This is a genomic window from Vibrio sp. ArtGut-C1, assembly GCF_002105475.1.
Classification (GTDB): Bacteria; Pseudomonadota; Gammaproteobacteria; order Enterobacterales; family Vibrionaceae; genus Vibrio; species Vibrio diabolicus.
Genome location: NZ_NCTH01000012.1, coordinates 57,672 through 148,158, shown reverse-complemented (window position 1 = coordinate 148,158; position 90,487 = coordinate 57,672). Strand labels below are relative to the sequence as shown.

The following is a 90,487-nucleotide window of genomic DNA, read 5'->3' as shown; positions in this document are numbered from 1 at the left end:
TGGGAAAAGAAAATCGAAAACTACGAGGCCATGTTGCATTTTGCTTGTGGCCTCATTGTTTGGAATAAATCCCTTTTGGGATAGGTTCTAAGTCGATTTGTTTGTTTAAATACCGCTCGATTGTGCAGCGTTTCCATTAAACCAACTAACATCAAAGAAAATGATTCCCCCAGTTGTTCAAACCATTGCTCTCTGTTATCGCTGGGAATCATCGTTGGATCAATACCCGCTCCTTTAATGAACGCCGCAAGCTCGCTCCCTTTACTATCAAATTTGGGAGTTGATTGACGTTCTAGCTGTCGTGGGGTTTCCGGTACAGGTGTAGGATCTACACTCTGTTTTTCTGGTTTGGGGATATCAATAAAATCATCGACTAAGCCAATATCTAGTTGAAAGTCCGAAGGAACACTCTCATTCAAAAGCTCACTGGCACTAAGGCCGAGGTCTACAAACTCTGCTTCAGATGAACTCGAGAATGCTTCAGGTTCTGAACTGGAACGAAAGTTACTTTCCTGATTATGGAATGCCTCAGTGCTAGTTTGAATACTTACTGAAATTTGGTAATCCCCTAAACTAACCGTATCGTCGTCACTTAGTGCAATCTCATTTCCTTGGCCCACAGGTGTCACAGCGTTATTAACAAACGTGCCATTAGTTGATAAGTCTTTTATCAAGTATTTATCACCAAACTTGATGAGCTCTCCGTGAGTTCCGGATACTACTCTTTCAGGGTCTGGCAGTGTCCAATCACATTGCTCAGACCGACCAAACGTAACTTTGGCATGCTCATCACTTGATTCAAACACAAACTCACTCTCAATCTCTGGAGTAAATTTGTGAAAACTTGTTATGGTTAAAACCAACTTCATGTAAACCTCGCCAAAGACCTGCTAAATATTATTTTTAATTTTATTATTAGTCACTTTCTTATTAACAGTAAGATTAATAAAAACCTTAAACCTGCCATTGAAAATCATGCACGGAATAATGAATCATTTTTTTATCAAAGCAATCACGTAATGTTCAACAATTTTAATTATCCAACCAAGTTCAAATTTTTGACACTTAGACTTTCATCAATAAAAAAACGAATGTTAGTTTGGCCGCGAAATTCTAACATAATGACTTTTCATTGAGCAGAAAGGTATATATTCCCCCATCATTTATACGGAGTTCTTGTGATGGAAGATAGCAATAAAAACAATTCTATAAATAATAAAGATAGCGGAGACAAAACTAAAATTGTAAAGACTCAAAAACGAGACAATGCAATTCAATCAAATAAAGTTGCTAGCAATGAAGGCTCCGTTCAAAATAAAAATGAAACAAATACAAAACTGTCTCAAAAAGAAAACACTCCGTTAGTTAATAATAAAATAAACAATAATAATAACACATCAAATAATGACAAAGATGTTATTAATGAGAATTTAATAGGCACAACTGTCAAAAATCGATATGAAATCGAGTCGGTTCTTGGCCATGGCGGACTTTGTGATGTTTATTTGGCAAAAGATAAGATATTAGAATCTTCAGGTTCAGAAACCCCTTACGTAGCATTAAAGATTTTACAAAAAGAGTTTGCATCTCAACCAGAGACTGCACGCATGTTGATACGTGAAGCTCAGCAAACACAAAGATTAAGTCACCCTAATATTATTAGGGTTTTTGATTTTGGTGTCGATGGCGAAATATATTTCTTAGTGATGGAATATATTAATGGGGAAACATTAGAGAATTTAATACAACGATCTAGGCCGCATGGGCTGAAGTTTAATGCAACTTTATCGATTCTAAATCAGGTACTTGACGCCCTGTCTTACGCCCATTCACTTGGTGTCGTGCATGCCGATTTAAAGCCCGCTAACGTCATTTTAACGTCTGAAGGTAATGTTAAATTACTCGACTTTGGTGTATCTAAAACTCATCAATTAAAGCAAGATCAATACGCAGCTAAACGTAAATCCGAAAATGTGGAGACTCTTGGTTATACTCCAAACTACGCATCGCTCAACTTGTTGTCGGGTAAAGAGCCAAACTTAAGCGACGATATGTTTGCGCTATTTTGTATTGCTTACGAGTTATTGAGTTGCAAGCATCCTTATTCAAGAACTCCTGTTAATGAAGCTCTCAAAAAGAAAATGAAGGTCTCGAAACCTGCTAATATGCCAGCATCTAAGTGGCCTATCTTTGCACGCGTGTTTTCAACTGGCATCATCCCCAAAGACCTTACCCCAGAGCAGTTAAAACAAAAGTTGAACATGCGATATTGGCCTATCGTTAGTGGTGTAGCTGCAAGCGTACTATTGGTTACCGGAATCGTATTTGGCTATCAACAACAACAAGAAACCATCTCTGATTTAGAAATAGCGATTAACAAGCAAAATGATCAGATTAATGGGCAGGAATGGTTGCTTGATACACCGCCAGAAAAAAGCTTGTCACTGATTAATAGTGAGAAAAACTTACACCCGGTGATTAAAGCTGGCTTACTACGACAGCACAAGAGCTACCTTCTAAGTGAGTTTGAATCTGAGATTGATCAGGTTCTGAATTCTGATGCTAACAACTATCCAAATTATGATGAAATCGAGTCTGTACTAAACAAAGCAAAAGCCTACTACCCTGACTCACATAAAATTGAAGTTCTGGCGTTAGATATTCAATCAAGCAAGCACTCCACATTGCTTTCGATAGCCAGACAAATCAATAGCCAACTGGAAAAGTCTCGATACAGTAAAGAAGAAGACAGTAAGTCCATATATGAACTGAAAGATGAGTTAAATCAAATTCATCAGGATTACCCATTTACACCAAGCTCATTATCTAGCGATGTTTTTGGTAAACACCTAACTGAAGCACTCAAAAATAAAGATGCTGCAGCACTTGTTGCGCTAATTAAGGTTGGGAATACTTTCTTCTCGAACGTTGAAGAGCATCAAAACAACTTAAAAATAAGCAACGCGATGAAAGATGCAGTCCTCGAGATGAAACTGTATGAGACCGCGCTAGACTCTAACGATCCTCTACCATTTCCGGACGAGGCTGCTCGAATTTTGTTCCAAGAGGAATTTGAAAACTTCTATTACCGCCTAGAAAAGGCAAGAACAACAACTCACCTCGATAACTTAGTGAAAGATGTTGATCAGTTTTCGAAGAAATTTCCTATCGGTTTTCAAGATATTAACGATTTGAGATTCAAAACTGCAGATAAATACCTGCGCTTCTCCGACATACTGCTCAATAAGAGAAGGACCACAAGCGCAAGGCGCGCAATGAAGAAAGCGAACGAGTTAATGAGGCAGGTAGAACAGGACTCCAAGCAAAGTTAATTGTACAAAAGGGGCTCAAGGCCCCTTTTTTGCGTCAAGCTACTTGCTATTATGCAACTAGGTTGCTAGCTTGTATTTGTACTCGATTAGGAGAGTTAACCTTGACTGAAGGAATAGTCAAAGTTGGCGAGCGCTTGGCTTACTTATTTGATGATTGCTTTAAACTAGGTAGACAAGATTGTTCCCAACCCAGCATTTTATTTGGAGCCCACTATCACGTAACTTGTGTTGCCACGACACGAGTGCAAAATGCTTTGCACAAAAGATTAGATCATAGACACTTGTATATAAGGCAAAGTGTACCGAACAATAACTTTGTTTTTATGAGTCTAGCTCAAGTGATAAGCACAGTGTTCAGCGCTCAACTCCCCCAACTTCAACCTTCCTATCCGATACATTTTTCTACCTCGCGGTTAGTCAGAGGTAAACATGATTAATTTTGATGTTCTCAATAAATACATGGAGAACGACGTAGATCTTATCGTCACCGTTTTTTCCACATACTTAGAAGACCACGCCAATGACATACAGCGTATCAATGAGTTGTACGCAAACAAATGTTGGCCGGAACTCTACTTATTGGCTCACAGTCTAAAGGGCATTCTAGAGAGCTTTGGTGAAGAAACCGCTGTCATTGTTTTCACCAAAATAGAAGCAGAAACAAGAAACGATAACAAGCCAGATAGCTCAGATATAGCTATAGTTACTAAAGAGCTAGCTGCCATTAATCAACAAATTTTTGCTTACTTGAAGAATATGCAATAAAACAAATTAAGGCTTAACTGGGGGAAATATGGCAATGAACAATAGCAATTTCAAGGAGCTGATTGAGTCTCTCAAAGACTTAACGCCAACTCAAAAGAGGTACTTGCTTAGTCGTACAAAGATGGCGTTAGATGATGAGAGCAATATGCTAAACATCAGTGATATACTGACACCAGAAGAGTTGGAAGCATTATTGTCGCCTGCACCAACCACAAATACAAAATAACAATAATATACAACGTAACCGTCAGATTAACGCTAGGGACCAGGTGGGGTGAATAGATCTTGCTTGGTTGTTAGTTTTTCTCCGTTCCTCTTCACTAAAACAAACGTGTTTTTTCCAATCTCTTTTTCTAACTTGAACTGGTCAGATAATTGAGCGACTAACATCAGTCCACGACCTGAAGCAGACCAACTATCATCATCCATTAAGTTAGGAGCCTCAATCTGTTTATTTTTATGTTGGTTGAATGTCATTTCATTGATTGACGCTCCGTAGTCAGAAACCCTAAGTTCAATAAAATCTGACATTTGGTCGCATCTAATCCTACATTCCACGTCTATCGGCTTGTCTTCAATTTCGCTGTAAGAATGGATGTAAGCATTGTTCATAAGCTCAACAACACAAAGCTCCAATGACTGAGCCGTACTTAACGATACTTGATTATCCATTAAAAACTTAGCAACCTCTTTGCTCGCACTTCGAGAGCGAGTAAGGGATCCACCGTAAGTTCGTTTAAACTCGCTCTGGAACATTCTTTTCCTTTATCCCTAGGCTATCAGCCACGCCACCTTACTTGTAAAAGACTCGCATCATCATAAAACTCATCTTTGTTCTGCCAAGATTGTACTTGTTCAAAGACGCATCTAGCCTGCACTTCTGCTTCTAATTGCGAAGTACAAACAGCTTTTATACTTGATGCCAACCTTTGTACTGAAAACATCGCCTCGCCTCGCCTCGCTTCTATCAAACCATCCGAATAAAGCCATACTACATCCCCCTCACTCAGAATAATTTGATTATCAACGTACTCCATCGGTTGCAAAGCGCCAATCATAAAGTTGTCTTCACCCGCCAGCTCTGTAGTTTCGGTGCTCGCTCGCCAAACAAGGAACTTAGGATGACCAGCAGTACAATAGCGAAGTTGTCCTGATTCTGTATTAAGAATGGCATAAACCATGGTGAAATAAAGCTGACTGTTCCTAGTTTGCTGATACCGTCGGTTTAGCCGATCAATAACGGCTGCTGGTTCACTGATACAGTAGTCGCCATCTCTTAGCTCCATGGTTATCGAATCAGGTCCCAGATTTTGAGATAACGTCTGTTGGATAGAAAAAGCCATCAAAGCAGATGAAACACCATGACCTGAAACATCGAAAACATAAAATGCGACATGTTGTTCATCAAGCTCAAAATACCCCAACATGTCACCACCAATCTGGGAGCACGGTTTGTAGGCGTAACTAAATTGCATGTTCTGGATAGACGACTCCGCTGGGAGTAGTTGCTCCATCAGGTGACTAGCAGACTGTAAATCTTGATGGATCATTCGATAGGCTGCATCTAACTCTTTATTTCTCTCAACGAGTTTGTTGTGCAGTTCTAAAGTACGAAACCCCGCACGGATTCTGGCCTGAAGCTCCTCTACAGACGTTTTCTTATCCACAAAGTCATCTGCGCCAGCATCGATGCCTTTCACGATCGAGCTCTGGTCATTTCTAGAGGACAATAAAACAAAGAAAATGTAACGTTCACTAACTTGCGATTTTAATTGCCGACACAGCTCAATACCATTAATGCCAGGCATCATTAAGTCACTCAGTACAAACTGAATATCTTTGCGATAAGTCAGCACTTCAAGTGCGGATTGTCCGTCTTCAACAGCAATAACTTCATATCCCTGCTTTTCTAATGCACTGCTGATATAAAGTAGTACTGTTTTACTGTCATCGACCAAAAGAATGGATTTCATTCGCCTCCTTAAGACGGTAGTCGGGCACGCTAACGCAGAACACTAGTCACTGATTGCTCATTTCTAAAACGACTATAATCTTCAGCTAATAACTGGTGTTGATATCGAGTGTAGGACAGCGCCTCATTGGAGATTAATATCTGATGTTCTTTCTCTATTAACTGACTTTGCAGTTTTTCAATCTGTTCATTCTGCTGTGTGTTATTGAGGTACAGCGCGACGAGACCAAAGACCGAAACCATTAAAAGAGCAATAAGAACATTATTGATAGTTTTAACTTGAATACGCATGACCTCTCCTTGTCTATTAATAGACTTCCCACTATGAAAAGAACGTCTACAGACTAAGAGCGCTAGGCTCTAAAACGCATTGAAGCCCATTGAGGTTGTTTTTCCAATTATAGGCGATAGGAGACAAAATAAGAAAAAAGCTGAAGAATTTGAATATCCTTGTGAATTCGAAAGGCAATAGCAGCGAGCAATGATCTACTCGCTGCTGGTACATCAACTTAGAAATGCAGGCCGAGCTGAAACTTGCTCATACCAACGCGCAATGTTTGGTGCAGTAGTAAGCACATCGATTTCTAGGCCTTTAATTGCAAAACCAATCAAAATAAAGCCTGTAATATCGACGATAGTAAAATGGTCAGCGGCAATGAACTCGCTTTCACCAAGTCGCTTATCTAACAACGGTAAAAACTCTTGCACGCGTTGCTTGGACTCTTCGCCCCACTCTCTGACACAACGCTCTCTATCTTCATAGATAGCTGTGATGTTTCTAAATGCTTGAAAAGCGGCATATAGACCTTGAAACTCCACCACGCGATGCCACATTTCCACTTGCGCACGCTCAAGTTGGTTTGCCCCAAACAACGCCAAATCGTTTTCAAACGCTTCATCGAGATAGCGGCAAATTGCGACGCTCTCACAAATCGTCGTGCCATCTTCAAGCTCAAGCAATGGCACTTTTCCATTGACGCTTTTTTGCTTGAAATCTTCCGCTAGATTTTCGCCGTCACGCACATTTAAAGCGATGCGTTCAACATCGCCACCAATTTCCTTTAAAAAAATGCTAACTCGCTTACAACTTGGAGTTATCGCGGTTTCGTAGAGCTTCATTTTATATCCTTTTTTCTTTTTCTAACCGATTGGTTAGGATATACTGTAGCCAGTTTATAAACGATCAGTCAAGAACTTCATTTCCAAAAAGTTGTTCAATAAGTTTAGGAGTGGTTTGAGAAAAACCGCTCGGGTAGGTACGCATATGGCAAGAAAAGCCAACTTCGATCGAGAAGAAAAACTCTTAGTCGCTATGGACGTTTTTTGGCGCAAAGGTTTTGCTAATACATCCATTTCTGATCTCACTGACGAGTTGAATATCAACCGCTTTAGCCTTTACAACACCTATGGTGATAAGCAGCAGCTTTACTACGAAGCACTGGATGCTTATCTAAAAAAAGTCTCGTTGCCCTCACTCACCGACTTAGAGAAAGACGGCGCATCCCTGCCAGAACTTGAGTCTTTCCTTAAGTCCTTTGCAGAGCTGCAACGCAAACGCAACTGTGGGTGTTTTATTCAAAATGCGCTTGTGGAGCATGCTGGCGAAGACGATGATGTACTGCGCAAAGGGCATTTCTTATTTGACCATCTTATCGACATCATTGCGGATGCGCTGACTAATGCGCAAAAAGAAACCTTAGTGCCGAAAACGCTGAAACCAGAAGAACTCGCTCGTTTCGTTCTCAACAACATGCAAGGCATGCGCGTACTTGGCAAAGCCAAACGTTATGCCGACTTGGATACGGCGCTTTCCTGCTTGCTGGTTTTGATTAGGAAGTAATATGTCGATTGAAGTAATAGCAGTACGTCTTACCAAAGGCATGGACTTAAAGCTGAGCCTAGCGAAATTGGTCGCGGAGCACGATGTCAAAGCAGGCTCGATTGCTTCATGTGTTGGTTGTGTCTCTGACCTCAACCTTCGTTTGGCAGGTGCAGAAAGCACGTTAACCAAACAAGAGCCATTTGAAATTGTCTCTGTGATGGGAACCCTGACGCCTGAACATCAGCACGTTCATATCTCGGTGTCTGATCGTGAAGGGCGAGTCTGGGGTGGGCATTTACTGGAAGGCACAGTGATTGATACTACCGCAGAATTGATCATCCATTCTTACTCAAAACTTGAGTTTACCAGAGCGATGGACGACTCGACTGGCTATACCGAACTACAAGTGAATCCTTCCAAATAGCAAAAAGCTCCAGAACCATACTGTGGTGTCTCTGGAGCTTTATTCGCTTATCTCTTACGCTAAGAATTTACTCATATCGAGCAAGCTAATTTCGAGGATCATTCTTCGACTAAATAACAAACCTGATTATCGTCGACCGTTACTTGCCACGTTTTTAGACAGTGCGCATCGTCTTCCAAACACTGCCCGCTCTTTAAGCTGAAATGCTGTTTGTACAGTGGTGACGCAACACACATCTCACCATCGATATCACCGACAATCCCTCGACTCATCACATAAGCCTTACCTATTGGATCCCAATCTTGAACGGCGTAAACACCGCTATCAGGAATGTAGAATAACGCGACATGCTCACCTTCAATCAACACCGTGGCACCGATAAACGGGATTAAGTCATCAAGCTGACACAATTTCACTTTGGTTAAAGCTGCCATTTACACCTCCTGTTTCACCGGAATACGCTGACCGCGCACACGTTGGTACGGTAAAACTTTGCTGCCCGACGTGCTGTTCAAGAAAGGACGGAAGCGTTGCAATTTTTGAGGATTATCCAGCGTACTCTTCCATTCACATTGATAGGTATCTACGACTCGTGCCATTTGTTCATCCAAAGAGTCACATAGGTTGAGAGAGTCATCCAAAATCACTTGTTTAAGGTAATCTAAGCCCCCTTCCATGTTCTCCATCCACACCGACGTACGCTGCAAGCGATCAGCGGTGCTGACGTAGAACATCAAAACTCGGTCAATCATGGTGATCAACTCTGATTTGGATAAGTCGGATGCAAACAAATCAGCGTGTCTTGGTCTCATGCCGCCATTACCGCAAACGTATAGATTCCAGCCGTTTTCAGTGGCGATCACCCCAATGTCTTTACTTTGCGCTTCTGCACACTCGCGAGTACAGCCCGATACGGCAAACTTAAGCTTATGGGGCGCTCGCAATCCTTTGTAGCGGTTCTCTAGCTCAATGGCTAATCCAACTGAATCATCAACACCATAACGACACCAAGTAGAACCCACACAAGATTTCACGGTGCGGACCGACTTGCCGTAGGCGTGCCCTGTTTCAAAACCAGCATCGATTAAGGTTTGCCAGATTTCCGGGAGTTGTTCCAACTGCGCGCCAAATAAATCCACGCGCTGACCGCCAGTGATCTTGGTGTACAGATCGTATTGCTGAGCGACTTCACCAAGTACGATAAGTTTGTCTGGTGTGATTTCGCCGCCCGGAACACGAGGTACAATCGAGTAAGAACCATCTTTTTGCAGATTTGCCATAAAGGCATCATTAGAATCTTGCAGAGATTGATGTTGAGGCTCCATGATGTGTTCATTCCACAAAGAAGCAAACACAGATGCCGCCGTCGGCTTACAGATATCACACCCATGCCCTTTGCCATGCAGTGCAATTAAGGTGTCGAAGTCTTTGATTTGTTCCACTTGGCAAATATGGAACATCTCTTGGCGACTGAGCTCAAAGTGTTCACAAAGGTGGTTGTTAACCTCTACCCCCATGGCTGCTAATTGAGTATCCAATACCGACTTCACCATATTGCTGCAGCCACCACAGCCAGTACCGGCTTTGGTGTTGGCTTTAAGATCTGTCAGGTTGGTGGTGCCAGCTTGAATCTCGGCAACTAAGTCGCCTTTTGTGACGTTGTGACAAGAACAGATGATGGCGCTGTCTGGCATCTCTCCATCCAGCATTCCGGTATCAAACAGCAGGTTCGCCGCGTGGTCTGGCAGGACTGTTTTGTTCAAATAACACTGCAAAAGCGCATCGTAGTCACTGTTGTCACCAACGAGAATCGCACCAAGCAATTGGGTGCCGCTCGCATCAACCACCAGCTTTTTGTAGATACCTGCAACCGCATCTTGCAACACCATTTCCTGTGCGCCTTCGGTTTGCATTTGTGCATCGCCGATAGACGCCACATCCACCCCAAGCAGCTTAAGTTTGGTGCTCATGTCTGCACCTTTAAAACCTTCGCTCAACATACCAGTCAAGACATCGGCTGTAGTTCTCGCCATGGTGTAACCAGGGGCGACCAAACCAAAGATCTTCTGTTCCCACAGTGCACATTCGCCAATCGCGTATATGTTCTCATCGCTGGTTTGGCATTGGTTATTAATCACAATGCCGCCTCGCTCGCCGACTTCTAGCTCTGCTAGCCTTGCCAACTCATCTTGAGGGCGAATCCCTGCGGAAAAGACAATCACATCCACTTCGAGAGGATCTTTGTCTTTAAACACCATACGATGCTTAGCCGTTTCACCATCGCAGATTCGCTCCGTCCCCGTTGAGGTATGCACGGTTAGCCCTAGCGCTTTAATCTTCTCTTTTAGCACTAAGCCAGCACCATCATCTAACTGCACGGGCATGAGGCGAGGTGCAAACTCAATGACGTGAGTTTCTAGCCCCAATAGTTTGAGTGCGTTTGCCGCTTCTAAACCCAACAAGCCGCCGCCAATCACTGCGCCTGTTCTTGCGCCTTCACATGCCTTTTTGATTTGTGAAAGATCATCAAGCGTGCGATAGACAAACACGTTGTCTCGGTCTTTACCTTCAATTGGCGGCACAAATGGGTAAGAACCGGTCGCGAGCACAAGTTCGTCGTAACCCAGCACATCTTCACCATCAAGAAGAATGCGCTTTTGCTCTCTGTCGATGCCTGTTACTTGGCTGCCAAGTACGAGTTGGATGCCATGCATGTCGTACCATTCTTGGTTGCTCAGCATCAAATCATCATGAGACTTACCCGCAAACAAAGAGGACAACTGTACACGGTCATACGCGATAAAGCGCTCTGCACCAATCACGGTAATTCGGTGCTCCAAATGCGCGTTTTTCTGCACTAATTGCTCGACGAGGTGTTGCCCGACCATACCGTTGCCTACCACAACGATGTGGCTCAATGCGTTCTTTACTGGAATCGTTAAAGGACTGTTCATCGCTGCCTCCTTATGCCGTTTGCGCTGCGGTTTTAGGTTTGTCTTCTTTCGAAGCAGGAATCTCGACTTTGGATTGCTTCTCGTAAAGGAACTTCAACACCGCTTGTCGACACTTCTGATACTGCGCATCATCTGCCAGTGCGACACGCTCGCGAGGGCGAGGTAGATTCACTTCTAACACTTCACCAATGGTTGCCGCCGGCCCGTTAGTCATCATCACGATTTTGTCGGATAGCAGCACCGCTTCATCCACGTCGTGGGTAATCATGATGACGGTATTGTTTAGCTCGGCTTGAATCTTCATCAGTGCATCCTGCAAATGCGCACGAGTTAACGCATCCAACGCGCCAAATGGCTCATCCATCAGCAGAACCTTTGGTTGAAGTGCCAGTGCTCTGGCGATGCCGACTCGCTGCTTCATACCGCCCGAGATTTCATCCGGCTTTTTGTGCGCAGCATGCTGCATTTGAATCAACTCTAAATAGTGGTTCACTTGTTCCTGAATCCACGCTTTGCCCTTTTTGCCGGCAATTTGCTTTACTGCGAGCTCAACGTTTTGATACACAGTGAGCCAAGGCAATAGTGAATGGTTTTGGAACACAACCGCGCGGTCGGGTCCCGGTCCTGCCACCTCTCGTCCATCAACGATCACACCACCATCTGTTGGCATGTGTAGCCCTGCGACTAAGTTCAATACCGTTGATTTACCACAACCAGAGTGACCAATCAGCGATACAAACTCACCTTTATTGATTTGTAAATCGACGTTCTTAAGCGCGATGAACTCACCATCTGGCGTTGGGAATCGCATCCCTAAACGCGTTAGATCTAATAATGCTTTTTCCATGATCTTTTCCCTTATCTCAACGCTTGTTGTTTATTCCAAGACAGCCACTTTTGAAGTTGCAGCATGCCTCTATCGAGCATCAAACCGATAAAACCAATAGTGATGACTGCCACCATGATGCGACCCAATGATGCCGAGCTGCCGTTCTGGAACTCATCCCAAACGAACTTGCCCAACCCTGGGTTCTGAGCGAGCATTTCTGCCGCAATCAATACCATCCAAGCGATACCTAAAGAGAGACGTAAACCTGTGAAGATCATTGGAATGGCAGAAGGTAAAACGATGGTACGAATGTGCTGCCACCACGAAAGTTGAAGCACTTTGCTCACGTTGATTAAGTCTTTATCAACGCTCGTTACACCCACAGCGGTATTAATCAGCGTCGGCCATAAGCTACATAGCGCTACTGTGATCAGAGAGTTAATGAACGACTTAGCAAACATCGGGTCATCACTCACATAAGTGGCACTTACAACCATAGTAACGATAGGCAGCCAAGCTAAAGGTGAAACAGGCTTAAGCAATTGAATGATTGGGTTGAACGCTTGATACAGCCCTTGATTGAGACCAAGCACGATGCCAAGCGGAATCGCGATAACCGTCGCCAGCAAAAAGCCCGCAGTTACGGTCACTAAGCTTGTTATGATTTGGTCGAAAAACGTCGGTTTACCTGTGTAGGGACGAATCTTCACTTCCGCGTCCGGATTCTTGGCTAACTTCGCAGCATTGCGTTTTTCCTGACGCTCGATAAAAGCTTGTTCCTTTTCTCGTTCTTGCCAATGGTCATCGACAAGGTTGCTGAACTGCTGAAAAGTCTGCACTGGTCCCGGTAGCGTACCTAATGAGGTTTGCACTTCTCTCGCCGCTAAGTGCCACATTGCCAAAAAGATCAGCAAGCCAATGACGGGCAAAAGCACCAGCCGACTTCGGTTCACTACCTGCTTAGCAGGAAATAGGGAAATGACATTACTAGACATACTCACTCCTAAGAAATTTACATCCTTGTTGCCACAAGCGAATCTCCTCGCCTGTGGCGTTTATCGTTATGGTTAAACCTTGTCTTTTCCTTTAAGCCCGATAGAGAACTTCTCTAGATATTTATTTGGCTCGCGACCGTCATAAACGATGTTGTCGATAAAGTGTGTTTGTGGCGCACGGAAACCATCTTCAGCACTGAAATCTGGGAAGTCTTTTTTGCTCAACACACCATCTTCAATTAACGCTTGAGCCGCTTGTTGGTAGATATCTGGATGGTAAACCTCTTTTGCCACATCCATGTACCAATCATCGGATTTCTCGCTTGAGATCTGTCCCCAGCGACGCATTTGGGTCAGGTACCAAATCGCATCGCTGTAATACGGATAAGTGGCGTTATGACGGAAGAACACGTTGAAGTCTGGCACGTCGCGTTTATCATCTTTCTCGTATTCAAATGTGCCGGTCATTGAGTTAGCGATAACTTCAGCATCGGCTCCCACATACTCGCTTTTTGATAGCATCTTCACTGCTTCTTGGCGGTTGGCATTGTCGTTTTCATCCAACCAATGTGCCGCTCGAATCAAGGCTTTCACTACGCGAATGTGCGTGTTTGGATACTTCTCAGCCCAAGCTTTGGAAACACCAAATACTTTCTCTGGGTTGTTCTTCCAGATTTCGTAGTCGGTCACGACGGGCGTACCAATGCCTTTGAATACGGCTTGTTGGTTCCATGGTTCGCCTACGCAGTACCCTTTGATCGTGCCCGCTTCCATTGTCGCTGGCATTTGTGGTGGCGGTGTAACACTCAAAAGAACGTCAGCATCCAACTGGCCACTGTTGTCACCGGATTCTGGTGCATAAAAGCCTGGATGAATCCCACCTGCCGCTAACCAGTATCGCAACTCGTAGTTGTGCGTCGATACAGGGAACACCATGCCCATGTTGAACGGGTTGCCTTTATCCAGATAGCTGTCGACAACTGGTTTTAAGGCATCTGCTTTGATTGGGTGAACAGGCTTGCCATCTGGTTGTTTTGGAATGTACTGCTTCATCTGCTCCCAAGTATCATTGGAAACCGTGATTGCGTTACCGTTCAAATCCATACTGAACGCGGTAATCACTTCTGCTTTTGTGCCGACACCAATCGTCGCGCCCAATGGTTGACCAGCAAGCATGTGAGCGCCAGCAAGCTCACCATCGATGACTCGGTCTAAGAGCACCTTCCAGTTTGCTTGCGCTTCTAAAGTGACGTACAAGCCTTCGTCTTCAAAAAAGCCTTTCTCATAAGCAACCGCCAGCGGTGCCATATCGGTTAACTTAATAAAACCAAACTTCAGGTCTTCAATTTCTGGCTCACCCAACTCTGCCTTTACGCTGACCGTGGTGAATACCGATAACGAAATTGCTGACACTTTCAGCATCGAACTCCATTTCATTGGTTTGCTCCCATAAAAAAGCGCCACTACTCCGAAGAGCAGTAGCGCCGTTGCTAAGTCTACAATTACCGCCGTTGATAATTGAGATAAGCGATTCAACAATAAACCCGTTTTAACTAATCCAAGTACTGTGCCAACTTATTTTCTACTTTAAATACAGCACATTAGAGTCTACCCTCGTAACCAAGCAACTGTTTTTGCTTGCTGTTAGTGCAACACGCACCACGTTAGAAAATGCACTCTAACCCCAAAGTGGTAGAGCAACTAATCAAGCACCTCCAAAGTAGTTATCAAATTCTTGGCAACTTGTGCGAGCGTTTGGCTCGATTGCATGGCTGAATTTCTAAGTGCTTTATAAGCCTGTTCTTCATCAACGCTGTGCATCTTCATCAGCAGACCTTTGGCTTTTTCCACCAGCTTGCGCTCTTCAATCTTATGGGTCAGCGATTCAATTTCCGATTGCATACTTTCGAATTTCGCTCTCACTAGTGTCGCATGTTCAATCCAAGGCTGAAGCGCAAACTCACTATCGTGCGGCATGAGCACATAGTCCATTTTTTCTGATAACCGATTGATATCATTAGATGATAACTGCTTTAAGACGATAAGAAGTGGTGCCGATTTTCTGCGGCAGAAATCGACAATCAAACGCAGTTCCGCCGTCGGCTGCTGCCATCCAACAACAACGCGTGCCGATGGTTCTCGCTGCATCAAAGTTTCTAGTTGTGCCAATTGGCAGCCAACGATGTTGTCGTAATCTTTGCTCAACAAGCCGGACAGTCGAGCCTGCTCTTGGAGGCTATCACAGCATACTATGATGGGTGTTTTTGACGTTGATTGAGTCATGCACATTCCTTGTTTATATCTCACTCACTAAGAGAGACATAACAAGGAATGTGCCAATTAAAGTTGAAGCGTTTTAACTAGAGGCGAGATGTTCTTTGAAGAAACCTAGTGTGCGTTCCCACGCGAGCGCCGCTTCTTCTGGTGCGTAGCGAGCCGTTGAGTCGTTATGGAAGCCATGGTTGACGTTTTCATACATTAACGCCTGATATTGCGCATCGTTCGCGATCAATTGCTGCTCATAGGCAGGCCATGTGTCGTTGACGCGCTTATCGAGCCCTGCGAAGTGAATCATCAACGGCCCTTTGACCTGCTTTTGAATCTCTTGCGCCGCCGGTGTTCCGTAGAAAGGCACACCTGCATCCAGCTCTTCTGGCATTACCGCTGCAAGCATATTAACGATGTATCCACCGAAACAGAACCCAACAGCGCCTAATTTACCGTTCCCACCCTCGTAGTGTTTAATGAAATTAGCAGCAGCAATAAAATCTTGTTCGATCTTGGCTCTGTCCATCTCTTTCTGCATGGCGCGACCTTCATCATCGTTCCCCGGATAGCCACCGAGTGGATAAAGCGCGTCAGGAGCGAAAGCAATAAAGCCGTCTTTCGCGAGTCGTCTGGCGACATCTTTGATGTATGGGTTTAGACCTCGATTTTCATGAATCACCAACACTGTCGGCGATTTTAAGGTCTTCTTTTGTGGCACAACCAAATAGCCGCGACCTTCCCCATGTCCATTGGGCGAAGCAAAGGTTTCATAGGTTGCTTTGATCTCAGGATCATTAAAGGAAACTTGCTCTGCGAGTGCATAATTTGGAGTCAGAGCATCAACCAGGGCCGTCATACTACAACCTAAAACAGCGAGGCCACCAAGACGGTTGAGAAACTCTCGACGAGAGATTTTGCCATGTGCGTATTCGTCATACCAATCGAAAGCTTCTTGTGGAATGGGATGTGACGCCTTGTTGTTAGAATTTGAGTGCTTTAGAACCATTATCCTTGTCCTCATTTCTTATCGAAAAGTAAACTCATCAGGCCTCACTGATGTTTGCCCCAATCAGCTGTGAGACACTTCAAGTGATAAATACATCACTGACAAGCTTACACAAACAATAGATAAAGGATTCCGATCCAACAACGTTTCGCGGTTAGCTCGTCACAGGATTAACTGCCACAACAATAGTTTTCCCAATAAGCAAACGCACGTTCAAAGGCCTGTTCCCTATCGTGCACTTGAGCAAAGAGCACAACTGTCATCGTTGCCAAAACCGTATTCGCCATTTGATTCACGTCATCTTCTGACGTCCCAAACGGACAGTTCGTAGGCATTGGCACCTCAGACAGCATTTGCTCCGTCCAGTAGTGCGATGTCACGCCGCTTGTTTGGCTTAACCATACCGTTTGGCTTACTTTCGGGTTGTATTCTGATTCGCCCGATTGCCCTTTGAATGACACAACGGCGTGAGCGGTTTGACCGATTTCATATTCGACTTTTGCATGAAGTTGTTGGAAACCAGGATGGAAGCTACCGCGAATACCAATCGTTGCTTGCCCCGGGTTCAATGCTCGAACCACAGTATTAATCGGCGTTCTCAGCCCATAACGATTCTTCCAACCGATCATGGTTTCTGCTTGAGGAGCAAATGCACTGAGCGGTAGATACACGATGTTTTGTGTTTCTAACACACGCTTTGCGTCTTCTGCTGATTCCGCTTTCGCAATAGCAAATTTGCCGAGGTAGTCTTCGGCGTGTAAACGACCAGATTGGCAGTCGTGATAGCCATGCATCAGCACTTTATGACCATTGTCGGCAAGGATCTTCGCTGCTAACAGGTGCCAAGGCTGACCTGCCGCTTCACGTTTGCCTGCGTAACATGGCCAGTCGATGTCTGCACCAATAGCAGGCATGCGGGATTGGAATGCTTTCACAAAGCCAGCGATTTCTTGTTGAGTCTCGTTTTGTACGCGGATCAGCATCAATAACATCGCCATCTGATCATCGCCGCACTCACCGTTTAGGTATTCATCCATAACTCGAAACGCTTGGTCAAAGTTCAGTGGTTTTCTACCACGTTCGCCACGACCGACTGTTCTGATACACTCCAAAATGCTGCTCATATTCCCTCGTATTCCGTCACTGACTGTACGGTTTCTATTAGTTGTTCGCGCAGTTTGACAACTTCTCCCATCACAATCAATGCTGGGCTCACGCCTTTAAGTGTAATCGATAACTCATTGAGCTGATTGAGTTGGGTAACATGAACTTGTTGCTGAGGGCTGCAACCATGAGTGATGACCGCAACAGGGAAATCTTGGTTCAAACCAGCGCCGACTAAACCGATTTGTATGTCTGCCGATTTTTCTAATCCCATATAGAAGACTAACGTTTGTCCGCTTTGCATCAATTGGCTCCACGCTTCAAATGCGCCTGTTACCACTTGCCCTGTAACAAAGGTAACGCTGCGAGCAACGCCGCGATGAGTCAGCGGAATCAAGCTGTTTGCGGAACACCCAATCGCAGCAGTAATACCCGGTATGACTTCGTAAGCGATAGAGTGTTTGACGAGCGCTAATGCTTCTTCGCCTCCACGACCAAATACAAAAGGATCTCCCCCTTTTAAGCGCACAACTCGCTTTCCTTGCTGAGCGAGCGACACCAACAAATCACAGATTTCTTCCTGACCAATACTAGGTTGTCCGCATCGTTTGCCCACGTAAATCCAATCGGCTTGTGGCGAGGCCAACTCCAAAATATCTTTGTTTACCAGACGGTCGTACAACAGCACCTCTGCCGACATAATCGCTTTCACTGCCTTCACGGTTAACAAGTCTGGGTCGTGCGGTCCTGCTCCGACAATAGAGACAAAACCTTTGTGGTTCGCATCTAGATCTTCGGAGTGATTTTCTAAAAGTTGGTTCAGTTTGCTTGCTTGGTCATGCTTAGAAAAGCGAGACGAGCGTTCTTGACTCTGGTCCGCTTGTCCTTTCTTAAACCAAGACTTTTGATAAGGCGCTTCCATGTGCTTATCCTCTTTATGACTTACTTTATTTGAATCGCCAGACTTTGCTGGTTCGCTTGCAGTTTGCCCTTTTGATGCAGATGGCTGTCGAGCATTTGTTTGATTTGAGAAACGCACGAACCACAGTTGGTACCGCATTTGAGTTTGTTTTGAAGTTGGGTCAGTGAAGTGCAGTCTTGTTTCTCCATCGCGTCATGTATCTGTTTATCAGTAACACGGAAACAACTACAGACCAGTTTGGCACTGCTTTGCGATTGAGTGATGGTAAGCAGTTGCGATAGCTCCATCGGCTTACCAATCAAGCCGGTAAAGTTGGTGTAGTCGGTTTTAATCGGTTCACTAGACACCACCAAAACAGAACGAATGATACGAACGTCTCCAACAAGGTCGTAATCCACCGCTAGCCAACCTAGGGCAATATCTATCGTAATCCTGCGACTCTTTTCCGTTCGACAAAAACTCTGCTTTTTTGGTCGTTTATCGTGTGCAAAGCGCCAGATGCCCAAATTACTTTCTGCTTGAAATGCGCTGTAGAGAAACTTGCCAGAATCAAACTGTGTACCGATAAACATACCGTAGGTTTTTACCGCCGCGTCTTGCACTTCAACATAAGACGACTTAAACGCAGGCTGCCCAGAAATAGGGTCTTTTACGCTGTTTACTATCGCGTTAACACTGCTTTCACCTCCATATCGACCAGCCCAGTGCATTGACATAAACAGCTCCTGAAACCCCAAACCTTCATCAATGGCAACTTTGGCATAAATACCAGTGTTTGAAGTAGGCTGGAACAGCTTGATGAGCTGTCCGGCTTTTAAGCGATTTTGAGTGGCGGAGAGTGTGTTCATGTACACGGTTGGCTCTAACTCAGAGGCGGCAAGGTGTGCGATATGCCCTGTACGCGTCATGGTATGCCATTGGTCGCGTTGTCTACCCGTATTGAGCCACCAGCCTTTTGCTCTCTCTAAGCGTTGAGGCAATTCACTGGTCACGACAAAACGCGCTTTACCATCTGGGTGCGAATAGATTCCATCAGCAAAAGGGCGCTCTCCTCCCCATTGTGTCGGCACCCACTCTTCGTATTCTTGCTCGGTTAAGTTCGCGTGTTGAGACAGGTCGAGCTTCAATGGCGAATCTGCATTCATACCTGTCATCGCCGCATATTCCCTGAATACCGCATGTTCTGAGGTAAATGCAAAACCATTCTGGGCCTTCTCTAGTTCACACAAAGCTTGCCCGACTTGGCTTATCGCCCACCAATCTGGTTTTACTTCACCAGGTGGTATTTGAAACTGACGTTGACGAGACATTCTACGTTCAGAGTTAGTCACCATGCCTTGCTTTTCACCCCAACCAGCCGCTGGCAATAAAACATCTGCATATTTAGCAACGTCCGACTCCGCGGTAATATCAGACACAATCACAAAAGGACAAGCCTCTAACGCGCGCTTAACCATCTGATTATCAGGCAAAGAAACCACGGGATTGGTTGCCATGATCCACAGAACTTTAATCTCACCACGTTCTACCGCCTCAAACAGCTCGACGGCTTTTAATCCAGGCTTAGTGGCAATTTCGGGTGAATCCCAAAACGCTTGGACTTGCTTTATAGAGTCTGCGTCAAAAGCGCGATGAACCGCTAGTTGGTTTGCCAAACCACCGACTTCTCGCCCACCCATCGCATTCGGCTGACCTGTAATAGAAAACGGCCCACAACCTGACTTAGCAATTTTACCTGTCGCCAAGTGTGCATTAATGATTGCATTGCCTTTATCGACACCATTTTCGGCTTGGTTAACCCCTTGGCAAAACAGCGTGATTGCGGTTGGGCTTTGTGCGAACCATTGGAAGAATGTCGTGAGTTTTTCTTCTGAAATACCAATGGAAGACGTTAAATTAGTGACATCGTAACGCAAATCAGAAACTTCTTCTGCAAGCGCATCAAACCCGTCGGTATGGGAATTTATGTATTCAGAATCAATACATTGCTGCTCGATAAGAAACTTGAGCAGCCCATTAAAAAGTGACACATCCCCATCGTTTTTAATCGGTAGATGCAAATCCGCTTGCTGCGCTGTGACCGTTTCACGCGGGTCAATGACCACCAGCTTGAGGTTAGGATTGTTTTCTCTCGCTTGTTGAATACGTCGAAATAGAACAGGGTGCGTCCAAGCGGTATTCGCACCGCAAATGATCAATAGTTCAGTATTATCAATGTCGTCGTAATTGACTGGAACGACATCTTCGCCAAATGCGCGCACGTGAGCAGCAACCGCAGAAGACATGCATAAACGGGAATTGGTATCGATGTTCGCGCTACCCACATAACCTTTCATGAGTTTGTTGGCGACGTAATAGTCTTCCGTCAACAACTGGCCTGACACGTACATAGCGACGGAATCCGGTCCAAACTCTGCTTTCGCTTGATGGATCTCTTGTGCAATTAAGTCTGTGATCACCTGCCATGATACTTCTTTTTCCCTTAGCTTGGGGTAGAGCAATCTTGAAGGCATTTGTAAGCTTTCTGCTAATGCGACACCCTTTACACACAGTGAACCGGAATTGGCCGGATGAAGCGCATCTCCAATAATCTTGTTATTGCTGATTTCAATTCCGCAGCCTACTCCGCAATACGGACAAGTTGTCTTTCTACACCCTTGTGACATAACGCCTCCTGCGCGACTAATCCTAAATTACAGGCAAAAAAAAAGCCTCTCCCGAATCGAGAGAGGCAGCAATGCCTTTAACGCTGTTAGTACATTTTCAAAAGTAATACCCTATCCCGCTCTCGCCTGCTATAGAGAGCGGCGCATCGAGTTAACGATGAACATTTATCTCAAAGCAAACGAGGTGCCAAGATTGAAAATCATTAATTTACAAAACGTTAGAATGTAAACAACTATTGCAAAGTAATACCGCGCACTGATTGAGTGCAAGTTTCGTTCATTATCGTGCAGGGTTACTTTACTAATTCCATGACCAATCTAGACTCTTCGTCACCGAAATAATGCGCTTCTTCTTTTAATACTTTGAAGCCAAGGGAGAGGTACAAAGACAATGCAGGCTGATTATTCGGATCGACCGTCAACTTCACACTTGAGCCCAACTTCAGCGGCGCGATGGCACTTTCAATCAGAGAACGCGCAATACCCTTACCACGATGTTGAGTATCGACAGCCAGTGACATGATCCAATATTGCTGCGCATTTGTGCTTGTCGTCAGCAAAATATACCCTGCGACTTGCTTCCCCTCTTTCGCTACTAGTAAGCTTTCCCCCCAACAATCAAAAGCTTGCCGAAAGAAAAATTGAGGATAGGCATGTTCTCCAAATAAAGTATTTTCAAGCGTATACACAGCCAATAAGTCGTCTTTATGTGCAGACAGAATGTCCATTCAATGATTCCTCCTTTAACATTTGTGGCGGCAGTATATACCTAAAGCTCATCTAAATGCAGGACTCATAGACCTGCCACTTGCTAGCCCTCCAATATGCACCATGGCTCATTAAGTAAGAGCAAGCTTCTTTAGCATATACATCCATGATTAAGTTTTAACCACGAAATCAAAAACCACCCATTAGTAAAAATTTGAAATATAACACCAATTTATTGCTTAAGTTTTAGATTAAAATTCTAGTTTTTAAAAAAATTCATAGTTTGATAAGTTACAACCACCCCTTATCTTCAGCATGATTCACCACACTTCCGATGTGATAACAAACACCAAAACCTATACCATTCTCCGCATTATTATTTTTATAAAAGCGAGTTTTAAGTGAAAGAATCTCGAAATGCGTTAAATTCCAGTGAATTAAACACAACAACATCTTGGTCAAAACACGACACACATTGGGTCCTTAGTCTGTTTGGAACAGCCGTTGGTGCAGGCATTCTATTTCTGCCGATCAACCTTGGTATTGGCGGGTTTTGGCCGTTAGTCGCAATGGCTGTGCTTGCTTTCCCAATGACTTATCTTGCCCACCGTGGTTTAGCTCGCTTTGTACTGTCTTCCAAGATCAAAAATGCAGACTTTACTGATGTAGTAGAAGAGCACTTTGGCGCAAAAGCGGGTCGCTCTATTTCACTGCTGTATTTTCTTTCGATCTTCCCGATCCTGTTAATTTACGGTGTCGGTATTACCAATACCGTAGACAGTTTTATGGTTAACCAAGCTGATATGGCTTCTTTGCCTCGCCCTCTGCTTTCAGGTGCACTAGTGTTTGCATTAATTGCCATTATGATGGCGGGCGAAAAAGTCATGCTACGGGCTTTTGCCATTATGGTTTACCCATTAGTGGCTATTCTTGCCTTTCTTTCATTTTACTTGATACCAAACTGGACCATGCCAATCATGGACGCCCCTGAAGCGTCTGCTTTTGCTAGCACTATGTGGTTAGCGGTTCCTGTGGTTATTTTCTCGTTTAGTCACGCAGCTGCGATTTCAAGCTTTGCAAATGTGCAACGTCGCCATTATGGCGATCAAGCGGATGCGAAATCCGAAGTAATTCTTCGACGCACTAGCATCATGTTAATTGCGTTTGTGCTTATTTTTGTCTTTTCGTGTGTATTAGCGCTGTCACCAGAGCAATTGGCTCAAGCTAAAGAACAAAACGTGTCGGTGCTGTCTTATTTAGCCAATGCAACAGACAACCCATTTATCGCAACGCTTGGTCCTTTGGTGGCTTTTGTTGCTATCACTTCCTCTTTTCTTGGGCACTTTTTAGGTGCACGCGAAAGCTTAAATGGTTTAATTACCAAACACTCTAAACTGTCTGAAAAGCGGGTTGATCGTATCAGCGTTGCAGTACTTTTCTTTTCAATCTGGGCAGCAGCGATCATGAACCCAAGCATTCTTGGTATGATGGAAGCGTTGTCAGGGCCTGTTATCGCGATGATCTTATTTATTATGCCAATGTTAGCGGTATACAAAATCGATGCATTGAAACAATATCGTGGAAATGGCTCAACTTACTTTGTTTTAACTGCGGGCATTGTAGCGGTAAGTGCATTGATTTTTAGCTTCTTCAGCTAAAAAGTAGTTATTAGGTTGGATTTTCAGGGGAATACCTTATACGAGATTAAGGTGATTCCCTGAATTTTCTTACTCTTAAGCGGGTAACCATCGTTACCATTGACTCTTAAATAAGAGCAAAAACGCCCGCAATCATAAGTACTGAAGCGATACAAGTGCGGCCAATAATACCGAAGTGTGAAGGTTGAATCATTTCATTATGCATAGTTAATCTCCTGTTTATTATAAAAGCCATTTTTTATTGGCTTAATAACACTATGTCTAATATCGAGTTTTTTAACAACCCATACAAACATTAAATATTTATGACAGAAAGATAATTTTTTAGCGAATCAGCCATCTTTCGAGATGCGAATCGCACCGACTAAATGATGAAACTTACACCACTAACAATGTTCGACACACTAGATTCTTCGCACTGTTTATCTTGTCGTTAAATCAATCTTTCCATTTTTGAACAGATTTATCATTATAAATCATAATATTAGCCTCACCTTTCGCGAAACTTTCTTCACAAGCCGTTTATAACTCGGAATCCATCCGCACTTAGCCAATAAGAAGTGATAGACTTACCTAGTATTAGGGTTAAACGAGATCACATTTTATTAATAAGCTCATGCACTTTCCGATTAAAACGCTAACTTGCGCGCTGTTCTCAGTACTTGGATTCTTCTTCCATCCAACCCATGTACTTGCCAACACAGAAAAACAGGGCTATCTGGAAGAACACATTTCTCCTCAAAGCAGCTCCATGCTCAATCTCTATTTTCGTTCAATGGGTAAGCCGCGCTCAATTGAAGAAGATGAATTAGTTGCGCCACAGAATGCGTCAGCGGAATCTCTTGCCCTTTATTACTTTGCGCGCCTTTACCTAAAGCGCTACGAAGGCGTTCCGCTGCCCAAAGATATGCCTGATTTAATTGAGTTTGGGACAGAGCATCATTTACCATGGGTAGTCGCTGAAGCACAGCTTAATAAAGCGGTAACCATGATTGAACTAGACGATAATTGGAATGCAGAACTTGTACTCCATGACATCATCGCTGAAGCCCGCGATCTCGGCTACTTAGCGCTAGAAGGAAGAGCATATCGCTGGCTAGGGAACTTAGAGGTTTCACGGAATCAACTACGTAGCGGACTCAAGTATTACCGAACCGCCTATGAGTTGTTAGAGAGAACCGTATTTGAAATGCAAGTTGCCATGACGCTGAATAACATCGGTACCGTCTATATCGATGCATCCGATTGGGCTCGCGCCAGTAGCTACCTTACGCAAGCACTCGATACCTATTTAAACAGCAAATATCAATATGACAACAGCCTTTTCATTGGGGTTATCTACGCAAACTTAAGTATTGTTCACTTAAGCAGTGGAGATAGCGAAAAGGCAGAACACTATTTTAATGAAGCAATCCGACTCTCAATGCAAACGGGGTCAGACGTCATCAAACACTATTCATTATCCAGCTTCTCACAAATGTTAAGTTCGATAGGGAAAATTGATGAAGCGTTGATGGTTGCACAGCGTTGCGTAGCTCTCCCTATCACGGGAAACGTAGAGGCGAAGAAAATGCCTTGTTATGAAGCATATGCAGAAGCATACCTCGCAGATGAACAATACGATAAAGCTATTTCGACAGCTATCAACGTACTTGAGCAAACTAAATCAACCGATGAGCTAGAAATACGACAGCGCATTGATATGCTGTCGGTCCTAGTAAACGCGAATCAAACCCTTAATAATTTTGAAGCGGCTTTTCGTTACTTGACTCAGTTAAGAGAGCTAGAAGCTGAATTTTCTCATCATATTCACGGCGAAGAGATGATTAATATTAAGTTTGACCTCGAAGCTAAGTTAGCTCAGAAAGAACTCAAGCTACTAGAAACGAAAAATGCGTTGCAAGCTTCAGAGCTGCGTTCACAACGCTATAGAGAAATGTTCTACTTTATCGCTATCGCAGCGATTGGTGTCGTTGGCTTTCGTTACGTACTGCGCGTTAGGAGTATTAATAAAGCACTCACTCAAGAAAATACTACCGATCCATTAACTCAACTGCACAACCGTCGCTACCTTCCCATTTGGCTGGATAAAATGGCTCGTAGAAGCCCAGATAGAACGTTTGCCTTAGCCGTATTAGATATCGATCATTTTAAAACGTTTAACGATGAATATGGGCATGATATTGGCGACAAGATGTTAATGCATATTGCCAGGCTATTTAATGAATCGACTCGCTCTGGTGACCTACTCATCCGTTGGGGTGGAGAGGAGTTTGTCTTATTATTTGAAGTAAACAGAACTGAAGATTGCGCTAAATTCTTGGATCGATTGAGATATATCGTGGAAAAAACGCCACTAGTGGTTGACTCTAAGTCATTAAACGCGACAATTTCTCTCGGAGCTGTCGACAGACTGTCCGTAAAAACTATTCAACAAGAATGGGATCAATGGTTTTTCTTCGCAGATCAAGCTTTGTATGACGCAAAGCAAGCAGGAAGAAATCGCTTCGTTATTCACCCGACGTCATAAGAGCAAAATGAAAAAAATTCTAACCATCGCTATTTTTGCGCCTGCACTTCTCACTGCGTGTAGTAACCATCAAGCCTCTCAACTGGGAATGCGCAGCAGCAGTGTTAACGTATATGCCCAACAAATGAGTAACACTCAGTTGTGCGAGACCCTCTACTACAACCGTGCAACCAACCAAACCAAAGTTGCGATTGGCGCTGAGTTTAACCGACGTGGTTTAAACAAGAAGTGGTGTGATAGTGAGTTCAATAAGCTATACATCAAAAAGTGGATTGATAACGTGTTACCCAAAGAAAAGGCCAAACCGAAGAAACCAATGGCGACAATTCAACCCGCTTCAACTAAGTAATCCTTCCTCTCAAAGCAGACAGTACGACCGTATTTTCTGCTTTTTACTTTTCATGCGTGCGCTATTCGACATTAAAAAACCCTATAGTTTCAGTGAATTAACACTGAATCATGTTGTTCGTCGAACTTTTTATGTAAACAAGTTGTAAATGGTTTTCGTCCTTATTCTTTGTCGTTAGCTTTGTTTATTCCTGTTAGAGGAATATGAAACAGGAGCTAAAAAATTCCAAACAAAGACATGAGGTCAAAAATGGAAATACGCATTAACCGCCTATTTGCTGCTATGTTGGCAGTAGGCATTGCACCTGCCGTCTCGGCGTTTGATCCACTCTATTCTGAACAATGGCACTTAGACAACACAGGGCAAACTGCTTTTGCAGCTAACCCAGCTGTTGCTGGGAACGACCTAAACACCAAGCTCACTCAAGCAATGGGTATTGCGGGTATCGGTATAAAAGTCGCGGTCATTGACTCTGGAGTGCAGATCGATCACCCAGATCTTGCAGGTAATATAGTTACAGGTAGCAGAAACTTCGTCGAAGACTCTTCTTTCCCATTAAGTTATCCGGTTGATACCAATGGTCACGGCACTGCTGTAGCCGGTTTGATCAGCGCAGTCGGCAACAATGGTGAAGGTGGACGCGGTGTTGCTTCTCACTCTTCTCTTATTGGTTTTAACTGGTTAGCCAACCAGACATTAGAAGGCTGGCTAATCTCTCACGGCATGGATCCAGCCACACGCGATGTTCGTGTATTTAACCAAAGCTACGGTTTCAGCCCGATCAACCCAATAACTTTTGATGAAAGCGATCCTCAACTTAAACTTGAAATGGACGTGATAAAAAATGTCAGCGAGAGTAACTCATGGGGACGCGGTGCTGTATTTGTTAAGTCAGCAGGCAATGGTTATCGCTATTTCAATGCGGGAAGATTCTTCGTATTACCAAGTAACTTCTTTGCTGGTGGAGACAACCAAGGCTTGCCGATGCACAACTCCGCTCAGTCTTATGACAACGCCAACTATTTTAATTTAATCACCAGTGCACTACGTGCGGATGGCACGCGAGCGAGTTACTCATCGGTGGGATCTAACGTATGGGTTGCCGCACCAGCAGGTGAATATGGGCAAGACTTCCCTGCCATGGTCACCACCGATTTGATGGGTTGTGAAGAAGGGCAAAATACCAGCGACGGGCTTGGTATCAATGGCTTACACGGCGGTACGGAGCTAGACCCGAACTGTAACTATACCAGTACAATGAACGGAACCTCGTCGGCTGCGCCAAATACGTCCGGTGCCATCGCGGCAATTATGTCCACGAATCATGCACTTTCTGCTCGTGATGTACGTGCTTTACTAGCAGAGACAGCAAAAGTAACGGATAAAACGCATCCAGGCGTACAACTTGAATTTACTAACCACAAAGGTGAACAGGTTAGCTACGAGGCCATTTCTCCTTGGCAGAAAAACGCCGCAGGCGTAGATTTCCATACTTTTTATGGCTTCGGCGCTGTCGATTTGGATGAAGCAATGCAACGTGCTCGCATGACGAATCGTGTTTTACCGCCTCAAGTTATTACGCCCTGGGTTAATAATGCTAAAGAAGTAAGTGTACCCGATGCGAGTCTGGCTGGCGGTTCATCAAGTATCGCTATTGCCGATGATCTGAAGGTAGAATCCGTTCAAGTGAAATTGACATTAGACCACTCTCGCCTGCCCGACTTAGCTATCGAGCTCGTTTCGCCGTCAGGGACTCGTTCCGTTTTGCAAACACCACGTAATGGTCTTGTTGGTCAATCTCTTGACCCAACAATTACTGGCTACAAAGACCAATTAATGTTGTCTAACCAGTTCTATGGCGAAGATGCAAAAGGCGAATGGACATTACGAGCAATCGATACGAATGGCGACGAAGTCTTTTCTTACATTGCATATTTTAACTCTTCAACCATCTATGACGTTCCGATGGCAAACAACGCTCAGCCAGGTGTTATTAAGAACTGGTCGATGCGCATCTTTGGACACTAAGGAGTCAATTACATGAAATACATATCATTTTCTATGCTGGCTCTTTCTATGATGACGACTAGCGCATACGCTGAGCAACAACTCTCTCAACAACCCGCACCTGAACTGTTCGTGCCTTCAGAAGCGGTTGAGATTAATGGCCAAGATTATCGCAAGGTGCAAACGGGTACAGCTAGGAGCCTATCCGAAGAAGTAAAACTTCAAGCCGGTGATGAAGTGTTTAAGAATGCGTTTAGCAATGTATCCAAGGCTACTGGACTGGTTTACATCACGGTAAACAACCCTAACGAAGCGAAAGCGGTCGCCAAAGAGCTAAAGCTGGAAGTTGTCTTCGCAGAGGGAGAGTCTGCGGTGTTAAAAGCATCTCAAGATCAAGACCTACTGAGCATTAGCGACTATCTAAACGCAGACAGCCGGGTAAAAGCGTCTAAAATTGAACTAAACAGCGGTAAGTACCGTGCACAATAATTCTCTAGCAAGAGAAGTTGGCTGATAAAACCATGCCTCGGCAATTGCTGAGGCATTTTTATAGGTGGGTATAGAAACCCTCTTTTTCTTTTGTAGATTACTACGGAACTAGCATGATATTTAAGGGAGCGTATCCGGCAACGCCTGTCATTTCTTAAATAAAATAACTTCGGTTCTTAGTTTATCCTGCGTGGTTTCTTGCGGATTATCTAAGTAGCGCTCAATCCCTAATGGACTGGTTTTGGCTTTCATACCACTCTGACGAACCAAGTTCATCGCTAAAGCCCATGCATTTCCCAAAAACTGATATTCCCCGCGGTGCTCGACGACAAATGTTTCACTCTCAGGTATGGTACCGGAAACCGCTCCCTCTGGCGCAGTTACTGCGTTATCAAGTGGCAAGCAAGTGATAAACTCAAACGTGCCTTTCTGCATATCCATCGACTGGTAATAACAAAATAACTCGCCGTTCACAGATAAGCCCTTGTCATCAACTATCTGCTTTAACTGTTGAACTTGTTCTTCTATTACCGGACCTAATTCTGGAATGGTGGCCTCGCCTTTTATTCCGATGTAGTGAACCTGAGGCAGGGTTCGATTACCAATTTCAACCAAGTCTGAGAGCACTTGCCCGGTTTCAAGTTTGCTTTTGAGCATGCGTAGCCCACGTTGATAATCCATCTCTATCATCGATTTAAACATACTTTTCAAAAAGAACAGATACCAAGGAACGCGTGATTGCATTTGCCATTCGACTAAACAGCCATTTTGTGACGGCGTCACGGCTAGAGTCACCTTTCCATGGCTCTTGATTGGGCGAAAGAAATGCAGCTCCATATCTAATCGATGCTCTTGAGTACTTTCCAGTACAATCGCGCCAGTCCCAATACGCTGACCATTCCATTGATAACCAGCCCCAACGTGGCCCTGCTTATCACTGAATGTCAGCTCGCAGCTTGGTTCAAGAATGATCCATGGTGACCAGCTTGGCCAGTTATTGAAGTTCTTGAGATAGCCAATAATTTCACTTTGATTCTTATTAATTTCAATACTTCGGCTGACCTGATAAGAGAGCATAACGGTTCCTCGAGTTTCCGCTTCACTAACTTCAGTCTAATTCAAATTCCAGTTTTTTCTTGTTTGACTGTGGGTTAGACGCACAAAGCTAGGAACGGAATTCCACTTTCGCACTAAATCGAACACCATCATCGTCCAGTATTAACGCCCATCCCATCCGTTCACATATGCGTTGTACGATAACAAGCCCACAACCGTAGCCGGCGTTGTACGTCTCGTTACCATCGTGACGATTCAGGATCTTAAGAGCATGACCATCCAACTCAATCTCAATATCTCCCACACTATAGCTAAAGGCATTTTTAATCAGATTGTTGATTACAATGGTCACAAAACTCTCTGGTGCATTCACGACACCACTATGTTGTTCGTGCAAAGAGTAATTCGAGTCTTGCTTGGCAAATAAAGGGGCCAGCTCTTCCAGTTGTTTTTGTAAACAAGTAAGAAGCGGATGCTCTCCGTAATGCTGAGGCTCTATTTTCTCTTTACCGAGCAAGAGAAACGCTTCTGTCAGTACGCGCATGTCTTCACAAGCTGACTGCATCCTCGCGATGGCTTTTTGCGCGACTCGAGGTTGATCTGGAATACGCGTTAGAATGTCTGTTGAGCCTTTGATCACCATGATTGGCGTTCTCAACTCATGCGATGCAAAACGACTAAATTCTTGTTCTCGTTTGAAATAGCCCGCGATATCGTTTTTATTATCCAGCAAAGTTTGCTCTATCTGGCGTGTCTCGCTGAACTTGGTTTCAACTTGGAACGCGGGTTGATCCGGTGACATTTGGCTGATTTTGTCTTCGATTTGCGCTAGTGGTCGAGACAATATTCGCACCATATAAATGCCATACCCGACCATAACAAATGAAAATAAGCCACCGAGCAGTAGCGTAAACTGATGCAGCGAGCTTTCGTATTCGTCGAGGTAATCATCGGAGTCATCTTGAAACACAATGTACATAAGCCCCTTCCCTGAGGGGTGTTTCAATACGACAAAGTGTTTGTCTTCTTCACCAAGCAGATATTCGTAAAAACCGGGCGAAGTAAAAGAGAGCAACCAATCCGGTGTCGGTGCTTCACTCCAATATGAGTTGAACTCCAATACGTTTGGCAATGGCGCATCCCAGCCCTGTTTCTCGAAATTCTCACTATAAAGTGCAGCTTCAGTATCAAGCCAGTGATGTAAACTCAGCACTTCAAGTTTGTTTTCTGCCACATAAATCAGCGACCAAAAAAGAGTAAACATCACAAGCGTCATCACCCCAAAACCCCAACGGATCTTGCGATAAATGCTTGGATATTCGTTATGCTTTAAGTCGGTAACCTTGTCCATGAATAGTCTCTAATCGTGATTCTTCAAAACCTTTGTCTAGCGCGGTTCTTAAACCGTAAATATGGCTACGAAGTGCATCACTTCCGGGTGGTTCGTCTCCCCACACACTATCGATCACTTCTGTGCGCGAGACCGCTGCTGGAGCACGTTGGAGGAGCAATTTTAAAATTTTAGTTTGAATTCGACTCAGCTTAATTTCTTTGTCTTTTCTCGTTACTTTTCCTGTACGCGCATCTAAACAAATATCTGCAAATTTGAGCGTTCCGATATCTTGCCTTGGACCGCGATTAGCCAAAGCATGAACACGCAAACTAAGCTCTTCCATCGCAAATGGCTTCATTAAATAGTCATCGCCTCCCGCTTTAAATGCCGCGATTTTGTCATCTAACGTATCTTTTGCGGTTAGGAAGAGGATTGGCGTTCCACAGAGCTGATCTTGTCGAAGTTTCTGTACCGTACTAATGCCATCGAGCTTAGGCATCATGATATCCATGATGATTACATCGTAATGATTATCCTCGATTAACTTCAGTGCGGCCTCACCATGATACGCACAATCGATAATCATGCCTTCAAGCTCAAGATAGTCCGCAATCGTCTCCGAGACATTGTGGTTGTCATCTACAATTAAAATTTTCATAAAAATCACATTTCTTCACGATCTCTTCACGATATGCCCAATAAGATACAGGCAATTTCCTAAACTAGCTCGTAAATTGAGGTTAATACAATGAAAAAACTCGCTCTTATTTCTGTAGTAGGTTTGGCATTGTCTGGTTGTGGTGGTTCAGGTGGTGGCAGCAATAGCGATAGCACACCAACTCAACCAGTAGTGAAACCAAGTGTAGCGATTGGCTCTGTTGAAGCGGTCAACGCTGAAGAAAACACGTTAACCGTCAATGGATATACATACCATGTGTCTGGGGTGGTTTATGGCGATACATCAATGCAATTGGCCGATGTAGAACCCAAAATGATGGTTCAAGTAGGAACAGATGTTCGTAAAGCGTCTGACGATGGCTTCTTAGTAACACTTGAGCCAACCATTACCGGACGTGTTACAGCAATTGATTATGTGAAGAAAACATTTACGGTAAACGGCGTAGATCTGCAGTTTGACGGTTTAAGTGATGATATAGAGATCAACGACTGGGTGATGGTGTCATCCTTGCCGACTGCGGATGCGGGTTATCGAGTGTTGTCTGTGGTCGAAATCGACGTAGATAACGATTACCCAACTCTTGGAAGCTACTACGAACTGGAAGGTCGCATTACTAGTATCGATGAAAATGCTGGCACGTTTAAGCTTGGTACAAATATAACCGTATCTTACGACAACATTAGCCAACTTAGCACCGGCCAATGGGTGGAAGTAGAAGGTGAAATGCAAAACGGCGTCTTCATGGCAAATGAGGTAGAAGTTGAAGGCTACGACGTCATAAGCAATGACAGCGATGTGGAAGGCATCGTGACTTGGGTTGCAAATGATTACAGTGAGTTTTCATTAAACTACCGAGGTGCATTCTTCATCGATAACGCAACACGATTTGAAGACGGCAGCAAAGCGAACCTAAAACAAGGCCAAGAAGTGGAAGTAACGTCTGTCATGAAAAATGGCAAACGCATCGCTACCGTTATTGAGTTTGAGCAACCAGACTTTGACGATAACAACCAATGGCAAGGTAAAGAATTTGAATGTGAAGGATACGTATCAAACTACGATGCTGAAGCAAGAACATTTGACATCGAGCGTTGCGAAAACGACGCAGATCAATTGCTAAACAACACTACCGTTGTGATTGATGCACAAACACGCTTCCAAGGCATCGAAGAACTTAACCTAAATGGTGCTCGTGTCGAAGTCGATGGTGTAATCATCAACGACCAAAATATTGCCCGTGAAGTGGAGTTGGACGTTTACGACAACTGATCCCTTCTACGCTAAAGAAAAAGTGTCACTTCGGTGGCACTTTTTTGTTTTTCTATTTTTAAATCCTCTCTCTTCTTTTGGCTTACTTTAGTAGCGAAACCTTACAGTAAAAAAGAGCGCCGATTGACGCCCTTTTCGATCTCTAATTGATAACCAATTATGCGGCCTCTGTCTGACCTATCCAATGATAATGGTGGTTGGCTTTTTTACCCACTAAACCGAGCTCTGCCAATTCCTCAAACACCTTGTCTACCTCTTCCGCAGATAGCCTAAATTGTTTGGCAACGGCTTTTTTTGTGCACGTAATTTGATGCGTTTTAAGTGCATCGCTCACTTGCTCTAATAGAGTTTTCGGTTCTTTTGGCTCTTCAGGCTCCGGCGTTACTGGTATTTCTTGCTCTTCCTCCTCTTTGATATGAGGAAGATACCCCGCTGGCTCTGGATCGATATCGCGAACCGTTTTCAGTACCATGCCCTCATTTCGGCGATAGAAATGTCTGAACCGTTGCTCTTCACCAATCAGGCCGACAAAAAATGCAGCAAAGAAATCCAACAGAATCGAAAGAAATACAACCAAGCCAAGCTGAGCTTGCTGAGAGGTGGTACCAAATGCGTTGGCCAGGCTATCAATCAAACCAATCACTGAGCCTTGCGTGACCGGTGGCAAACTATCACGTTCCATAGCCAAGCGTTGCTGCTCTTCGCGTAAGGTTTTGTTTTGCTCCTGAATGCGAGTTACACCGGTCGCGATACGCTCCATCTCGATGTATTTCTGCGCTGCCATATTGTTGAGCTCAATCTGTTTATCGATTGCCGCAATTTGGCGATTAAACGCTTCCACTTTCGCCTGCTCTACCGAAATATGGCTTTGTGCGCTGTTTGTTGCACTGTTAATGCCACCAATACTACCGCCAATGGAGATCGCAGCTAAGACTAAATAAAACACGAGAGCGGTTGCCGCCCCCGTATAGTTGCGATGGGCTCGGCGCTCACCGTATTCATACCAAGCGTAGAACTTACCCGCTTCAAAAATAATCGCTAAACCACCAAATAAGGTTTGCATCATCGGGTTTTCGTCGATCGACAAAAACAGCAATAGAGAAAAAATAGTCGATGCTAAAATCGCAGCACCAGTGAATGCGTATACACTCACCATGGCAAATCGACCTTTAGGGTATCGATATCCAATCTGTTGTTCGTATTTCATTTGAGAAATTTCTTAAGATTAATCGCCCCTCCGACTAAGTAGGACGGACGTTCTGGCATGTACAAAGGAGCGCAGAATACCGTATCCTTTATTAAATTACTGTCATAATTCCGTTAATGGAAAACAAGTGAAGATTCGGTGTGCATTTTGAATCGATATCAGCCAAATCTAGCACGTAAAAACATCACTTCGGCACCCACTAACCGAAGTTTCAGTGACATATAGGAGAGATTAATTCAGTATCTTCAAAAGCGACTAGGCAAGACAGACAAGCTGAATTGGAGGTTATGAATGCAAGCCGAATCAAGACATGCCATCTGCCGTAACACGTTGCTTTAAATCGTAAAGAGCCAAGCTATTAAAGCGTTAAAAATAGGCAATAAAACAAATAATGCACACTTGCATCACCTTTTAGTAAACTGATAATTACATTGTTTGGTTAATTTGTTAGTATCCCGCGCCGAAGAAGATAAGCACTCAATTGTATGGAAAACACTCTAATACAGCATAAACACCATCGCTTGCACGCTATTGCGGTTATTATCGCGGTGTTGTTTCAGTTGTATTTAGCGTCCACAGCGACTCTTAACCCAACACAAGTTCACAGCACAACCTGGCTTAACAAAGTTCAAAGTGAAAAGGTCTTACTGTGTACCGCAGATGGTTTCAAATGGGTGGATATCAATACGCTGATTGAAGCTAACGCTCAACCTTCTTCTACGCTCATTCAAGATCTTAATTTACATGAAGGCTTTCAGTTTGAGTGTCCGCTTCTTCAAGCGGTTCAATTCTTTCTTTTGGTTGCGATTGGGCTATACCTGACTACCATCCATTGGCTGCGCCGAGTCAAGAATGCCCTGACGCCTTACCGATTTTCAAAATGCGATAGGCTCGTTTACAAACACATCGCGCCTAAGCACTCTCCGCCGAGTGTTTTTCCTGCCTAACAGGCATCTAATCATTAACAACTTTATTCAAAAATAACGATGACTCTGTTTGTTGTCCATTCAGAGAAGCCATTCATTCAAAAGGAAAAACACATGCTTAAATCATTTAAAATCGCCGCTATCGCGCTTATTGCTGTCATCGCTAGCCCGCTGAGTTTAGCGCACGATTATGAAGCAGGGGAAATTCATATCGATCATCCATGGAGCCGCGAAGCGCCACCAAACGCACCTGTTATCGGTGGTTTTTTTCAATTAACCAACCACGGTAACAGTGAAGATGCATTGATCGCAGCAGAAAGCCCAATCGCAGGACATGTCGAAATTCACACGCATAAGAAAGAAGATGGTGTGATGAAAATGATTAAGATTGACGAAGTGCGCGTTCCCGCCAATGACTCAGTGTTGTTTAAGCCAAGCAGCTTCCATTTAATGATTTTCAATCCAACACAAGCGCTCAAAGAAGGTGACCGCTTCCCTATGACGTTAACATTCAAAAACGCGGGTAAAGTGGAAGTAGAAATGGCGGTTGAAAAACAAGGTCACATGGAAAAACACATGCACCATTAATGACGTAAACAAAAATGCCCGCTGATTTAGCGGGCATTTTTATTTCAGCTTAGTAAAAATCATTATTCCGATAGATCATAACCCGATTCTTCAGAAGAATAGCAGCGCTTCGCGAGACGAAGTCATAAATTTGGTAACAATGCCCATAGCGCAATTAGTTTTCTTTCTACTTGAAACAGACCTCAGCCCAACGAGCTAGGCCAGCAGTGACCGAGCCAAAATAATTTCCACTGACAACCGGAATATTTGGCAGTACGGTTTGCACCGCATCGCGCAAAATTGGCGAGCGTGCCGAACCACCAGTCATAAAGATAGCATCGGGTTTCACCCCAGCTTGCTCTACCGCTTCTGTCACCAACGCCGTCATTTTATTCTTCGGCGACTGAATCGCTTCGATCATTTCGTCTCGTTGCACATCGACTTCAATCAGTTCTGACAGTAAGTTGATGCCAGTTCGGTAAGATGCTTGCTCTGAAAGCGCCACTTTCGCTTCTTCGGCACGGCGAACGATGTTGTAGCCTAAAGACTCATGATACACCTCTAGCAAACGGGCAAGCTTTTCTGGCTCTTGAGCCTGCTTTTGAAGCAACTTCAACGCGGATAGATTCTCTCGAGAATAGAAATTACTCTGCGCTTCTACATTGTTGATTGCTATCGGGTTCCAGAATTGGGTGGTCGGCATCACAATACCTGACTCCATTTTGCTTTCCATGCCAAACGGGAACATGAGCTGCTTAAATGCTAACGCGATATCAAGATCATTCCCGCCGACGCGCTGGCCACTATGAGCTAACAAGCTTGCGGTCCTATCCGCTTTGCCACGCCAAGACGGCCCCATTTGAATCAACGAGCAGTCCGTTGTACCACCGCCAATATCGACCACTAGAATGGTTTTGTCTTCGCTGAGTGTCGCTTCATACTCTAGGCCCGCCGCGACAGGCTCAAACTGAAACTCCACATTTTGGAAGCCCGCACGTTTCGCTGCCCGCAACAAAATGCGTTCAGCCTGAATGTTAGCCGTTTCACCGCCACGCCCATGGAAGTTAATTGGCCGGCCGATAACAGCATCGGTAATACTTTGCTGCGCATCGTTTTCGGCTTGCGACTTAATATTGTCCATCATCGCGCAGACAAGATCTTCGAAGAAAGCCAATTGCACGTCACGCAAGCCAGAAGCGCCAAGAAAAGACTTCGGCGACTTTACGTAATAGATATCACGAGGGTCTTCCAAATAGAGATTAAGCGCCGCCTGACCAAATGCAATGTCGTCAGATTCGAGATCAATACTTTCTTCTCTGTTTAAATTGATTGCCCGGCGTAAAACCTGCTCACCAACTTGATCTAATGGTTTAATATCTCGATGGCGAAATAAGTGCTCGGATACCGATTCACGAGTCGGTGCAGCAAGGGTGGAAGGAATAAATGGACTGCTCCCTTCTAGGTTAAGCATTACTGGCTCACCCGATTCCATTTTTGCCACTGAACAGTTTGCAGTGCCATAGTCAAAGCCGATAAACATAGTTCCTCCCACTAATAAGGGCCTGTAGACCGTTAAAAAGCCGGCAATGCTAACTTAATGGCATAGGAATTACTATCCTAAAATCGTGTGTAATTTAACGTGGCAAGTCTATCTAAGGTTTATTGCTCTCTTTTTTCATAGATGGCAAAACAACCGCAACCAATAACGCTAATAATAAGAATACAGGAGTAAGCGTTAACCCGTGCCAGATCGAATAACCGTCATGGAACAACCAGAAAATACCAACAGTCAAGAGATACGCAAAGTAACTGCAAAACACTAAGCTAATCGCAACAAAGCGCGTTCGATTGATAATAAGAATCCGCACTAGATACTGACTAAGAATACCAGAACAGTGCATGGCAAGCTGCCAATTGATGATAAAGAAAGCAAGCGCAATAAACCCTGCAACCACTAGTGAATCGTGAGTATTTAAAATAAAGTAGCTACCAAATCGGCTTATGATGATCGGGTAATCCCCTTCATATACTGTTGACCAAGATATCGCATTTGCTGCTGCAATATAATTCGCAAAATAAGCGATGGCGTAAAAAGTCGTTTGAGAACTGAACGGCTGAAATACATCCGTACAATACCCTCGCCATTCTTCTTTGTTGGCGGTAGGTCCAACCCAGTTACGTTTTTGATGAGCGACGCGCTCGGCGAATGCAGGTCCGTTGCGAAACAACAACCAAAATATATACAGTGAAAGTATGACCAAGAGTATCGAAAACATACCCTTCCCCCTCAGAAATTATCGGCTCCACTGCCAATGGCGTTGGGGTCGTAAACTGCACTTCCCTGCTATACCTATTTCATTTATCTGAACTTATTATTTTATTGCTGCCAAAACTTATTTAACGACATGCTAAACAGAAACATGGTCTCACTTGATGTTTAAGCTCAAAAACCTACTTGTAGGTTTAGCACACAAAAACAGGGCCTGCAGAATGGAGAAAAGGAAATCGCGACTTATTAACGAACATGAAAACGCTAACTTGCTACGGTGACCGCGATGAGGGGAGAAGCATTCAAAGCGGTCATACATGCGGGAGGAACAGCTATTTCTCTAGCTTCTCTTCAAATACACCAATCTCTCTACCCAGCCAAATCGCGCGTTCCGTATGATCGAGCAACTCTTCTTCACTCACAGGATGGATAAGCACAGAAAAATCACCTCGAATTGTATCGAGCCAAGCCAAAAACTCTTCACTCAATGACTCTAGGTGAATTTCAAACATCGGCATTTTATGTGGGCCAACCAATCTTCCAACCAAAGGAAACACACGCAGCACATCTTGACGCTCTTGACGGATGATCTCGTTCAAGGCTTGCGCTTTATCTTGTTCTCTTAAAGGAAAATAAACATGAGCGTGATACATAATTTCTCCATAATCACTTCGACTTGAGCGCCATCTACTGCTGATAAGCTCAAGGACCGCCGAGGGTATACATTTGTAATGCCGTCACCCTACCTTGATTCCACTCTGTTGGGAAGAAGTTATGTATTCTCATAAGGCCGGAGTTTCGGGCACAACAAAAAATCTCAATACAACACATAACAACTACTTGAGTTGATTCATTAATAATGACTCACTTTGTCAAATTTTACAGCCAAATTTTGTTGCAAATATGTTTCATTAACCAGTAATTAAATTCGAGTTTAAAAATGCCACCAACAAAATAACAGCATATTACTCTGCCAAATCAAGGTGTAAGCAAAACTTTACTACTGGGCGAAAGTCAAAATGAAGCACAATTTAACAATTTGTTTACACTTATTGTATCTGGCTATACCACGATTTAGTTAGAGGGTTAGATGCAGAAAAAATGTTTCTCTGTGTCTTGCGATGAAATAGCCGCAGCGGTGTTATCGGAAAATAGTTTAAAGGACGTACAGATGCCTACAGCTATAGAAAACACAAGCAACCTTAGGTATGGCCTTTGCGCTGATATCAGAGTTTGAGCACCCATACAAACTCTGGTTTGATATGAACAGCTGCAGTCCAAAAGACACGCAGCGTCAAAAGGAGCTTGAGATGAACGTTCAGGCATTACCCATGCATCGGTTTATCGACCATCATGGGGACCTAGTCGGCCAACTACCCAACTGGGCTGACACTGAAACTTTGGTCGGGTTTTACCGAGACATGGTATTAACTCGCACTTACGACAACAAAGCCGTTGCGTTGCAACGCACCGGCAAGTTAGGGACCTACCCTTCGCACCTAGGTGCTGAAGCCATCGGCATTGCGGTCGGTAGAGCGCTGAAAGCCGATGATGTATTTGTCCCTTATTATCGCGATATGCCTGCAATGTGGTGTCGTGGTATTGGCATGGAGAAGAATCTTCAATACTGGGGCGGTGATGAGCGCGGTAGTGATTTTGCTCCTGAGGGCAGCCCAATTCCTAGCCGAGATCTTCCATTCTGTGTTCCCATTGCGACGCAATGTACACACGCTGTCGGGGTGGCTTCCGCACTGAAAATTCAAGGTAACCATGAAGCTGCGCTAGTCATGTGCGGCGATGGCGGTACATCCAAAGGGGATTTTCTAGAGTCAATAAACTGTGCGGGAGCTTGGAATATTCCACTTGTTTTCGTCGTGAATAACAACCAGTGGGCAATTTCAGTGCCGCGTAGCCTTCAATGTGCTGCCGATTTCTTATCAGAAAAAGCGCAAGGCGCTGGTATACCGGGCATTACGGTAGATGGTAACGATGTCGTCGCCGTTTATGATGCAACCAAGACCGCACTTGAGAGAGCGAGAAAAGGGAAAGGCGCAACACTCATCGAAGCGGTCAGTTACCGACTAAGTGACCACACTACTGCCGATGATGCGACTCGTTATCGTAAAGAGGACGATGTTCAAACCGCATGGCAATACGAACCTATAGCACGTCTTAAAACGTATCTCCTTAATCAAGGAGCTTGGAGCGATGAACAAGAGCAACAATGGCTAGAATACTGCAAGGAACAAGTGGAACTGGCAGTTGAGCGCTACCTCAGCTTACCGTCACAAGCACCTGAAACTGGGTTCGATTATTTGTATGAATCGCTTCCCCAAGAGCTTCACGCTCAAAGAGATGAACTCATCAACAAAGCAATGCGAATGCAGGGAGGCAAACATGGCTGAGCTAACGTTAGTTGAAGCAGTAAACCTCGCTCTGCACCACGAAATGCAACAAGACCAAAATGTTGTCGTGTTAGGTGAGGACGTAGGTGATAATGGTGGCGTATTCCGTGCCACCGTAGGGCTCAAACAAGAGTTTGGTCTCAAACGAGTGATCGATACGCCCCTCGCTGAAGCGTTAATCGGCGGTGTTGCGGTCGGTATGGCAACGCAAGGATTACGACCTGTCGCCGAATTTCAATTTCAAGGTTTTGTTTTTCCGGCAATGGAGCACTTAATGTGCCACGCGGCACGCATGCGTAACCGAACTCGCGGTCGCCTCACTTGCCCTGCGGTTTTTCGTGCGCCATTTGGTGGCGGTATTCACGCTCCAGAGCACCACTCAGAAAGTGTAGAAGCGCTATTTGCGCACACTGCTGGCTTTAAAGTAGTGATTCCTTCTTCACCTCAACGCGCATACGGCCTGCTTCTCGCCGCGATTCGAAGTAATGATCCTGTCATGTTCTTCGAACCGAAACGCATTTATCGAACCGTAAAATCTGAAGTCGTTGATAATGGCGAAGCACTTCCACTCGACACCTGCTTCACCTTACGTAAGGGGCGAGATATCACGCTTGTTACTTGGGGCGCATGCGTCGTAGAGTCACTTCAAGCCGCACAGACCTTATCTAGTCAAGGGATTGAAGTCGAGGTGATTGATTTGGCGAGTATTAAGCCAATTGATACCGCGACGATTTTCAGCTCACTAGAAAAAACCGGACGTTTACTCGTTGTTCATGAAGCGAGTAAAACTTGTGGTGTGGGCTCTGAGCTTTTAGCTCGAACAGCCGAACACGCCATGTGCTTACTAAAAGCCCCACCTAAACGAGTAACTGGAATGGACACCATTATGCCTTATTACCGTAACGAAGATTATTTCATGGTTCAGGAAGAAGACATTGTGACCGCAGCGCGCGAACTCGTGGAGGATTGGAAATGAAGACGTTTAACTTACCCGATCTCGGCGAAGGCCTCGCTGAATCAGAAATTGTAAAATGGCACGTTAATGTCGGTGACATGGTTAAGTTGGATCAAGTGATCTTAACTGTCGAGACAGCAAAAGCGACGGTCGACGTTCCCGCCCCCTACTCGGGCCGTGTAGTCAGCCGCCATGGGGAAGAAGGTGATATCGTCAATATTGGCGCATTGCTACTCGAAATTGACGAAACTGGCGCAGAGCGCGGGGCTACGGTAGAGAAAAAAGAGACCGCTGACGCCGCGACCGTTGTCGGCAATGTTTCTCATCAAGCGCATCACGTTAACGTCGATGACTTCTGGATTGGAGGCAATCACAACACGACTGAGAGTAATCTAGTTACTGCTCTACCGTCGGCTCGTCTATTGGCACAAAAACTTGGGGTAGATCTTAATCTCGTGTCAGGCAGTGGTCCAAACGGTCTTATCGTTGATGCCGACATTTACGACGAAGCCGGAAAACAGCGTCCGGGCACAGAAGTATTGAAAGGTGCTCGACGCACCATGGTGTCCTCGATGACTGAGTCACACGAGCACGTTGCTGCCGTGACCATTACAGAAGAAGCGTTGCTGGAAGACTGGCTGCCGAACGAAGACATCAGTATCCGCCTGGTTCAAGCGATTGTTCATGCGTGTCAGGAAGAGCCCGCTTTAAATGCTTGGTTTGATGCAGAAACCATGACGCGTTGCGTGCACAATACAGTTAACCTTGGTATTGCTGTAGATAGCCGTCATGGCTTGTACGTACCCGTATTGCGCCACGCAGATGAATACGAGCCACAAGATGTTCGTCGTTGGCTCGATCAAACTGTTGAAGGGATCAGAGAGAGAAAAATCGGTCGAGAGCAATTACAGCACGCGACGATTACGCTTTCCAACTTCGGAGCGATTGCCGGCATTTACGCGACACCTGTCGTCACACCTCCACAAGTCGCTATTGTTGGTGCTGGTCGAATACTCGACCGAGTGGTGATAAGAAATGGTCAAGCAATTTCGGTGAAAGCAATGCCGCTATCCGTAACGTTTGATCATCGCGCTTGTACTGGTGGTGAAGCAGCAAGGTTTACTAAAGTGCTTGCAGAACACCTGCAACGCCCGAGCGAAAAGTAACTGGTAAAAACCAAATGATAAAGGCTTCCAGCTCGGAAGCCTTTTGTTTGAGAGAACAGATTATATCTACAGCTTCTCTAGCAACTCCGGCATCACCTCAAATAAATCGCCGACCAACCCATAGTCAGCGATGTCAAAAATAGGCGCATCGGGATCGCTGTTAATTGCGACAATCACCTTTGAGTCTTTCATTCCCGCTAAATGTTGAATAGCACCAGAAATTCCGACGGCAATGTATAATTCAGGTGCAACAATTTTACCAGTTTGCCCGACTTGATGGTCATTAGACACATACCCCGCATCAACCGCCGCTCGGGACGCTCCTACCGCTCCACCTAACTTGTCAGCCAATTGTTCGACTAAAGCAAACTTCTCTTTACTCCCGAATGCACGACCACCCGATACCACTACTCTAGCCGCTGGCAATTCTGGTCGCTCACTTTCTGGCGTTTGCTGCGAAATAAACTCACTAAGTTTGTTGATAATCACTGTATCGACTTGAGTAACCTTAGGGACAACTGGCGTGTCTGACAGCTCTAGAGCATCAAAAGCCGTACTTCGTATGGTCATCACTTTAAAGGGATCGTTCGACGTGACTGTAGCCAATGCATTCCCGGCATAAATTGGACGAATCACCGTATCGATAGACTCGATTGTCATCACGTCCGAAAGTTGCCCTACATCGAGCAACGCCGCCACGCGAGGCATCACATTCTTACCAAACGTGCTGGCAGGAGAAAGAATGTGTGAGTAATTTTTGGCTACTTGTGAGATCAAAGGCGCGATGTTTTCCGCTAACCCATGCTCATACTCCTTTGCGTCAACCCAAATAATTTCTGCAACGCCCTTAACACACTTCAACTCATCCAAAACCGATTGGCACTGATAACCAATAAGCAATACAGAAACAGCAAGCGATTTATCACCATCCTTGATATCAAATGCCGCTTTAATTGCACACAGCGTCCCTACAGCCAACGACTGGTTGTCATGTTCCGCAATGACAAGTGTTGCTAATGGTCGGTCGTCCATGGTCATGCCTCGTATAACACGTCAGATCCATTACTTGAGCTTAGTTTACTTCACGTTAACGTCAACTGAGCTATAGTTTTCTGTATAGAAACCAAAAACCTGTCACGCAGATGACGATAATAGAAAGGAAGCAGATAGATGGAACGAGAATGCATGGAGTTTGATGTCGTGATCGTGGGAGCCGGACCTGCGGGCTTAAGTGCCGCTTGTCGCCTAGCTCAACTCAACCAAGATAGTGAAGGTGACGCACTTTCAATTTGCGTTGTAGAAAAAGGCTCAGAAGTGGGCGCACATATTTTATCTGGCGCTGTTTTTGAAACTAGTGCCTTGAATGAGCTTTTCCCCGATTGGAAAGAAATGGATGCCCCGCTATCAGCCTCAGTTCAGCAAGACCATTTCCTTTATCTTACTACTGAGCAAAACCATATTCGCGTCCCTCATTTCCTTACGCCACGTCCAATGATAAATGGCGAAAATAATTATGTAATTAGCCTTGCCAACCTTTGCCGTTGGCTCGCTAACCAAGCAGAAAGTCTTGGGGTGGAAGTTTTTCCTGGCTTTGCCGCTGCAAGCATCAATTATGATCAGACTGGCGCCGTGACAGGCATTAATACGAGCGATATGGGACTAGATAAGAACGGCCAAGCCAAACCTAACTTTGAGCCAGGTATCGAGCTAAAGGCAAAATACACCCTTTTTGCTGAAGGTTGTCGCGGACATCTGGGTAAAGAACTTATTCAAAGGTTCGACCTAGACGCAGGCAAGCAACCTCAGCACTACGCGCTTGGCTTAAAAGAGATATGGGAATTACCCTCTGACAGCAAGGATGTATCTGGCAGTGTTATCCACTCCGCTGGCTGGCCTTTGAGCGAGACAAATACCACTGGCGGCGGTTTTCTATATCATATGGAAAACAACCAAATCGCGGTCGGTTTGATCGTAGATTTAAACTACAGCAACCCTTACTTAAGCCCGTTTGACGAGTTTCAACGCTTTAAGCATCATCCAGCTATCGAGCAACACCTAAAAGGTGCCCAACGTATCGCATATGGTGCAAGAGCCATTGCAAAAGGTGGACTTTCTTCTCTGCCGAAACAGCAATTCCCCGGCGGTTTATTGATTGGTTGTGATGCAGGGACTTTGAATGTCGCTAAAATTAAAGGCAGCCACACAGCCATGAAGTCCGGAATCATTGCAGCAGAAGCAGTACATACTGCCCTACAAACTGGGGCTTCTGAGCCAGGCTACCAGTCATTATTTGAATCATCATGGTTGTATGACGAGCTCGCCGAAACACGTAACTTTGGTGCGAACATCCACAAGTTTGGCAGCATACTGGGCGGTGCACTTTCGACCTTTGAGCATAACCTATGGCAACCACTGGTTAAGAAGCCGTTACCTTGGACTATCAAGGACTATTCGTACGATCACGAACAGTTAAAACCTAAACAAGAATGCCAACCAATTGCATACCCAAAACCAGATGGTGAAATCAGTTTTGATAAGCCTTCGTCGGTATTTTTATCAGGAACACAGCACGAAGAGAACCAACCTTGCCACCTTGTTCTGACTTATCCTCACATTCCAATTGATGTGAATTTGGGTATGTATGACGAGCCGAGCCAGCGCTATTGCCCTGCAGGGGTTTACGAAGTGGTGGAAGTTGAGAGTAAGTTGAAGTTTCAGATAAATGCCGCCAACTGCGTGCATTGCAAAACCTGTGACATCAAAGATCCTTCACAGAACATCACATGGAAAGCGCCAGAAGGTGGTGGCGGACCAAGCTATCAAAACATGTAATCAAAGAACCACTTAAAGTGCAGAAGCAGTGCATTTACTACTGCTAATTTTTAAAATGATTAAGCAAAAAGTCGGTAGCTAACAGCGGCAGAAAAGAAAAACAGCACCTGATGATTCAATCAGGTGCTGTTTACTAAAATAACTTAATCTTCAGGTAATATTAATCCACGCTAAAAACTTGGTGATGGAACAGCTGATCAACGATTTCATGAGATGTCGCTGACGACCCTAACTCCAACCCTGATAAATCAAAGTTCTCTAATGCCACGGACATTGTGTTGCTGCCTTCTCCAGTAATCGTCAAATTCAGAGTATCTTGGGCACTATCGTAGTCTGCGCTTACGTGTTCCAACAAGTTATCCATATCCGTTGTGTCGTCACCGACAAACTCAAGAATGTCACTCAAATCCAGCTTGTCTTCATCCAGCCTAAAGTCTTTAATCACATCTCTTGATGACGTCATGTCCAGTGATTCTTGAGTAAAGGTGAAGGTGTCAATACCCTCTCCACCTGTCAAGATGTCACTGCCTAGACCTCCCGTCAGGATATCGTTTCCGAGCCCACCAACCAGAATGTCATCGCCTGCGCCACCACTCAACGTATCTTGACCTGCTTGTCCTAGCAAAATATCGATGCTTTCGCCACCAGTGATGCTATTCGCAAACTCATCTCCCACCGACGCATGGCGCTCAGTTTGTACAATATCGGTGCCAGAATCGTTCAATGTAAGTGTAAAGACGTTTTCACTTATGCCACCTTTACCATCAGACACTTTAAACAAGAAATGCATATCCGCCTGCTGGTCACCCTGTAGAGTAAGCTCATCGCTTTGAGTAAAACTATAACTGCCATTGGATGACACTTCCAAGGTGCCGAACGCTGTCTGGATATGAAGCTGACCATCTACTTCACTGGATGAAGAAACTAACGGCTGATTTACGCTTACACCGTGCAGATCTGCGCCCAACAGAGTGAAATCGCCTTCTGCCAAAGAAACGGTCATGCTATCACCATCAGCGTCCTGGCTTCCCGCCAGTAACTCACCGGCAATTGGATCGGGAGAGAACTGGTTTAGGTACTGCCCCAAGTCTTCACCTGAGTCGATAAACACCACTTTGTCGCTAAGCTCATCTAGAGCCTCTGCTGCTTTGACATTATCAGAGAGAGCAATACCAATCCCATATACTTTGGCGTCATGAGTCTGTTTGTAATCCTCCCAGCGCTCGACTAGATCAGGAGAAGTAACAGCGCCCTCGCTAGGGTTGGGTTCGCCATCTGAGATAAAGAATATGGTGTCCTTACTCTCAGACGGTTTTTCTGGACCGAAATAGTCCCAACCATCCTGCCAAGGGTAAACGGCATTACTTGCCTCACCAGGCTCCATTACAGCCTCTAAAGCTTTATCGTAATCCGTATTGGTACCGTATTCTACGTCACACCAGTTGCGCACATATTCTGACACTTCATTTTGGAAACTTAAATCGTTTGGATCACGGCCATTCATCTCTGGTGGGCGTGTCATCAACTCAACTTCACTCAAGGTCAGCCAGCTATGTGTGGATGTATCTCCGTCGAAACGTACCAGGCGGATATAGGTATTTGATTCTCCTCCATCGGCAATCATGTTTTCAACCATGGAATGTAACGCTGCTGCTGCTTTGTAAGCTCTCGATTCAGTTTTCGGTGCGGTTGCCTCACGACCCACGGTATTTTCACCGTCAAAGGTGCGGGTCATGCTGTTCGAGTGGTCGAACACTACCGTCACTTTATTGATCGGTAAGTCTTCCATCTGAGCAAAGCCCTGAACTGGAGATGAGGTTGGGGCATGGTTCTCAGTGACATTCAGGATAACCTGAGTTGTATCGGTATCCACACCATCGCTTGCAGACACTTCCAACTGATACGTTTGCTGAGTCGAGTGATCCAGTTTTACACCATCTTTCAGCCAAATCTCACCACTATTAGAGTCAACACGGAATAGATCAGCATCACCACCACTCAATTCATACTTTATGGTGTCACTGCCATCCGGATCAAACGCTTCCACCTGGCCGACTAATACCCCAACTTCTTGCTCAGCGACGTCAAAGCTTGCTGTATCTTCTGTTGGCATACCGTTGGCATCGGTGCCATGGGTTTGGTCTGTATCACCGACACTGATGAATTCTGGTGCGCGATCTCGGATATCAATGGTAACTTCGCTATTTGTAGTATCACCGTCAGCATCGATAACCGTAACGTCAAGCTTCTCTTGTTGATGACCTACAACATTGCTCGCTTGATAGTCGTAGTGACCATTTTCAAAGTTAATGGTCAGCTTGCCGTGGTTGGTATCAATTTGCGCCAGAGAATGGTCCGATATTTTCGTGCCATCGCTGTTAGTGACATCACCGTTTACTTTGTTGTAGTAATATATCTCGCCATCGATAGTGATGTGATCTACCCACTGAGCATCACCGCCATTGTCATCCAGAAGGTTGCCTTGCAACTGGCCTGAGACCGTTTTACTAAGCAAATCCCCAATCTGAGAATCATCTACAACGACAATAGCACTGCCTTTATCTGTCGCGATCGACTCCAGATGTTCCAGAGACGCTCCATTACCAATACCAACAGACCAGATATTTTCAACATCCTGACCGCTACTGCTGATGCTATTTTCCATCGCATTTTGCAGAATGATGCCCTCTTCTTCAGAAGTAGGCTGAACCCGACCATTCACTATGTCCTGATAACGCTGTTCACTTTCAAAATCATCTGATGTTGACCACTTAATCAAGTTTTCACGGGTTTGAATTTCTCCCACGTTCGTTTGATTTGTCCAATAGGTAAAATCGGAAGGTCGACCATCTGAGATAAAGTAAAGCTGGGTATCGGTATTACTAAGCAATGCGTCATCTTCTGGATCACTAAGTATTTCATTTATTTGGTCAACGGCCTGGTTATATGGCGTCGATGCATATGGATGTATACCAGAGATAAAGGCATCAATGGCCTCGGCAGAATCTAGCCACTCAGAAATCTGGCCAGATGGTTGTCCGCTGTAAGTTGCAATTCTAAAACTTACTGGACCCAAATCTTGGTATTGCTCAAACATTGACTTAATAGAGTCTTGAGCAAGTTGCCAGCGAGTAACATATTGTCCGTCTGCATCTGTTACCCAGTCGAGCATTGATTCTGACGCATCAAGTGCAATCACAACACTATTACTTTGTGAATCAACATCATTTATTTCGTAGTGAGCTGAAGACGATGACGGTAATGAATCCGTCACATTCAGATGCAAGGTGGCACTCTCAGACTGACCTCCGGCATCCACCTCTACGCTAGCGCGGATATCCAGCATGTCCGCCCCCTGCTCCGCATGATCAAGAGGCATATGTTGATCAACTGTGAAATGACCCGTTTTGCTATCTATGTTGGCTTGAACCACTTTGATGCGGTCGGCACCTGTTCCAGTATAACCAGTTAGAGTGCTCTGATCTGCACTCACTTCAAACACAACCTCTTTACCATCACTGGTGAAACCACCTAGGTTTTGATCGGCGTTGAAGTGATATTCAGCCTCCGTTGCAGAACCGAGGTTTGCGATAAAGTTGCCTTCAGCATGTACGTCAGTATCCGTATCAACTTGAGATTCATCCAATGCTGCGTGTGCATCACTGAGCGACATAGGCTCACCCATCACACTAACGGTAACTTCTGCTTTATCGGTCAGGCCGTCGTCATCACGGATGGTGTATTCGAAGGTATAATCTTTCACTTCACCCGTTTTCAGGGTTTGTTGATCAGCTGGCAGTGACTCTAGGTACTTGGCCGCATCAAAGACCAATTTACCATCTTGCAGACTAAGGAAACTTTCTGATGGATAGTCGATAATAGTCAGAGCGTCACCATCCGGGTCGCTGTCATTCGCCAGAACATCCAGCTCTAACGTGCCTGAGCCATTGGTCTGGTAAGCTTCATCAAAGGTCGTCAGGTCCGCTGATACCTGAGTAATAAAGTACTCTGAGCCTTTAGGATCAATGACACCGTCTTTATAGCTGGTAGTAGACATTTCAATACTATCGAAGAAACGCCCATCTGCATTGATGTTGACTACTTGATTACCACCACGGGTACCTTCAAACACACCTGTCGCAACCAAGTCACCTTTGTAGTAAGCCTTCCAAACACCGCGCTCAATACCAGGCTCCCAGCTACCGTTCGAAGTGTCTGTCCATAGGTTTTTCACTTCAACTTCAGCATGATCGGCAACCTGACCATTAGCGAAGGAGAAGCGCATTGCTTCACTTTGTCCAGTTGCATCATCATATCGAATCTGACCATCTTGAACCCGGTCTGAGCCGCTGTCTAGCGCAGAACTAACGCCATATTTGTGGTCGCCGTCACCAACATAATCAGCTTTCGATGCATCAGAAACCTTGTTTCCAGATCGAGTATCAATCACATAATAATCAACTGTGATATCAGTGCTATCATCCCAGTTGCTCTGGTCAAGTGTCTTGGTTGTTTTTTCAATGCCCTTATCATCTTCAGCAATAGGGGCTTCATTAATATCGCGAACCAACACTTCGACCTGAGCGGTGTCTTTACCGCCAAACTGGTCACGAGCTTCCACTTCTAGCTGGTAGTTATCGATAGATTCATGGTCCAGATTTGCACCATTTTTGACACTGATCTCACCAGTAAGACTGTTGATTTCAAACAGTTCGCTATGACCGTTTAAGTGATACGTTATCTGACTGTCCTGATCGACATCGAATGCATTTACTTTTCCAATTACACCCGATTGACTGTTTTCATCAACGCTAAACTGGTAACTATCGATGTCGGTTTTACCTTGAGCATCCAGACCAAAGTTGTCATTACTCCCACTAACAAATTCAGGAGCATCATTAGTGCCCGTAATATCAATCACGATGTTTTGTTGTGTGCCATCGGTCGCCGTGAGGGTGATGGTATCTTGCACCTGATCACCCTCGTCCAGCTGTTGAACCTGGCTTTGGTCCAGCGTATACGTCCACTTTCCATCCACCAATACCAGCTCACCGTAGGTGCCCGTAACGGTGGTGTTGCTAAACACTGGCTCATCGCCATTATCAACATCAGAAATAGTAATGGTACCTGTTGCGGTCGCGACATCACCGAGATTGCCTTCAGTCACCTTACCGGTGAACGTGCCCGTCACGACTGGCGCGTCTTCGGTGCCCGTAATATCAATCACGATGTTTTGTTGGGTGCCATCGGTTGCCGTCAGGGTGATGGTATCTTGTACCTGCTCACCCTCGTCCAACTGTTGAACCTGGCTTTGATCCAGCGTATACGTCCACTTTCCATCCGCCAATACTAGCTCACCGTAGGTGCCCGTAACGGTAGTGTTGCTGAACTCTGGCTCATCGCCATTATCAACATCAGTAATAGCAATGGTGCCTGTTGCGGTCGCGACATCACCGAGGTTGCCTTCGGTCACCTTACCCGTGAATGTGCCCGTCACGACGGGCGTGTCTTCGGTGCCCGTAATATCAATCACGATGCTTTGTTGGGTGCCATCGGTCGCCGTCAGGGTGATGGTATCTTGCACCTGCTCACCCTCGTCTAGCTGTTGAACCTGGCTTTGGTCCAGCGTATACGTCCACTGCCCGTCCACCAATGCTAGCTCACCATAGGTGCCCGTAACGGTAGTGTTGCTAAACACTGGCTCATCGCCATTATCAACATCAGAGATGGTGATGGTGCCTGTTGCGGTTGCGACATCACCGAGATTGCCTTCGGTCACCTTGCCGGTGAACGTACCCGTCACGACTGGCTTGTCTTCGGTGCCCGTAATATCAATCACGATGCTTTGTTGGGTGCCATCGGTCGCCGTCAGGGTGATGGTATCTTGCACCTGCTCACCCTCGTCCAGCTGTTGAACCTGGCTTTGGTCTAGCGTATACGTCCACTTTCCATCCACCAATACCAACTCACCGTAGGTGCCCGTAACGGTGGTGTTTGTAAAAATCGGATCGTCGCCGTTATCAACATCAGAGATGGTGATGGTGCCTGTTGCGGTCGCGACATCACCGAGATTGCCTTCGGTCACCTTGCCGGTGAACGTGCCCGTCACGGCTGGCATGTCTTCGGTGCCCGTAATATCAATCACGATCTTTTGTTGGGTGCCATCGGTCGCCGTGAGAGTGATGGTATCTTGCACCTGCTCACCCTCGTCCAACTGCTGAACCTGGCTTTGGTCCAGCGTATACGTCCACTTTCCATCCACCAATACCAACTCACCGTAGGTGCCCGTAACGGTGGTGTTTGTAAAAATCGGATCGTCGCCGTTATCAACATCAGAGATGGTGATGGTGCCTGTTGCGGTCGCGACATCACCGAGATTGCCTTCGGTCACCTTGCCCGTGAACGTGCCCGTCACGACTGGCGCGTCTTCGGTGCCCGTAATATCAATCACGATGTTTTGTTGAGTGCCATCGGTCGCCGTGAGAGTGATGGTGTCTTGCACCCGGTCACCCTCGTCCAACTGTTGGACCTGGCTTTGATCCAGCGTATACGTCCACTTCCCATCCACCAATACTAGCTCACCATAGGTGCCCGTAACGGTGGTGTTTGCAAAAATCGGATCGTCGCCATTATCAACATCAGAGATAGTCATGGTGCCGGTTGCGGTCACAACATCACCGAGATTGCCTTCGGTCACCGACCCCGTGAACGTACCGTCAACAATAGGCGTGTCTTCGGTGCCCGTAATATCAATCACGATCTTTTGTTGGGTGCCATCGGTTGCCGTCAGGGTGATGGTGTCTTGTACCTGCTCACCCTCGTCCAGCTGTTGAACCTGGCTTTGGTCCAGCGTATACGTCCACTTCCCGTCCACCAATGCTAGCTCACCATAGGTGCCCGTAACGGTGGTGTTTGCAAAAATCGGATCGTCACCATTATCGACATCAGTAATAGCAATGGTGCCTGTTGCAGTCACGACATCACCGAGATTGCCTTCGCTCACCTTGCCGGTAAACGTACCGTCAACAATAGGCTTGTCTTCGGTGCCCGTAATATCAATCACGATGTTTTGTTGAGTGCCATCGGTCGCCGTGAGAGTGATGGTGTCTTGCACCCGGTCACCCTCGTCCAACTGTTGGACCTGGCTTTGATCCAGCGTATACGTCCACTTCCCATCCACCAATACTAGCTCACCATAGGTGCCCGTAACGGTGGTGTTTGCAAAAATCGGATCGTCGCCATTATCAACATCAGAGATAGTCATGGTGCCGGTTGCGGTCACAACATCACCGAGATTGCCTTCGGTCACCGACCCCGTGAACGTACCGTCAACAATAGGCGTGTCTTCGGTGCCCGTAATATCAATCACGATCTTTTGTTGGGTGCCATCGGTTGCCGTCAGGGTGATGGTGTCTTGTACCTGCTCACCCTCGTCCAGCTGTTGAACCTGGCTTTGGTCCAGCGTATACGTCCACTTCCCGTCCACCAATGCTAGCTCACCATAGGTGCCCGTAACGGTGGTGTTTGCAAAAATCGGATCGTCACCATTATCGACATCAGTAATAGCAATGGTGCCTGTTGCAGTCACGACATCACCGAGATTGCCTTCGCTCACCTTGCCGGTAAACGTACCGTCAACAATAGGCTTGTCTTCGGTGCCCGTAATATCAATCACGATGTTTTGTTGAGTGCCATCGGTCGCCGTGAGAGTGATGGTGTCTTGCACCCGGTCACCCTCGTCCAACTGTTGGACCTGGCTTTGATCCAGCGTATACGTCCACTTCCCATCCACCAATACTAGCTCACCATAGGTGCCCGTAACGGTGGTGTTTGCAAAAATCGGATCGTCGCCATTATCAACATCAGAGATAGTGATGGTGCCTGTTGCGGTCGCGACATCACCGAGGTTGCCTTCGGTCACCTTGCCCGTGAATGTGCCCGTCACGACTGGCGCGTCTTCGGTGCCCGTAATATCAATCACGATGTTTTGTTGGGTGCCATCGGTCGCCGTGAGAGTGATGGTGTCTTGCACCTGCTCACCCTCGTCCAGCTGTTGAACCTGGCTTTGGTCCAGCGTATACGTCCACTGACCATCCACCAATACCAACTCACCGTAGGTGCCCGTAACGTTGGTGTTTGCAAAAATCGGATCGTCACCATTATCGACATCAGTAATAGCAATGGTGCCTGTTGCGGTCGCAACATCACCGAGATTGCCTTCAGTCACCTTGCCCGTGAACGTGCCCGTCACGACTGGCGCATCTTCAGTGCCCGTAATAGAGATCACAACTTCATGCTCAGTGCCATCTACAGATAAAACGGTAATACTTCTGATGATTGGGTCACTGTCATGATCCAAAGCCTGCACTTCTTCGTGCTCATTATTCAGCTGATAATTCCAGTTACCGAAAGCATCAATTGAGAAGACGCCCCAATAACTATCTTGAACCTCACTCTGTGATTGGAATAACGCTTCACCTGTATTTGGATCAGTAACACTGAGGTTGCCAGAAGTTCCAAGCGTCACGTCTTCTTGAACGGCACCTCTATCTTCACCATCAATCAACGCTTCAGTTTCACCAAGCTCTGAGGTTGTGAATCGAGAAATATTAAATAGCGTTGTACTTTGCTCTGTCGTCACGCCGGCGGTTTCAAAAAAAGTACTTGCTAGTACTTCTGCCCCCGTTCGTTCAACAGTACCAGAGGCAGTCAAACTTGAACCCGTAACTTCACCAGCTTCAGTAGCATATTCATCACCTAGTTCACTCGGGTCTTGTCCTTTTTCGATGGCCTCTAATATTTTCGCAAGCTTGTCGGTAGAATCAGTTTGAGCTTCACCTTCTGTGTCAGCAATATATACATGCTGAGGTTGGATCTTCCCCTCTACTAATTCAACGACCACTTCTCCCGGTAACAAGTTTTCTTTAGACGCAAAAGCTTTAATTTGACCATCTAGGCCGATTACAACATAGGTTTGTGCGGTTAATTTTGATGGTCCAACCAAGAGCTTATACCTCATTTAGTAAATACAAAAATCTCAAAGTCCATAAAACTAAGAAAGTAATAAGACTTATTTTCAAGAAGCGATATACACAATTGGTCGTAAGCTAGCATCAATTAACCCACCTAAAACACGCAATTATCCTATCAATAATTTTCATGTTTTAAATTTGTTTTATTTTGCACCGTAAAAACATATGTTATGCGACCTATTTTTAATATTCTTTAAACTTGTCATTAAATTTTCATTGAAATAGCAGCTTACATTCCAAAAAAGCAAGCAAAAGGAAACGTTTGCCTTGGGTAATATTAGTAATCTTTAATATTTATTTTTGAAAAATAACTGGCGTTAAATTATTTGGGGAGATTTTAGTGAAGCTAAGTAATATTAGTATCGCGTGTTTTGGTTTGCTAATACCACTGGTTTCTAGCGCACAAACTTTAGAACAAGCAATAGCGACAACATTTGCAACGAACCCTGATATCAAAAGTGCGTTTAACGAGTATATGAGTAGTCGTTATATTATCGATAAATCACGTGGAGCATATAAACCTAGTCTCGATATTGACGCGGGTATCGGTTACGAGAGCATTCACCCTTCCGACTCTACTGGTAAGAGTGATACCGAGATGACCCGTAAAGATATGGCAATTACTCTTACCCAGTTGATCTGGGATGGTTCAAAAACCCTATATGACATTGATCGTACCTCTGCAGATGCAGAGTCTGTGCGTTATCAGTTACTTGCAGATGCCCAAAATGTTGCGTTAGAAGTCATTAAAGCTTATTTGGATGTAGTAAAAACACAAAAGCTGACTGCGCTTTCCACTAGCAACCTAAACACACATAAGCGAATTTATACTGATATTAAAAAGCGTACAGAGTCAGGAATTGGCTCAGTTGCCGACCTTAACCAGGTTAAAGCTCGTTTAGCAAAAGCTCAAAGTAATGTTTTAGCTGCACAAAATAACCATAAAGACGCTCAAACAGCATTCTTTCGCTTAGTTGGTGAAGCACCAACTAACCTTATTTTTCCGCACGCAGACCAAAACTTTATCCCCAATTCTCTAGACGAGGCCCAATCGCAGGCTTTTGACAATCATCCTGTCATAAAAATAGCACTCGCAGATGTCGATTCTGCCAGGTTCCAATATAAACAAGCGGATGCAAACTATTTCCCAGTCATCTCATTTGAAGCGAAACAAAGCTGGAACGATGATGTAGGAGGAGTAAATGGTCTCAACTCTGAAACACAAGCAATGCTTCGTGTCCGATACAACCTTTACAACGGTGGCCGAGACTCTGCGAACAGTGACAGTATGGCCTATCAACTCAATAAAGCGAAAGACCTCAGAGAGCGAGCATACCGAAGTGTGGAGCAAGAGCTCCGCCTTTCTTGGAGCGCTCTTGAGCTGACTAAACAACAAAAGTCTTTTTTAATACAACACGTTGATTCCATGTCAAACACCGTTATTGCATACCAAAAACAATATCGTATTGGAAAGCGCACCCTACTTGATCTGCTGAACACTGAAAACGAGTTGTTTGAATCACGCAAAAACTACTTAGAAACACAATTTGCGCAGCAATACGCACAATATCGAACCCTGACTTCAACCGGGCAGCTTTTAGACGCATTGCGCGTCGACATACCGGAAGAGTGGACTCAATCGGTGGAGTACTAAATACAATGAAAAAGAATCTTCTAATCACTCTGGCTTTAGTCATAATGAGTCATCATAGTGCATACGCAAAAGATGAGCTGGCGTACATTCCTATACCAAAGGCGAATCAGATTGCTGACCTAAACGACTTGGACCAAGATGGTGTGATAAACGCTCGTGATCTTTGCGCAGGCACTCCAATAGGGGCAGAAGTGGACAATGATGGTTGTGAAACCTATTTGCATAAAGAAGAGCAATACCAACTTAAGATTTTGTTTGATAATGACTCTGCTCTTATTAACCAAATTTTTAAAAACAAGATAGATGAGTTGGCTGCATTTCTTAAAAAGTATCCAACCACTTCTATAGAGATACAAGGATACGCAAGTAAGGTAGGACGCGCAGAATACAATTTAAACCTATCTCGCCATCGTGCAGAGAATGTACGCAATCTATTGATAAAAAAAGGAATCCCGGGTGACCGCCTCGCAATTATTGCTTTTGGCGACACACAGTTAGCAGAGCCGGGTATGGATCGTGTCAGCCACGCATTAAACCGCCGCGTTACTGCCACTGTTGTCGGCCAACAAGGGATGGTTAAAGATGAGTGGACGATATTCACTACCTTCCCAGAAGTAAAATAAACTTATACCCCTGCTTATTTGCATAGATGAGTGGGGGTATTTTCATGTCATTACGCCTAACTAATTAGACACAACTAATAAAACAAACACTAACATTAATCATAACTCACTAATATTATAGTAAAAATTAAAAAATGAGCCTTTACTCTATATTAGTAGTAATATATTAGAGTCAAAATGAAAACCACCAATACTTTTAAATGGGAAGAAGATAAGCCAATCAATAACACTGAGGGGTTTAAGCAATCACCTTTCTTCACCACAATATGAAATCAATTTATTATATAGCTTTAATAAATCAATCATCTATTGAGGAAACATAATAAAACATGACAGAAACATGTCTTCGTAGATTGAGCCAGTTATTAAAACATTACAAACACTCTCAAACGTATCAGGTAAACCTCGACGATTTAGAACTGGTTTTTTCAACTTCTAGACGCAACATATCTAATATACTGAGAATACTTGACAGCTACAATTGGATCCATTGGGAGCCAGGTCGTGGTCGTGGGAAAGCCAGCACACTAAAAGTGACGGTAACAATACATCAAGCCCTCTACTTTACGATTCGTAATGAAATCAACAATGGTAGCTTTGACGTCATCTCGAGGTTACTTGAGCATTACCGTAGCACCGCTGTAAGCGCACTTAGCCAAGCACTCGCAGAAGTTTCAGAAGAAAACAAAGATTCAAATACACTCATCGTCAGCCAGTATCCTTGGGTAGATGAGCTAACCCCTTCACTGACTTATCGCTTTTCAGAACTGCAGGTAATACGCAGCTTGTATGACACCCTATTTACCGTTGATCACTACGGTCAATTAAAAAATCACCTCGCTTGTGAGTACAAAAATGAAGGCAGTTGTATATATATTTGGCTCCGCCCTGATATCTGCTGTCACGATGGGCTAACATTACAAGCAGAAGATGTCGTACACTCTTTAAATAAGCTCGTTACAACAGATGGCCCCGTCCAAAAATTACTTCAGCAAGTCACTCGTATCAGCTTCGATAATGCCAAACAAGCTATACGTATTGACTTAAAGCAGCCTAATAACTTATTCATTTACTGCTTAGCAACCGCAAATGCGTCTATCACTACTCGACGTCAGAAGAGCTTTAAAGGTCGCAGTATCACAATAGGTACTGGCCCGTTTGTACTTAGGCATTGGGATACCGACAAAATAGTACTGAAGAAACATCATAACTATTTCGCAAAAAAGGCATTATTGGAGCAAATAACACTCTCTCATCAAGGGACTGAGCTGGATCAATACATCAGTTATAATCAGGAAACTGACGATACCGAATGTTATATGATTCAGGCATTTTCTTTTCTAGCACGTAATCGTCGCGCCGAGTGCTCACTAAGCGAGCAAACTTGGCAGCGCCTATTTTCTTTTATCGAGAGTCGTAGATTTGAATTTGCCAAAGCGAATAGCTTGGAAACGATGCAAATTCTCGATGACAGCTCTCACAATGAGAATATTCCTCAGCTTGAGGGAACGTTGGTCATAACCCATCCAAAGTGGACGATTGATTATTTAAGTAAAGCGAACCAATGGATCGTAGATTTAATCCGTCAAACTGGGTTGCATGTAGAATTTGTGGAGCTAACTGACGCTAGTAATCCTCAACTTGTAAAAGAACAAGCCGACTTGCTCTTTGTCGAAGATGTCATTGAGCCACCTTTAACCTATGGAATTTATGAGTGGCTATTAACAGGTACAGGTATTCGATTTGCTCTTCACTCTGATGAATTTGAACAGCATGTTAATCACGTACACGATGCAGTCTCTGATCCCACGCCTGAAAAACGTTTGGAGGGAATACTCTCGGAGCTCAGAGCTGATACAACAATCTTACCATTGTTCTGGGGGCAAGAAAAAATCACCAGAGCGAAAGGTGTAAGCGGTGTTCAACTCCGTAAATCTGGGTACAGTGATTTCTACAAACTAAGAGTCAGAGCCGGACAAGACTAATCTGTTAGAAGCTTCTGTTTGCTAATTACTTTTGTAATCTACGATGTGAGTTTTCAAAATAATGCTTAATCGTATTAAGCGAGCACAAAATTGAACTCACCGACGACTCGACCATCAATGTTGACAGGCTTAAACTGCAAATAATCACGGGCTTTTCCGCCCCACCACTCGTTACCAGTTCGCCCTTTCAAATAAAGCTGAGTCGTTAACAGCTCTTTCTCTCCACTCCATAGTTTGACGTGGATGTGGGGAGGTCGAGAGCTATATGGAACCGGAAATAACGTTTGAAAAAGGTAATTCCCATCTTCGTCAGTTAAAACTGCACCAAAGCCTGCGAAGTGAGGATCAAACTTATTATTGTTAGGTTGATTCGGGTGTTCATAGATGCCTTGTCCATCACATTGCCATATTTCTATTTTCATTCCAGACAATGGATTCCCTGCTGTATCCATTATCTTACCCTGAAGAAAAATGGGCTCACCAATAAGACCTTTCGACTGCAAAATCAAATTTTGACGAAATGGCACTGGAACCACGGGATAGAATGGTCCTTCCGTTTGAGGCGGTGTCGGCTTCATTGGGCTAGCGGATTTTAGCGAAGGCGCAAATATTAGCGACCATAAAGCTAAGAAGTGTCGACGTTCCATATCATCACCAGTGATTGTTTGCCTTACTTAAGTTTGGTGATTCTTGATGATTTTTCCAGCGTAGCAGTACACTAAAACAAACATGCCTCTGTTCAGGGCAACGCTGAACAGAGGCATTTACAAATTAGCTACTAATAATTAAACGGCTTCAAAGGCTAGTGCTTTCTTCTCTACCTGACGGAAGATAAGAGTGAGCACACCATTTACGGTTAAATAAAATGCGCCTGCAATACCAAATACCGTCAACGTATCGTAGGTTTGTGCGTTAATGCGCTGCGCATAACCCATCAGATCCATGATCGTAATCGTGCTTGCTAGTGACGTGCCTTTGAAGACCAAAATCACTTCGTTCGAGTAAGCCGGAACAGCACGGCGAATAGCGTATGGCAGAAGCACTTTCAGTGTTGCGGTTTTGTTCATGCCTAATGCACGACACGCTTGCCATTGACCGGAAGGAATCGCGTTAAACGCTCCTTTGAACAACTGAGTGCTGTATGCAGCGGTATTTAGTGCTAGTGCTAACATCGCACAAAACCAAGGTTGGCTTAACCATGTCCAGAATACGCTTTCTCTTACGACATCAAACTGACCCGGACCGTAGTACACCAAGAAGATCTGCACCAATAAAGGCGTACCAGTAAACAAGGTGATGATGCCACGACTTAACCAATGCAAACCCGGAGTACGTAAGATCAGAGTCAGCGTCATCATCAAAGCTAAGAGACAGCCCACCACCAAAGAAGCGGCAGTCAATTGAAGGCTAGTGCCTAAGCCATCCAGCATTTGCCAAACGTGTTGTTCGTTCATGCGGTAGCCTCCTGTCCCATACTCATGCCTTGAATTGAGAACTTCTTATCAATCAGTTTTACGGCACGTTGCGTAATCAAAGTAATGCCTAAGTAAATCGCCGCAGCGGTTGCGTACCATGTAAAAGCTTCATGCGTCGCAGCAGACGTTAGCTGCGCTTGTTTCAACAAATCCGTTACGCCAATCAGTGATACAAGCGCGGTATCTTTCAACAGAACCAACCATTGGTTAGTTAAACCTGGTAGCGCGTGTCTTACTGCTTGTGGCAAAACAATGCGAACAAAAGCATGTGCCTGACTGACGCCGAGTGCACTTGCTGCTTCTCTCTGCCCTCTTCCAACGGCTTTTAACGCGCCACGTAGAGTTTGAGAAGCATAAGAAGCGAAGATTAACGACAACGCCACCACGCCAGACAAAAACGGGCTAACTTCAATAAAGTCGCCGGTGATTAAAAACAGAACCTGCGTCGAACCAAAATAGATGAACAACACGACAAGGATTTCTGGCAAGCCACGCACAATCGTCACAAATGCCGTCATTGGCCATTTAACGAAAACGCGGCGAGACATTTCACCACTGGCGAATACCACTGCCAGAATCAAACCGACTAAAAGGCTTGTGAAGGCTAGCTGGACAGTCATCCAACTAGCTTGAACAAGCGATAAAGAGTAACCCGTTAGTGCCATATTACTTACCGAAGTACTTGTTGTAGATTACGTCGTATTCGCCGTTCGCTTTCACTGTTTTCAGTGCCGTGTTCAGCTTGTTCACTAGCTCATCGTTACCTTTGTTTACTGCGATACCGAAACCGTTACCGAAATATTTAGGGTTGGTTACGTGCTCGCCCACATATGCTAGATTGTCTTCTTTCTTGAACCATTCAGCTACGACAGCTGTATCGCCGAATACAGAATCAATACGACCGTTCTTCATATCGATGAATGCGTCTTGGTAGCTAGAGTAAGGAACCGCTGTTACGCCCGGCATTTGCTCAATCAAGTAACTTTGGTGTGTTGAACCGTTTTGAACACCAACGCGCTTACCTTCTAGTGCTTTTTGATCAGCAACTTTTTCTTTGATAGAAACAAACGCTGCTGAGTTTTCATAGTATGCATTCGTGAAATTCACTTGCTCCAAACGCGCCTCAGTAATATCCATTGCAGAGATAGCCGCATCGTAACGTTTGAATTTTAATGCAGGGATCAGGCTGTCAAAAGATTGGTTATGGAAGGTACATTTGGCTTCCATTTCTTTACATAGTGCGTTCGCCAGATCCACGTCAAAACCTTGGATTTGGTTATTTTCATCCATGTATTCGAATGGTGCGTACGTCGCTTCCATCGCGAATTTGATCTCTTCTTGTGCTGCTGCGTTTGCTGCCATAGTTGCAGAAGAAAGGCCGATTAGTGAAGCTAGTAGAATCTTTTTCATTGCAATACTCCGTGTGTACTTAGTGGGCTGACACTCGCAATGACAGCCGAGCTTATCTGTTAAATAGACTGAACGTTAAAAACGTAATTTAGTGATTTAGGTAGTCAGCAAACTGGGCGGTTTGCGGGTTAGAAAACGAATCATTTGTGCCGTGCTCGACGATGTATCCTTTTTCTAGATACAGTACGTGGCTAGCGATTTTCTTAGCAAAATCGACCTCATGCGTTACTACGACTTGGGTGATGCCAGTTTCGCTTAAATCTTTAATAATCTTAACGACTTGGTTAGTAATTTCCGGATCAAGCGCTGCGGTCGGTTCATCAAAAAGCAAGACTTCCGGTTTCATCATCAGTGCACGAGCAATCGCCACACGTTGTTGCTGACCACCAGAAAGCTGCATCGGCCATGCATCCGCTTTATCTGCCAAATGCAGCGTTGCGAGAATTTGCATTGCTTGGTTCTTCGCTTCTTCTTTATCCATGCCAGATACTTTTACCGGAGCCTCAATCAGGTTCTCCATTACTGTCATGTGCGGCCATAAGTTGTACTGTTGGAACACCATGCCTACTTTACGACGAAGTGCTAAACCTTGTTTCTCTTTGATTTCAGTAGAGAAATCAAAAACATCATTTGCGATGTTTAGCTTGCCGTTATCCGCCCCTTCAAGAAGGTTAAGAACACGCAGTAGAGAGCTCTTACCTGCGCCACTTGGACCAAGTAACACCAGTGTTTCCCCGCTTTCACACTTAAAGCTGACATCGTGAAGCACTTGTGTCTCACCGTAGGATTTATTGATTCCGCTTACCTGAATAGTCATGCTGACATACCGCATTAATTGTCACTTGGTATTTATATTACTCAACTGGACTTTTTATGCAATAAAAATGTATAAAAATTTAATTTGTTAATTTTTTGTATGATCAGCAACCACCAAGACAGAGTATCTGACTGGTTTGAAGAGTTAGTTTTAACTGAATTTGTTGAAGAAAAATCCAACAACATGGTGACGACCGAAACAAAGTTAAAATGGTGGTTATTTTTGTGCTGACGTGTAGAGGAAGTTTTGAGTCTATGAGGATGATCTATTCCAAGTACACCCGCTCATTTTTGCACAGCATCCCCTGTTAGTTTTCCTGTAAAGTCCTCTATGGTAGGGGCCAGATTACGACTTCGCGAATGGACTATAATTTCTCTTTGTATCTGACTCTTAATTTGAGTCATCTAAGTATTAATGGGATAACTCCATGTTGAAGTCGCATTGTTTTTCTCTCGTTACACTCGCTTCTCTGAGCTTGCTTTCTGTACCCGGCGTTTGGAGTAGAACAGCAATCGTGTTACCTGGATTGCATGAACAGGGTATTGATCTTCAAGATAAGCCTATCTCTGCTGCGGCTGCACTTGAATGGGAGTTGGATAATGCCGATATCGTGTTTGGAGCTTACCAAAATAAGAGTGATAACGAGCGTGTAAAAGCGCTTGGTTACATGTACAACCAAAAGCTGGAACTTAACTCAGGTTGGCTGGAAAACGATATACGTAACCAAGCAGAAATAAATAACATCGATTATGAGGACTTTTTTCTTCATTTTTCGGAAGACACTGTCCTAGCTGAAGTCGACTCAAGCCATGGCGAGAATACTCTGCTCAATCGAAAACCGATGATTGTTGGTTATACGGCTAGTGCTGACCACGCCGGTTTTTGGCTATATCGACCACCGCCATGGGATGCTGATGTATTCGGTCAGGCGAATAATGGTGGTGCCCTCTATGTTTATCACTCAGAGAAGTTCGACCGCTTAACCCTTACGTTTTCCCAGTTTGCTCAAGGTGGCAACTTCATAATTGAATACCCTTCTGCCATCGATTCATTCGGTCTGGTAACAGAATGGAAAAACTTCGTAATTAAAAAAGACAAGACTGAGAACATGACTAAAAACCAAACGGTAAACTGGTCTGTTCCTTCGGATTGGGTTCGCGCTACGACACACGATGGTAGCGGACAAACCTATGGTGGCGGTCAGTATTTTGGGTCCACTTTTTTACGCGACGGCGGCCGCCTTTACCTTGCGAAAATTACTTGGCATGACGACAACATAGAAAACCGCCCACGCCTCGAAAACATTCAACTCAAAGATAGCTTCCCTGTCGTCAATGTCTCAGGAGCACCAACGGAGACACCTGAAGGTCAAACCATTCAACGCTGGCGACAAATTCGTGGCTTCGACAAATCTGCAGATCGAAACCAAGACAATTATCTTTCTTGGCATGAATACAAAAACCGTTCGAATAAGAATGCAACGGCACGATTTCGTTGGGAGTCACGGGTTATTCCATTTGGTCGTATGTGGAATCAAACCTCTTCTTGGGCATTAACCAACCTCGGCGATCCCGACCTTGCCAACGCAATGCACCACTATTACCAAGCTGAATGGGCGAAACAAGGTTTAAACGGTGCGTACAACGACGATACGAATAAGTTACTCGGAGAAAATCAGTTCTACGTTTATTCTGGTGGTACGGTGGATGAGCTTGGTTTGGTGGCGGGAAGCCAAGCCGCTGATGATGCATACAAAGCGCAATTCTCGGCGTTCTTAAACAAATTGGCGACGCTGGATGCGGATGCGTTAATTGGCCTCAACATAGGCACGGCCAACTTATTCGGTCGTAACGGCCAAAACCACTTGGTTGGTGCTGGCTCCTTGTACTTGCGCGAGCACTACCTTTTCCCTTCCACTGGCTTTAGTGGCTATGCTGGCTTGGCTAAGTTTTGGGATAACGCTGCTCTCGCCAAAGTTGGCCAGAAAGTGATTTATCAAGCAACAACTCGTTATGGTCGCGTCCAATACTTTGGTAACACAGAAAACAATTGGAAGCAGGACCAATATTCTGCACTAGTAGTGTTCTACTTAAACTATCACCCTGAGCGCAGTTACTTTAGCCAGTGGAATAATGGTTACGTATATGGAAGCAATAACACTACAGGTGACAACTTCTGGAAGGCAGGCATACCAAAGAATATTGCTTATCAACCTAGCACCTTGCTTGCCATCGATTTAGGTACGCCAGCCAATCAAATCCCAGATGGGTATCAGGCGACTCCGTTAATGATGTCCACCAGCACGCCCTATTCCGCCGATTACACGATGATTGGAGATGCATCTATGAGCAAAGTGGCTCATCCTGACTTGCCTAATGGCGCTATCGATTTGTTACCAACCCATACGTACTTTGCGTATCGCTCAGAAGATACGGTAGTGATGCATGGCCCTACGGAGATGGTGTTAGCTCGCGAATTTACTAAAGGCCGAGTGCTGTATCGGACTGATTTCTTTGGCAAGAATATCGATTATTTCTCCTCACCGAAGATAACTATCGCACTTCCAGAACCTATGCAACCTGTAGATCAAGACGGTAACATCGGCGATTATGTTTCTCACATTGAGATCGGCGGCTACGAAGGGGTGTTCTTGCTGTATTAACTCCCTTTCAACCACTCTCACTAAACGCTTCATAAATAGCCGTTTTTATGCTTAACGTCACTGAAAAAACCTTGTTCACTGAATCTTTATAAACCGATGTATATACTGAAGTAAATGACAACGACAAGGAAATTCAGTCACATGAAGACGACACCTTCAATGCTCTCTGTTCTGCTGCTATCAGCATTATCAACTCATGCAAATGCAGATGAATGTGGAAAAATAACCATCGCGGATATGAATTGGAATTCGGCCAGCTTAATGGCGCACATCGACCAATTTGTCTTAAATGAAGGCTACCAGTGCGATGCGGAATTGATCCCTGGTGATAGCGTTCCTACAGGCACCTCTATGATTGAAAAGGGACAACCTGACGTTGCGCCAGAGTTATGGACAAACGGTATTAAAGAAGCGCTTGATAAAGGCATTGCTGATAAACGCTTGCGCATCGCTGGTGAGTCGCTTGTCAATGGTGGTGAAGAAGGTTTTTGGGTTCCCGCCTATCTGGTAAAACAGTATCCAGAGCTCGCGACGATAGAAGGCGTCATTAAACACGCCAAGCTGTTTGAACACCCTGAGGATGATGACAAGTTCGCCTTTTATAGCTGCCCTGCTGGTTGGACATGCCAAATCACCTCCGGTCACTTGTTTAATGCATTAGGGTTAAGTGAGCACGGCTTTGAGATGGTTGACCCAGGCTCTGGCGCAGCATTAGCTGGCACCATCGCCAAAGCCTATGATCGCAAAATGCCTTGGTTTGGTTACTACTGGTCACCAACACCCGTATTGGGCAAGTATGATATGGTCAAAGTGGATTTTGGTAGCGGAACGGATCTGGAAGAGTATCGCAACTGTACCACCCAGCCTGATTGCGCTTCACCAAAAGTAACAATGTACCCACCTTCTCCAGTTCGCACAGTAACAACTGAGGCGTTTGCGAGCAAAGAACCCCAAGCATTCGCGTACTTGCAGAAACGCGGATTTACCAACGAGCAAATGAGTGAAATGCTGGCCTGGATGGAAGATAACTACGCAGATGGTGAAGAAGCGATGTTTTACTTCTTTAATACCTACCCTGACTTATGGAAAGGTTGGGTATCTGAAGACGTAGCGGTGAAAATAGAAAAAGCGCTTTGATGATTGATACTTAGAGTGCCACAAATCATTTAACCTCCCATACCGTTTGAATAAACGGCATGGGAGACTAATCAACGATTCGTTAATACATGGTGTGGCCATTCAATGTTTCTTTAGGAATCTCTTGCAGAGCGTCCCAATGTTCGACGATTTTCCCATTATGATCAAAACGAAAGAAATCCATCGTCACGTATTCAATATCATTAGGCCATGTTTGGTGAGTGTGTAGTGCCACCAAATTCCCCTCAGCAATGGCTCGCACAAACGTAATGTCTTTATTGGGATACTCGTTTTGCATCCGCTCAAAATACTCGATAAAAGCCTCAGGGCCATTTCCAACTAATGGATTGTGCTGAATGTACTCATCGCCAACGTAGTCTTCAACTGCCTTTTTTGGATTACCTCGATAGGCGGTTTCGTAAAACGCAATGGCATTTCTTTTGTTCTCTTGCAGGTCCATTTTTCTTCCCTATGTCGCTCTACTTGGTATTTAACGATAATCATAGCCTTAGAACCTAAGAAGTGACCGAACATCGCGCACAAAAAAGGCCGCTAAACCGCAGCCTTCTCACTTGAAACTTGGAATCACCGTCCCTTCAGAGCTTAAACCACACCACCAGCGCCCTGCATGGAACGCTCACTATTCTCCACTAGCAATGCAGTTGCGGTTTGTTTCAATGTTTCCCACTCTTGGTCTTCGACAAAAATACCATTTTGCCAAGAGGCTTGTTGCGTGTTGCTTAACTCATCGCCTTCAATGTGAATGGTGTATCCCTGTGCGCTTTTCTCGATATCGAAATCGTTCACAGAGAGTTCGATAACCATACTATGCAAATTCGTATCATGCCCATCAAACTGATCCGAGAAAAAGACTTCTGGCGCGATTCGTCCACGGTTTAACACATAAAGCGTTCGTTTTGGACTAGAGCCATTGACCCATTGTGCACGGCACGCGATGCCTTTTGCAGAGAGCTTCAACAACTCACTAAAACCTAGCCAACGGTTATGGCACTGTTTCAATGTGATATTAATCGACTTGCTGTTGATCATTTTCTCAAGTGCGAAATCCAACACGGCGGGTAAGTGGCACGCCACACTGCCATTGTGCAAATCCATCTCGATACTCGATGGCGTGCTGTTGGTCACCGATACGGCGCAGTCCGAATCTAACCCAAGAAACAGGCTGGCGTTATTAAAGTGACGCACCCCGTGCAAGCCAACCATTTGCAAGTCCGCCACCATGTTCGCAATGACATCCGCCTCACCACAGTGACGGCGCATGCCAAGAAATGCCTTATTAACCGCGGCCACCAATTCGTTGTGAGAGACGATCATAATGCAAATCCTCCGTTGATTTTTTGATTGTCACTTTGCGCAATTTCTTCTCGTTCCGGCATGCTCGGGAAAATCCATGTGTCCGCCAGTTTAGGATCGTGAATTTCATCTAACAGCGGCGCACCTTGGAAGAAAGTAACTCGAACCCAACGATCCGAGCGCGGATCAAACTTAGTCGCACCAAAGATCGCCAACTTACAACGCAATAAGTGCATTGGCAGTGCATCTTGGCGTAGCACGTTCATTTGAATATCACCCATTGCTCGATTGCCTAACGTCCATACGCGACGTGTGATCGAACGGTAAGTCGGTTTTTGCAATAGAAACTCTGCTACGGACATTTCTTCATCACAACCAAGCAAGGCGTGGTACAAGCGATTCACTTGTCTGCCGATATCAAGCGGCAGCTCTTTTTCTTCTCCTGCCTCTTCCCCACGAACACCAAGCCTTGGTTCTTCTTTGTCTTGTGAACGATACCAGAACCAGTAGTTGTTCTCGGCTAGTGAGTAATCCGCATCAATCGCCCAGCGGTATTTGCTTTGCAACACCTCAAGTAAATCTTGGATCTTTTTCCCGCCCGGAATAGATAACGTTTCATCCGTATTCATTTGGCTGGCAAATTCGTCCACTAAAGATGGGTAGAGCTCGATCAAGCAAGAGGTGAGGATTTCTTGGGCTTCCACACTCATTGTTTTCTTTTGCTCGACCAAACTCGCCCAGTTCGGATGTGATGCCATTAACGTTGTTAGCTCCGATAGCAGTTGTTTGATGTCTGCTGTCGCTTGATGATTGAGCCTGTCTTGATGTTCATTGATGGTGATGACTTGCTCTAAATGACGCTGCGCTTTTTGTAGTAATCCTTGCAAAGGAGCATGGAATGAAGCTTCACACGGCATCGCAAAGACTCGCGCTACCGCACGTTCGCGAGAGGTCATCCATTGGTCAACGATGCACGGGTGATTAATCAAGTATGGAGCCATGCCCAAGCCAGTAGCATTGCCGACACCAAGGTAGCGCTGCAAGCCACGATGCAAAGCCACCGCGTTGTCGCCTCCTTGCTGAAGTGCTAGGTAGTGCACCCAATCCAGGCTGAATTCACGCAACATATATACGGCACACATTTGCGCACTAAAAGACTGGCTGAAATCTGGGTTATTCTCTAACAGTTTGAAATCGGCGATACCAAACTTTCCGTTACCATAAACAGCTGTGGTGCGCAGGATATAACCCACTTCCGCCAGCTCTTTTGGCTCGGGCTGCTTGCCTTGAGAAAGCGCGCTAACAATGTGCTCAAACACGCGCACGCTTTTGTTTGCGCGAGCCAGAACAAGTACGTTGTTTGGATTGCGTCCCGCTTCTTGCAGCGGTACATTTGCTCGCAATCTTTCCAACAAAGTAACATCAACATCGCCTTGAACCAGTGCGAATGTGACGTCCCACTTTTCAGCAATGACGCGGTCATTACGCTCGTCATCAGCAATTTCATCACAGAAAACCACCAAATGATAAACGTGCTCTGGCGTGGTCAACTTGTAAATAACGTGACCATAACCACGTGGACAAAGTTGCCACTCATGCTTGGTTACTTGCCAGTTTTGGCTTGCCATATTACGAATCAGACTACGAACAAAGCTGATTCGGTTTTGGTGCATTGCGCCAAGCCTTTCGGCTGCCATGACAATCGCTGCATCGCGCATAGTTGCTTCCGTATAAGTAGAACGATGTGCATCCATTTTGCTCACCACCTATTTGTTATTGTAAGAATACTAGGGTTTGTGCGGATGCAGGAGGAAAACACCCGCACAAGCTCCACGTTGTTTGAATTAGATAATTGTTATAGTCCTTGCTCTTTCGCCATTTTGATTGCGATTTGCGGTGCATTCCAAAGTGACGGCAACAGAATCAGCGAAACCGGAACCGCGGTAATTACAATGAAAGATTGCAGTGCAGAGATGCCGCCAGAGCCAAGCGAAATCAGGATCAGAGCTGTCACACCCATCATTACGCCCCAGAAGGTACGGATGATCGCATTCGGCTCCGTTTCACCACTGATCACGACACTGATTGTGTAGGTCATTGAGTCGCCCGTCGTGACGATGAAGATCGTGGTTAAAACCAGAAATAGAATTGAAGTCAGCATTGGCATTGGTAGTTGCTGAGTCACCGCAAGCAAAGCACCTGGCAAGTTAAAGCCTTCAAACGCCGCACTCACACTACCCGGCTCAGCAATTTCAAACGCAAGGCCAGAGCCGCCTACAATCGTGAACCAAAAACAGGTGGTGAGCGGAGCCACAATACTGATGGTTGAAATAACTTGGCGAATAGTGCGACCACGGGAAATACGCGCAATAAAGATTGCCATCATCGGACCATAACCAAGGAACCAGCCCCAGAAAAATACTGTCCACCAGCTTAGCCAACCTTCATCACCGCGGTAGGTCGCCATTGGGATAAAGTTATCCAGCATGCTTCCGACACCTTGAATGTATCCGTTAAAGATAAAATTCGTAGGGCCAAAAAACAGGATGTAAACCATCAATGCCATTGCCAGAATCACGTTGTAACGACTAAGCAGTTGCATGCCTCGGCTTAATCCACTGAGTGCAGACAAGGTGTAAAGCGCAATCGCAAACAAAATGATAATAAGCTGAGTGGTAAAGCCATCAGGAATATCAAACAGCGCATTTAACGCGTAGCTAACCTGCAAGCCTAGAAACCCAATTGGCCCGATGGTGCCCGCGGCTACCGCGATAATGCAGCATGCGTCAATCAATGCACCGAGTTGGCCTTTAAGTGCTCGTTCGCCCAACACTGGATAAAGTAAAATACGGGGTTTTAGCGGTAAGCCTTTGTCGTAATGCAGGTGCATCACCACGATGGAAGTTAAGCTACCGACAATCGCCCAAGCCAGAAAGCCCCAGTGCATAAAGGATTGCGACAACGCATTCACCGCACCTTGCTGCGGGTTATCTTGCGCGCCGTATAAAGGGGGTGGGCTAACATAGTGTGCTATAGGCTCAGCCGCGGCCCAGAAAACACCACCACCAGCCAATAAGGTACAGAAAATAATCGCCATCCAGCGGAAAGAATCCATTTCTGGTTTAGCAATCCCGCCCAACATCACCTTGCCTGTTCGCCCTGCAGCCAAGCCAAGACCAATAAGAAAAGTGAGAAGCAGCAGTAACTGCCAGTAAGGACCAAACACCTGCACAGCCCAGCCAAAGCCGGCGTTAACGATCGTAGATAATAGCTCGCCGTCATAAAGTGCAATAGCAACGAACAACGCGATAAAACCACCGCTATACCAAAAGGCCGGGTTATTCAGTCCTAATTTGTCCGTCGTGTTTTCTGTTGTTGATGTGTTGTGTGTTGCTTTTGACTTGTCCGATGACACGCTCATCGTGGAAGCTTTCATGCTATTGGTTAAATCAGACATACTCTGGCTCCAGAGGTTCTTTGCAGCTGCCAAAGACTGGCTACAAATGTGAGTTTTACGCCTGCCGTATTGTTGTTATGTAGGCAGGCGGTTCCTAATTTTGGGTGTACTATGAAATAGGCTCTAATCCTTCTTTGAGGAAGTTAAACCAGTTTTCACCCAATATTTTTCCTGCCTCAGATTCACTGAATCCGTGACGCATTAATCCGTTGTAGATGTTCTCCATCCCTGCACTGCCGCAGAACCATGGCAGCGCATCTGGCCATCCCGAGTTACTTGCCGAACCTTCGCCGTAATCCATCGCTTTTGACCAACGACCGTTGCGCATCCACTCCAACACTTGTTGCGGCTGGTTTAAGCACAAATCGCTACCGATACCTAAATGGTCAACGCCAAACATGTCTGCGGTTTTCGCAACCATCTGGCAGAAATCATCCAGCGTGCACTGGCTGCCATTTGGCAAATGGAACGGATATAAACTGAATCCAATCAAACCGCCGCGCTCCGTCAGTGCTTTGATCACGGTGTTGGACTTGTTACGCAGTGCGTCATGCGCAAATGTCGGGTTAGCATGGCTGATACAAATTGGACGCGAAGAGAGCTCGATAGCTTCCAACGTTGAACGCTCCGCGCTGTGGGACATATCAATGATCATCCCGACTCGGTTCATCTCTTCAATCGCTTGCTTACCAAAGCGAGTTACGCCGGAATCGTTTTGTTCGTAACAACCTGTCGCCAGTAAGCTTTGGTTGTTGTAGGTCAGTTGCATGATCAGCAGACCTTGGCGGCGCATCACTTCAATCAGGCCAATTTCATCATCGATTGGTGAGCAATTTTGCGCGCCGAAGAAGATGCCGACTTTGCCTTCTGCTTTGGCTTTTTCTACATCTGCCATTGAATAAATAGGCATGATGAGGTCCGCATTTTGCTCGAAGCGCAAGTTCCACTCAGCAAAACGCGTTAAGGTTTCGCGCGCAGTTTCGTGGTAGACGATGGTGGCATGAACGGCGGTAATGCCACTCGCCTTAAGCGTTTGGAAATACTCTCGATCCCAATTGCAGTACTGCAATCCGTCAATCACAATCCGTTGTTGGTACATAACCACTCCTTAAACAATTTCTTAGCCTTTCAGTGCGGGTAACTGACACCATCAGCTACCCTGCTGTTCTTAGTAAGGGCGCTGATAAGCGGTTTTCACCACGGTGTAGAACTCTTTGGCATACTGACCTTGCTCACGAGGACCAAAGCTAGATTCTTTACGACCACCAAATGGGACGTGATAATCTGTACCCGCAGTTGGCAAGTTAACCATGACGCAGCCCGTTTGGACTTGCTGTTTGAAGATCGCGCTATTGCGCAGGCTTTGCGTGATAATGCCGCCTGTCAGGCCAAAGCGCGTATCGTTCGCGACCGCAATTGCCTCATCCAGATCAGAAACGCGAATCACGCTTGCCATTGGTGCAAAGACTTCTTCTTGGTTCACTTCCCAGCTGTTTTGTGTGTTCAAGAACAGGGTTGGTGACATGTAGTACCCGTCATGCTCTAGGCTCAGACGCTCGCCACCGAAAGCCAGCTCTGCGCCCGCTTGGCGAGCGTTTTCGATCCATTCAAAGTTCGCATTCAGCTGGTTACCATCAACAACAGGACCCATGAATACGCCCTCTTCCAGTGCGTGACCCACTTTAAGTTCGCTCATGCGTTTGATTAGCGCTTCAACATACGCGTCGTGAATTCCGTCCATAACCACAAGACGAGAAGACGCGGTGCACTTTTGACCCGCACCCGAGAATGAGCCTGCGATTGTGGCTTCAACGGCAATTTGAATGTCTGCATCATCTGCCACTACGAGCGCATTTTTGCTGCCCATCTCTAGCTGACAACGCACAAAGTTTGGTGCCGTTGCCGCCGCTACTTTACGGCCTGTGTCCACAGAGCCAGTGAAGCTCACGCCGTTCACATCTTTCGAATTGATAAGGGTATTACCAACTTGCGAACCGCTACCCAAAACGAGGTTAAACGTGCCAGCAGGTAAACCTTGGCGATGGATAATCTCAGTCAGTGCAACGGCACTTGCTGGAGTTAGGTTGGCAGGCTTCCAGACGACACTGTTGCCAAACGCAAGTGCTGGCGCGATTTTCCAAGCCGCTGTTGCTGTTGGGAAGTTCCAAGGAGAGATAATGGCGATAACGCCGACGGCTTCGCGAGTAACTTCAACGGAGACACCTGGACGGACGGAAGCAGCGTTATCGCCAATTTGACGCAGTACCTCAGCAGCAAAGTATTGGAAGAATTGGCCAGCACGGTAAATCTCACCTCGACCTTCAGCAAATGGCTTACCTTCTTCACGCGAAAGCAAGGTACCCAATTCGTCACATCGTGCAATGAGCTCATCACCAATCGCTTGCAGCACTGCTTGTTTGCGCTCGATTGGTGTTTTTTCCCACTCTGGCTGCGCTGATTTAGCCGCTTGAATCGCTTGCTCTACTTGCGACACACTCGCTTGTGCGAAATCGCCTATGTTTTCGCTGATATCAGAAGGGTTAATATTGGCGATGGTGTCCATGCCCGATTGCCATTCACCTGCTATGTAGAGGGATTTTTCTGCTTGAACATTGTTAATAAAAGTCATGGTTCTTTCCTTGTTCTTCCGATTTGTGATGGCAAGCCACCCACTCACTGATCTCAATTATTCTTGTTGGATTTATTCTGGTTGGCTTGCCGACGCGTAGACGACAAACTCCACCAACATTTCTTCTCGTGCTAACCCTGCAACCACCATGGCGGCGCGATTTGGGTACGGCGCTTCAAAATATTCCGCGTACACTTGGTTAACGGTTTTTAAGTATTCTCTGTCGGTCACGTAAATCAGGACCTGCAATACAGAGTCCAAAGACTCCCCTGCACACTCCAGGGTGTGAATGAGATTGTTAAAGGTTTGACGTGTTTGTGCTTCGATGCCGCCTTCCACAACCGCGCCTGTGTCATCAATAGGAATTTGAGCCGTATACAGGGTTCCGTTGTTGACTATCGCCCATTCAAGCGGCGCTTTAGAAGCAAATAGACTGGTTTTAACTGGGTGTTTTTTAGTAGGAGTATTCACGTGCCTTTCAACCTTTGTAACAGCTTTGTTTCAATATAGTTAAATGATGCACATTGACAGGCGATAAATCTAACGGTAAATTTTTTACATTTGATAAATAAAACTTATCACCTCATTGAGAATAACGTAAATAAAGGGATTAAGAGGCATTAGGGATGAGTATTAAGCTTCAACAATTAATGCATTTTGTGATGGTAGTCGAGGAAGGTGGGTTTCGAGCCGCTTCACATCGTGCAAATCGATCTCAGGCTGCGCTCTCCACGTCGATAAAAGAGCTAGAGAAAATGCTAGGACAAACGCTGTTTGAGCCCGGCAACAAAACCAAATTAACGCCTTTTGGTGAGATTTGTTTGCCCAAGGTGGTTCAGTTTCTCAATATCTACAGTGCGCTGGACAACGATCTCAAAGCTGCCGCGGCCGGACAGCAAGGGAGAGTGCGAATTGCGAGCGTTCCTTCTGTTGCAGCGAAACTCATCCCGAGCGTGTTGGCTGCCTTCTGCGAACAGTATCCAAATGTAGAAGTAAGCTTGATCGACGATAACGCGGCAGGTGTCGAGGCTCGCTTACTCTCTGGTGAAGTCGACTTGGCGCTCGGTAACCCCTCTCACCTTGATGAGGGCGGCATTGACTTTACACCGCTGTTGTCCGACCCCATTGGCGTGGTGTGTTTAAAAGATAACCTGATTGCCAATAAAACAGAGGGAATCGAGTGGCAAACTTTGCTCGAACAACCTTTTATTCGTAACGGCACCTGTACGCTTCTCGATCCAACCCCAGCCAGAGCACTGAGTGAGCAAGCGCTCTATTCGGTCGAGAATATCACTTCGCTGTTTTCTGTCTTAGAACTTGGGATTGGTGTCACGACCCTACCGAAGCTTGCTTTCCCAACCAATGAAACACGCTTGGTTTGGATCCCACTTATCGATCCACCGCTTGAAAGGCAAATTGGTATCTTTACGTTGACCGACCGCACGATCTCGCCTCAAGCAAAAGCGTTTCATGATTTGTGTGTACGTTATCTAAACTATCAAGATGAAGAGACGTAGTTCGAAGGTTTTAGCTAACAGTGGCTCCATTAGATTTTAGAGCCACTGTTATTTGATATTAAGTGACAGATCCGGTCATATGAAATGACGACGCTCTTATTGCACTTATTCTGGCTTGATATTCTGATTCATTCTGAACAAGTTATTTGGATCAAACTTCTTCTTCACTGCTTGTAAACGCGCAAAGGTTGGACCGTAGGCAGACTCTGTACGTTCAGCTTCGTCTTGTGTAAGGAAATTGATATACGCTCCGCCACTTGCATAGGGCTTAGTCTTGGCAAAAAATTCCCTTGCCCAGCTGATGCAAGCTTCATCATCTTCTGCTAAATCCCATCTTCCATGTACATTTAATACATAGTTTGCATCACGGCTAGAATAAGCCATAGACTCGGGCTCAGGTCTAGAGGCAGCGCAGCCAAGAGAGGCGATAAAAATCTCACACTGAGGCGATGGTAACTTACCTGCGTATTCTATCGCTGCATCAATCACACCTTCGCTTAGCGAGTTAAAATTGTGCGATTTCCAATAGTTACGTGCGCCCGGAGTAAGCAATGGATCAAACGCTTGCTGCCACGCCGCAAATGGCTGTACACCAACGTGCTCACCATGTGCATCACCAAACTCTCTCAACGGTGCAATTAACTTCTCACCTTCAGCCGGGTCACCCGCATAACATATCGCGAGTACAACCACTTCTTTTCCGTGAACGCTTTCAGGTAAGAATGGGAGTGGCGGCGCTTTCCGACTCACCATCCAGACACTTAGATCATCAGGGGCCGACTCAGTGAATTTCGCAAACTGGGTGATAATGGATTTCGCTTGCTCAAATGGAAAGACAATGAGACCACTTAACACCTCTGGACCGACAGGATGTAGCTGGAATTCAAAACGCGTAACGATACCAAAGTTACCGCCGCCCCCACGTAACGCCCAGAACAAATCGGCATTTTCTGTCTCATTCGCGAGCAGTTGACGACCATCTGCAGTTACGACATTTGCAGAGACCAAGTTGTCTATCGTCATACCATATTTTCGGCTCAACCAACCAAAACCACCACCAAGCGTTAACCCCGCAATTCCCGTGGTTGAATTAATGCCGACAGGCGTTGCTAATCCATATTTTTGTGTGGCCTCATCGACATCAGCCAACGTACAGCCAGGTTCAACGAAAGCCCTTCTTTCGCTTTCATCCACTTGAACATGATTCAAAAGCGACAAGTCGATCATCACACCATGATCGCAAACCGCATTGCCCGCAATATTATGCCCACCACCTCGGACCGAAAGTAGCTGATTGTTATCCCGAGCAAAGTTAACCGCCATCACGACATCATCGGCAGACTTGCAGCGAGCGATAACACCGGGACTGCGATCTATCATGCCATTCCAGATTTGACGAACTTCGTCGTACGTAGGATCTCCGGGCAAAACAACATCACCCTGAAATTGATTTTTGAAGTGTTCAATGGTTGCATTTTCTAGACTATTCATATTAGTTGCCTCTCACGTTTTACATGAGGCTTGCAAAGCACAATGCAACGACAAGCTAATACAAGTCCCTCACAATTAAACGTGACGTTTGAGTAGCTATTTTCAGCAAATAAACAAGGCCCCACAGTAACGATACCGCAGGGTCACAAATTCCCTTACTCTCTTGGGTTCGATAAAGCTGAAACACAGTTATAAAAATCAGATAGTTATCGCAATGATACCGCACCTCAAAGCACCTTCTGTATTCTTTACCCTGCGTGACACTCGCACCTAATTATTAATAAGTTCATTGTAAGTTTAGAATGCAATTTAGTTTCAGATATGAAACTTTGTCTTATAATTAATATTTTTAATAATTAATTATATTACCTTTATTTATCAATTAAATAGGATTATAAAAATATTTCGGACTGCGAATAGTGAATAGCCGTTAGAGGCAGTGATATTGAATTAAATAGAATAGCCTTCTTAGTATTTTAGAAGACTATTGCATTATTAATCAGTGACATACCGTCACTTAAGGTGGGTTATTTACGACGATTTCGATTCTTATACACTACGCAAAAGTTACCACGTTTGGTACGGCACTTTGAGCAACGTTCGCAATCCACTGGCGCTCGATTACCCTCTTTCCAGCGCTTTATTAACTGAGGCTCAGCCAATAAAGGACGTGACACAGCGAAAAATTGGATATCTGTGTTTTCTGCAATTTTCTCAATCGCATCAATGTCACTCAATCCGCCGACAGTAATCACCGGTATGTTAACGTCCTGACTGATCACGTGCCCATATTCGTGAAAGTAACCTTCTTCTTGTAGTGTATAACCATCGAACGTTTCACCAACAAGTTCGTTTGCTTTGCCGTGAACATTGCCAGATACGATGATCGCATCAACGCCTACTTCTTCAAGTTTCTTACAGACGACGCGAGTTTCATCGAACGTTAAACCGCCGTCAAAGAACTCTGTTGCCGTCAGTTTAACGAGGATGGGAAATTCGCTCCCAACCAGCTTTCTGGTTTCAGAAAAAATTTCTAAAAGGACACGCATGCGATTTTCTAAGCCACCACCGTATTCGTCTTCGCGACGATTATAGTACGGGCTTAAAAACTGGTTAATTAAATAAGTGTGCGCCGCATGAATCTCTACGCCGTCAAAACCAGCGTCTTGAGCACGTTTACTCGCCAATGCGAATGCCTTTACGATGTAGTCGATTTCGTCCTTAGTCATCACTTTGCCTTGCGTATTCGTGCCACGCTCAGGCACGTCACTCGGAGCGAAGATGACACGCTCACCGACGTTGTAGGTGGTTTTGGTTCCACCGTAAGCAATTTGCATTACGATTTTAGAATCGTGTTGATGTACTAGCTCTGTTAGCTTTTTGTATTCTTCAATAAAAGAGTCGTTGTAGATCCCCATCATCCCAGCGTTGGGTTTCTCTTCTTCCACGATATTGGCATAACCAGTAACAATTAAACCCACTTCACCTTTCGCCAACTCTTCGTAAATATCGTAAAGCTTATCCGTCATGTGGCCATCTTCGGTCGCCATGTTCTCCCACGTTGCGCTGCGCACAAAACGGTTCTTTAGGGTCATGTTGCCAATGCGGGCTTCGGAAAACAAAATGCTCAAAACCAGTCCTCTTAATGTTGTCTTTATGGTTCTATCTTTTCCCAAGTAACCAAGAACAAAAAAGGAACAGCGATACCCAACGTATGGCTGTTCCTTCTCTGAATCCGTGAGACCTGCAAACTACAGGCGCACCTTAATGCCTCGTGGGTGGCAAAACTTTAATCTGGATTAAGGTTTAGTGAGATAAGCTTGTAAGAAAAGCAACTCGGCCGATTTCTCAGTTTACCTTCACTCTACATTCTGGGGGTAAGATCTTCTCTTTTTCGAATGAGACTTCACAATCCACAAGAACGCTTCCTCCCTCATGTAGATAAAAGTAATCAAGCACGAAAAATACTTTATTATCACGCACTCCATACTCTTCTACAAACACGCCAGCACTCTGGTTGAAATCCAGTTTTTCATTATCTAGAGAAATGGAGGCAACTCGAAATACATCATTTATTTCATAATCTGAACGATTAATTGTATCGACTTCAATCACTGGATTAATCTCCATGTGGTGGATAATAAGCCTGACAAGAATATCTCCAACGCGATAAGTTTCCACGGAGCTAACCGAGGACGGAACTTGGGCTAATACGCATGAAGAAATTGCAACAATTGAAAGAAGAGTAAAACGACGAAACATGAACCAAGACCATAGTAAAAAGGGATAATCATATTATCTCTTTTAGGCATGAATTCGAGTCTAGCAAAGCATGTAGCTCTCAGAATGGGAGCTACATGGAAGTGATATTAAAGAATTTCAAACTCAATAAATAAATGGCAACGGAATAAGCTCTAATCCTAGTACACCACTGATCCCCATCACCACTAGCAGTGAGACTTTAAACACCGACTTTGACCAAGCGATGTAGTTGCTGTCATCAATGCTGCGAAAGGTCACTTTCGTCCACATAAAGCAAACGACCGCCGCAACCGCTAAGTATTCATACCCAGCTTCACCAAGTAAAAATAATCCCAACGATACTGCGCCAAACGCCACGACATACGCTTTCATGTGTCGATGCGCTTTATGAATGCCCTCTTTAACTGGTAATACGGGAATCCCGGCTTCTCGGTAGTCTTGCATGCGGAACATGGCAATCGCGTACGAGTGCGGCATTTGCCAGAGACAGAACATGGTAAAGAGTAAAATCGCTTCCAAGCTAATAAAGTTTGTTACCGCTAAATAACCCACTAATGGCGGGACTGCACCTGAAATACTTCCCACTAAGGTTCCATACACCGAGTTACGTTTGTACCACATCGTGTAAAAGAACACGTAATACACGTAGCCAAGCAACACGACGACAGCGGATAGTGGGTTCACTCGGATAAATAACAGTGCGGTTCCTACCAGCAATAAAGCAAGTGCATAAACAAACGCAATATCGATATTGATGTTGCCTTTCACTGTTTCACGATTTTGTGTACGTGCCATCTTTTGGTCGATATCACGATCAAAAATATTATTCACCACACAACCTGAAGCGATGACTAACCCCACACCAACTAACGTTGTAACGAACAACATTAGACTGGCTGGTTCTGTTTTTGCGGCGAGGAAGAACCCCGCCGCAACAGAAATCAGGTTGCCGAAAATAATGCCCGGTTTGGTGATAGACAAATAACTTTTCAGCATACCTTGGCCTACAACTTCATGTTGACGTTCATGTTGTAGATGATCCATACCGAGCCAGCGATAAGGATAAGTACAACAATGGCGGTAAACATCAGTGATACAAGGTTCCAACGTCCGTCGGATGTTTTTGTTTCCATGTGCAAGAAGTATTTGAAGTGAACAAATATCTGCACTAATGCACATCCAAATAGAATCGCATAGGTCGTTGTATCTGGTAATGATTTCGTCCAAACAAAGTAGAACGGAATTACCGTCAGAATCAGTGAGGCAATAAAGCCTTTCACGTAATCTGACGCACTGGTTTCTACATGTTGATCCATTACATTACCCCCAGTAAGTAAACGATGGTAAAGACACAAATCCAGACGATATCTAGAAAGTGCCAGAATAGGCTTAAGCAGTTAAAGCGCATTGCCATATTGTCGTTCAGACCTTTCGTCGACAGTTGGTGATACGCTACCGCTAACCAAATCAGACCAAAGGTTACGTGCAGGCCGTGCGTACCAACCAACGTAAAGAATGCCGATAGGAATGCACTTGTTTGTGGGCCATAACCTTCTTCAATCAGGTGATGGAACTCATAGACCTCCATACAGATAAAACCAAGACCAAGTGCGAACGTTACTAACATCCAACGTTTGAGACCAGCAACGTTGTTGCGCTTCATCGCGATAATGCCAAAACCAAATGTGATACTGCTAAACAGCAGCAGCATGGTTTCGACAAACACGAATGGGAGTTCGAAAATGTCTTTACCTGTTGGGCCTGCAATTGAATTGCTCGACAGCACAGCGTACGTCGCGAACAAGGTCGCAAACAATACACAGTCACTCATCAGGTAAACCCAGAAGCCAAATAGCTTGTTGCCATTCGTGTCATGGTGGTGATCATGGTCGTGATGTGCTGCGATATTAGTTTGCATACGTCACCTCCAGATCATCTTTACTTTCGCTGTCTTTCACTGAGTTTTTCTTCGCTTCTTCAAGCTGAGCTCGACGCTCGGCCTCAATTGCTTTGATCTCTTCAACTTCCACGTAGTAATCCACGTCATCGTTGTAGCTATGCTGAATACACGTCACGATAATACCGACCAAACTTGCCGCCGCTAGCCACCAGATGTACCAAATCATGCCGAAGCCAAATAGGAGCGACCAAGCCGACACGTAGATGCCTGTTGCCGTGTTTTTTGGCATATGAATACGTTCGTATTCCACTTCTTTAGTTGGATCGAACTCGCCACTTTGTTTCTGGTACCAGAACGCATCCAGCACATCACCTTTTGGCAGGTGCGCAAAGTTGTAGAACGGCGGTGGAGACGATGTTGCCCACTCAAGAGTACGACCACCCCACGGATCACCAGTTAGGTCACGGTTTTGCTCGCGGTCACGGATACTCACGTAAATTTGGATGAACTGAGACAATACGCCCAGCGCGATCACAACCGTACCTGCTGCGGCAATCGACAACAGTGGGAAGTATTCAGGGTTGATGTCTTGGCTTAAACGACGAGTCATCCCCATAAAGCCCAGTGCGTAAAGCGGTAGGAACGCCATTAAGAAACCAATAATCCAAAGATAGAACGCACGTTTGCCCCAAGTTTCATTCATGGTGAAACCTGTCGCTTTCGGGAACCAGTAAGTGATCGCAGCGAAACATCCAAACACCACACCACCGATGATAACGTTGTGGAAGTGAGCGATAAGGAATACTGAGTTATGCAGAACGAAATCTGCGCCCGGAACAGCCATTAGTACGCCCGTCATACCACCAACAGTAAAGGTGATCAGGAAGCCCACTGTCCACATCATTGGCGTCGTAAAGCGGATGCGGCCTTTGTACATGGTGAATAGCCAGTTGAAGATCTTCACCCCTGTTGGGATAGAAATAATCATCGTGGCAATACCGAAGAAGGCATTTACGTTCGCGCCAGATCCCATCGTAAAGAAGTGGTGTAGCCAAACGACAAACGCAAGAATCGTGATAACTACGGTAGCCCAAACTAGCGATGTGTAACCGAACAACTTTTTACGTGAGAAGGTTGCGGTGACCTCTGAGAACACACCAAAAATTGGCAAGATCAAAATGTACACTTCTGGATGGCCCCAAGCCCAAATCAGGTTGACGTACATCATTACGTTGCCGCCAAGATCATTGGTAAAGAAATGCATGCCTAGGTATCTATCCAGCGTTAGCAGAGCGATAGTCACCGTTAGGATTGGGAATGAAATGATGATCAAAATGTTTGCACACAGAGACGCCCAAGTGAAAACTGGCATCTTCATCATTGGCATAGACGGTGTACGCATACGCAAAATGGTCGCGAAGAAGTTCACGCCTGTTAACGTCGTACCGACACCTGATATCTGCAGCGCCCAAATCCAATAGTCGACCCCGACTCCTGGGCTAGCCTCAATACCTGAAAGCGGCGGATACGCCAACCAACCGGTGCGACCAAATTCACCTAAGCCGAGAGACATGTTTGTTAGAATGACACCAACAACAAACAGCCAGAAGCTCAAGTTATTCAGATACGGGAAAGCTACGTCACGCGCACCAATCTGTAATGGCACGATGATGTTCATCAGACCAATAACCAATGGCATCGCCACGAAAAAGATCATGATCACGCCATGGGCAGTAAAAATTTGATCGTAGTGATGCGGTGGCAAGTAACCTGCTTCACCCGCAGAAGAAAGGAGTTGCTGACTACGCATCATGACTGCGTCAGCAAAACCACGAACAAGCATCACCATCGCTACTGCGATGTACATGAAGCCAAGTTTTTTATGGTCTACTGAAGTAAACCATTCATTCCACAAATATTGCCACTTTCCGGCTTTAGTTACCGCGTAAACTACGGCTAAACCAACCAGCGCCACAACCGCTAAGGTGATGACGATAATAGGTTCGTGGAATGGAACTGAATCAAGAGTTAATCTTCCAAACATTACGATTATCCTTGGTTTTCAGGCAAACAGTTCATTGAACCAGGATGCTGAGTCACAACGTCGGTGAACAAGAACGGAGGAACGCTAGAGAACAAAGTGACTGGCTCTGCGATACTTGGCGCTGCCAGTGAGCTGTATTGCTCCCAATCTTCAATACGATCAGGGCTCGCCTTCACTTTCTGCACCCAATTTAGGAACGCAGCACGATCAGACATTGCAGAGGCTGTGAACTTCATTTGCGAAAAGCCTTCGCCGCTGTAGTTCGATGCAAAACCCTTGTAGTCACCTTCATGGTTCGCTATCAGGTTAAGCTTGGTTACCATGCCTGGCATCGCGTAGATCTGTGTACCTAAGCGAGGGATGAAAAACGCGTTCATGATGTTGTCCGAAGTCAGTTTGAACTGCACTGGCACGTCTTTCGGGAACGCCACATAGTTCACCGTCGCAATGTTTTCTTCTGGATAGATGAACAACCATTTCCAATCGAGTGACACCACTTCGATCGTCATTGGTTTAACATCACTTTCCAATGGTTTGGAGGGCTCTAGTTCATGAGTCGAACGCCATGTGATCGTCGCAAGAATCGCAATGATGATGATTGGAATTGTCCATACCACCACTTCGATTTTGGTCGAGTGTGACCACTCGGGAGCGTACTCTTCTTCAGTGTTAGAGGCGCGGTATCGGTAAGCGAAGTAAATCGTCATTAAAATCACAGGGATTACAACGATCAACATCAGCAAAAGAGCAGTAATAATTAGCTCTTTTTCCTGCACACCAATGGCACCTTTGGGGTCAAGTAAAGCTGAATTACATCCTGAGAGCATAAGTATGACGGACGCCAAACTTCCCCTCGACAAGATGCGTTTATATCTTGAGGCTTCCATTAACTTTCTCGATGGTTGTCTGGTTTCAAAGCCAATGCCAATCACAGTAAATAAGAGCTCAGAAACAGCGCAGGGGAATGTTTGATAAAAAGGCAAAAATTTTGATAAGTATTTATTCTACTTACAAATTTTTCAGCGCCGTTATCAAGCATCTTAACCAGCTAGAATGAACAATTACTTGCTACGATTGGTATCAAGCTAAGAACCAGTTGTTATAGTCATTAGAATGTTTATGTGTTGAGCATGAGTAACGTCGGGATCAGAGCGAAACAAAACGGAATTGAGTGGAGATCAAAACCACACTATTAGTGTGAGTTTATTGTTACACTTTGAAACACAATGTTACATTTGGCGCATTATGAGGAGTAAAAAGTTAAAGCTCATTAGCCACAACTGGAAACTAACCTTCCATTAATGAAACTCACACTCTTTCAATAGGACATTAACCTCAACACGAACTTCACGTGCTTCAAAGTTAATGTCTTTTGAAACAGACAGTTGCAAATTCATTTTGATGAGACTGACTATCAACTGCATTTACATAGATAGCTTGAGTACGAAGGGGAAATTAAAAGTGGAAAATTGTGATCAACATCAAATTAATGATTTCACTTAGTATTTGAGTGGTATTTACTTCTCATTATTTACTTTTGGCAAACCATTCGCAGGGCGAATCCAAATATGAGTAATAAACACTTACGTTACCCAGAACTGGCTCTCGGAAAAATAGGAAATGCTGAAAGGGAAAGAAGCTTGTCATTCCGGTCTGTGGGACCTAACCCTAGAGCTTTACATACGAATGCCTCCATCCACTTCTAAAACTCTGCCAGTAAAGTAATCACTCTCAAGAATGTATTTTACTGCATGCGCGATTTCACTTGTTTCACCCATCCTTCCAATTGGGATCATCTTTTCTAGCCGTTCTATGGCTTCTGGTTTCATTTGCTCTGCCATCGCGGTATGTACCACACCTGGTGCAATCGCCGCCGCGCGGATACCGTATCTTGCTAACTCACGGGCCCACGTTGTTGCCATGGTTGCGACCGCCGCTTTAGATGCAGAATAATTGGTTTGACCGATATTCCCTGCTCTCGCGACACTAGAAATATTGATGATAACGCCTTGTGAACCGCTCTCAATCATCTTGACGGCAGCTTCACGCCCACACAAAAATGTCCCCGTAACGTTGACGTTCATGACCAAATTGAATTGATCCAAAGACATCTTACTGATCACGCCGTCTTTTGATTTTACAAGTAACCCATCTCTTAGCACGCCAGCGTTATTGACTAGCCCATTGAGTTGGCCAAAATCTTGGATAACCGCTTCAAACGTGTTTTCAACATCGATTTCGCTCGTTACATCCACTTGATAAGTCAACGCTTTTGCGCTCAGCATTCGGCACTGCTCTTGTGTTTCCATTAAGCCGCTAGCGTTTACATCTAATAACGCTAAATCTGCACCGGCTTGAGCAAGCGTAATTGCCATCATTTGCCCAAGTCCCTGCCCTGCACCTGTAATGGCAATGACACTATTTTTAATATCCATAGTTACTGCACTCCGTCGCTAATAATGTTCCCTATTTCAAGCCTGTTTAGGAGGTCCGAAATGATGAGTTTTACTTCACCATTTCAGACGGCTTTGTAGCAAAACTCAGTCTAGCCCTTCTTACTCTTGTAAAACTCAAACAAGCTTGAGAAGTCGAGCTCGCCGTGGCCGCTCGCGTTGTGGAAAGAATATAAATTACGCGCCAGTGAGCCCATCGGAACCGAAGAGTGTGTTTGTAACGCCGCATCTAACCCCAAACCGAGATCTTTCAACATGAGTTTGCTCATAAAGCCCGGTTGGTAATCGTTGCTGGCTGGTGCACTGTCCATCACGCCAGGGCAAGGGTTGTAAAGCTCCAATGCCCAATTTCGGCCAGAGCTTTGAAGCATGATGTTTGATAACACTTTTGGATCGAGCCCATGATCGATACCTAGATTTAGCGCCTCGCACGTACCAGACATTAAAATGCCAAGCATAAGGTTGTTACAGATTTTCGCCATTTGACCATCGCCCGCTTTACCGGCATGGAAAACATTTTTTCCCATGTACTGCAAAATGGCATTGGCTTTAGAAAACGCTTCATCCGAGCCACCAACAATAAAGGTTAATGTCGCCGCTTTAGCGCCGGCAACACCACCCGAAACGGGCGCGTCGACAAACAGCACGCGTTTATTTGCCGCTTCATTGGCGACTAATCGCGCAGAGTCCGGATCAATGGTTGAACAATCAATCATCAAGGTACTTGGCGAGACAAGATTGAGGACACCTACACCGCCGTGTAAGTCGCCAAGATACACGGAACGAACGTGAGAACCTGCTGGTAGCATCGTGATGACTGTGCTTGCGCCATCCACGACTTCCTCGATAGAGCTCGCCACCACCGCACCAAAAGGTGCAAGTTGCTTTGCCGCTTCGCTATCGACATCGAATACTTGCACATTAAATCCAGACGCTAATAAGTTTTGCGCCATCGGATGCCCCATTCTTCCTAAACCGATAAATGCGATGGTACTCATGATCATTCTCCTTATTGACCTAGTGTTTGTTCACCCAAATCAGCAAGCGGATGTTCGTCATCCGCCCAAAGTGAGGTAAACAAGGTATCGATGACATCTTCATCGACTTCACTGACACTGTTAAACATCCAGTTAGGTTCGCCATCCCGGTCAATAAGCCGAGAACGGACGCCCTCTTTAAACTCACCTAATAAGGCGCTGCGAACCGATAAACTCAGCTCCAAGCGGAAGCAATCTGCAAGCGGTAAGCTGTGGTATTCTTTCACTTGTCTGAAGCAAATATGCGCGGTGATTGGACTGCCCGCGGCGAACGTTTGTTTCGCGTTTTCTATCCACTGACTGTTCCCTTCGATAGCCATGATTCGCTGTGCTATTGCATTAAGATCAAAGCCTTTGCACGCTTCCTCTATCTGATCTAAGTATGGACAAATTTGCGTGGTTGGTTTGCTATCAATAACCTGTTCTTCCATTAATTGTAGTAGCGCAGTTACCAACTCTTTCGCATCTTCTTTGCCCCACTGGAGCCGCTTTAGCTCATCCAGTAAGGTGGGATACTGCTCTTCCAACAGTAACCAATCGGCCAAACCAATAGTGACAGCGTCACTTGAATTCACCATTGAACCTGTCAATCCGAGGAATAAACCCACTTGCGGATCTATCTGGCTTAAAAACCACGTACCTCCCACATCAGGATACAGTCCGATATTGATTTCTGGCATAGCAAGGCGTGATGTTGTTGTCACAACTTTATGGCTGGTTCCCATAAAAAGCCCCATCCCACCACCCATGACAATACCTTCTCCCCAGCCGATAATAGGTTTGTTGTAAGTGTGGATAAGATAGTCACACTCATACTCCAACGAGAAATAGTCCGTACAGAACTCTACGATTTTTTCTTTACTCTCGTTATGCATGACGTGATACATAGCTCGAACATCGCCACCAGCGCAGAATGCTTTTTCTCCAGCGCCGGTTAGTACCACACAAGTCACATGCGGATCATCTTGCCACTTGATAAGCTGATCGTTGAGTTGGACCAACATGTCATACGTCAATGCATTCAATGAAGCGGTGTTGTCTAACGTTGCGATACCAATGCGGTGCACGCCATCTAAGCACTCTATTTCACTGATGGTTACCATCCCTGCCATGTGGCCTCCTATCGGTTTTTCCATTGCGGTGGGCGTTTTTCTAAAAAGGCGCGAACACCCTCAACTTGATCTTCCGTATCAAAAAGATTCAGAAACAACTCTCGCTCTTTCATTAAGCCGTGCTTAAGTGGCGCAGAGCGCATATTTTGAATGAGCGCCTTACATGCGGCGACAGAAGATGGTGACTGGTTCGCAACAGATTCAGCAAGCTCCAACGCTTTACTTAACGCTTCGCCTTTGGGAACCAACTCCTCAGCCAAGCCTAGTTCTTTTGCTTTGTCAGCGCTAACTTGTTCTCCACATAAAATGATGCGCTTTGCCCAGCCTTCTCCTACTAACGCTGTGAGGTTTTGGGTACCGCCAGCGCAGGGCAAAAGTCCGACTTTGGCTTCAGGTAAAGCAAGTACCGCTTGCTCTTCAACTACTCGAATATCACAAGCTAATGCCACTTCTAAACCTCCGCCCATGGCGTAACCATTAATGGCGGCAATGGAAACACCACGGAATTCCGAGAGTGTTTCAAACGCTTCACCAAAGCATCGCGCCATGTCTAACGCAACCGCTTTGTCACCATCAGAAAATAGCTTGAGATCCGCACCAGCAGAGAAAAACTTTTCTCCACTGCCGGTTAAAACCAGTGCGTAGACCTGCTTATCATCGTTAAGTGTGAGTATCAGCGACTTCAGTGCCTTGAGGCTCTCTGCTGTCCACGTATTGGCTGGCGGGTTGTTCATCGTCACCACCGCAACGTGATTAGCGATCGTATGTTGAATGGCTTCTTGGGTTAATGGCATATATGAATCCTTTCTCAATGAACAAATCCAATACTTCGCTACAGCAAGGTCGACTCCTCAGAGAGCAAACGGCGCGCGATGATTAAACGCATAATTTCGTTCGTTCCCTCCAGAATTTGATGCACACGCACATCTCTGAAATGACGTTCCATTGGATACTCTTTGATATAACCATAGCCGCCATAAAGCTGCAGCGCTTGGTCGCAAACATGAAAGCCCACATCGGTTGCGAACCGTTTTGCCATCGCGCAATAAGCAGTGGCATCTGGGTCATTTCGGTCGAGCTTACTGGCGGCATAGCGCACCAACTGCCGCGCAGCCACTAGCTCTGTCGCCATGTCTGCCAATTTGAATTGTAAGGCTTGAAACTGCGCAAGCGGCTTGCCGAACTGCTTACGTTCTTGAATGTACCGTGTCGCCTGATTAAGGGCCTGTTGAGCCGTACCGACGGAGCAGGTCGCAATGTTTATACGCCCTCCATCAAGCCCTTTCATCGCAAAGACAAAACCTTGCCCTTCTTCGCCCAGTAAATGGCTAGCTGGAATAACGACATTTTCAAAAGTAACCGCTCGTGTTGGTTGGCTGTTCCAACCCATTTTGGGTTCTTTGCGCCCATAGCTGATACCATCTGTTTGAGCAGGAACAACAAATGCAGACACGCCTTTGGCCCCCGCTTCTCCGGTTCTCGCCATCACGACCAAAACATCTGTCTCTCCTGCGCCAGAGATAAAGGTTTTGCCACCGTTGAGGACATACTTATCTCCCTTTTTTGTAGCGGAAGTGGTCAGTGCAGCGGCGTCTGATCCTGCGTTGGGCTCGGTTAAGCAATAGGAGCCTAACCATTCCCCCGTAACTAACTTCGGGCAGAACTGCGTTTTGGTTTCATCGTTAGCAAAACTGGCTATCATCCAACTGACCATGTTGTGAATCGTCATAAACGCCGTAGTGGACGTACATCCCATGGCCAGTTGTTCAAAGATAATTGACGCATCTATGCGACTCAGCCCTAGGCCACCTTGCGCTTCTGGAGTGTAGAGACTGAGAAACCCCAGTTCTCCCGCCTCTCTCAATACGTCTTTGGGGAAGATCTGTTTTTCATCCCACTCCGCCGCCATCGGCGCTAAACGCTCATCGGCAAATTGCTGAGCGGTATCGGCAAATGCACGTTGATCTTCATTAAGTTCAAAGTCCATAAAAGCTCCTTCTATTCACTCAGCGCAGTTGGATGGTCAGATTAGGCCCCGTTGGAATATCGTCATCAAACCAACGTGCCGTCACCGTTTTAGTCTCGGTATAAAAACGTACCGCTTGTTTACCATACGCATGCAAATCGCCATAGAAACTGCCTCTCCAGCCTGTAAAAGAGAAAAATGGCAAAGGTACCGGAATAGGCACATTGATCCCGACCTGACCAACTTGAATGTCATGCTGATATTTTCTTGCAGCAGCGCCATTAGCCGTAAAAATGGAAGTGCCGTTCCCGTATGGGTTGCGATTCACTAACTCAATGGCTTCTTGTAACGTATCCACTTCCATGCAAACTAAAACAGGGCCAAATATCTCTTGCGTGTAAATCGACATATTCGTTGTTACACCGCTAAACAAGGTTGGGCCAATCCAGTTTCCATCGGGAAAGCCTTCCACTTCACACTGACTGCCATCCAGTTCACACACTGCGCCTTGTTGTTTGCCATCTTCAATTAGGTCTAATACGCGTTGTTTGGCTTGTTCACTGATGAGAGGACCATAAGCAGCTTGCTCATCGTCCCAAGGCCCTGGGTGTACTTTCGCCATTGCCTGTTTGAGGTCTGTAATCCATTGTTTTGAATCGCCGACAAATACCGCAACAGAAATCGCCATACAACGTTGCCCCGCTGCCCCAACGGAGGCCCCCACTAGGTTATTCACCACTTGTTCTTTGTTCGCATCAGGCATGATCACCATGTGATTTTTAGCACCAGCAAAAGCTTGAACGCGTTTAAAGTGTTTCGTACCCGTGGTGTAGATATAACGGGCAACAGGAACCGAGCCAACAAATGACACCGCTCGAATGTCAGGATGAGCCAGTAGGAAGTCGACTTGGTCTTTGCAACCGTGAACGATTTGCAACACTCCTTTCGGCGCGCCAGCTTGCTCAAATAGTTCGGCTAAACGAATAGAGGTCAACGGCACTTGTTCGGAGGGTTTAAGCACAAACGTATTGCCCGCCGCGATAGCG

73 protein-coding genes and 2 pseudogenes (1 of these 75 running past the window's edge) are annotated in these 90,487 nt (G+C 45.3%); 24 read left to right on the top strand and 51 right to left on the bottom strand.

Annotation, left to right across the window (positions count from 1 at the left end; all coding sequences use genetic code 11):
- A pseudogene (locus B7360_RS24560) lies at window positions 1-84 on the top strand (IS5/IS1182 family transposase); the annotation flags it as partial.
- Between the two features lie 5 nt (window positions 85-89).
- Here the strand turns inward: B7360_RS24560 and tagH are convergent.
- Window positions 90-869: pseudogene (gene tagH / locus B7360_RS12885) on the bottom strand (type VI secretion system-associated FHA domain protein TagH); the annotation flags it as partial.
- A 312-nt stretch (window positions 870-1,181) separates the two neighbouring features.
- Here tagH and B7360_RS12880 point away from each other — a divergent pair.
- The 3 genes from B7360_RS12880 to B7360_RS12870 all read left to right on the top strand — a co-directional run bounded on the left by B7360_RS12880 (window position 1,182) and on the right by B7360_RS12870 (window position 4,323).
- Window positions 1,182-3,332, top strand: coding sequence for a serine/threonine-protein kinase (locus B7360_RS12880; RefSeq protein WP_085343676.1), 2,151 nt, complete (start codon window positions 1,182-1,184; stop codon window positions 3,330-3,332).
- Window positions 3,333-3,761: 429 nt separating this feature from the next.
- The gene (locus tag B7360_RS12875; protein WP_046875350.1) at window positions 3,762-4,097 is read left to right on the top strand and encodes an Hpt domain-containing protein; all 336 of its coding nucleotides are present in this window, start codon (window positions 3,762-3,764) and stop codon (window positions 4,095-4,097) included.
- A gap of 34 nt (window positions 4,098-4,131) precedes the next feature.
- The gene (locus B7360_RS12870; RefSeq protein WP_012842175.1) at window positions 4,132-4,323 is read left to right on the top strand and encodes a hypothetical protein; all 192 of its coding nucleotides are present in this window, start codon (window positions 4,132-4,134) and stop codon (window positions 4,321-4,323) included.
- Window positions 4,324-4,355: 32 nt separating this feature from the next.
- On the opposite strand, the gene B7360_RS12865 is transcribed toward B7360_RS12870, so the two are convergent.
- The 4 genes from B7360_RS12865 to B7360_RS12850 form a co-directional block, all read right to left on the bottom strand.
- Window positions 4,356-4,853: an ATP-binding protein gene (locus tag B7360_RS12865; protein WP_085343675.1), complete on the bottom strand. Its 498-nt coding sequence runs from the start codon at window positions 4,851-4,853 to the stop codon at window positions 4,356-4,358.
- 23 nt (window positions 4,854-4,876) lie between these two features.
- Window positions 4,877-6,070: a PP2C family protein-serine/threonine phosphatase gene (locus tag B7360_RS12860; RefSeq protein WP_085343674.1), complete on the bottom strand. Its 1,194-nt coding sequence runs from the start codon at window positions 6,068-6,070 to the stop codon at window positions 4,877-4,879.
- 29 nt (window positions 6,071-6,099) lie between these two features.
- The gene (locus B7360_RS12855; RefSeq protein WP_005395662.1) at window positions 6,100-6,360 is read right to left on the bottom strand and encodes a hypothetical protein; all 261 of its coding nucleotides are present in this window, start codon (window positions 6,358-6,360) and stop codon (window positions 6,100-6,102) included.
- A gap of 213 nt (window positions 6,361-6,573) precedes the next feature.
- On the bottom strand, window positions 6,574-7,188 hold the full coding sequence (locus tag B7360_RS12850) for a glutathione S-transferase (RefSeq protein ID WP_085343673.1): 615 nt from the start codon (window positions 7,186-7,188) through the stop codon (window positions 6,574-6,576).
- A 145-nt stretch (window positions 7,189-7,333) separates the two neighbouring features.
- Between B7360_RS12850 and B7360_RS12845 the strand changes: the two genes are divergently transcribed.
- Entirely contained in the window at window positions 7,334-7,909 is a 576-nt protein-coding gene (locus B7360_RS12845; protein WP_053812171.1) for a TetR/AcrR family transcriptional regulator, read from the top strand.
- A gap of 1 nt (window position 7,910) precedes the next feature.
- The gene (locus tag B7360_RS12840) at window positions 7,911-8,315 is read left to right on the top strand and encodes a PPC domain-containing DNA-binding protein (RefSeq protein WP_029795845.1); all 405 of its coding nucleotides are present in this window, start codon (window positions 7,911-7,913) and stop codon (window positions 8,313-8,315) included.
- Between the two features lie 98 nt (window positions 8,316-8,413).
- Here B7360_RS12840 and nirD read toward each other — a convergent pair whose 3' ends face one another.
- The 11 genes from nirD to B7360_RS12780 all read right to left on the bottom strand — a co-directional run bounded on the left by nirD (window position 8,414) and on the right by B7360_RS12780 (window position 21,787).
- Window positions 8,414-8,749, bottom strand: a complete 336-nt coding sequence (gene nirD, locus B7360_RS12835) for a nitrite reductase small subunit NirD (RefSeq protein ID WP_015313324.1) — start codon at window positions 8,747-8,749, stop codon at window positions 8,414-8,416.
- Window positions 8,750-11,269, bottom strand: a complete 2,520-nt coding sequence (gene nirB, locus B7360_RS12830) for a nitrite reductase large subunit NirB (RefSeq protein WP_085343672.1) — start codon at window positions 11,267-11,269, stop codon at window positions 8,750-8,752. It lies immediately after the preceding gene.
- Between the two features lie 10 nt (window positions 11,270-11,279).
- A complete protein-coding gene (locus B7360_RS12825; protein ID WP_005450080.1) occupies window positions 11,280-12,116 on the bottom strand; it encodes an ABC transporter ATP-binding protein in 837 nt (278 codons plus the stop codon).
- 11 nt (window positions 12,117-12,127) lie between these two features.
- Window positions 12,128-13,093 carry an ABC transporter permease gene (locus B7360_RS12820; protein ID WP_005375889.1) on the bottom strand — a complete coding sequence of 322 codons (966 nt, stop codon included), beginning with the start codon at window positions 13,091-13,093 and terminating at the stop codon, window positions 12,128-12,130.
- Window positions 13,094-13,165: 72 nt separating this feature from the next.
- Window positions 13,166-14,530, bottom strand: coding sequence for a CmpA/NrtA family ABC transporter substrate-binding protein (locus tag B7360_RS12815; RefSeq protein ID WP_085343671.1), 1,365 nt, complete (start codon window positions 14,528-14,530; stop codon window positions 13,166-13,168).
- Between the two features lie 264 nt (window positions 14,531-14,794).
- Entirely contained in the window at window positions 14,795-15,376 is a 582-nt protein-coding gene (locus tag B7360_RS12805; protein ID WP_085343670.1) for an ANTAR domain-containing response regulator, read from the bottom strand.
- A 73-nt stretch (window positions 15,377-15,449) separates the two neighbouring features.
- A complete protein-coding gene (locus B7360_RS12800) occupies window positions 15,450-16,367 on the bottom strand; it encodes a dienelactone hydrolase family protein (protein ID WP_085343669.1) in 918 nt (305 codons plus the stop codon).
- 170 nt (window positions 16,368-16,537) lie between these two features.
- Window positions 16,538-17,491, bottom strand: coding sequence for a glycosyl transferase family protein (locus B7360_RS12795; protein ID WP_085343668.1), 954 nt, complete (start codon window positions 17,489-17,491; stop codon window positions 16,538-16,540).
- Window positions 17,488-18,393 carry a uroporphyrinogen-III C-methyltransferase gene (gene cobA / locus B7360_RS12790; protein ID WP_085343667.1) on the bottom strand — a complete coding sequence of 302 codons (906 nt, stop codon included), beginning with the start codon at window positions 18,391-18,393 and terminating at the stop codon, window positions 17,488-17,490. Before cobA ends, B7360_RS12795 begins: the two co-directional genes overlap by 4 nt.
- A 20-nt stretch (window positions 18,394-18,413) precedes the next feature.
- A complete protein-coding gene (locus tag B7360_RS12785) occupies window positions 18,414-21,059 on the bottom strand; it encodes a nitrate reductase (protein ID WP_085343666.1) in 2,646 nt (881 codons plus the stop codon).
- Window positions 21,060-21,352: 293 nt separating this feature from the next.
- Window positions 21,353-21,787, bottom strand: a complete 435-nt coding sequence (locus B7360_RS12780; RefSeq protein ID WP_085343665.1) for a GNAT family N-acetyltransferase — start codon at window positions 21,785-21,787, stop codon at window positions 21,353-21,355.
- A gap of 381 nt (window positions 21,788-22,168) precedes the next feature.
- On the opposite strand from B7360_RS12780, the gene B7360_RS12775 reads away from it, so the two are divergent.
- From B7360_RS12775 to B7360_RS12755, 5 genes are all read left to right on the top strand, one after another.
- Entirely contained in the window at window positions 22,169-23,425 is a 1,257-nt protein-coding gene (locus B7360_RS12775; protein WP_047009261.1) for an aromatic amino acid transport family protein, read from the top strand.
- Window positions 23,426-24,041: 616 nt separating this feature from the next.
- Window positions 24,042-25,955 (top strand): tetratricopeptide repeat-containing diguanylate cyclase, encoded by a 1,914-nt coding sequence (locus B7360_RS12770; protein ID WP_085343664.1) that lies wholly within the window; start codon window positions 24,042-24,044, stop codon window positions 25,953-25,955.
- A gap of 7 nt (window positions 25,956-25,962) precedes the next feature.
- On the top strand, window positions 25,963-26,304 hold the full coding sequence (locus B7360_RS12765; RefSeq protein ID WP_012842508.1) for a hypothetical protein: 342 nt from the start codon (window positions 25,963-25,965) through the stop codon (window positions 26,302-26,304).
- 249 nt (window positions 26,305-26,553) lie between these two features.
- The gene (locus B7360_RS12760; RefSeq protein WP_085343663.1) at window positions 26,554-28,332 is read left to right on the top strand and encodes a S8 family peptidase; all 1,779 of its coding nucleotides are present in this window, start codon (window positions 26,554-26,556) and stop codon (window positions 28,330-28,332) included.
- A gap of 12 nt (window positions 28,333-28,344) precedes the next feature.
- Entirely contained in the window at window positions 28,345-28,800 is a 456-nt protein-coding gene (locus B7360_RS12755; RefSeq protein ID WP_085343662.1) for a hypothetical protein, read from the top strand.
- A 147-nt stretch (window positions 28,801-28,947) separates the two neighbouring features.
- Here B7360_RS12755 and B7360_RS12750 read toward each other — a convergent pair whose 3' ends face one another.
- From B7360_RS12750 to B7360_RS12740, 3 genes are all read right to left on the bottom strand, one after another.
- Window positions 28,948-29,877 (bottom strand): SRPBCC family protein, encoded by a 930-nt coding sequence (locus B7360_RS12750; RefSeq protein ID WP_085343661.1) that lies wholly within the window; start codon window positions 29,875-29,877, stop codon window positions 28,948-28,950.
- Between the two features lie 88 nt (window positions 29,878-29,965).
- Window positions 29,966-31,207 carry a HAMP domain-containing sensor histidine kinase gene (locus B7360_RS12745; protein WP_085343660.1) on the bottom strand — a complete coding sequence of 414 codons (1,242 nt, stop codon included), beginning with the start codon at window positions 31,205-31,207 and terminating at the stop codon, window positions 29,966-29,968.
- The gene (locus B7360_RS12740; protein WP_074189697.1) at window positions 31,179-31,847 is read right to left on the bottom strand and encodes a response regulator transcription factor; all 669 of its coding nucleotides are present in this window, start codon (window positions 31,845-31,847) and stop codon (window positions 31,179-31,181) included. Before B7360_RS12740 ends, B7360_RS12745 begins: the two co-directional genes overlap by 29 nt.
- Window positions 31,848-31,937: 90 nt before the next feature.
- Between B7360_RS12740 and B7360_RS12735 the strand changes: the two genes are divergently transcribed.
- Window positions 31,938-33,137: a DUF5666 domain-containing protein gene (locus B7360_RS12735; protein WP_085343659.1), complete on the top strand. Its 1,200-nt coding sequence runs from the start codon at window positions 31,938-31,940 to the stop codon at window positions 33,135-33,137.
- 157 nt (window positions 33,138-33,294) lie between these two features.
- Here B7360_RS12735 and B7360_RS12730 read toward each other — a convergent pair whose 3' ends face one another.
- A complete protein-coding gene (locus tag B7360_RS12730) occupies window positions 33,295-34,344 on the bottom strand; it encodes a Preprotein translocase subunit SecY (protein ID WP_085343658.1) in 1,050 nt (349 codons plus the stop codon).
- Between the two features lie 485 nt (window positions 34,345-34,829).
- Between B7360_RS12730 and B7360_RS12725 the strand changes: the two genes are divergently transcribed.
- Window positions 34,830-35,291, top strand: coding sequence for a hypothetical protein (locus B7360_RS12725; protein WP_065646681.1), 462 nt, complete (start codon window positions 34,830-34,832; stop codon window positions 35,289-35,291).
- A gap of 93 nt (window positions 35,292-35,384) precedes the next feature.
- Window positions 35,385-35,858 carry a copper chaperone PCu(A)C gene (locus B7360_RS12720; protein WP_085343657.1) on the top strand — a complete coding sequence of 158 codons (474 nt, stop codon included), beginning with the start codon at window positions 35,385-35,387 and terminating at the stop codon, window positions 35,856-35,858.
- A 166-nt stretch (window positions 35,859-36,024) separates the two neighbouring features.
- Here B7360_RS12720 and yegD read toward each other — a convergent pair whose 3' ends face one another.
- The 3 genes from yegD to B7360_RS12705 form a co-directional block, all read right to left on the bottom strand.
- Window positions 36,025-37,377, bottom strand: a complete 1,353-nt coding sequence (yegD, locus tag B7360_RS12715; protein ID WP_085343656.1) for a molecular chaperone — start codon at window positions 37,375-37,377, stop codon at window positions 36,025-36,027.
- Window positions 37,378-37,489: 112 nt separating this feature from the next.
- A complete protein-coding gene (locus B7360_RS12710; protein WP_005395624.1) occupies window positions 37,490-38,113 on the bottom strand; it encodes a hypothetical protein in 624 nt (207 codons plus the stop codon).
- 325 nt (window positions 38,114-38,438) lie between these two features.
- The gene (locus B7360_RS12705; RefSeq protein ID WP_005375836.1) at window positions 38,439-38,759 is read right to left on the bottom strand and encodes a DOPA 4,5-dioxygenase family protein; all 321 of its coding nucleotides are present in this window, start codon (window positions 38,757-38,759) and stop codon (window positions 38,439-38,441) included.
- Window positions 38,760-39,416: 657 nt separating this feature from the next.
- On the opposite strand from B7360_RS12705, the gene pdhA reads away from it, so the two are divergent.
- Genes pdhA through B7360_RS12690 form a run of 3 tightly spaced genes read left to right on the top strand, consistent with a single transcriptional unit; the run spans window position 39,417 to window position 42,632 of the window.
- Window positions 39,417-40,511 (top strand): pyruvate dehydrogenase (acetyl-transferring) E1 component subunit alpha, encoded by a 1,095-nt coding sequence (gene pdhA, locus B7360_RS12700; RefSeq protein ID WP_012842500.1) that lies wholly within the window; start codon window positions 39,417-39,419, stop codon window positions 40,509-40,511.
- A complete protein-coding gene (locus B7360_RS12695) occupies window positions 40,504-41,487 on the top strand; it encodes an alpha-ketoacid dehydrogenase subunit beta (protein ID WP_005395620.1) in 984 nt (327 codons plus the stop codon). Before pdhA ends, B7360_RS12695 begins: the two co-directional genes overlap by 8 nt.
- Entirely contained in the window at window positions 41,484-42,632 is a 1,149-nt protein-coding gene (locus B7360_RS12690) for a dihydrolipoamide acetyltransferase family protein (RefSeq protein ID WP_047009272.1), read from the top strand. The genes B7360_RS12695 and B7360_RS12690 overlap by 4 nt, the downstream gene beginning before the upstream one ends.
- A gap of 66 nt (window positions 42,633-42,698) precedes the next feature.
- Here the strand turns inward: B7360_RS12690 and B7360_RS12685 are convergent, their stop codons facing one another.
- Window positions 42,699-43,664 (bottom strand): electron transfer flavoprotein subunit alpha/FixB family protein, encoded by a 966-nt coding sequence (locus B7360_RS12685; protein ID WP_085343655.1) that lies wholly within the window; start codon window positions 43,662-43,664, stop codon window positions 42,699-42,701.
- Between the two features lie 138 nt (window positions 43,665-43,802).
- Between B7360_RS12685 and B7360_RS12680 the strand changes: the two genes are divergently transcribed.
- Window positions 43,803-45,464 (top strand): electron transfer flavoprotein-ubiquinone oxidoreductase, encoded by a 1,662-nt coding sequence (locus B7360_RS12680; RefSeq protein ID WP_085343654.1) that lies wholly within the window; start codon window positions 43,803-43,805, stop codon window positions 45,462-45,464.
- Window positions 45,465-45,624: 160 nt separating this feature from the next.
- Here the strand turns inward: B7360_RS12680 and B7360_RS12675 are convergent, their stop codons facing one another.
- A complete protein-coding gene (locus tag B7360_RS12675; protein ID WP_164673218.1) occupies window positions 45,625-54,468 on the bottom strand; it encodes a VCBS domain-containing protein in 8,844 nt (2,947 codons plus the stop codon).
- A gap of 368 nt (window positions 54,469-54,836) precedes the next feature.
- Between B7360_RS12675 and B7360_RS12670 the strand changes: the two genes are divergently transcribed.
- From B7360_RS12670 to B7360_RS12660, 3 genes are all read left to right on the top strand, one after another.
- Entirely contained in the window at window positions 54,837-56,150 is a 1,314-nt protein-coding gene (locus B7360_RS12670; RefSeq protein WP_048625183.1) for a TolC family outer membrane protein, read from the top strand.
- A 5-nt stretch (window positions 56,151-56,155) separates the two neighbouring features.
- The gene (locus tag B7360_RS12665) at window positions 56,156-56,773 is read left to right on the top strand and encodes an OmpA family protein (protein ID WP_085343652.1); all 618 of its coding nucleotides are present in this window, start codon (window positions 56,156-56,158) and stop codon (window positions 56,771-56,773) included.
- 329 nt (window positions 56,774-57,102) lie between these two features.
- The gene (locus B7360_RS12660; RefSeq protein ID WP_085343651.1) at window positions 57,103-58,758 is read left to right on the top strand and encodes an ABC transporter substrate-binding protein; all 1,656 of its coding nucleotides are present in this window, start codon (window positions 57,103-57,105) and stop codon (window positions 58,756-58,758) included.
- A 74-nt stretch (window positions 58,759-58,832) separates the two neighbouring features.
- Here B7360_RS12660 and B7360_RS12655 read toward each other — a convergent pair whose 3' ends face one another.
- The 5 genes from B7360_RS12655 to artP form a co-directional block, all read right to left on the bottom strand.
- A complete protein-coding gene (locus B7360_RS12655) occupies window positions 58,833-59,405 on the bottom strand; it encodes a protocatechuate 3,4-dioxygenase (RefSeq protein WP_085343650.1) in 573 nt (190 codons plus the stop codon).
- 138 nt (window positions 59,406-59,543) lie between these two features.
- Window positions 59,544-60,212, bottom strand: coding sequence for an arginine ABC transporter permease ArtM (gene artM, locus B7360_RS12650; protein WP_065646167.1), 669 nt, complete (start codon window positions 60,210-60,212; stop codon window positions 59,544-59,546).
- Entirely contained in the window at window positions 60,209-60,898 is a 690-nt protein-coding gene (artQ, locus tag B7360_RS12645) for an arginine ABC transporter permease ArtQ (protein ID WP_053808019.1), read from the bottom strand. The genes artM and artQ overlap by 4 nt, the downstream gene beginning before the upstream one ends.
- Before the next feature lies 1 nt (window position 60,899).
- Window positions 60,900-61,643 (bottom strand): arginine ABC transporter substrate-binding protein, encoded by a 744-nt coding sequence (locus tag B7360_RS12640; protein ID WP_005390934.1) that lies wholly within the window; start codon window positions 61,641-61,643, stop codon window positions 60,900-60,902.
- Window positions 61,644-61,731: 88 nt separating this feature from the next.
- Window positions 61,732-62,460 (bottom strand): arginine ABC transporter ATP-binding protein ArtP, encoded by a 729-nt coding sequence (gene artP, locus B7360_RS12635; protein WP_101911867.1) that lies wholly within the window; start codon window positions 62,458-62,460, stop codon window positions 61,732-61,734.
- 427 nt (window positions 62,461-62,887) lie between these two features.
- On the opposite strand from artP, the gene B7360_RS12630 reads away from it, so the two are divergent.
- Both B7360_RS12630 and B7360_RS12625 read left to right on the top strand, forming a co-directional pair.
- Entirely contained in the window at window positions 62,888-65,122 is a 2,235-nt protein-coding gene (locus B7360_RS12630; RefSeq protein ID WP_085343648.1) for a hypothetical protein, read from the top strand.
- 141 nt (window positions 65,123-65,263) lie between these two features.
- Window positions 65,264-66,259, top strand: coding sequence for an ABC transporter substrate-binding protein (locus B7360_RS12625; protein ID WP_085343647.1), 996 nt, complete (start codon window positions 65,264-65,266; stop codon window positions 66,257-66,259).
- Window positions 66,260-66,341: 82 nt separating this feature from the next.
- On the opposite strand, the gene B7360_RS12620 is transcribed toward B7360_RS12625, so the two are convergent.
- The 7 genes from B7360_RS12620 to B7360_RS12590 all read right to left on the bottom strand — a co-directional run bounded on the left by B7360_RS12620 (window position 66,342) and on the right by B7360_RS12590 (window position 74,130).
- Window positions 66,342-66,719, bottom strand: a complete 378-nt coding sequence (locus B7360_RS12620; protein ID WP_048625191.1) for a nuclear transport factor 2 family protein — start codon at window positions 66,717-66,719, stop codon at window positions 66,342-66,344.
- Between the two features lie 143 nt (window positions 66,720-66,862).
- The gene (locus B7360_RS12615; protein WP_085343646.1) at window positions 66,863-67,594 is read right to left on the bottom strand and encodes a DUF3726 domain-containing protein; all 732 of its coding nucleotides are present in this window, start codon (window positions 67,592-67,594) and stop codon (window positions 66,863-66,865) included.
- Entirely contained in the window at window positions 67,591-69,327 is a 1,737-nt protein-coding gene (locus B7360_RS12610) for a hypothetical protein (protein ID WP_085343645.1), read from the bottom strand. Before B7360_RS12610 ends, B7360_RS12615 begins: the two co-directional genes overlap by 4 nt.
- A gap of 101 nt (window positions 69,328-69,428) precedes the next feature.
- Window positions 69,429-71,030: a BCCT family transporter gene (locus tag B7360_RS12605; protein WP_085343644.1), complete on the bottom strand. Its 1,602-nt coding sequence runs from the start codon at window positions 71,028-71,030 to the stop codon at window positions 69,429-69,431.
- Window positions 71,031-71,139: 109 nt separating this feature from the next.
- Window positions 71,140-72,129 (bottom strand): membrane dipeptidase, encoded by a 990-nt coding sequence (locus tag B7360_RS12600; RefSeq protein WP_006742451.1) that lies wholly within the window; start codon window positions 72,127-72,129, stop codon window positions 71,140-71,142.
- Between the two features lie 69 nt (window positions 72,130-72,198).
- Window positions 72,199-73,659 (bottom strand): aldehyde dehydrogenase family protein, encoded by a 1,461-nt coding sequence (locus B7360_RS12595; RefSeq protein ID WP_053349978.1) that lies wholly within the window; start codon window positions 73,657-73,659, stop codon window positions 72,199-72,201.
- A gap of 72 nt (window positions 73,660-73,731) precedes the next feature.
- Window positions 73,732-74,130: a RidA family protein gene (locus tag B7360_RS12590; RefSeq protein ID WP_005375789.1), complete on the bottom strand. Its 399-nt coding sequence runs from the start codon at window positions 74,128-74,130 to the stop codon at window positions 73,732-73,734.
- A 155-nt stretch (window positions 74,131-74,285) separates the two neighbouring features.
- On the opposite strand from B7360_RS12590, the gene B7360_RS12585 reads away from it, so the two are divergent.
- Window positions 74,286-75,176, top strand: a complete 891-nt coding sequence (locus tag B7360_RS12585) for a LysR family transcriptional regulator (RefSeq protein WP_085343643.1) — start codon at window positions 74,286-74,288, stop codon at window positions 75,174-75,176.
- A gap of 105 nt (window positions 75,177-75,281) precedes the next feature.
- On the opposite strand, the gene B7360_RS12580 is transcribed toward B7360_RS12585, so the two are convergent.
- The 14 genes from B7360_RS12580 to B7360_RS12515 form a co-directional block, all read right to left on the bottom strand.
- Complete coding sequence (locus B7360_RS12580; RefSeq protein WP_085343642.1) at window positions 75,282-76,667, bottom strand: FAD-binding oxidoreductase; 1,386 nt, start codon at window positions 76,665-76,667, stop codon at window positions 75,282-75,284.
- A 527-nt stretch (window positions 76,668-77,194) separates the two neighbouring features.
- Window positions 77,195-78,298 carry an NADH:flavin oxidoreductase gene (locus B7360_RS12575; protein ID WP_085343641.1) on the bottom strand — a complete coding sequence of 368 codons (1,104 nt, stop codon included), beginning with the start codon at window positions 78,296-78,298 and terminating at the stop codon, window positions 77,195-77,197.
- Between the two features lie 217 nt (window positions 78,299-78,515).
- Window positions 78,516-78,929, bottom strand: a complete 414-nt coding sequence (locus B7360_RS12570) for a hypothetical protein (protein ID WP_254048122.1) — start codon at window positions 78,927-78,929, stop codon at window positions 78,516-78,518.
- Window positions 78,930-79,052: 123 nt separating this feature from the next.
- Complete coding sequence (gene cyoE / locus B7360_RS12565; RefSeq protein ID WP_085343639.1) at window positions 79,053-79,973, bottom strand: heme o synthase; 921 nt, start codon at window positions 79,971-79,973, stop codon at window positions 79,053-79,055.
- The gene (gene cyoD / locus B7360_RS12560) at window positions 79,934-80,245 is read right to left on the bottom strand and encodes a cytochrome o ubiquinol oxidase subunit IV (RefSeq protein ID WP_012842490.1); all 312 of its coding nucleotides are present in this window, start codon (window positions 80,243-80,245) and stop codon (window positions 79,934-79,936) included. The genes cyoE and cyoD overlap by 40 nt, the downstream gene beginning before the upstream one ends.
- Window positions 80,245-80,847 carry a cytochrome o ubiquinol oxidase subunit III gene (cyoC, locus tag B7360_RS12555; RefSeq protein WP_005375782.1) on the bottom strand — a complete coding sequence of 201 codons (603 nt, stop codon included), beginning with the start codon at window positions 80,845-80,847 and terminating at the stop codon, window positions 80,245-80,247. The genes cyoD and cyoC overlap by 1 nt, the downstream gene beginning before the upstream one ends.
- A complete protein-coding gene (gene cyoB / locus B7360_RS12550) occupies window positions 80,837-82,873 on the bottom strand; it encodes a cytochrome o ubiquinol oxidase subunit I (protein ID WP_005375781.1) in 2,037 nt (678 codons plus the stop codon). The genes cyoC and cyoB overlap by 11 nt, the downstream gene beginning before the upstream one ends.
- 5 nt (window positions 82,874-82,878) lie before the next feature.
- A complete protein-coding gene (gene cyoA, locus B7360_RS12545) occupies window positions 82,879-83,760 on the bottom strand; it encodes a ubiquinol oxidase subunit II (protein WP_005388604.1) in 882 nt (293 codons plus the stop codon).
- A gap of 789 nt (window positions 83,761-84,549) precedes the next feature.
- Window positions 84,550-85,308 (bottom strand): SDR family oxidoreductase, encoded by a 759-nt coding sequence (locus tag B7360_RS12540; protein ID WP_005390975.1) that lies wholly within the window; start codon window positions 85,306-85,308, stop codon window positions 84,550-84,552.
- 110 nt (window positions 85,309-85,418) lie between these two features.
- Window positions 85,419-86,324, bottom strand: coding sequence for a 3-hydroxyisobutyrate dehydrogenase (mmsB, locus tag B7360_RS12535; protein WP_005390978.1), 906 nt, complete (start codon window positions 86,322-86,324; stop codon window positions 85,419-85,421).
- 11 nt (window positions 86,325-86,335) lie between these two features.
- Complete coding sequence (locus B7360_RS12530; RefSeq protein ID WP_085343638.1) at window positions 86,336-87,475, bottom strand: enoyl-CoA hydratase/isomerase family protein; 1,140 nt, start codon at window positions 87,473-87,475, stop codon at window positions 86,336-86,338.
- An 8-nt stretch (window positions 87,476-87,483) separates the two neighbouring features.
- Window positions 87,484-88,269 carry an enoyl-CoA hydratase gene (locus B7360_RS12525; protein ID WP_006742441.1) on the bottom strand — a complete coding sequence of 262 codons (786 nt, stop codon included), beginning with the start codon at window positions 88,267-88,269 and terminating at the stop codon, window positions 87,484-87,486.
- A gap of 38 nt (window positions 88,270-88,307) precedes the next feature.
- Window positions 88,308-89,462, bottom strand: coding sequence for an acyl-CoA dehydrogenase family protein (locus B7360_RS12520; protein ID WP_085343637.1), 1,155 nt, complete (start codon window positions 89,460-89,462; stop codon window positions 88,308-88,310).
- Between the two features lie 19 nt (window positions 89,463-89,481).
- Window positions 89,482-90,487, bottom strand: partial view of a CoA-acylating methylmalonate-semialdehyde dehydrogenase gene (locus B7360_RS12515; protein WP_085343636.1) — the 3' portion only. It continues 488 nt past the right edge of the window; the window shows 1,006 of its 1,494 coding nt (coding positions 489-1,494); its start codon lies off the right edge, out of view — the gene reads right to left on this strand; its stop codon occupies window positions 89,482-89,484.

What these genes read in the sequence shown, in the direction of transcription:
- B7360_RS12880 (WP_085343676.1), top strand. Translation starts at nt 1,182, where the DNA reads ATGGAAGATAGCAATAAAAACAATTCTATAAATAATAAAGATAGCGGA.
- B7360_RS12875 (WP_046875350.1), top strand. Translation starts at nt 3,762, where the DNA reads ATGATTAATTTTGATGTTCTCAATAAATACATGGAGAACGACGTAGAT.
- B7360_RS12870 (WP_012842175.1), top strand. Translation starts at nt 4,132, where the DNA reads ATGAACAATAGCAATTTCAAGGAGCTGATTGAGTCTCTCAAAGACTTA.
- B7360_RS12865 (WP_085343675.1), bottom strand. Translation starts at nt 4,853, where the DNA reads ATGTTCCAGAGCGAGTTTAAACGAACTTACGGTGGATCCCTTACTCGC.
- B7360_RS12860 (WP_085343674.1), bottom strand. Translation starts at nt 6,070, where the DNA reads ATGAAATCCATTCTTTTGGTCGATGACAGTAAAACAGTACTACTTTAT.
- B7360_RS12855 (WP_005395662.1), bottom strand. Translation starts at nt 6,360, where the DNA reads ATGCGTATTCAAGTTAAAACTATCAATAATGTTCTTATTGCTCTTTTA.
- B7360_RS12850 (WP_085343673.1), bottom strand. Translation starts at nt 7,188, where the DNA reads ATGAAGCTCTACGAAACCGCGATAACTCCAAGTTGTAAGCGAGTTAGC.
- B7360_RS12845 (WP_053812171.1), top strand. Translation starts at nt 7,334, where the DNA reads ATGGCAAGAAAAGCCAACTTCGATCGAGAAGAAAAACTCTTAGTCGCT.
- B7360_RS12840 (WP_029795845.1), top strand. Translation starts at nt 7,911, where the DNA reads ATGTCGATTGAAGTAATAGCAGTACGTCTTACCAAAGGCATGGACTTA.
- nirD (WP_015313324.1), bottom strand. Translation starts at nt 8,749, where the DNA reads ATGGCAGCTTTAACCAAAGTGAAATTGTGTCAGCTTGATGACTTAATC.
- nirB (WP_085343672.1), bottom strand. Translation starts at nt 11,269, where the DNA reads ATGAACAGTCCTTTAACGATTCCAGTAAAGAACGCATTGAGCCACATC.
- B7360_RS12825 (WP_005450080.1), bottom strand. Translation starts at nt 12,116, where the DNA reads ATGGAAAAAGCATTATTAGATCTAACGCGTTTAGGGATGCGATTCCCA.
- B7360_RS12820 (WP_005375889.1), bottom strand. Translation starts at nt 13,093, where the DNA reads ATGTCTAGTAATGTCATTTCCCTATTTCCTGCTAAGCAGGTAGTGAAC.
- B7360_RS12815 (WP_085343671.1), bottom strand. Translation starts at nt 14,530, where the DNA reads ATGAAATGGAGTTCGATGCTGAAAGTGTCAGCAATTTCGTTATCGGTA.
- B7360_RS12805 (WP_085343670.1), bottom strand. Translation starts at nt 15,376, where the DNA reads ATGACTCAATCAACGTCAAAAACACCCATCATAGTATGCTGTGATAGC.
- B7360_RS12800 (WP_085343669.1), bottom strand. Translation starts at nt 16,367, where the DNA reads ATGGTTCTAAAGCACTCAAATTCTAACAACAAGGCGTCACATCCCATT.
- B7360_RS12795 (WP_085343668.1), bottom strand. Translation starts at nt 17,491, where the DNA reads ATGAGCAGCATTTTGGAGTGTATCAGAACAGTCGGTCGTGGCGAACGT.
- cobA (WP_085343667.1), bottom strand. Translation starts at nt 18,393, where the DNA reads ATGGAAGCGCCTTATCAAAAGTCTTGGTTTAAGAAAGGACAAGCGGAC.
- B7360_RS12785 (WP_085343666.1), bottom strand. Translation starts at nt 21,059, where the DNA reads ATGTCACAAGGGTGTAGAAAGACAACTTGTCCGTATTGCGGAGTAGGC.
- B7360_RS12780 (WP_085343665.1), bottom strand. Translation starts at nt 21,787, where the DNA reads ATGGACATTCTGTCTGCACATAAAGACGACTTATTGGCTGTGTATACG.
- B7360_RS12770 (WP_085343664.1), top strand. Translation starts at nt 24,042, where the DNA reads ATGCACTTTCCGATTAAAACGCTAACTTGCGCGCTGTTCTCAGTACTT.
- B7360_RS12765 (WP_012842508.1), top strand. Translation starts at nt 25,963, where the DNA reads ATGAAAAAAATTCTAACCATCGCTATTTTTGCGCCTGCACTTCTCACT.
- B7360_RS12760 (WP_085343663.1), top strand. Translation starts at nt 26,554, where the DNA reads ATGGAAATACGCATTAACCGCCTATTTGCTGCTATGTTGGCAGTAGGC.
- B7360_RS12755 (WP_085343662.1), top strand. Translation starts at nt 28,345, where the DNA reads ATGAAATACATATCATTTTCTATGCTGGCTCTTTCTATGATGACGACT.
- B7360_RS12750 (WP_085343661.1), bottom strand. Translation starts at nt 29,877, where the DNA reads ATGCTCTCTTATCAGGTCAGCCGAAGTATTGAAATTAATAAGAATCAA.
- B7360_RS12745 (WP_085343660.1), bottom strand. Translation starts at nt 31,207, where the DNA reads ATGGACAAGGTTACCGACTTAAAGCATAACGAATATCCAAGCATTTAT.
- B7360_RS12740 (WP_074189697.1), bottom strand. Translation starts at nt 31,847, where the DNA reads ATGAAAATTTTAATTGTAGATGACAACCACAATGTCTCGGAGACGATT.
- B7360_RS12735 (WP_085343659.1), top strand. Translation starts at nt 31,938, where the DNA reads ATGAAAAAACTCGCTCTTATTTCTGTAGTAGGTTTGGCATTGTCTGGT.
- B7360_RS12730 (WP_085343658.1), bottom strand. Translation starts at nt 34,344, where the DNA reads ATGAAATACGAACAACAGATTGGATATCGATACCCTAAAGGTCGATTT.
- B7360_RS12725 (WP_065646681.1), top strand. Translation starts at nt 34,830, where the DNA reads ATGGAAAACACTCTAATACAGCATAAACACCATCGCTTGCACGCTATT.
- B7360_RS12720 (WP_085343657.1), top strand. Translation starts at nt 35,385, where the DNA reads ATGCTTAAATCATTTAAAATCGCCGCTATCGCGCTTATTGCTGTCATC.
- yegD (WP_085343656.1), bottom strand. Translation starts at nt 37,377, where the DNA reads ATGTTTATCGGCTTTGACTATGGCACTGCAAACTGTTCAGTGGCAAAA.
- B7360_RS12710 (WP_005395624.1), bottom strand. Translation starts at nt 38,113, where the DNA reads ATGTTTTCGATACTCTTGGTCATACTTTCACTGTATATATTTTGGTTG.
- B7360_RS12705 (WP_005375836.1), bottom strand. Translation starts at nt 38,759, where the DNA reads ATGTATCACGCTCATGTTTATTTTCCTTTAAGAGAACAAGATAAAGCG.
- pdhA (WP_012842500.1), top strand. Translation starts at nt 39,417, where the DNA reads ATGAACGTTCAGGCATTACCCATGCATCGGTTTATCGACCATCATGGG.
- B7360_RS12695 (WP_005395620.1), top strand. Translation starts at nt 40,504, where the DNA reads ATGGCTGAGCTAACGTTAGTTGAAGCAGTAAACCTCGCTCTGCACCAC.
- B7360_RS12690 (WP_047009272.1), top strand. Translation starts at nt 41,484, where the DNA reads ATGAAGACGTTTAACTTACCCGATCTCGGCGAAGGCCTCGCTGAATCA.
- B7360_RS12685 (WP_085343655.1), bottom strand. Translation starts at nt 43,664, where the DNA reads ATGGACGACCGACCATTAGCAACACTTGTCATTGCGGAACATGACAAC.
- B7360_RS12680 (WP_085343654.1), top strand. Translation starts at nt 43,803, where the DNA reads ATGGAACGAGAATGCATGGAGTTTGATGTCGTGATCGTGGGAGCCGGA.
- B7360_RS12665 (WP_085343652.1), top strand. Translation starts at nt 56,156, where the DNA reads ATGAAAAAGAATCTTCTAATCACTCTGGCTTTAGTCATAATGAGTCAT.
- B7360_RS12660 (WP_085343651.1), top strand. Translation starts at nt 57,103, where the DNA reads ATGACAGAAACATGTCTTCGTAGATTGAGCCAGTTATTAAAACATTAC.
- B7360_RS12655 (WP_085343650.1), bottom strand. Translation starts at nt 59,405, where the DNA reads ATGGAACGTCGACACTTCTTAGCTTTATGGTCGCTAATATTTGCGCCT.
- artM (WP_065646167.1), bottom strand. Translation starts at nt 60,212, where the DNA reads ATGAACGAACAACACGTTTGGCAAATGCTGGATGGCTTAGGCACTAGC.
- artQ (WP_053808019.1), bottom strand. Translation starts at nt 60,898, where the DNA reads ATGGCACTAACGGGTTACTCTTTATCGCTTGTTCAAGCTAGTTGGATG.
- B7360_RS12640 (WP_005390934.1), bottom strand. Translation starts at nt 61,643, where the DNA reads ATGAAAAAGATTCTACTAGCTTCACTAATCGGCCTTTCTTCTGCAACT.
- artP (WP_101911867.1), bottom strand. Translation starts at nt 62,460, where the DNA reads ATGACTATTCAGGTAAGCGGAATCAATAAATCCTACGGTGAGACACAA.
- B7360_RS12630 (WP_085343648.1), top strand. Translation starts at nt 62,888, where the DNA reads ATGTTGAAGTCGCATTGTTTTTCTCTCGTTACACTCGCTTCTCTGAGC.
- B7360_RS12625 (WP_085343647.1), top strand. Translation starts at nt 65,264, where the DNA reads ATGAAGACGACACCTTCAATGCTCTCTGTTCTGCTGCTATCAGCATTA.
- B7360_RS12620 (WP_048625191.1), bottom strand. Translation starts at nt 66,719, where the DNA reads ATGGACCTGCAAGAGAACAAAAGAAATGCCATTGCGTTTTACGAAACC.
- B7360_RS12615 (WP_085343646.1), bottom strand. Translation starts at nt 67,594, where the DNA reads ATGATCGTCTCTCACAACGAATTGGTGGCCGCGGTTAATAAGGCATTT.
- B7360_RS12610 (WP_085343645.1), bottom strand. Translation starts at nt 69,327, where the DNA reads ATGGATGCACATCGTTCTACTTATACGGAAGCAACTATGCGCGATGCA.
- B7360_RS12605 (WP_085343644.1), bottom strand. Translation starts at nt 71,030, where the DNA reads ATGTCTGATTTAACCAATAGCATGAAAGCTTCCACGATGAGCGTGTCA.
- B7360_RS12600 (WP_006742451.1), bottom strand. Translation starts at nt 72,129, where the DNA reads ATGTACCAACAACGGATTGTGATTGACGGATTGCAGTACTGCAATTGG.
- B7360_RS12595 (WP_053349978.1), bottom strand. Translation starts at nt 73,659, where the DNA reads ATGACTTTTATTAACAATGTTCAAGCAGAAAAATCCCTCTACATAGCA.
- B7360_RS12585 (WP_085343643.1), top strand. Translation starts at nt 74,286, where the DNA reads ATGAGTATTAAGCTTCAACAATTAATGCATTTTGTGATGGTAGTCGAG.
- B7360_RS12580 (WP_085343642.1), bottom strand. Translation starts at nt 76,667, where the DNA reads ATGAATAGTCTAGAAAATGCAACCATTGAACACTTCAAAAATCAATTT.
- B7360_RS12570 (WP_254048122.1), bottom strand. Translation starts at nt 78,929, where the DNA reads ATGTTTCGTCGTTTTACTCTTCTTTCAATTGTTGCAATTTCTTCATGC.
- cyoE (WP_085343639.1), bottom strand. Translation starts at nt 79,973, where the DNA reads ATGGATCATCTACAACATGAACGTCAACATGAAGTTGTAGGCCAAGGT.
- cyoD (WP_012842490.1), bottom strand. Translation starts at nt 80,245, where the DNA reads ATGGATCAACATGTAGAAACCAGTGCGTCAGATTACGTGAAAGGCTTT.
- cyoC (WP_005375782.1), bottom strand. Translation starts at nt 80,847, where the DNA reads ATGCAAACTAATATCGCAGCACATCACGACCATGATCACCACCATGAC.
- cyoB (WP_005375781.1), bottom strand. Translation starts at nt 82,873, where the DNA reads ATGTTTGGAAGATTAACTCTTGATTCAGTTCCATTCCACGAACCTATT.
- cyoA (WP_005388604.1), bottom strand. Translation starts at nt 83,760, where the DNA reads ATGGAAGCCTCAAGATATAAACGCATCTTGTCGAGGGGAAGTTTGGCG.
- B7360_RS12540 (WP_005390975.1), bottom strand. Translation starts at nt 85,308, where the DNA reads ATGGATATTAAAAATAGTGTCATTGCCATTACAGGTGCAGGGCAGGGA.
- mmsB (WP_005390978.1), bottom strand. Translation starts at nt 86,324, where the DNA reads ATGAGTACCATCGCATTTATCGGTTTAGGAAGAATGGGGCATCCGATG.
- B7360_RS12530 (WP_085343638.1), bottom strand. Translation starts at nt 87,475, where the DNA reads ATGGCAGGGATGGTAACCATCAGTGAAATAGAGTGCTTAGATGGCGTG.
- B7360_RS12525 (WP_006742441.1), bottom strand. Translation starts at nt 88,269, where the DNA reads ATGCCATTAACCCAAGAAGCCATTCAACATACGATCGCTAATCACGTT.
- B7360_RS12520 (WP_085343637.1), bottom strand. Translation starts at nt 89,462, where the DNA reads ATGGACTTTGAACTTAATGAAGATCAACGTGCATTTGCCGATACCGCT.